The organism is Bradyrhizobium sp. SZCCHNS3002, from assembly GCF_032377435.1.
Taxonomy (GTDB): Bacteria; Pseudomonadota; Alphaproteobacteria; order Rhizobiales; family Xanthobacteraceae; genus Bradyrhizobium.
Genome location: NZ_JAUHHY010000013.1, coordinates 1 through 113,114, shown reverse-complemented (window position 1 = coordinate 113,114; position 113,114 = coordinate 1). Strand labels below are relative to the sequence as shown.

The following is a 113,114-nucleotide window of genomic DNA, read 5'->3' as shown; positions in this document are numbered from 1 at the left end:
AGAGGCGCTCGGCGTGGGATCGATGAGCTGGAGGTAGGTGGCTACGGCGGCGAACACGACGGCCGAGCCGAGGCCGAGGATCTTGATCGCCCGGCCCTTGATCACATCCAGCGCCACCACCGCAAGGCACAGCGCGGCGCCGACGGCCAGGCTGAGCGTGGCCGAGACCACCATCATCAGCGCAGCATAGACGCCGTAGGGCGCAAGGATGAGGAAGATCGTCATAAGTTCGCCCGGCCAATCTTTACACTGCCAAGATACTTAGAGTCCGTACGGCGTCGGGTCAAGCAAATCTTGACAGTGTCAAAATCTTGTGACTTCGCAATTTACCCAAGGCTTTTCAATGCCTTGGATCGTCAGCCCCGACCCAATTGCCGTGGAAGCCGTCAGGCACGCGATGGCCGAGATGCACCAGTGCCACCGGCCCATTGCCGATGTCGGTGGCGTTGAACACCGCGAGGTCGGACGTGTTGCTCTCGGCGCGCCAGACCACCGTGAGCAGCCAGCCGTCGCCTTCGGCGGCATCGCGGCTGCGCGGCACGAACACCGGCTCGGACAGGGTGTCGCCAGCGGGCAGCAGGTGCGTCGCCCGGCGCGTGCCGGCGCCGTCGACATGGGCGAGCCCGGACAGCGCGCCGAACTGTGGCCCGTCGGGATTGGCGCAGGCGTACCAGCCATGTTGGCTGGCGAGACCGGCGCGGCGGTCGTCGATGCGGGGGAATTCGCCGGTGAGGTCGTCGAGATAGCTCTGCGAGAAGCGGTCGGTGTTGCCGGCGAGGTCGAAGCTCCAGCGGCACAGCCGCGCGACCGACTTGGCCGGATCGGTCGGGCGCCCGTCGGGATGCGGAAACAGCGGCGCTTCCTCGAACTGCATCACGTCGGCGACGATGCGGTTGCCGTCCTCCCAGGCGTTCATGATGTGGAAGACGTAGCAGGCGTCACCGCGAAACCAGACGATGTCCTTGATGTCGCCGCTGCGCTTCATCACACCGACATAGGCGCCCTTGTCGGGCTCCCAGGCATAAGGCGGCCTGCCGGACATTGCGCGCTCGATGCTGCCGGTGAGCGGCAGGATTGGAAACAGCACGTGGTTGGCCGTGACGATGAAGTCGTGCACCATGCTGGCATAGGGCGCCTCGAAACGATCGAGGCGCGTCAGCCTGCCGGCCGCATCGACCGTGCCGTAGGACAGCGCCGGCGTCAGCGGTCCGGCGGCGTTGTAGCCGAAGAACAGCAATTCGCCGGTGACCGGATCGGTCTTCGGATGCGCGGTGAAGGCGCCGCGGAGGCGGCCGCCGAAATCATGATAGCCGCGGGTGGCGAGCGTGCCCGGCTCGATCTCGGTCGGCAGATGCGCCTCCTCGAGCGCGAGCAGGCGGCCGGCATGGGCGATGACGTTGGTGTTGGCGACGCCGCCATCGGTGACGTCGGCCGGCGCATCCGGCAGCCTGCGGCCGAAGCCGCCGAACAGGGCGCGGCCGGCCTTGCGCTCGGCCTCGAATTTCGGGGTGCGGATCCAGCGGTTGCGATAGGACGCGCGGCCGTTCTCCAGATGGAACGCGTGCAGCATGCCGTCGCCGACGAACCAGTGCGAGCCTGGCGAAGAGAATTGCGGGTTGGGGCCGTTGCGATAGAGCGTACCGTTCAGCTCGCGCGGCAGCTCGCCGGTGATGGCGAGGAACGGCGCGTCGGCCTCGAACGGGATCGGCGCGATGTTGTCGCGCGGAGTGCGGCGCTGCCGGGCTGTTTCGTTCGACGGTCCATTCATGGCGTGTCCTTCCCCTCGAAGCCAGCTTTATCTTTACGTTGTAAAGATAAAGCTACCGGCCGAGAAGCCCGAGGTCAAGGCTAATCTTTACGCTGTCAAAATTGCTTGTATAAGGAGAAGCATGACGAAGATCGAACAGGCAAGACTGAGCAGGCACCGGACGACGACGGCGGCGGCCCGGACGCGATCGCGGCGCGCGGTGAGCGCGGGCGAGCCGGCCGCCCCCTATCATCACGGCGCGCTGCGCGATGCGCTGCTCGAAGCGGCCGAGCGCGTGCTGGAGCGCGACGGGCTGGCCGGACTGACCTTGCGCGCGGTGGCGCGCGAGGCCGGCGTGTCGCATGCGGCGCCGACGCATCATTTCGGCGATCTCACCGGGCTGGTCAGCGAGCTCGCGGCAATCGGATTCACGCGGTTCAATGCAGCGATGAAAGCGGCCGGCGAGCAGCCGGGCACGCCGATCGAGCGGGCGATGGCGCGGGCCCGCGCCTATGTCGCCTATGCGCAGGCCAATCCCGGCATGTATGGACTGATGTTCCGGACGGAGCGTCTGGATTATTCCCGCCCCGCGCTGCACGAGGCCGCGGAAGCCTCGTTTGCCGGACTCGCGGGCTCGGTCGCCGCGCGCAGCGAAGGTCCGGTCGGCGACGAGGAATTGTCGCTCGATCAGTCGGCAGCGATCGCCCGCGCCTGGTCGCTGGTGCACGGCTACACGATGCTGCTGCTCGACGGCCGCCTTGCCGACATCCTGCGCCGCTCGCCGCCGGGCACCACGGCCGAAAAGCTGCTGGAGGCGATGCTCAGGGCCACGGTGCCGAAGCTGCCGCCGGGCGCGTAGTTCGACGCACCGGAAACCGGGTGGGGGATCATGCGTTGGCAATGCATGGCACGAACCCCACGCGCTCCCTGGAGCAAGGCCAATCCGCGCAAGCGCGCCGGCAAGGCCTCCACCCATCTCACTCCGGCCGAGAAGGCGACGGCCAAGGCCCGCGCCCGGCGCGCCGGACGGCGCTATCCCAATCTGGTCGACAACATGCGCGTCGCGGCCAAGAAGGCGGCAAAGACCAAGACGAGCGGCCGCAAGCGGGCGGCGAAATCGAAGACCGGGAAGAGCGCATCGAAGACGGCGAGCAGGCGCACATCCGCCGCGCGCAAGACCGCGAAGTGACGCTCGCTGCGGCCGCCCGGCCGACGGACGCAGCCTAGAGCATCAGCGCGGCGCCGATTCGCGCCACGTCGCGATGTCGAAGGATTTCGAGCGGCAGGGCCCCTGATGACCGGAACTCGTCCTGCGCAGGACGCTGCAAGCTGGGGACGGCGCGAAACGGCGGCGGGAAACACCTGACAGCGTCGCGAATTTATCCTAGAACGGCGGCCTCGCGAGGTCCAAGTCTTCTCATCACTCATGCCTGTCATCCCGCAATCCAAACCCTATCGCATCGGCCGCTCCAAGACGGGGCTCGGCCTGTTTGCCACACAGCCGATCAAGAAGGGCACCAAGATCATCCGCTATTTCGGACCGCTCCTGGATTCGAAGAAGGCGGAGGAGGATGCGATCGAGAACAAATATCTGTTCGAGCTCGACAAGCGCTGGACCATCGACGGCTCGATCCGCGAGAACGTCGCCCGCTACATCAATCATTCCTGCAAGCCGAACGCCGAGTCCGACGTCAAGCCGCGCAAGAAGAAGATCTTCATCCGGGCCATCAAGAACATCGAGCCCGGCGAGGAGATCAACTACGACTACGGCACGGACTACTTCAAAGCCTATCTGAAGCCGATCGGCTGCAAATGCGATGCCTGCGAGAAGAAGCGGGCGAAGAAGAAGGCCGAGGCGCGCGCCGAGCGGGCGCGGGTGAAGGCGAAGGACGAGCGCAAGGCCGAGAAGAAGGCGAACAAAAAGGCCGAGAAGCTGGTCAAGGACAAGGCCAAGCAGCGGTCCAAGGCAAAAGCCCAATCGGGCGCGGCGGCTCGCGGCAAAGCCAAGTCCCGGCGGCCGGCTGCCGGCAGTCGCGGCAAGACCAAATCCACCCCCGCAAAGACGCTGACCAACCGCGCCAAGGCGGCCTGATCTGGCGGGCCCGTTTCCGGGATCTCTCAGGACGGCTTGCCGAAGGCCAGCGTCGTCCAGGTGATTCCGGCCGCCCGGTTCTCGGCGCCGAGCGACTCGCCGAGGCGGTTGAGCCGGAGCGTCAGCCCGAGCTGGCGCGCCGGCTCGATGATCGTTTCGGCCGCGACCTCGAACATCCGCCGGCCCGGCGGCACCGGCCCATGCCGCAGCGTCATGATCAGCAGTCCGCCGGGGGCGACCCGTGCCGCGATGTTGGGCAGCGCGCGTCGCCGCTGCGCCTCGTCGAGATGCATCAGAACGGCGGTCAGCATCACCAGGTCGAACTGCTCGTCCCGAGCGGCCAGTGCGGCCAGATCGGGAAGGCTGTCGTCGATCCAGGTGATGGCGGGGGAGGGATGCAGTTGCATGGCGCCGACGCGTAGTGCCTCGGTCGGCTCGACGGCCACCACCTGATGTCCAAGGCTCGCAAACCAGGCGGCGTCGCGGCCCGTGCCCGCACCGATGTCGAGCACGCGCGCTGGCGCGGCGGGCAGCAGGTGAAGCACGGCGCCATGGACCTGTTCCGACGGAATGCTCTCGTAGCGCACCAAGAGACTGTCGGCCTCGGTGGCGTAGCCTTCCGTTCCGATCACCTGCGGCTGCATCGCTGCGATCCCCTGTCGATCTCAGATTATGCAGAAGATGCATTCGCCGCGCATGTCAATCTCGGTTCGGTCGCGAGCGCCGGGCCGCTCGATCATGAAGCCCGGCGCTCACCACCGGTCAGGCCGTGACCGCGACGGTGCTCCGGCGCAAGCCCATATACTGCAATTCGGCGAAGACGCCGGTGCCCACCGCCTGCACCGCGACGAATATCTCCCCGAGCACGTTCGGTGTGACGACGCCCGAGAACAGCAACGCGATGCTGCCGACCGTCCACGCCGCATTGCCGGCGATGACCAGAAGGATCAGCGGCCTTGGAGCCATCTGCCGCCAGCCCAGCCAGCCGACGAAGCCCGCGTAGACGATCAGGAACAGCCCGGTCTCGCGCAGCAGCGCGTCAGGCAGTTGCAGCAGCGTCGCCAGCGGCGAAGCGCCGAAGGTGAGCGCGAGTCCGGCAACGCCGCTGAAGGCGGCATCGGCGAGCAGGGCGCGGCGGAGCAGGGCGGACGAGGTGATCATGTCGGGTCTCCTTCAGTTGGGGGCGGTTCAACGGAACCAGGCCAGGAGCTGACGCCGTAGCCGCGCCGGGCGCAGCGAGCGCGCGGCTCTCGTCTCGATCGCGTACACCTGCGCGAAGACGAGGCTGCCCGTGATGTGCAGCAGCGGCTCCGGCATGTTGAGCGAGCGCGCCAGCAGCGATGTCGCGAGACCCGCCAGCCATTGGCTGGCGGCGGTGAAGGGGAAGGGAAGGGTCTCGGGATCGCGCTGCCTGCTCATCGTCATCTCCTGTGGTGAGGACGATGACCTGCGCCGGGAGGCATTTCGATTACCTGGCAGATCATGGAGGCGCTGACGTCAGCGTGATAGGTCTCGGATCATGAATGCACAGCTTGCTTCGGCGCGCGCCGACCGCGCCAGACCCGCTCATGTCGGCGAGCACTTGCGGCAATGGCGGCAGCGCCGGCATCTGTCCCAGCTCGATCTCGCACTCGATGCCGAGATCTCGGCACGACATCTGAGCTTCGTGGAAACCGGCCGCTCCGCGCCGTCGCGCGACATGGTCCTCAAACTGGCGGAGCGACTGGACGTGCCATTGCGCGAACGCAACGTTTTGCTGGTGGCGGCCGGCTACGCGCCCGCCTTCCAGCAGCGCCCGCTGGATGATCCGGCGCTCAAGCCCGCGCGCGAGGCGATGAACCTCGTGCTCAAGGCGCACGAGCCCAACCCTGCGCTGGCGATCGACCGGCACTGGAACCTGGTCGCGGCGAACCGCATGATCGCGCCGCTGCTGACAGGGGTCTCCGAGCGGCTGCTTGCGCCGCCGCTCAACGTGCTGCGGGTGGCGCTGCATCCGGAGGGGCTCGCGGCGCGGACGGTGAACCTCGCCGAATGGGCCGGCCATCTGCTGGAGCGATTGCACCGGCAATGCGAGGCCACCGCGGATGCGGATCTGCTGAAGCTCTATGAGGAGCTGAAGTCCTATCCATTCCCCGCGCGATCGGCGCCGCTCGCGGCCGACAGCGTCGCGATCCCATTGCGGCTTCGGGTCGGCGATGACGTGCTGAGCTTCTTCTCGACGACGATGGTGTTCGGCACGCCGGTCGACATCACGCTGTCGGAGCTGGCGTTGGAGACCTTCTTTCCCGCCGATGAGCTCACTGCGCTCAGGCTGAAGGAGATGGTTACCTCGCCGTGACCCCGCTTGTGTTGGCCGCGCGTGGGCTTATGTTGGGCGCAGCCATGGGAACTTGGAGGCACGCGCATGAGCACCTTGAAGCCGCTGATCATCGATGTCGTCTCCGATGTCGTCTGTCCCTGGTGCTACATCGGCAAGAAGCGCATCGAGGAGGCGCTGAAGCTCGTGCCTGACGTGCCGGTCGAGGTGAACTTCCGGCCGTTCTTCCTCAATCCCTGGGTGCCGCGCGAGGGCATCAGCCGCGAGCAGTACCTCACGACCAAGTTCGGATCGGTCGAAGCCTACAAGGGAATCGCAGGCCGCGTGGTCGCGGCCGCGGAGCAGGAGGGGCTGAGCTATCATCCCGATCGTGTCGCCCGTCAGCCCAACACGATCGATTGTCATCGCCTGATCCGCTGGGCCGGCGAGATCGGCAAGGCGCCGGAGATGAAGCAGCGGCTGATGGAGTTGTACTTCCGCGACGGCGGCGATCTGACCGACGTCGAGGTGCTGGTACAGGCCGCAGCGGATTGCGGGCTCGATGCCGAGGTGGTCCGCAAGATGCTGGCGACGGACGAGGATGTGGCGCTGGTCTCGGCCCAGGCGCAGGAGGCCGCAGAGAAGGGCATCTCCGGAGTGCCGACCTACGTCTTCGCGCAGAAATACGCCGTCTCCGGCGCGCAGGATCCGCAGATGCTGGCGCGCGCCATCCGGCAGGTGTCGGCGGAGGTCAACGCCGAGGCGGCTGAGTAGTCGGCCGGCGCTTTCGGAGGGCGCGGATCCCGTGCACCGCGCGGCGTGCGATGGTCAGGCCTTCGCGTCGCGCAGTCAACGCGCCGTGAATAAGCTCGACGACCGGATCGCGCGCATAGAGCGGGATCATCACGTCGCCGATGGCGAGGCGTTCGCGCCATATCGGGTTGATCATAGGATGGTCGGGACCGGCGGTGGAGTCGGCGGCGTTGATCTTCGGATCCGCGCAAAGGTGCCGCGTCAGGTCAAGCGTCAGCTGGACACCGGGCGAGTATTTCGCGAAGCGCTCGTCGACGCCGAGCTTGAAGAAGAAGGCGCGATCCTGATGCCGCAAGACGACGCCCGCCGCAACGGTGGTGTCGCCCGCCATGAGGCTGATGATCTCGCAGGCCTCGTGCCGCGCCAGCGCCGGTGCAGCGCGTCGGATGAACGCCGCGTCGCCGTCGTGCTGGATCAGCGCAGTGCCGCGATGTCCCTTCCAGCCGCTCGCCTCCAGCACCAGAAACGTTTCCAGCGCAGTGGAGACGTCGCCGGGAGAGCGCGCGACCTCGAAGCGGACGTCGCCATGCTCGGCCAGCCGATGACGCAGGCGGCGCAGCTCCTTCAGCTTCTTGGCGCCAAGCGCGTCATGCAGCATCTGGTCGCCGACGCCGGTCGCATCGAGAAAGGCTCTTTCATAGGATTGCAGCACACGCGGGCGCAGATCCCCGCGACGAAGCGCCGCCTCGAACGCTTGCATCACGGAGCCTGCCAGCGACATGTCGCGCAGCAGCAGGGCCCGAGCGCCCGTTCGTCGCGCAGCATCGAGCAGTTGCGCCGCAGCCCGCTCCGCGCGCCCGGCGTCGAGCAGCGGCGTGCACAGCGTGCCGTAGGGATGGCCGCTGGCGAGCGCAGGCAGGGGAAGCCTGCAGGCATGCCATAAAGAGGTCGTGGGCATCAGGCCGATGAGACGCGAGGGCTGATCGTCATCCCATGCGCACAGCGCCGATGTTCCGGTGCGGCCGCGCGCCGTGGCATTCACCGCGCGTTCCCAGCCGGGCAGGTAATAGCCGTTCGGCTCGCGCGCACGCTCCGCCAGATCCTGCCATGCCTGCGGTGAAACGGTCTCCAACGGCACCAGGTCGGCGGCGCGCTCGCGCGCGAGCGGACCGGCCTGCTGGTTCCCTGCCGTCGATGAAGCCGTTGCAATCGCGCGATCGATGATCTCGGCCACGTCCCGATAGTCCCCTCGCGGCGCGGACAACCCGCACCGCGTGGGCGACACTAGCGCAAAGCTGACAAGAGACGCTTGCCGCCGGCCAACAATTCGAATGGATGCGTTAACGGCCGGTTCAGCATGTCGCCGGATGCGGTCAGCGGATCAGCGCGACTTCGCGGAACGCGCCGATCAGCGGCTTCTCGAGCTTGCCCTCCATCCCCTGGAGGATCTCATAGGCCTTCTCGCGCGTCATCACCGGCTTGTAGCTGCGATATTCGATCAGCGCCGAGAAGATGTCGGAGATGGTGAGGATGCGCGTCAGGTCCGGGATGCTGTCGGCCATCAGCCCGTCGGGATAGCCGCTGCCGTCGAGAAATTCGTGATGGTTGCGTACCGCCTTCAGCACTTCGTCGGTGATCGCTGCGTTGTCCTTCAGGGCATCGTAACCAGCCACGGGATGGGTTTCCACCAGCGTGCGTTCCTTGACGTCGAGCCGGCCCGGCTTGTCGAGAATGGTGAGCGGGATCTTGGCCTTGCCGATGTCGTGGAACATCGCGGCCATGTAGAGACGCTCCAGATCGGAGCTGTGGACGCCGAGGCTCAAGCCGAAATCCACGGTGATGCCGGTCACCAGCAGGCAGTGCTGATAGGTGCCTTCGTGATGGCGGCGAACGGTGGCGAGCCAGTCGGACAGACCGTTTTCCGCTATACAGTCGGCGATCCGCTTGCCCGCCCGCCGGGTCTCCTCGACGTCGATCGCAGTACCGCCCAGCACGGCTGCGAACATCGAGGCGATGCAGGACGCGCCCGCAAATGCAGCCTGGCGGTCGTCGGTCGCGATGCTCTTGGCTGCAGAACCGGGGCGCGCATCGAGCAGCTTTCCGAGCAACTGATTGCGGCTCGGCGTGCTCGACAGCACGCTGGTCGCACCGAGCGCATAGGCCTGGACCGTCGACAGACGGGATTTGTTGTTGGTCAGGAAGATCCGCCGCGGAATACGCGAGAGCCGGTCGGAGATTTCCTTCAATGCGGTGATGTTGTCGACGTGGCGCAGATCGGCGGCCACGACAATCGCGTCGATGTCGCCGCCTTTGAAGTCGGCATCACCGATCAGTTCAGATGTGAGCGAGCAGCGTTCGGCCAGCATGCCGCGAAGCATAGCGAGCTTGGCCGTGTCATCGCCGACGAGGTGAACGTTCATGGAAAACCAGGTCCAGGGTCATTCCGCGTTTGTGGGCCCCGATGTTCCGCAGGAATCGTTAAATTTGAGCCATTCGTTCGCTGTGCGGTTGCGGATTTGCGTTAGCTAAGAACTAACAATCTGCGACCGGTGCGGTAGTCCGTTCCTGCACGCCCGCCGACAGGGCGAGTTCCAGTCGAGTTGGCGGATCCAGCTCGTCTTCGGAGGGAATTACTTCGTCGGCAGGACGGCTTTGTAGTCTTCAGGAACACAGTCGTCGCGGGTCGCCGCGCGCCGCCGGTCGATGATCTCGTTGTGCCTGATCGTGAGCCGATAGGTCTGGCGCCGGAGTGCGGTTCCACTGGCGGATATGATCTGAGCCCGCACGCAGGCGGTCCATGTAAGGCCGGCATCGGCATGTCGGGCGGATGTGGCTTCGACATCGCGCGGCAGCGTCGTTGCGACGAAGATCGCGTCGAGATTCTTGCGCACGAGAAGCGCGATATCCGGCGCGGCTTCGGGCTGCGGCGGCTCGGGCGCCTTGGCCCGCATGAAGGCCGGCAGGCGCGCATTGCTGTCGGCGGCGCAGCCGGTCAGAAGCAGCGCCGCGAGCAGCCCCACGTGTGACGCAATCCGCCGCATGTCGCATCGTTCCCCATCGCCGCGCGCAAGCTAGCGCGTAGCCAGTGATCACGGCTTTGCTGCGGGAATCTCGTGCAGCAACGATGTCGGGGCGCGGGCCGATGCGGCAAGAGCGGACGTCAACGGCGCCGGCGGTGCGGCATCGTCTCACCGGATTGTGCCCGTCGGGGTGAACCGGGTCACGAATCGGCCCGACCAACAGGGACGCCATGAGCAGATTGGAGATCCCATGTTTCGGTACGCTCTCAGGGCTGCATTGCTCGCCGGCGGCCTGTTCGCCGGCCTTGCTCCCGCATTGGCTGAAAGCAGCAGGCTGGCGCTGGTGATCGGGCAGTCGGCCTATCGTTCGGTGACGCCGTTGCCAAATCCCGCCAGCGATGCCAGGGCAATGGCGAAGATGCTGGGTGAAGCGGGGTTCGACGTGACGAGCGCCGCCGATCTGTCGCAGCGGGACCTCAACAGGGAGGTGGGCGACTTTGCTGCCAAGATCGCGGCCAAGGGACCCGACACGGTGGCGCTGGTGTTCTATGCCGGCCACGGACTGCAGATCGATGGCGAGAACTATCTCGTACCCGTCGACGTCGATCCGCGGCGTGAAGCCGACATTCCGCTGCAGGCCGTGCGTCTCAACGATCTCCTGAACACGCTCAATTCGGTGCCGAGCCGGATGCGCATCCTGCTGCTCGATGCCTGCCGCAACAATCCGTTTCCCGCCATCAGCCAGAACGCGGGCCGCGGCCTTGCGCTGGTCGACGCCAAGACCGGAGCGCCGGGCACCTTCCTGTCCTACTCGACCTCGCCCGGCGCGGAAGCCGAGGATGGCACCGGCGCCAACAGTCCCTACACCACGGCGCTGCTGCAGGCGGCGCGCGAGCCGGGCCTGCCGATCGAGCAGGCGTTCAAGCGCGTGCGCGTCGCGGTGAACAAGGTCACCGAGGGCCGGCAGACGCCGTGGGATTCGTCGTCCCTGACGGAGGATTTTCGCTTCGTCGGGCCGGCAGATGCGGGCGCTGCCAATGCCGGCCCGCGGCCGGTCGTCGCCAAGCGCAGCGTCGACGAATGGAAGCGCAGCCTGGAGGGCAAGCCGATCGAGGCCGCCAACGAACTTATCGTCGGCGACGGCAGCGTCGAGGCCTATGAGGCGTTCGTGGCGCTCTACACCGCGCCGCCCTATGGCCCGCAGGCGCGGGAATGGCTCGACCTCCACAACAGGATGGCCGCCTGGAACGAGGCGGTGCTGATCAATACGGTGGCGTCCTATCAGGGCTTTCTCGACCGCTATCCGAACAGCGACCTGACCCCGACCGCGCGCAAGCTGATCGAGCGCCTGCGCAACCGGCCCGTGGTGACGCCGGTGGTGGCGGCCGCCAATGCAGCGATCCCGGCCGCTTCGGCAGCCTCGCCGGTCGTGCCGGCCGTGGCTGCGGCAGGCCCGACCTGCCCATGCTCGCAGACGCCTCCGCCGGCCCGGAAGTCGGAGAAGCGGGTCGAGGAGAAGCCGGCGAGGAAGCGCGACGAAGACCCGCCCAAGCGCGCCGGCCGCACGCCCCGGCGCGACCCTGGCGACGATGTCGTCGTCTATGCGCCGCCGCCTCCGCCGCGCGTGTATTATGGACCGCCGGTGCGCGTGGCGCCGCCGGTGAGCATCGGGATCGGTGGCGGCTATGGACGGGTGCCTCAGAACTATCCGGTGCGGCGTGGTTACGGCTACTGAAGCTTGCTGACATCCGTGCATCGATGTGGCCGCCCGCAGGGGCGGCCATTGACGTTGGCGGGGGACGTTCGTTCGGGTCATCCTCGCGGTTCTGCCATTCGTCATCGCTCCCCACCACTCGTCCCGCGGATGCCGCCGTCCGTCCCATCCCGCTCGATCCGCCCGCGAAGGCTGCTTTCATCGTCCCGGCGCGCCGCTTCGGATGCAGTCTGCAGGAGGGAAGGGTCATGTCGTTGCGTCGAGCGGGTGCTTGCGCGGTCCTCGTCGGAAGCCAGTTGATGGTCGTGCCGGCCCTTGGCTGGCAGCACTGGGGCGGCGATGCCAGTGGAATGCGGTTCTCGCCGCTGGCGCAGATCACGCCTTCCAATGTCGATCGGCTGGTGCCGGCCTGGGACTATCACACCGGGGATCTGCAGAACCGGCCGCCCGCAGCGGCCCTGCGCACCAAGTTCGAGGCGACGCCGATCCTGGTCGAGGACAGCCTGGTGTTCTGCACGCCGTTCAACGAGGTGGTCGCGCTCGATCCCGGCACCGGCGTGCAGCGCTGGCGTTTCGACCCCAAGGTCGGTGACGGGCGGCGCCCGGCCAATCGCTATGCCTGCCGCGGCGTTGCCTATTGGGTGGACGAGCGGGCGCCCGCCGGCACGGCATGCCGCAGCCGGCTGTTCATGGGTACGGTCGATGCGCGCCTGATCGCCCTCGACGCGCAAACGGGACAGCCCTGCGCCGGCTTCGGAGCGGACGGCGAAGTGCGGATCGACATCGGCAAGGACCTGCTGTGGCCGGGCGAGTTCCAGATCACCTCGGCGCCAGTGGCGGGCAGGGACGTCGTCGTGGTCGGCTCATCGATCGGCGACAACGTGCGGGTCGATGCGCCCAGAGGCACGGTCCGCGGCTTCGATGCCCGCACCGGCGAGCTGCGCTGGAGCTTCGATCCGCTGATCCATGACGGCATCGCGGCGGGACATGCGAACGTCTGGGCGCCGATGTCGGTCGACGAGGCGCGCGGCCTCGTGTTCCTTCCGACCTCCTCGCCCAGTCCGGATTTCTTCGGTGGTGCGCGTCCGGGTGACAACCGGCACGCCGATTCCGTGGTCGCTTTGCGGATCGAAAGCGGCGCGCTGGCCTGGTCGTTTCAGACCACCCATCATGACGTCTGGGACTACGATCTGCCGGCGCAGCCGATGCTGGCGCGGATCGAGACCGGGCAGGGGGCGCGTGACGTCGTGATGCAGCCGACCAAGCAAGGCTTCGTGTTCGTGCTCGACCGCGACACCGGCGCGCCGGTCTGGCCGGTGGAGGAGCGCGCAGTGCCGCAAGGCGCGGTCGAGGGTGACGTTCTGTCGCCGACGCAGCCGTTCCCGACCCATGTGCCGCCGCTGCTCGATCAGCGCTTCGCGGCGGGTGATATTTTCAGGGCCGTGCCGCGCGTCCTGGATTCCTCCTGCGATGATCAGCTCGCGCCGTTGCGCAATGAGGGTCTCTACACGCCACCGACGACTCAGGGCACGCTGCTGTTTCCGATGACCGGCGGCGGCGTGAACTGGGGCGGTGCGGCGTTCGATCCCGTCCACCAGATCCTCTACGCCAATGTCAGCCGCGCCATCCACATCGTCAGGCTGATCCCGCGCGCAGAAGCCGACCGGATGAAGGCGCCGCTCGGTGTTGATTTTGGACTGCAGCGCGGAGCGCCGTTCGCCGTGACACGGGCGGTCGCGATGTCCAGGCTCGGCCTGTTGTGCAACCGGCCGCCATGGGGCGAAATGGTTGCGGTCGACCTCAAGGCCGGAAAGATCCTGTGGCGCTCGACCGTCGGCACCACCGAGGATCGCGCTCCGCTCGGGCTGGCGTTCAAGTGGGGCACGCCGCTCGTCAACGGCGTCGTGGTCACAGCCGGCGGCCTCGTCTTCACCGGCGCGATGGACGCCTATCTGCGCGCCTTCGACTCTGTCTCAGGTCAGGAGCTCTGGCAGGGCCGGTTGCCCGCGCCGGGCGTCGCCAATCCGATGACCTATCAATGGAAGGGCGAGCAATTCGTGGTGATCGCAGCGGGGGGGCATTCGGAGGCGGGAACGTCGCTCGGCGACAGCGTCGTGGCGTTTCGGCTGGCGCGGGATGGCGAAGGGCCCTCGCTATGGTCACGGACGATTGATCGCCCCGGCGGACGGTTTGCCGCCGGTGTGCTGCTCGCGGCCATTGTGCTGGTTGGTCTGTTCGTGGCGTTGTGGCGATGGCGCCTGCGGCGGGCCTAGCGGTCCGGTACCGCCATCAGTCGAATGCGACGCCGATCCGCTTGTCGTGGCTCCAGACTGCGTGGCAGCGCCGCGTGAACTTGTCGGCCGGGATCACCAGCGTGAAGGCTTCGGGCAGACCGACCGGGCTGACCACCTCGACCCTGGCGCCGGTATCGGACATGTTGCGGACCATGCAATCGACCGCGCCGCCGCCGTCGAACGCCAGCCTGCCCTGCTTCAGCACCCGATGCCTCGGTGCAATGCGCTTGTCACTCGTCTCGCTCATGGCCTGTAACCCGGTGCCGAATGGCGTCACCTTTCGCGTCAAAAGCACCTAAAATAAATCACGCTCGCGTTTCGATCAGATGAATCCGGCCCGCGAGGCCCGGGCCGTCGCCTTCACGTTTCGTTAACCCCGGCCGGGCCGCGCGGATCAGAGCATCGCGAAGGCGCTCGACACCATGGCCACCGGCTTGCCATCGCCGGCGCTGGTCAGTGTGACCCGGCCGAAGCTCATGGTGCGGCCCATCCGCACCACGCGCGCATCCGCCAGCACGTCGGCGGAAGCAATGGCGCGCATGAAATGCGTGGTCTGGTCGACAGTGGTCATCGGCCGGTAGCCGCCGCTGGCGGTGACCATCCCGATCACCATCGCGGTATCAGCAAAAGCCATCAGCGCCTGGCCGCAGACAACGCCATTGTCGCGGCAGAGCCGCGGCGAGAACGGCATGCGCAGGATGGCGCCGGCTTCGCCCAGCGGGGAGGGCGCGATGTCCTCGACGATCAGGCCAAGATCCTTGATCCAGGGAGCGAACACGTCATCGAGGATTCGCCTCGCGTCGTCGATGGTGAAGTTCGGGGTCTCATTCGGCACGCGCGGAGGTCCTCCCATGGTCTTGTCGATTTGTCTCGTCGACTTTTGTCGCCGCGATCGGCGGAGCCGCCGGAATGTTGCCGCAGAGCGGCGGCTTGAAAAGGCCGGAGTTGGAAAACTATGATGATGGCACACCGTGGAACAGACGGCAGGTGCGCGCAGACGGTGCGGCCGCGAACATCCCGGCCTGCGGTCCACCGTTTCGGCACAGTGCCGCGGGCTTGGCGCATGGCGAGGCGATGGTATAAGGCGCCTCTACCGGGGAGTAACCAATGAAGAAGCTGATCGTGACGATGGCGGTCGCCGTGCTGGCAGGCTGGGCGGTTCCCGCGATGGCGCAAATGCCCAATATCAACCTTCTCGCCGACGGTCCCTCGAAGACGCCCGAGGAAAAGGAAGCTGAAGCGGCGCGGGAACAGGCCTACAGGGACACCATGCGCAAGATTCCGGATGCCAAGACGAGCGCCGATCCCTGGGGCAACGTCCGTGCGGCGGAGCAGCCCAAGGCGGCGCCTGCCATGAAGACCACCGCGGCCAAGAAGCCGAAGGCTGTCGGCAGCACCAATTGAGATTCATCGCGTTCGGGTCGGGCGGGCTCTGACCCTCCGGGCCGATTGCGGACTCGGATTCCTCGCGGCCCCGTCTATATTGACGGTGTGGCAGCGCGTTGGAGTTCGTCGATGGGGATGCGGCCCCGGGACATTGCCAGCCGGATGGCGGCCCGGCGCCAGAAGGGCGCCGCACAGGCTCGCGACGGCTACGTTCGCGACACGTTCACGCTGCCGCGCGAGCAAGCGCGCGCCAAGGCCCGCGACTATCTGACCCGCTATCCCAAGGCCGGCTACATGAGCGCCGTCGAAAGCTGGCGCGAGCTTCCCGACGGGGCGATCGAGTTCACGATGCGGCGGCTTCCCAGCGCCGATTGAACGATTCCGGCAAGCGCCTCATTCCTTTTCGCCAAGAAGCTTGCGTGTGTCGCGATTGATGAAATGAAGCCGCGTGCAGGCCTTGCAGACCACGGTTTCATAGGAGCACGTGGGATCGCCTGGCTTCGGCTCTTCCAGCCAATGCTGCACGTTCATCCCCGTTCGCGGACATTTGAAGATCAGATTACCCATACAAATTTAAATGTCTGCCAGGATGCAGACAGGCATTTTGATCTCGATCAAGCTCGGCTGCCGAAATGACGCGCAGTCGACCTCGCCGGCCACAGGCTGAGGTTGTGGTTCTCGTCGGTGACAATCCACAAGAGGTCTGGCGAGCCGTCAGGCCTGATCCAGCGACTCGGCGACGATCCGGATGCGGAAGACCGGCTGCCGTGCCTCGTCGAGCAGCTCCATCTGCCATTCGGAGTTTTCGGCGAGCTTGCGCGAGATGCTGCTGGCCATGTCGGCGCAGACGGTGGTCATCTCTTTCCAGGCTGCGTTGCGGTCGGCGCACTCGGTCCCATACTCGGACGCGCCTGAGAAGTGGCCGTTGCGGATACGAAAGAAATAGAGCGGCATTGCCAAAACCGGTGAGCCCTGACCGCCCCAGGCCGCTGGGTTTGATGTACGCACCACAAATGGAAGCGCAAAACCCACTCGGATCAATTCCGGTAAAATACGGTCGGTCGCGCTGTTCGCTTCGGTTAGGCTGATTGCCGCTGGTGATGTGCGGCGCAACCGGGCACAGCGAAGGCCGACGAATGAGCCTCGGACCGCCGCGGTCCGAGGCTCGGCGTCAACGTCGTAGCTTCCCAGCAAAGGCAGTTCGGCAATGACACAATTAAATTAGTACGAAACCTGTCGGCGTGCCTTGCGTCAGATCAAGGTTGCAATCTCGATCAACCGCCGCGGGACGCACTTGGCTGCGGTCGAAGATCCGTTCCGGCACGACTGTCAGTCGGTAGGCAATCTGCGTCGCGCCGTCGACCATTTCCAGGAGTTCGTCGCAGGCCGGACAACGCCTCTCTCCCGCGGCGCCTTGCTGCGAGTGAAGCTCGATCCTTTGAAGGCCGGCCCTGCAGGACGGACACGTCACGTCATCTCTTGTCATCGCCGATATGAAGCGCAGCGCCCGCAATCCGTTCCCCGACATCACGACAATGACGGAGGGAGATGCATCCCGAGCGGAGCTATCAACGTCGAAAGCCCCGGACGTCGTCCGGGGCTTTCTTTCGGCGCGGATGGTTTCAGGGCCGTGCGCCTACGGGTGACGGAGCCTGCAAATGTTGGAGCTGGCAGGCTGCAAGGGATCGGTCGACGCCGCATCACTGACAATACATCACGGACAATACGGGTCAGCCATCATCGCAACGAACAAACAAATCCGGGGCTGATCAAAAATTTGCTCAGACGTACGACAACCACGATCCTATAACGCAACCCAAAGTTTATGACAATGGTTTGTGGCTTGAAGATGTCGTGAGCGCCGGCGTGCCGCGTGATGCGGATCACGCGGGTCTTGTCCGGGCCATTCCTCAGGCCGGCATCAGGAGCTGCGCGAATGGCGCGCTAGCCCATCCTCGGGCATGGTCCGACACAGGGGCGTTCGAGGTTCGTCGTTTCATCTGTCGCTCGTCATATGGCGGTCGTCGAGCTGCTCGGATGCCGCTTGGTGCGGAACTTCATGGCCGGACTCTGCTTGCAGGGCGGCTGCACATCTGCATCGAAATCGTGCGTCTGCACGCACGATGAGCCGAACAAAAGCAGAAGAGGCGAGGGAACTTCGTTCTTCTCAGGAGAACCACGGACCGTGCGATCTACGCACGCGTGTAGGAGTTTGGTAGTTTCAAGGAAAAGTCTTGACGAGCTCGATCGGCCCGACGATCGCGGCATTGAAGTCGGCGAGGTCTTCGCTGGGAATCCAGTACTCGAGATGCTCTCGGCCGCCGGCCTCATGCACTTCGTACGCGTCGATGAAGCGTCGCAGGATCGCGAAGCGCAGCACATGGCCGCAGCCGCTCGCCGGTACGTTCCAGTCCCTCGCGATCTTCACGGCATAGGCCTCGGTCAGCACCGGGTAGAAGATCGGCTGCTCCGGAAGGCGCGGCGGAAACGCCCGCATGCCCGAGGCTGCGATCAAGGCGAACTCCTTTGGGCCGACCGGGCGCCACAGCGTGAGGGTCTGTTCCTTGTTGGATCCGGTCATGCTGGTCCCGAAAATTGGAAGCGGTAGGGGGCTCACAGAGAAGGACCAGCAGGATGATAGGGCACGGTCGAGACCACAATAACAACTTATAATTGAAGTGGCGTCTGTCACTGGCGCGACAGGCGAGGTTGGAGCGCTCGGACAGGCCGGTCGTAATTCGCATGATCGCCGGTCGGCGGCTGCGCCGCTCGCGCGCATGGCCTCCGCCTTCAGCCGAGCCAGGATCCTCTCGCGGTCGCCGTCATCCAGCATCCCTTTACTTCGCTTGTGGGCCCGCTCGTCGGGCAGCGCTTCCTCAGCGGTGCTCGGTGCACTGGCGCCGGCCCTCGGCCCCTCGAGCGGCAGGCGTGTCCCCGCGGCTGTCAGGGGTTTGCGAAGAGAAGAGGCGTGATTGTCGAGAAGAACATATTGCGAACAAAGAACGGATGGAGTACATTCACCTCAAGATTGCTGGCCGACCTCGTTAACCGTTTGTCCATCTCGCGAATCCCCGCCATAAGGAGCGCCAATGTCCGCCACCGCCCTGCGTATCGTCGAAGGTTCCTCAATGGATAAGAGTAAGGCGCTCTCTGCTGCGCTGTCCCAGATCGAACGTCAGTTCGGCAAGGGCTCGGTGATGAAGCTGGGCAAGAACGACCGCTCGATGGATGTCGAGACGGTGTCGACCGGCTCGCTCGGGCTCGACATCGCGTTGGGGATCGGTGGGCTGCCGAAAGGGCGCATCGTCGAGATCTACGGTCCGGAATCCTCGGGCAAGACCACGCTGGCGCTGCACACGGTGGCGGAAGCGCAGAAGAAGGGCGGCATCTGTGCCTTCATCGATGCCGAGCATGCGCTCGATCCGGTCTATGCGCGCAAGCTGGGCGTCAACATCGATGAGCTCCTGATCTCACAGCCGGATACGGGTGAGCAGGCGCTGGAGATCTGCGACACCCTGGTGCGTTCCGGTGCGGTCGACGTGCTGGTGGTCGACTCGGTGGCGGCGCTGGTGCCGAAGGCCGAGCTCGAAGGCGAGATGGGCGAGTCGCTGCCGGGCCTGCAGGCCCGCCTGATGAGCCAGGCTCTGCGCAAGCTGACGGCCTCGATCAACAAGTCCAACACGATGGTGATCTTCATCAACCAGATTCGCATGAAGATCGGTGTGATGTACGGCTCGCCGGAGACCACCACCGGCGGCAATGCGCTGAAATTCTATGCCTCGGTCCGCCTCGACATCCGCCGCATCGGCGCGATCAAGGAGCGCGACGAGGTGATCGGCAATTCCACCCGTGTGAAGGTGGTGAAGAACAAGCTGGCGCCGCCGTTCAAGCAGGTCGAGTTCGACATCATGTATGGCGAGGGCGTCTCCAAGATGGGCGAGATCCTCGATCTCGGCGTCAAGGCCGGCATCGTCGAGAAGTCCGGCGCCTGGTTCTCTTACGATAGCCAGCGTCTCGGGCAGGGACGTGAGAATTCGAAATCGTTCCTCAAGACCAATCCGGACATGACCGCCAAGATCGAAGCCGCGATCCGCCAGAACTCCGGCCTGATCGCCGAGCAGATCCTGGCCGGCAATGCCGAGCGCGACGCCGACGGCGAGGAGCCGGCGGAGGAGTAGAGCTACGACGGCGGCGGGTGCCATGGACGTCGTGTTGCCGACGTTCCGGCGCCCGTTTGCAGATGTGTAGTGTTCTGCCGAAATCTGCGTTGCTGCATGACCAATGCAGTGAGCCCGGGTTTCTGAGCGCCGGATACGATCTTCAGCGCGAATAATCGAAAGCGTGCGAGCGGACCGGATCCGCGCGGCGGCACCGACGTTTCCGGCGCCGGTCCTGGGCGCCGGGAGCCGATTGCGAACGTGTTGATAGCGCCTTGAGCCAATCAGGTCGTGCCGGAGCCAACAGCATGACACGTTTGATTTTAGCGGCCGATGATCCCAGCGCCGGAGCGCTTCGGAGGGGCGGCTTTGCCGACCTGGTGGTGCCAATTCTCCATCGTTTCGTGTGGGGACCGCTGCCATCCGATGCCGAATTATCGGCTTATCTCGTCCAGCGCACCGTGCGACGGAAGCGGGGGCATTGGTTGGATTTCGCCTCGCGCGTCGACTTCATGGCGGTCGGCGGGCGGAGTCAGAGTTTTCTCGAACTTGTCGACCGTTGCGATAGCGTCGAACTGTGGATGGGGACCCGTCCGAACGATCAGTTGGTGCTGATCTGGCTCTTGGATTATCTGCGCGATTACGCCGAGATCGCGACGAAGATCGTGTTGCGACACCTCGATGCGCCAGTCTTCGACGCCTTGGCCAGACAACCCGCCGGCCGGACCATTGCCGGCGTGGCGCTCGCGCGTGAGCATCTCGACCTGGGCCATCTGGCATGGCAGGCGTTTCGGACGCCGACGCCGCAAGCCTGGTTCGATCTGTTGAAGCAGGATCTCAGTGCACTGCCGCAGCTTCGCCGCTGCGTGCAGGAGATGCTCGATGAGCTTCCCGGTGTTGCCACGGGCCTGGGAGCATCGGAACTGCGAATCCTCGAATTGCTGTCAGCCGGCTATCAGCACCCCTTCGACCTGTTGCCGCATCATCGGGATCGCTTTCAACGCCGCGTCTATGACTATTGGGAAGGAGGCACGTTGCTTGACGGTCTGGCACTCGCGCCGGTGCCGGCAATTTCGGGCCTCGACGAATGGCCGTTCTCGGTCGAGATGCACGACAGCCGTGAATGCCTCGAGCGCTACAAGGCCAGCAGGCTGTCGCTGACGCCGCTCGGCAAGGCGATCCTCGCCGGCGAGGAGGATTTCAGCAGCCATAATCCGATCCGGCGCTGGTGGGGCGGCACCGAATTGATCAACGCCAATCTCTGGCGTTGGCATGCGGTGCTCATCGCTCCGGATCCGGGCACGTCTGACGTCATTGTTTGCCGCGAGCCGTGGCGCCCGATCGCTCGGAACATGCGTGAGGAAGCTTACTCCGCCGCCTGGGCGTAGTCCGCCACCGGCGGGCAGGAGCACACCAGATTGCGGTCGCCGTAGACGTTGTCGACGCGGCCGACCGGGCACCAGTACTTGTCGGTGCGCGAGGTGCCCGCGGGGAAGCAGCCCTCGCTGCGCCGGTAGGCCCTGTTCCAATCGTCGTCGGCGATGTCGTGCACCGTGTGCGGCGCGTGGCGCAGCGGCGAGGCCTCGATTCCGAAGCGGCCCTGTTCGACCTCGGCGATCTCCTTGCGGATCGCGATCATGGCGTCGCAGAAGCGGTCGAGCTCAGCCTTGGACTCCGATTCCGTCGGCTCGATCATCAGGGTGCCCGCCACCGGGAAGCTCATGGTCGGCGCGTGGAAGCCGTAGTCGATCAGCCGCTTGGCGATGTCGTCGACGGTGACGCCGCTGCTCTGCTTGAGCGGCCGCGGGTCGATGATGCATTCATGCGCGACGCGGCCGCGCTCATTGCGGTAGAGCACCGGGAAATGCGCATCGAGCCGCGCCGCGACGTAGTTGGCGTTGAGGATCGCAATCTCGGTGGCGCGGGTCAGGCCGTCGCCGCCCATCAGCAGCATGTAGATGTAGGAGATGGTCAGGATCGAGGCCGAGCCGTAGGGGGCGGCCGAGACCGGCCCGATCGGATGCGCGCTCGCGCCGTCGGTCGCTGGGTGACCGGGCAGGAAGGGCGCCAGATGCGCCTTGACCCCGATCGGACCCATGCCGGGGCCGCCGCCGCCATGCGGAATGCAGAACGTCTTGTGCAGGTTGAAATGGCTGACATCGGCGCCGTAATCGCCGGGTCTGGAGAGGCCGACCTGCGCATTGAGGTTGGCGCCGTCGAGATAGACCTGTCCGCCGTGGGCATGGACGATGTCGCAGATGTCGCGGATGTGCTCCTCGAACACGCCATGCGTCGAGGGATAGGTGATCATGATGGCGGCGAGCTTGGCGCTATGCACTTCCGCCTTGGCCTTGAGATCGGCGAGATCGACATTGCCGCCTGCATCGCAGCCGACCACGACCACCTCCATGCCGGCCATATGCGCCGAGGCCGGGTTGGTGCCGTGGGCGGAGGAGGGGATGAGGCAGATGGTGCGGTGGCCCTCGCCGCGGGCGGCATGGTAGCCCCGAATGGCCAGAAGCCCGGCATATTCGCCCTGCGCGCCCGAGTTCGGCTGCAGCGACACGGCGTCATAGCCGGAGATGCGGCACAGCCAGTCGGTCAGATCGGCGAACATCGTGTGATAGCCGGCCGCCTGCGCGCGCGGCACGAACGGGTGCAGGCTGGAAAATTCCGGCCAGGTCAGCGGGATCATCTCGGTGGTCGCGTTCAGCTTCATCGTACACGAGCCAAGCGGAATCATCGCGCGATCGAGCGCGAGGTCGCGGTCCGCGAGCTTGCGCAAATAGCGCAGCATCTCGGTCTCGGAGCGATGCGCGTGGAACACCGGATGCGCGAGGTACGGCCGCTGCCGCTTGAGCTCGGCCGGCAGCGCCTCGCGGGCTTCCGCCTCGATCGTCGTGTAGGAGAGGTCGCCGCCGAATGCGCGCCAGACGGCTTCGACGACATCGGCCGTCGTGGTCTCATCGAGTGCGATCCGCAGCCTGCTGCCGTCGCGCCCGAGATTGATCCGCTCGCCTTCGGCGCGGGCGATGATCGACCCGGACTTGGCGCCGGCCTCGACGGTGATCGTGTCGAAGAAGGTCTCGCTTTCCGGCGCAAAGCCGAGCTTGCGCAGCCCCGCAGCCAGCACAGCGGTCCGCCGATGCGCGGTGCGGGCGATCGCCTTCAGCCCATCCGGGCCATGATAGACCGCATACATCGCGGCGATCACCGCCAGCAGCACTTGCGCGGTGCAGATGTTCGACGTTGCCTTCTCGCGCCTGATGTGCTGCTCGCGGGTCTGCAGCGCCAGCCGATAGGCGGGGGCACCGCGCGAATCGACGGACAGGCCGACGATGCGGCCGGGCAGCGACCGCTTCAGCGCATCGCGCACCGCCATGTAGGCCGCATGCGGTCCGCCATAGCCCATCGGCACGCCGAAGCGCTGCGCCGAGCCGATCGCGATGTCGGCGCCGAGTTCGCCCGGCGAGGCAATCACGGTCACGGCCAGCAGGTCGGCGGCCAGAATCGCCAGTGCGCCCTTGTCGTGCAGCTTGGCGATCGCGGCGCGCGGATCGCGCAGCGCGCCCGTCGTATCCGGATATTGCAGCAGGCCGCCGAACACCTCGGCGCCGTCCAGATCCTTGGCGGGATCGCCGACGATCAGCTGCCAGCCGAGCGGCTCCGCGCGGGTGCGCAGCACCGCCAGCGTCTGCGGATGCACGTTCCGATCGACGAAGAATGCCCTGGTCTTCGCCCGCGCCGACCGCTCGGCCAGCGCCATCGCTTCCGCCGCCGCCGTGGCTTCGTCCAGCAGCGAGGCGTTGGCGACGTCGAGCCCGGTGAGATCGCAGATCATGGTCTGGAAGTTGAACAGCGCTTCCAGCCGGCCCTGGCTGATCTCCGGCTGATAGGGGGTGTAGGCCGTGTACCAGGCCGGGTTCTCCAGGATGTTGCGCTGGATCACCGCCGGCATCAGCGTGCCGGAATAGCCCTGGCCGATCAGCGAGATGAAGACCTGATTCCGCGCCGCCAGTGCGCGCATGTGCGACAAGGCTTCAGTTTCGCTCAACGCCGCCTCGAGGGTGAGCGGCGCCGCCTGCCGGATCGTGCCGGGCAGCGTCTGCGCCATCAGCTCCGCGACGCTCTTGGCGCCGACGGTCTCCAGCATCGCCGCGACGTCGCGCGGCGAGGGACCGATATGGCGGCGGGCGAAGCTGGTGGCGGCATCATCGAGCGGCTTGAGCGGCGTGGTCATGAGCAAATCCTCTATGCCTCGTCATGCCCCGCGACGGCGGGGCGTCCAGTAAACAGCGACAGCGAGATCGGCAGACCGTAGCCCGGGCGAGCGCAGCGACCCGGGACCCCTGGTCCCGCATCGCTCCGCTCATGGGGGCTACGCTCCGCCCGTCTCACGCCGTGTGCGCCTTGTAGGCGGCCTCATCCATCAGGCCGCCGAGCTCGGCCCGGTCGGCGATCTTGAGCTTGAAGAACCAGGCCTTGCCGCCGGCGTCGGTGTTGACGAGCGCAGGCTCGTCGACGATCGCCTGGTTGACCTCGACCACCTCGCCGGTGATCGGCGCGTAGACGTCGGAGGCGGCCTTGACCGATTCGACCACGGCGGCGGCTTCCGACTTCTTCAGCGCGCGGCCGACCTGCGGCAGCTCCACGAACACGACGTCGCCGAGCTGGGCCTGCGCATAGTCGGTGATGCCGATGGTGGCTGTGTCGCCATCGATGCTGAGCCATTCATGGTCGGAGGTGTAGAGCGTAGTCATGGACGTCCTTCAGCGCTTGTAGGTGTTGGGAACGAAGGGCATGGCGGCGACCCGCAGCGGCAGGCGTTGGCCGCGCACATCGGCGAACAACGGGGTGTCGAGCGCAGAGAGAGTGGTCGGCACGTAACCCATCGCGACCGGCGCATTCAGCGTCGGGCCGAAGCCACCAGAGGTGACCTTGCCGACCGGCTCGCCTGAATCGGCCGAAGCGAACAGCGCTGCTCCCTCGCGCACCGGCGCGCGGCCCTCGGGCCGCAAACCGACGCGGCGGCGTGTCGCACCGCCATCGAACTGCGCGAGGATCTTGTCAGCGCCGGGGAAGCCGCCGGCGCGCGCGCCGCCGGTGCGGCGGACCTTCTGCACCGACCATTCCAGCGCAGCTTCCACGGGCGTTGTCGCCGTGTCGATGTCGTGGCCGTAGAGGCAGAGCCCGGCCTCGAGCCGCAGGCTGTCGCGGGCGCCCAGCCCGATCGGCAGCACGTCCTTGTCGGACAGCATCGCCTCGGCGAGCCGCTCGGCCTGATCGGCAGGCACCGAGATCTCGTAGCCGTCCTCGCCGGTGTAGCCCGAGCGCGAAACGTAGCAGGCGAGCCCATCGACGCTGCGCGGCCCCGCGTCCATGAACCGCATCGCCTCGGCCTCTGCACAGAATTTCGTCAGCACGGACGCCGCCTTCGGCCCCTGCAGCGCCAGCAGCGCGCGGTCGGTCAGCGGTTGGACCTCGCAGACGTCGGACACTCCGTCGCGCAGCAGCGCGATGTCCGCCTCCTTGCAGGCGGCGTTGACCACCAGCACCAGGTGCTCGCCGAAATTCGCCACCATCAGGTCGTCGAGGATGCCGCCCTCGGCGTTGGTGAACTGGGCATAGCGCTGCCGGCCGGGCGGGATGCCGATGACGTCCTGCGGCACCAGCCGCTCCAGCGCCGCCGCGGCGTCGGCGACGTTGCCGGATTTCGGCAGCAGCGCGACCTGGCCCATGTGGGAGACGTCGAACAGCCCGGCCGCGCTGCGGGTATGGAGGTGTTCCTTGAGTACGCCGGGCGCGTATTGCACCGGCATCTCATAGCCCGCAAAGGGCACCATCTTGCCGCCGAGGCTGACATGCAGCGCATGCAGCGGCGTTCGCTTCAAAGAAAGGGGGGCAGCCGGTTCAGCCATCGATCAGGGGTCCTCGCGCGGTTCCTCGGGACCAGTCCCGAAAAACGCCACCGAAGCCCCATCTGTCGCTGTGCCTGAGAGTATTATCCCGTCGGCGGACGCGTCCCGGGATCAGGCCCGGCCAGCGTCTCTTTCCAGATGCAGTTGCAGTCGCGAGGGTCCTTTTGCCTGAGAGTTTCCGGGGCGGTTGCTCCTTCGGCGCCGGCCCTTGACGTTCAACCAGAACCTCAGAAGGCCAGTCTCTCCCGACGCGACTGTCGTCTATGTCCGGGACCAAACACCAGCCCGCGCAAGCTGTCAACGCGTCACGGCGGCTTTCAACCAGCTTTAGGAGCCGTGCAGCAAGCCCATGATGTTTCTGCACAGTTTCTGGACACGCGAAGTCGCCTTGTCTAAAAGCATTGCCGCCGAATTCCCGGACTTCTTCGATTGGATTGCTATGAGCGGCGTCAACGAGATCAGGTCGACCTTCCTCAATTTCTTCGCTGCGAACGGCCACGAGATCGTGCCGTCCTCGCCGCTGGTGCCGCGCAACGACCCGACTTTGATGTTCACGAACGCCGGCATGGTGCAGTTCAAGAACGTCTTCACCGGGGTCGAGAAGCGGCCCTACAACCGCGCCACCACGTCGCAGAAATGCGTCCGCGCCGGCGGCAAGCACAACGACCTCGACAATGTCGGCTACACCGCCCGGCACCACACCTTCTTCGAGATGCTCGGCAACTTCTCCTTCGGAGATTACTTCAAGGAGAACGCCATCGAGCTTGCCTGGAAGCTGGTCACCAAGGAGTTCGGCCTCCCGAAGGACAAGCTGACCGCGACCGTCTACATCGACGACGACGAGGCGTTCGGGCTCTGGAAGAAGATCGCCGGCCTGCCGGAATCGCGCATCATCCGCATCGCCGGTTCGGACAATTTCTGGCAGATGGGCGACACCGGCCCGTGCGGCCCGTGCTCGGAGATCTTCTACGACCACGGCGACAAGATCTGGGGCGGCCCGCCGGGATCGCCGGAGGCGGACGGCGACCGCTTCATCGAGATCTGGAACCTCGTGTTCATGCAGTACGAGCAGCTCGAGGGCGGGGTCCGCAATCCCCTTCCGAAGCCGTCGATCGACACCGGCGCGGGCCTCGAGCGCGTCGCCGCGGTGCTGCAGGGCAAGCACGACAATTACGACATCGACCTGTTCGTCGCGCTGATCCGCGCCATCGCCGACCTCACCAATGCCGACCCGCAGGGGCCGCAGAAGGCGAGCCTGCGCGTCATCGCCGATCACCTGCGGGCCTCGTCGTTCCTGATCTCCGACGGCGTGCTGCCGTCGAACGAGGGGCGCGGCAACGTGCTGCGGCGGATCATGCGCCGCGCGATGCGCCACGCCCAGCTGCTCGGCGCGCGCGAGCCCTTGATGCACAAGCTGGTCGGCGCGCTGACCCGCGAGATGGGCCAGGCCTATCCGGAGCTGATCCGCGCCGAGGCGCTGATCAAGGAGACGCTGCGGCTGGAGGAGACCCGCTTCCGCAAGACGCTGGAGCGCGGCCTCGTGCTGCTCGACGAGCAGTCGGCCAATTTGAAGAAGGGCGACATGTTCGACGGCGACGTCGCCTTCACCCTGTACGACACCTATGGCTTCCCGCTCGACCTCACCCAGGACGCGCTCAAATCGCGCGGCATCAGCGTCGACCAGGCCTCTTTCAACGACGCAATGCAACGGCAGAAGGCGAAGGCGCGTGCCGCCTGGGCCGGATCCGGCGAGGCGGCCACCGAAACCGTTTGGTTTGAGCTGCGCGAGAAGCTCGGCTCGACCGAGTTCCTCGGCTACGACACCGAGTCGGCAGAGGGCGCGGTCACCGCGCTGGTCAAGGACGGCGCCGAGGTCGACAGCCTCAAGGCCGGCGAGAGCGGCGTCATCGTGCTCAACCAGACGCCGTTCTATGGCGAGTCCGGCGGCCAGGTCGGCGACACCGGCGTGATGACCGGCGACGGCGTCCGCGTCCGCATCACCGACACCCAGAAGAAGGCCGGCGACCTGTTCGCGCATATCGCCACGGTGGAGCAGGGCACGCTCAAGCTCGGCACGGCGCTGCAGCTCGACGTCGATCACGGCCGGCGCTCGGCGATCCGCGCCAATCACTCCGCCACCCACATCCTGCACGAGGCGCTGCGCCAGGTGCTCGGCGATCACATCGCCCAGCGTGGCTCGCTGGTCTCGCCCGACCGCCTGCGCTTCGATTTCGTCCATCCGAAGCCGATCTCTCCGGAGGAGCTCGCCCGCGTCGAGGACATCGCCAACGACGTCGTGCTGGAGAATGCCGAGGTCACCACCCGGCTGATGGGGCTCGACGATGCCCGCGAGGCCGGCGCCCGCGCGCTGTTCGGCGAGAAATATGGCGACGAGGTCCGCGTCGTCTCGATGGGCAATGCCGCGCGCGAGCTGGGCTCGAATGCCATGGGCTGGTCGGTCGAGCTGTGCGGCGGCACCCACGTCAGGCGCACCGGCGACATCGGCCTGATCGCGGTCACCTCGGAGAGCGCGGTGGCCTCCGGCGTCCGCCGCATCGAGGCGCTGACGGCGCGCGGCGCGCGGGCGCATGCCAACCACAACCTCTCGCTCGCCAAGGCGGCGGCAGCCGAGCTGCGCACCACGGTCGAGGATGTGCCAGCGCGCATCACCGCGCTGATGGAGGAGCGCAAGAAGCTCGAGCGCGAGCTGTCGGACGCGCGCAAGAAGCTCGCGATGGGCAGCGGCACCTCGATCGGCAACGGCTCGCCGGCAGCCGGGATTCGTGACGTCTCCGGTATCAAGCTGATGGCCCGCGCCGTCTCCGGAATCGAGATGAAGGATCTCAAGTCGCTCGCCGACGAGGCCAAGAAGCAGCTCGGCTCCGGTGTGGTCGCGCTGGTCGCGACCTCCGAGGACGGCAAGGCCGGCGTCGTGGTCGGCGTCACCGCCGATCTCACATCGCGCTTCAATGCGGTCGACCTCGTGCGCGCCGCGTCCGAGGCGCTCGGCGGCAAGGGCGGCGGCGGCCGTCCTGACATGGCCCAGGCCGGCGGCCCGGACGGCACCAAGGCGGAGGCTGCGCTGGCCGCGATCGAGAGTGCGATCGGCAAGGCAGGCTGATCGTGCCGACGCTCGGGCCGGGCGAGAGCGTTCGCGATCCCGATCTGCGCGACCGGCTGTACGAGCTGCTCGAGCACGACCATCTGCCGAGCACGCACGGCTCGCGCATCGTCCAGTTCATCGTGCTCGTCATCACGCTCGACGTGCTGGCGGTGGTGCTGGCCTCCGACCCGGACATCGCGGCTTCCATTGGCGGATTGCTGCGAGCGATCAAGGTCTGTTCGCTGATCGTGTTTGCCGCGGAGTATGTCGCTCGGCTCTGGAGCGTGGCGGGGCACATGCCGCGGCGCCAGTCGCCGCACCGGGAGCGGCTCGCCTACGCCTTGTCCGCGCTCGGCCTGATCGATCTCCTGTCCTTCGTGCCGGCGTCCATCGCGCTGGCGCTTGGCGATCGCACGCTGGAAGCCCTGTGCATCGTGCTGCCGTTCCTGAAGCTGGTGCGCTATTCGCCGGCGCTGCGCTCGCTCTTGTCGGCCGTGCAGGCCGAGCGGCGCATCCTGATCGGCTGCCTCGTCATCCTGGCCGGCGCGGTGCTGCTGTTCGCCTCGCTGCTCTACGCGGTCGAGCGCGACGTCCAGCCCGACAAGTTCGGCACCATCCCGCATGCGATGTGGTGGGCGATCGTGACGCTCGGCACCGTCGGCTACGGCGACGTCGTGCCGGTGACGCCGCTCGGCCGCATCATCACGGTGTTCGCGATCATCTGGGGCTTTGCCATGATCGCGCTGCCGGTCGCGATCATCTCCACCGCGTTCGCCGAGGAGATCAAGCGGCGCGATTTCGTCGTCACCTGGGGCATGCTGGCGCGGGTGCCGCTGTTCTCGCACCTTTCGGCGTCCGAAATCGCCGACATCATGCGGCTGCTGCGCGCACGCACGATCGAAGCCGGCGAGGTGCTGGTGCGGCGCGGCGATCCGGCGTCCTCGATGTATTTCATCACCACGGGTGAGGTCGAGATCGAGCTGCCGACGCAATGCGTCAAGCTCGCCGACGGCACGTTCTTCGGCGAGATCGCGCTGCTGCACCGGACCAAGCGTTCGGGTACCGTGACGGCGACGCGCAAGACCCGGCTGCTGGTGCTCGACGCGCAGGATTTCCATGCGCTGATCGCGCGGATGCCGGCGCTCGCCGCGCATGTCCGGACCATCGCCAAGGCGCGCATGGCCGATTCCGGCGATCTTGCCCTCGCCGAGCTGTCGCAGGCCGAACGCGACGACCAGCCGGACGCGTAGGACGATGCTCCCGGATCGCTCGCAGTCCCCCGTCCCATCTTCCAACCAGTCAAACAGCCGGGCGTGCACACACGGTCCCGCGGCGCGGTCGCGCCCAGGGGATGCGGAAAGCATTCGCCCTCGAAAGACGATGAGGGCGCAGGGAATGCCGGGTGAGGGCCTCACCCATGGCCCGCCTGCGGAAAAAATGCAGGCGGCAGGTACCACAGGCAAAGCCGGTTCATCCGGCATTCCCTGCGCGGCGGTTTTAACGCTTATACGCGATCTCCTCGGTGCACCGGGCTTGTTGGCCACCGTTCGCGACAATGCGCTTCAAGCGCATCGCGCGGGACATCAGCATCGGGATGCCAGGACCACGCGACTTCACGTCCGCGAGCGCATCATTCGTCCGCACCCGAAAGCGCGCTGATGCCCTCACGTCCACCGCATTGCCGGCCCAACGTCTCGTGACGACGCGTACGCCCCTCATCCGGACCGGAACGCCGACAGAATAGACATGATTTGCTGATTTTCGGAAGTGATTTATTTTTGCGCGAAGCTCTTGAAACGAAAGATGTGGCTGAACGGAATGGGAAAATGGAAGCATTGACGCAGGCGATTTTGACCCGTGATCAGGAACGGTCCCGTGCTTTCGTCGGCGCGATAATGCCCGCCGGGCAAATCGGCCAAGCTCGATGCCTCGTCGAAGATGGCGGCCGATCTCGCAAATTCCACCGGGAGGTGCTATCTTTATACTTCAGGCTCCGTTCTCTCGGAAATGACCAATGTCGCAAATCAAGTATCGGGTCGTCCCGTCGGCGCTGCCGCCCAGTGAAGCCGAGCTTGCGGATTGGCAGGCATTGAGTCGCGAGGAGCAGATCGCTCGCTTCAAAGAGTAGACTGCTGAGGACATCATCGCTGCTGCTCGGCAGCGTGTTGCTGCGCGCCGTGGGTAGCTATCGCCTCACCATTCGAGCACGCGATCAACTCGCTCAGATCTACGAATACACCGAACTGCAATTTGGTGCTTATCAGGCGGAAGCCTCCGCGCGTCCGGGCTGATCCGGACCTTCGAGCTGCTCTCAGATTCCCGGCCATAGGTCAATCAGCCGAGGACTTCCGGCGCGGGCTACGACGGTTTCGATTCCAGGCGCATGTCGTCTACTACACGATATCGGCTGATGTGGTCGATATCCGGGGTGTAGTGCTCCACGCGTGCCAAATCAGATCCAGTCTGTTTGATTGACGCAGTCGGCAGGCCGGGGACTCCATCCAGAACGGGAGAACTCCGTGTTTACCCAAACCATCGCGGCGGCAGGCAATACCGAAATTCCGGCATATCTGACGCTGATCAAGCTCGGATACGAAATCGATCGTCGCTATGAGAGCGACGGCGAACTCTGGAACGCAACGAAGGGGACGCTTCAACTCGTCGCCGAGAGCCCCCTGCAGTTGCTTGGACTTGCGTTGATGTACATGGAGCGCGGCGCCGACTGGCAGGCAGATGACGACGAGATCGATGCCTTCCTAAAGCGATTCTACCCGTGAGGTCGCGTTGTGATTCATGGAGGCCATTCGCCGGCCAGCATTGCAGCCTGTTCATCTTCCGTGAATTCGATCGCAATGCGTCCCAGCGCGCGTTGGCCGCGCGCGATCGCTATAACGCCGAGGAGTTGGCTGACAACGTCGGCATCCTGCGCCGTGGCGAGGTCGCGGAGTGCCATGTGGAGCAATTGGCCCCACGCCGCTTCGTAGCTCTCGCGCAGGTCAGCCGGCATCGCCGGATTGCGAGAGCCGTCTCGCGCAAGCTCGATGATCGCGATCATCGTGTAGGTCTGCCAGTCGGCAACACCGCGGCGCTCGCGAATTCGGACCAGACCGGGTACGGCGGCGAAGGATGCTTCGCCGACGTCACCTTGGTGGTGCAGCTCATTCCAGAGTTCGTCCCAGGCTGAGCTATCGCCACCTTCGAGGCGTTGCAGGGCTGGGCGCGGGTCGTAGGGAACGCGATAGCCGCCGAGGAGGCTGGCCCAGCGCGCTTCTGACAAATCGGGGTCTGACACTTTCATGCAGCAAGTCTCGTCCAGCTTGGGCGTGATCTCATGCGAGCTGAAAGGCGCAGGTCAACAGCCACGCCACGGTTCTCCAAATTGGTTGCCTTGTCGTGCGTCCGAAGCATCCCGAGAGCCGCAACGGCGCGGAACACAATATTCCGCAATGCGGCATGTGACACTCATGTCACACTTACGGTTATACCGACTCCCCAATATAATATGACTATTCAAAGGCACCTCGGCGCTTGCTAGGATCGCCTTCCAATCTCAGGTTGACGAATGCGCTCCTCGAATGGGCGGCGGCCGGGATTGAGCCGTGGGGAAGCGCGTGCCGGGACGGAGGCTCTGGGCCGGACGCGACAGAACAACAGCCAGAGCCTGGGGACGCTGCGAGGAGCAGGAAAAATGAGTGGGTTTGCGACGACCGCACGCATGTGCGGCGTAGGGGTTGCTTTGTCTTGTTTGTTGGGCGGCGGTGCGCTCGCTGCCGATTTGCCGATGAAGGCGCCGGCGGTTCCCTATGCCGGTGTCGATGATTTCTGGACGCGGCCGTATCTGTTCGGTGATCTCGGCCGGACCAGGCTGAAGGAGCAGGGCATCTCGCTCGCGCTCACGCTGGGCGACGAGGCCGTCACCAACCTGTCGGGCGGCTCGCGCAACACCTCGGCCAATGCCGGACAATTGTGGTTCGAGGCCAAGTTCGACATGGCCAAGCTCGCCGGCATCCAGGGCGGCCTGATCGGCGTCACGCTGGTCGATCGCTTCGGCAAGAACCTCAACAGCGAGGCCGGCATTCCGGCGCTGCAGCTGACCAACGAGGTGTTCGGCCGCGGCAACATCCTGCGCCTCACCGAGTTCTACTATCAGCAGAAGCTGCTCGACGACCGCCTCGTGCTCAAGGGCGGCCGGCTGCCGGTCGGCTCCGACTTCTTCTTCGGCCAGTGCGAGTTCATCAACCTGACCTTCTGCGGCGGCCAGCCGGGCAACATCCAGGGTGGCTACATCTACAACTGGCCCGTGAGCCAGTGGGCCGGCGTCGCGCACTACAACTTCACCAAGGAGTGGAAGTTGTCGGTCGGCGTCTACGACGCCAATCCGAACTACCTGACCACGTCGGATGCCGGCGTCTATCTCGCGCCGGGCATCGCGCGCTCCAATCCGGCCTCGGGCGTCCTGGTGCCGGTCGAGGTGGTGTATGAGCCGAGCGGTCCGCTCAACGGCACCTGGCGCTTCGGCGGCTGGTATGACAGCGCGTCGACCATCGACGGCGGTCTGCCCGGCATCACCGGCGTCTACGTGGGCGGTCCCGGCGTTGGCGACCAGAATCTCAGCGATTCGCGCGGCCGCTACGGCATCTACGAGTCGATCCTGCAGCGCTTGACCGTCGAGGGGCCGAAAGCGCAGGGCTGGTATACCTTCCTCAACACCAGCGTCGCGGATCACCGCACCGCCTATCAGGACTATCAGATTTCCTGGGGCATCAAGCACACCGGAACCTTTTCGTTCCGTCCCGATGACGAGGTCGGCTTCGCGGTCGGCACCACGCATGTCAACTCGGCGGCGCTGACGCCGAATGCAGGCGGCAACGAAGTGCCGATCGAAGCCTGGTATGGCTGGCAGGCGACCGGCTGGATGAACCTGAAGTTCGACGCCCAGTATGTCATCAATCCGGGCGGACGCGGCTTCAACGCCGCCGGCCTGAAGACCGGCAATGCGGTGGTGCTCGGCCTGCGGACGGTGGTGCATTTCTGAGAAGCCTGTCAGGCGAGGGGCGGATGTGCAGCATCCGTCCCTCGCTGGGCTGAGACGATGAGCCGTCCTTTGCCGGCGCCGAACCTGGTGGGCCTGCCCATCGGGGTAGGGGCGCGATGCGTTGGTATCGGTTGACTCTTTTGCGCTGCGACACGACATCTCCCTGGCATTGCCGCGCCGGCCCAGGAGACCGCCATGACCGCAACCGACGTCCGTCTCGCCGCCGGCCAGCGCCTGGGCGACGAGGTCGTGGACTGGCTCACCAGCGGCACCCGCGACGAACGCTTCATCGACAACATCTTCGCGCAGATGTGCATCCGCCTGCAGCGCGCCGGAATCCCGGTGAAGCGCGCGTCGCTGCACGTGCAGATCAACCATCCGCAATGGCTCGGCGCGCGCATCCTGTGGAGCGACGGGATGGAGAGCTCCGAGATCAATCGCGTCGACTATGACGTCGGCTCGCGTTCCGAGTTCATCGGCAGCCCGGTCAGCGAGGTCTACAACGGCGCCGACGAGATCCGCGAAAACCTGGCGCGTGATCCCGCGCTCGGCCGGCAGCATGGCATCTATGACGACATGCGCGCGCAGGGGCTGACCGACTATGTCGCCTGGCCGATCTTTCACACGCTCGGCAAGCGCCACTGCGTGACCTTCGCGACCGACCAGCGCGGTGGCTTCGATCATGCCGAGATCGGCGCCCTGAAGCGGCTGCTGCCGGTGCTGGCGCTGGTCAGCGAGATCCGCATCAAGAACCGGCTGGCGCGCACCCTGCTCGAGACCTATGTCGGGCCGCATGCCGGCGAGATGGTGCTGGCCGGCGCGACCCGACGCGGCAGCGGCGAGACCGTGAGCGCCGCGATCATGATCTGCGATCTCCGCGACTTCACCAAGATCTCCGACAATTGGCCGCGCGACGACGTGATCGATCTCCTCAACGGCTATTTCGACGCGATGGTCGAGCCGATCACAGAGCATGGAGGCGAGATCCTGAAGTTCATCGGCGACGGCCTGCTCGCCATCTTTCCGCTTAGCCAGCCCGGCGCCTGCGAGAACCTGCTGCACGCGGTCACCGGCGCCAGGCAGGCGATGGCGGCGCTCAACGCGCGGCATGCGGAAGGCGGCCGTGCGCCGCTGCGCTACGGCATCGGCATCCACGTCGGCGACGTCATGTACGGCAACATCGGCTCGCGCACGCGGCTGGATTTCACCGTGATCGGACCCGCGGTCAACATGGCTTCGCGCATGGAGGCGCTGACCAAGCAGGTCGGTCGTCCCGTGCTGATGTCGCGGGCCTTCGCCGAACTCGTCGAAGGCCCGTTCGCGCTCGAACGCGTCGGCGAATACCCGGTGCGCGGCTTCAACGACCCGATCGAGCTGTTTGCGTTCGAGGGGTAGGGCGTCGTACGAGCTGTGCCGTGCTCACGGCATGGCTCAGCGGCCGAACTCGTCCTGAAGCCGCAGGAATGTCTCGGTCGGGCGATCATAGCTGACGAGCCTGACGTCGAGTTCGAAGCTGGACGCCAGCAGCAGCGCGCGGCGCAGCGCGTCCTCGATCCAGCTCTCCTCATTGCCGAATGCGCCGCCGCCGACGCTGGTGAGCAGGACAATGTTCGAGCCGCGTGTCGCGTTGAGGACCGCCGCCCAGATCGTCGCCTCGTAGCTGGCCTCCAGGATCAGGCGGGCGAATGTCTGCCAATATCGAGGGGCAGGGGAACAGTAGGCCACGGGGAGCGCGGAGCAGAAGGCCTGCGACACTGTCGGTCGGGGCTCGCCCACGTCAGTCAGCTCGACGTCGGAATGCAGGCCGATCCGAAGGTGTCCGCGCAATGCGTCGATCTCATCGCCATCGCTTGCGTCGAGGATGGCCGTGATGGTCTCGAGTCCGGTCCGCGTGCACAGGGCGTACCCGTTCGTCATCGCCCAAAGCTCGCCGCCGCGGGATAGACGGGACTTCAGAGCCGCCCCGACATCTGCGAGCGCGTCGAGCTGACGGTCGCGGGTCTGGCCCGATTCACCGCCGACCGGGGCAAAGTAGTTGCGGTAGATCGTTGCGGCGCCGGCGGCGATCGCGCAGGCCGGCCCCTGCGTCGGATCATGCTGGTAGATCGTCACGCCGTCTTCCGGGGTCGCGTGGGGGCCGATCATCTCCAGCAGATTGAACTGCGAGGCGACCTGGAACAGCGCGCCGGCGAACTCCGGGACCAGATGAAGGGTGCGGACATCGCCGCTGACGAGACTCACGCCGAGCCGTCCGGTTCGACAGGCCGAGTCTTGGACCCTGGTCCGGAGCTCCGACAATTTCGGAAGCTCCAGCCGCCCGGTCTGGTAGCTCTTGCCATTGACCAGAGACGTCAGCCGTCCATCTTCGCAGACCAGTCTGGCGCGCGTCGAGGCATAGTCGGTCTCCTTGAAGCCGGTCAGGCGTTCGAACCAGTCCACGACATCAGCCTTTCGTTTTTGCTAGCCGACAAGATGCGGCGAAATCGCCTCGGCGTCTGACGTTCGCGCGAGACGCAGTGTAGGCCATCGCAGCTCGCCGCAGCAATGAACGACTCTGTCGCCGTGCCTAGAGGATTCGCAGCGGCCGCCACCAGACGAGGCTCGGCGCGAACAAGGCCACAGCGAGCGCAAATGCGCCCCCGGCAATACAGATCGTGACGATGGCGCGCGGCGACAGGCCGCGGGCCTGCGGCAGGAATGTGAGCGCCCGGACGATCGCTCCGGTGATGAAGCCCGCTCTAGCGATCGGCAGCATCGGGATGTCGAGCAGATCTTCGAGCGTACACGCGCGGCTGCAGCTGCCTTGCTCCAGCGTCCACCATTCTCGCAGGCCGCCGATCATTGTCGCCAGCGCGAGCAGCAGCGTTGCCGCCAGCAGCGCCCGCCACGATGGCATTAGCACCGCGATCGCATAAGAGATCAGGCAGACGGCGAGCATCTGCGTCAGGACGTCGAGCATCGTCGCGCGACTCAACTCCCGTCCAGGAACGGCGCCACCACCTCGCGCGTCTCCGCGCTGGTGACCACCGGGACGATCTCGAAGGTCATGCCGGTGTTGCGGGCGTTGGACAGGATCCATTGCTGCAGCAGGCGGGCGTCGTTGCATTCCATCAGTTGGAAGCAGCGGTCGAAATTCGGCTCGATCCAGCTGCCGAGATATTTCAGCCCGTCGGGAAAGGTGATGCCGGGGTCGCGAACGCGACGGTAGACGGGAATCGGATCGCGGTCCTTGAAACGCTCGATCACCATGAACAGCATGCGCGCCTCCGCCTGGGTCCGGCGCAGAGTGTGGACGGAATCGAGCAGGTGTTCCAGGTCTCGCGCGTGGCCTCGCGGTCCGAAAGACCGGCTGCGGCACCGGCGGTGAGGGAGCTCTACTGTCCCGACGGCGTGCGCAGGCCGTGCCAGGCGTCGCGCACCTGATGGTAGTGAACCTCGGGCAGATAGTCCGGCGTATTCAGATTGAGATTCTTGACGTCGAGCCGGCCGACCGCGCTGAGCAGCGTGTAGGAGGCGATGACGCGGTCGCGCTGCGCGCCGATCAGCCGCGCCTTGGCCTGGATCAGATCGGCCTGCGAGTTGAGCACATCGACGGTGGTGCGCTGGCCGCCCTGGGCCTCGCGCGAGACGCCCTGCAGCGCGACGGTGGCGGCCTTCACCTCGGCCTCGGAGGCGCTGACGGCGACCTTGGCGCCTTCATTGGCGACCCAGGCGCTGACCGCCGCGGTGCGGGCCTGGTTGCGGACCTGGTCGAGCACGAGGCGGCTCTGCGCCGCGAGCTCCTTGCTCTGGCGGGTCTGCGACGCGGCGGTGCCGCCGTCATAGATCGGCGCGGTGACGCTGCCGACGATCGAGGCCTGGTCGGTGCCGAAGGTGCCGAGCGTCTGATCCGAATCGCGGCTGCGGCTGACATTGCCTTGCAGGGTCACGGTCGGCAGCAGCGCGCCCTCGGCGACCTTGATCGAGGTCGAGGCCACGTCGACGTCGAAGCTCGCCGCAGCCACCGCCGGATTTTCCTTGTTGCCAAGCGCAATCGCGTCCTCGCGGCTGCGCGGCAGCAGGCGATCGATCGGGTCGGCCGCGCGCAGCTGGCCCGGCGCCATGCCGATGACCTGGGCATAGGTCGCCTGGCTGATGGCGAGGTTGACCTCGGCGGCGTTGAGGTCGGACTGGCCGCGCGCCAGCCGCGCCTCGGCCTGCGAGGCGTCGGTCGGCGTGACGTCGCCGGCATTGAGGCGGCGCTGCGTGACGGAGAGCGTCTCGCGCAGGAAGGCGACGTTGGAGCGCTGCGCCTCGACCAGCGACTGGTTGGCGAGCACGTTGGTGTAGGCGGTGACCGCGTCGAGCAGCACGCCCTGTCCGACATTGCGCAGCGCCTCGCGGCCCGACTGCACCTGCAACTCGGCCATGCGCACGCTGTTGGCGGTGCGGAAGCCGTTGAACAGGGTCTGCGTCACGGTCACGCCGATGGTCCAGGGCTTCAATGTCGCGGTCTGGATCGTGTTGCCGGGCAGCAGATTGCGCACGGCCTGCAGGCCGGCACCGAGGCTCGCGATCAGTTGCGGGCGATAGCCGGCGAGCGCCTGCGGCACGTTCTCGTCGGTGGCGCGCTGGCGCGCGCGCTCGGCGTTCAGCGCCGGGTTGGTCTGATAGGCTTTGACGAGCGCGGCCGCGAGATCCTCGGCGCGCGCGGGCGAGCAGGCGACGACAAAGCCGGCGGCCACGGTCAGGCCGAGGCCGAACCGCCGCGCATGCACCTTGCCGACGCCAAATTGTTTGGCTCGACCCACCATCCGACTCCGCCGCGTCTCACTGTCTTAACCAGTTGTTTACCTGTTTAGGGCGGATGGCGGCCACACACAAACCGCGGATATGGAATCCGGCGGGCTTTTCCATGGTTTGTTGTGGCGCTCTCGCCACAGGCCGTTTGTCAGGCGCTTGCGCGACGGTCGTGCGGTAGGCCGGTGGGTGGGCGTGCGCGGACGACAGCGCACGGGCGCGCCGCGAATCGCGTCGGTGATATGCGAGTAACTCGCGGCTCGCTCGGTCTACCTCGCGCCGCTTGCGGGGGGAGGTCGAATGGCATCGCGGATGCCATTCGGGTGAGGGGGGACAGGTCCAACGACGTACGCTTCCCGAGCGTCTGCCCTCATCCCAACGCTCCCCCATGAAGAACGGGGAGAGGGAGCGCACCGCGTCCACGGCTATCGATGAACTGACTTCGAAAAATATCAACTCAGTCGAACTGAGCGCACTGCCAATCTCACCGGTTCTTGTTCACCGGCTTGCGCTTCTCGATGAACGCGGCCATGCCCTCGGCGCGGTCTTCCAGCGCGAAGGTGGCGTGGAACAGGTTGCGCTCGACATTCATGCCTTCGGACAGCGGGGTCTCGAAGGCGCGGTTGACGGCCTCCTTGGCCATCGCCGCAGCCGGGCGCGACATCGATGCGATCTTCTCCGCCGCGGCCATCACCTCGTCCATCAATTTGTCGGCCGGCACGATGCGGCTGACGAGGCCGGAGCGTTCGGCCTCGGCCGCATCCATCATGCGGCCGGTGAGGCAGAGGTCCATCGCCTTGGCCTTGCCGATCGCGCGCGTCAGGCGCTGGGTGCCGCCAATGCCCGGGATGGTGCCGAGCGTGATCTCGGGCTGGCCGAATTTGGCGGTGTCGGCGGCGATGATGAAGTCGCACATCATCGCGAGCTCGCAGCCGCCGCCGAGCGCATAGCCCGAAACCGCAGCGATCGTCGGCTTGCGGCAGCGCGCGACGCGGTCGCCGCCGATCGCGGTGAAGTCGCTCGAGAACATGTCGATGAAGCTCTTGGGCTGCATCTCCTTGATGTCGGCGCCGGCGGCGAACGCCTTCTCGCTGCCGGTGATCACGATGCAGCCGATGGCATCGTCGGCCTCGAGATCGTCGACGGCTGCAGCGATCTCGCGGAAGACGCCGAACGACAGCGCGTTGAGCATCTTCGGCCGGTTCAGGGTGATGATTCCGACCGCGCCTTTGCCTTCGACGATGATGTGCTCGTAAACGCTCATGATCCCACCCCGCAAATCAAAACAGCGGGCAATGTGCCCGCTGGATCGTTACGCATCAAGTAGGTGGGGCGCCGCGCGGCGCCTCAGATCATGAACATCCGCGCCGCCGAGCCCAGGGTGAGCAGGGTGCCGCAGGCGATGAAGATCTTGCCGATGATCGAGGCCTTGTCCCAGCCCGAGCTGTCGTCATTGCTGACCGTGACCATGTTCACGGTGACGTCCGAGGCCGCCGGCGCATCGCTCGGCGCGGCGTCGGCCGATTCCGCGGCAGGCGCGGCCTGAGCCTGGGCCTCGGCCGGCATCGGCGCCGGGAATCCGTCCTGCTTCGCTGCCGGGGCGCTCTCGGCCCCCACCGGCAGGAACGGACTGTAGCTCTGCTGTTCGGCCGCGCGCGCCAATCCAGTGCCAACGAGGCCCAGAACGAACGCGGCGGCAATGATCAATGCTGAACGTCCACTGGCTTGGATCGTCATCGTCGGCTTCTCCCCATCCCGCCAGCCCAAGCCGGAGTGAGACCCCGACAGATGTCGAGAACGGGGCAGAAAATGGGTATCTTCCTGCCGCTCACGGCAAAAGCTGGGCGGCGCCGCACTTTGCGGCGCGGCCCATTAAACCTGATCATGCGCCGTTCGATTCGGTGCTATGGAGCGGTTCCAAGGAAACTGTTCCAAGACTTGCCCGGTGGCGTGCTCTCGGTGTGGCGTAACTCGGATGGTTCCGAGGCCAATGTCCGCATCACGAATTAGTGATCATGATGCCGCGAGAGTAACAAGCTGACGATTCGGGCGAATTGCTGGGGGTGGAGCGGAATTGCGGGAGCGTGACGACGAGTGGACGGGCTGGATGCGCCAGGCCGTCGCCGGTGACGACGAGGCCTATCATCGCCTGCTGAGGGCGGTCACGCCGGTGTTGCGCGCAGCATCACGGCGCGGGCTGGCGCGCGCCGGCCAGCCCCCCGACCAGGCCGAGGACATCGTGCAGGAAATTCTGTTGGCGGTTCATCTCAAGCGGCACACCTGGGACGTCGATGCGCCTTTCGCGCCCTGGCTGTTCGCGATCGCGCGCAACAAGCTGATCGACATGCTGCGCCGGCGCGGCCGCCGGGTGTTCGTCGACATCGACGATTTCTCGGAGACGCTGGCCGACGAGCCTCCGGCACCCACCGTCTCGGCCGGCGAGGTCGAGGCGCAGCTGAAGACGTTGCCGCAGCGCCAGCGCGACGTGCTGCAGTCGATCGCGGTCGAGGCCGCCTCGATCAAGCAGACCGCGGAAAAGTTTTCGATGAGCGAGGGCGCGGTGCGGGTGGCGCTGCACCGGGCACTCGCAAGCCTCACGGCCAAGCTACGGGATACCTGACCATGGACACCGATCAGCTCATCCGCACCCTCGCGGCCGACAATGCGCAGCGCGCGCAGCCGGTCGGCATCGTGCTGGCGCTGGCCCTGATGGCGGCAACGCCGGTCTCGACCGCGATGCTGCTCATCGGCCTCGGCGTGCGGCCGGACATCTGGCTCGCGGTGCGCAATCCGTTCTTCGACCTGAAGTTCGTCGTCACCACGGCGCTGGCGATCCCGGCGCTGATCATCAGCCTGCATCTGTCGCGCCCCGAGGCCTCGCTGCAGGGCTGGAGCTGGCTCCTGATCGCGCCGATCGTGGTCCTCGTCGGCGGCATGGCGGCGGAGATGATGCTGCCGCAGCGCACGCCGATGATGGCGCGGCTGGTCGGCCACAATTCGATGGTGTGCATGAGCGCCATCCCCGTGCTGTCGCTGCCGCTGCTGGGCGCGGCGCTGTTCGGCCTGCGCCATGGCGCGCCGTCGCGTCCGGCGATGACCGGCGCGATCGCCGGGCTGGTCTCGGCGGGCATGGCGGCGACGCTCTATGCCGCGCATTGCACCGACGATTCGCCGCTGTTCGTGGCCACCTGGTACACGGTGGCGGCGCTGATCGTGGCCGGGCTCGGCGCGCTCATCGGCGCGAGGGTGCTGCGCTATTGAGCGCGCTACGCCTGCACCGGCGTCGCGGCATCCTGCACGCGATGGAAGCGCAGCACCTGCTGCGCGGTGGACCGCCGGAGCCGTTCATAGGTGGCCTTGCAGGCGTCGAGATCGGCGGTCGCGGTGGTGGCGAGCTCATCGCGCATCAGGATGATCGACTTCACCGTCGGCCATGACAGGCCTGCGACCTTGGCGAGGATCATGACGCCCTCGGCGCGGCTTTCGATCATGATGCTCTCGGCGACCGCGACCGGCACGTTGGCCATGGCCGCAAGCGCCGCATTGGCCTCGTCGAACTTGCGCTGCTCGGTGAACTGCACGACGAGACGGTCGTCGAGCCGGCCCTCGGCATGCAGCGAGCGCACCAGCGCGTGCGCGATCTCGGTCTGGCTGGTCAGCGCCACCGCGCTCGATCGCGCCCGCCGGCCCGCCATGCGCACTGCCGAGGGGACCTCCTGCGCGAGCTTCGGATTTGCCGCCTCGAGCCGCGTGCGGACCGTGGCCGACGCCTTGGCGACCAGCTTCAGATAGAGGTGGCGCGGCAGATTGGGCCGCATGGCGAGGCAGGCGGCGAGGTTTTCGTCCAGCGCGGCGCGATCGACCAGCGTGTCGAAGCTGGCCTCCGAGACGTCGGCGCCGGGATTGCTGACGGTGCTGTGAACGACCTCGTCGTTGCCGCGCCTGAGCAGGATGTCGGTGACGGCGCGGCTGAGCACGCGCCGGAGCGAGATCGCGAGCAGATGCGCCTGGCTCTTGGTCTCGGCTGTGCGGATCAGCGCGGCCTCGTCGAGCCGGTCGGACTTCGACAGCACGGGACCTGCGACATCGATGGCGTCGTCATCGGCCAGCCGGTGCAGCGTCCGCGGCGGCGCCGACGCCAGCGGCGCCAGCCGCCGCGCGAGCAGGGCGCGGGCCGAGATCTCGATGTGCTCGACCAGGCATTCGAACACGTCGTCGAACAGCGCGACCTGATCATCGGCGAAGTCCGTCGCGCCGTCGACGAACAGGTCCGTTACCTTGCGCAGGGTCTCGACCCGCCGGGCCACGGTGCCGTGCGCGAGCGTGTCCTCGAGCTCGTCGAGCAGGCTTTCGTTCGGGGCGGGTTTCGGGGTCATGCCGGGATGGCGCAGGCGCTGGTGACGCGATTGCGGCCCTGCGCCTTCGAGTCGTAGAGCGCACGATCGGCCCGGGCGAGCAGCGAATCGGCGGTCTCGTCGCCGCGCGGGGTGGCCACGCCGGCCGAGAACGTGACCTGCAGGCCGGTCGAAAACGCGCTCCAGTCGAGGCCGGCGATGATCTGGCGCAATCGTTCGGCGAGCCGCGCCGCGGCGTCGGCCGGCGCGCCCGGCAGCACCAGCAGGAATTCCTCGCCGCCGTAGCGGCCGAAGCGGTCGCTGCCGCGAATGTTGGCGAAGATGGTGATGGCGAAGGTGCGCAGCACATCGTCGCCGGTCGGATGGCCATGCGTGTCGTTGATGCGTTTGAACCAGTCGAGATCGATCAGCACCACCGAGCAAGGCTGGCCGCCCTGCTGCGCCTGCGCCATCTCCTCGTCCAGCACATGCATGATCGAGTGCCGGTTCAGCGCGCCGGTGAGCTCGTCGAGCTCGGCCAGCTCCTCGATGCGGCGATAGGCTTCCTTGAGCTTCTGTCCGCGCTGGTACAGCGTCTCGCGCAGCGCGCTGGAGAAGATGCCGAGGAACATGCAGCAGGCGATGGTGAGCAGGAAGACCAGCAGCGTCGCGAGCCGCTCGAGGCCGCTGCCGTGCGGCATGCCGAGCGGCTTGTCGGTGAGCAGGAACAATCCGGCCAGGCCGATCGCGAGGAACGTCCAGCAGATCGCGCTCTGGCGCGGCGTCGCCCGCAGCGAAGCAAAGGCGACGACGATGTACAGCGTGCATAGGAACAGGATGCTGACTTCGGGCGCGATGTAGCAGAACGCGACCGTGAGCATCATGCTGGCGAGCGATTGCGGCACCACGAGGTAGTGGTCGCGGAAACGGTCGTTGAAACCGCTCTCCGACAGGACGGTCCACAGCGCGACGGTGAGAATGCCGATCGCTGCGTAGGCTGGCGCGATCGTGACCGGGACGGTTCCCGCCTGGGCGTAGATCAGCAGGATGACGGCATCGATCAGGTAGCATCCGGCGACCAGCGCCAGCATCTGCCGGCGCCGTCCGGCTCGACGCGCGCGCAGGTCGCTGGACGGAGACGGCTGCGCGTCCCCGGCCTCAGCGATATCAGGACTGGGAAAAGGCGGTGCCGTCGTGCCCATGTGCTCGCGATTCTTCGTCGTTGGCTTAATATCTACGTGGGAAAGCATTTAACTTTGGTATCTATGGGCATGGACGAAGAGGCCGCCGCCGTGGTGCTGCGACCGGGAATCTACGGCTTTCAGGGCGGGTAGTTGGCGGGAACGGGCGGAACATGGTAGGCGGGAACCCGCTGGTCGCGATCGACCTGGGCGCTGCAGCGAAATCTGCAAGTCTGTGCGCCAACTCACATTTCGGGACGTATCTTTCCGGTATTTTGAAGATTTTTGCGGTTGTGTTCGAACCGCGACGTCAATCCTCCAGACCAATCTTGCGAGACGGCCATTGAGCGTGACAGCAGCGGCGTCAGATGAAACCCTGATTGCCCGGATCGCTCAAGGCGACCGGCTCGCCATGCAGGTGCTGTACGGACGGCACCATGTCAGGGTGTACCGTTTCGGGCTCCGGCTCGTGCGGGACGAGCAGGTCGCGGAAGACCTCATCAGCGAGGTCTTTCTCGACGTGTGGCGTCAGGCCGGCAAGTTCGAAGGCCGTTCTGCCGTCTCCACCTGGCTCCTGGCGATCACGCGGTTCAAGGCCCTGTCGGCACTTCGGCGCCGGAAGGACGTTGAGCTGGAAGACGAGGCCGCGAACGCGATCGAGGATACGTCCGACGATCCGGAGGTCGCGGTCCAGAAGAAGAATACCGGCGAAGCCTTGCGCAAGTGCCTGACGGCGCTTTCGCCTGATCACCGGGAGATCGTCGATCTCGTCTACTACCACGAGAAGTCCGTGGAGGAGGTGGCCGAGATCGTCGGAATTCCGGAGAACACCGTCAAGACGCGCCTGTTCTATGCGCGCAAGAAATTGGCCGAACTCCTGAAAGCGGCCGGCATTGAGAGAGGCTGGCCATGATGGCTTTGAGCAAGATGCTGGAGCAAGAGCCCGGAGAGATCGAACTCCTGCTGCCGTGGTATGCCGCCGGCACGCTGAGCGCGCGCGACATGCGCAGGGTCGAGGAGGCTCTCGCCAGCGATGCCGATCTCGCCAGGCAGTATGCGGAAATCCAGAAGGAATATGCCGAGACCATCGCGCTGAACGAAAGCCTCGGCGCGCCGTCGATGCGTGCGATGCAGAAGCTGTTCGCGGCGATCGAGGCGGATCCGGTGCAGAAGCCTGCCGCGCCGCGCGGCTTCAGCGCGCGGCTGATGGATTTCTTCGACAGCCTGTCGCCGCGGACCTTGGCGTGGACCGTCAGCCTCGGCGCGCTTCTGGTGCTGGCGCAGGCCGGCGTGATCGGCGCCGTGCTGATGCGCTCGCAGAGCGCGACCTATCAGACCGCCTCGGTCCAGGACAAGACTGCCGCGCCCGAGCCCGCGAGCAAGCCGATGGCCGCGCCGCCGCCGAGCGCCGCTGCGCCGGCCCCGGCGGAGCGGGCGCCCGAGAGCATGACGCGGTCGCGGATGGCCGAAGCACCCGCGCCGCTGATCCGCGGCCTTGGACCGCAGGTCGCCGGATCGACCGCGCCCGCCTATGCGCTGGTGCGGTTCACGCCGGAGGCGCGCATGGCGGACATCTCGGCGCTGCTCGACAGCTACCAGGCCTCGATCGTCGAGGGCGCCAAGGGCGGCCTGTTCAAGCTGCAACTCGGCGACCGGCCGTTGTCGAAGGCCGAGGCCGACAGCCTGATCGGCCGTCTGGCGCGGGAGAAGATCGTCAGCCTCGCGGTGGCCGCGCAATAGGCCCGCGCCGTCCGAAATTCATTCGGAGGCTTCATGTCGTCGAGTTCGCCGCTACGCTTCGCCAGATCGGTTGCGATGCTGATCGTCGTCACAATGCCTGCTTTCGCAGGTGGCGACCTCAGTGCCCATGCCCAGGCGATGATGCGTTCGCCCACCATCAACATCCCGAGCCGGGTGCCGAGCATCAACCCGGGCACCGCGCTGCGCGCGCCGCCGCCGACCGGGATGGCGCCGCGCCCGGCCTTGCCCAATGCGCGATTTGCACCGAACCTGCAGGCGTCCTGCAACCCGGCGGATCGCAGCGTCTCGGGCGAATGTCTCGACCACCCGTCGGTGACGGGGGATGGGCAGGGTCGGCGAGCCCAGGGAAAATTGGACAAGGGCAGCTCCGCCAGGGTGACGCAGCGGCGCGAGCCGAAGGTTGCGGCCGCGGTCGATCTACGGACCATCGCCAACGAGATCGTCGCCGAAATCGATGACTCTCTCTCGACCGACCAGGCCGATGCGCTGGCGCGTCGCCATGGCCTGCAGCGCATCAGCTCGCAGCGCTTTCCGCTGATCGGCGCCACCATCGGTCTGTTCAGGATCACCGATCGCCGCTCGGTGCAGGCGGTCAGCCGTGCGCTCGCGGCAGATGCCAGGGTGCGTTCGGTGCAGCCGAACTATCGCTATACGCTGCAGCAGCAGAGCGCAGCACCCGTCGAGGGTGATCCGGCGCAATACGCGCTGGCGAAGCTGCGGCTGCCGGAAGCGCACAGGCTGGCCCAGGGCTCCAATGTCACCATCGCAGTGATCGATTCTGGGGTCGATCTCAGGCACCCGGAATTCGCCGACGCGTCGTTCGACGTGTTCGACGCGCTCGGCGGCGACGAGGGGCCGGATGTGCATGGCACCGGCATCGCCGGCGTGATCGTATCGCACAAGCGGTTGATGGGCAGCGCGCCCTATGCGCGGATCATCGCCATCCGTGCGTTCGGCGTCGGCAAGAAGGGCGGCGGGCCGGAGAGCAGCTCCTATGTAATCCTGAAGGCGCTGGACTACGCGGCCCTGCACGGCGCCCAGATCGTCAACATGAGCTTCGCCGGCCCGAAGGATGCGGTGATCGAGCGCGCGATCGCGGCCGTCGCTGCCAAGGGCGTCGTGATGGTCGCGGCCGCCGGCAATGCCGGCGCCAAGTCGCCGCCGCTCTATCCCGCGGGCAATCCAAACGTCATCGCCGTCAGCGCCACCGACGACAGGGACCAGCTGCTGCCGGCGTCGAACCGCGGCAACTACATCGCGCTGGCCGCGCCCGGCGCCGGGATATTCCTGCCGGCGCCCGACGGAAAATATCAGATCATCTCCGGCACCTCGTTTTCCGCGGCCTATGTCAGCGGGCTTGCGGCGCTGGTGCTGGAGCGCAATCCGGCGCTGAAGCCCGAGACGGTGCGGACCGTGCTGACGCGCACAGCGCGCGATCTCGGCACGCCCGGACGTGACGATCTGTTCGGAGCAGGGGAGGCGGATGCCCTCGCGGCGGTCCAGGCCGTGGTCTCGCCGCAGGATGCGCCTGCTGCTGCTGTGCCTTCCGCGGGGCTGCAAACGGAGCCCGCGGCGGCTCGCGAGCTGCGCCCGGCATCGGCCGCGGTGACAGAGGCATCTCCAGCCGGCGCCGCGCTCCGGCCCGCGCAGCAATGACGCCAACGTTTTCGTGAACGTTCCGAAATTCTCCCGCTCGCTTTGAACGTGCAGCGGGGCGGTCACGACAGAAAGCATGTGGGAGCGGTGATCCCCTCCCCAAGGCTATATACGGCGCGAGCGCCCATCCACCCCAAGCGCCCATATGGCTCGACCCGTCCGGTTGTCCCCCCGGACGGGTCTTTCATTTTGGGCGAGGTCGAAGCCCGGCAACGTCGACATCCGGCAGTGTCTCGCCCCCCGAGGGGAACATCTTTGGGTTATCTAGGGATGCCGTTGGTCGCGTTCGTGTTGCCGCGCCTGGCCAATGCCCGAAAAAACACGGACAAAATTTCCGCACGACTACGGTTTGGCCACCAAACAACATGGCATTAGCTAGACTTTGTTAACCTTTTCCACAAAATATTCACGTCACGTTGCGTTGATTCGTGCCGAGTGCGTCCGTCCCATTTTCTGCGGGCTCCCCTATGACACATCGACCGGACGTGGCTTGCAGCCGCGAACTGGCTGCGCGCTGGTGCGCGCTTGCCGAACGACGCCTCGACCATCTCACCGAGCTGTTCGATAGCGGCCGCTGGCGCCGCTACTACACCGAGCAGTCGTTTCTCGACGATCTCCGGCACGCCAAGGCTGCGGTGCAGACCTGGCAGGCCCTGTCCCGCGCCGAACCCGAGAGGGTGAGCATCGTGCCGAGTCAGAGGCCGGCCCCGGTGTTGGCCGCGCCACCGGCTCCCGTGCGCCTCGCCGAGCCGGAGCCGATCGCGCGCCACGTCCATCCGCACGAGCACCGGCCGATCGCTCTGCCGCGCTCGCTCGAAACCATCCTCGCGGCGTCCGAGATCATCGTCGAGTCCGAGGTCGAACTCGGCACAGAGGATCTGGAGCCCCATGAGGTTATCGAACCGGACCATGTCGCCGCAGACGACCTCGCCGCGGAACTGACCCTCGCGGCGCCGCGCATCGACATGTCGGCGCTAGAGCAGGCCTTGAGCATCGGCATCGAATCCGATGCGGAGTATGACGAGCCCGTTGTCGATCTCGACGCCATCGAGCGCCGCTATCCGGCGCTGGCGGTCGCGTACTAGTTTCTCATCGTGTGACGGCGTTGCCGTTGACGGTCAGCTGCGCAAAGCGCTGCGCGCCGTCCTGCGTCAGGTCCGAGGTGACCGGCTTGATGTGATCGAGCCCGATCACGGCGCCGCGCGGCGTGCCGGAGATCATGTTGTTGCTGACCATGGCCGTGCCCGCGCCTGGGACGACCGACACGCCGACGCCCGCCAGCGCATTGCGAATGACGTTGCCGGAGATCACGACGTCGCGCAGATAGCGGCCCCAGCCGGCGACGATGCCGTAGGACGGGGCGTTCTCGACCACGTTGCCGGTCACCGCGGAGTCCGCCTCGACATAGATGCCGATGCCGGCATCGTCGTCGGGTGCTGTGCCGATCGGCCGCTTCGGGATGAGGTTGCGGATGATGTTGCCCTGGACCACCGCGATGCGGCCGCCTTCGTTGAAGTTGCAGACGGAGACGCCGAAGGCGGCGCCGTCCACCGTATTGCCCGAAATCACGGCACCTTCGAACGCGAACTCGGAATAGAGCGCGACCTCGCGCACGTCGCTGACGCTGTTGCCGACGATCTGGATGTTGGAGGCCGAGTTGCCGCGCACCGCCGAGTAGTCGCAATTCCTGATGCGGTTGCCACTGATGATGACGTTGCCGGCGCGAAAGGCGTTGATGGCATTGCCGTACTGGCCCGAGCCGCCGGGGCCGGCCTTGATGTCCGCGATGAAGTTGTCGAGCACCATGGTGCCGTCGTCGCCGATCGCGGTGCGCAGGATCTCGATGCCGTTGTCGCGCGTGCCCTTGATGGTGTTGCGCGACACGATCAGGCCGAGGGCATCGAACGACACGATCGCGGTGACGGCGACGTCGGTCAGGACGTTGCCGCTGACATCGCCGGAGACCTGCTCGAGCCAGATGCCGCTGCCGCCGGAGCGCGTGACCTCGCAGTCCTGGACCCTGACATCGTTGCCGGCTGCAACGTGAAGCAGGCCGCGCCGCTGGGGCAGGGCGATGCCGCCGCCGTCGAGCGCGATGCCGCTGATACCGAGGCCATCGGCGCCTTCTGCCGAGAGCAGCGACGGGCCGCCGCCGGTGAACACGAGCTTCGTGGCGCCGCGGACGCCGACCAACTGGCTGCCTTTGGCGAGCCTGAGCATCGAGGTCCGGTAGGTGCCCGGCGGCAGCGCCAGCGGCGCCTGCGCCCGCGCCGCCTCGTCGATCGCGCGCTGCAGGGCACGGGTCTGGTCATCCGGGCTGTTGGGCTTGACGCCAAATTGGGTGGCGTCGCGGCCGAGCGTGGAGATCAGCGGGACAGCCTGCGCCGGTTCACTCGGCAGCGCCAGCACGGCGGCAGCGGCGGCCGCTGAAGTCCCGAGCAGGTTGCGGCGGTTGACGTCCATGATGTCAGGCTCGCGTTGGTCAGTTCTCGCTTGCCGAGATAACGCAAAAGCGCTCACGGCCGGCTTGGTCGGACGGTTGCAGCGGCTGTTTGTTGCGGGTAGGGTTAAATCTTTACGCTCGGCCTCGATGCCGCGCCAGCTTCACCAGCTCCATCAGCATGGCTTCGCCGGCATCGACCAGCGCGTCCAGCGTGATGCGGGGGCTGCCTTGTGGCAGTACCGTGCCGGAGCGCGGCAGCGGCGGGATGTGGATGAAGGCGGCGAGCCGCGGGCCGTCGGCGGCCCTGGTCGCCTCGATCGCGCGCCAGCTCAGATAGTTGCAAAGATAGCTGCCGGCATCGCGCGAAGCCCGCGCATCGATGCCGGTAGCGCGTGCCGCGCGCAGCAGTCGCGCCATGTGCGGGCCGAATAGCATCGGATGCGCGCCCGGGACGATCAGGCCCTTGCGCGCGACGTGGCGGTCGGCATCGGGAAAGGTGGTGGTGACCGCGTTGCGGGCACGGGTCTCGATCCGCAGATAGGATGTTCGTCCCGCGAGGCCGAACATCAACAGCGCATGCGGGCGCCGCTCGGCGATCAATGCGGGCAGCTCGCGATCGACGGTATCGTAGGTCACGTGAAAGATGTGGCTGGAGATGTCGACATCAGCCAGCGCCGGGCGCCGCAGCGCCGCGAGCCGTTTCACCAGCGGCATGGTCGGGTTGGACGGCGCGCCGGGAAACGGGCCGAATCCGGTGATCAGGAGGCGCAGCCGCTCGGTCAATTCAGCATCTCCGCAAGCTGCTCGGCGGCCAGCGCCGGCGCGACGCGGCCCTCGGCAACGTCGGTCTCCAGCTTCTTCACTTTCGTACGAATGGAGGGGTCGGTGCGCAGCCGGGCCATCAGGCGCTGCTCCAGCATGGTCCACATCCATTTCACCTGCTGGTCGCGGCGGCGCGCGGCGAACTCGCCGGACGCGACCATCGCCTTGCGATGATCGATCACCTTCTGCCACAGCTCGGCGATGCCCGTGCCTGATATCGCGGAGTAGGTGACGACCGGCGGATGCCAGTGCTCGGAGCGCGGGCTGAGCAGATGCAGCGCGCCGCGATAGTCGGCGGCGGTGATGTTGGCGCGCTTGATGTTGTCGCCATCGGCCTTGTTGATCGCGATCATGTCGGCGAGTTCGACCAGGCCTTTCTTGATGCCCTGCAGCTCGTCGCCGCCGCCGGGCAGCATCAGCGCAAGGAAAAAGTCGGTCATGTCGCAGACCGCGGTCTCGGACTGGCCGATGCCGACGGTCTCGACCAGGATCGCGTCGAAGCCCGCAGCCTCGCACAGCAGCATCGCCTCGCGCGTCTTGGCGGCGACGCCGCCGAGCGTGCCCGACGAGGGCGAGGGGCGGATGAAGGCGTGCTCGTGATGGGACAATCGCGCCATCCGCGTCTTGTCGCCGAGGATCGAACCGCCGGTGCGCGCCGAGGACGGGTCGACCGCGAGCACCGCGACCTTGTGGCCCTGTCCGATCAGGTACATGCCGAGCGCATCGATCGTGGTCGACTTGCCGACGCCGGGCGAGCCGGTGATGCCGACGCGGATCGCGTGCCCCGTCTGCGGCAGCAGCGCCTGCACCAGCTCGCGCGCGGCGGCCTGGTGGTCGGCACGGCGGCTCTCGACCAGCGTGATCGCGCGCGCCAGCGCGGCGCGGCTGCCGGCGCGGAGCGCATCGGCCAATGAGGTGGTGTCGGTGCCCCGCGAGATCATTCTACTTCAAGTCGGTGAGCTTGCCGCTGACGAACGTTTTCAAAGCCGGCAGTTCACTGGCTATGACATCCCAGACGACGGCGACGTCGGTGGTATGATAGGCATGCCGCAGCAGGTTTCCGAAGTCGATCATTTTCCGCCAGTGGATGGTCGGACTCTCGCTCTTGATGCTGTCTGGAATGCTACGGGAGGCCTCGCAAATGATCTCGAGCAGGCGCTCGGTTGCCAGGCGCAACAGGCGGTCAGAGCTGAAGGCCGCGAGATCGGCGCCGGCGACAAGCTGTTCGATTTCCGCAATGGCTTCGGCAATGTCCCGTAGCCGGTCTTCGACGGTCGGAGGCACCTCAAAACACCTCGATCAGGTCATCGGCAATTCGATCGGCGATCCGCCGCTTCAACAGCGCCCGTTGCGTGATCTGGACGCGCAGTCCGATGTCGTCCTCGATAAGGTGCTGCGCCTTGAAGTGATCGAACGCGGGAGGGAGTCCGGGGGGCGTGGTTTCCACGAGAACGTCGAGGTCGCTGTCAGGACGGGAGTCGCCGCGCGCACGCGAACCGAACAGCGACAGTCGCGTGATGCCGGCCTTTCGCAGGGCCGGCGCAAGGGCCTGCAGCCGGCCGATGATCGTCATGAGGCGAATGTCAGCGACGTCGTTCATGAGAACAGTCTAGCATATCCAGCCATCGGCTGCACGGCCGCCGGTTGGCTTCACTGGTCTTCCGCATCCCCCTTCGGCCTGGCGCCGCCGAAGATCGCCTGGCCCTCCGGTGACAGATACGGCTTCAGCGTCTCCCACGGCACGAAGGCGACGTACTGGCCTTCGGCGTAGGGGCCGACCGCGTAAGGCGGGTAGTGGAAGGTCAGGCCGGAGCTCTTCCCGGCCTCCGTGGAGGGAGCGAGCGTCACGGCGCCGATCTTGAGCAGCTTCGGCTCCAGCCCCTTGAACCATTCGGCGGTCGCGGTCTCCGTCGCGTCGCGCTTCTTTTTCTCGGCCTTCAGCGAGCTGACCACCGCATTCAGCATCGCCTTCATCGCAGGCCCATTGTCGGCGGTCTCGGTGAAGAACGGGCGGATGCTGATCGGCTTGGCCGCGGCCTTGTCCCAGAGGATGGTGTTGACGTCGCTGTTGGGATGCGCGGCGCGCGTGTCCATGTAGTCGTCTCGGAGGATGCTGACGTAGCGGTCGGCGACCACCGAGCGCACGGAATATTTGCGCTCGAACGACCACTTGCCGTCGCGGAACGTTTCCGGATCTTCCTTGCGCTCCTTGGCGGCGTCGGCGGCGTTCTTGTCGATCCATTTCTTGCCGTCGGCCAGGCAATAGGCCGCGAGCGGCGCATCAGCCTTGATCCGGGCATCGAGCGTCACGTTGGCCTCGACCGCCTTCGTGTTGATGCTGGCGTCCGGCTTGGGATCGGCGGCAAGGGCGGGTGCGAACGAAAACAGGCCAAGGATTGCAGCAACGCAAAGTGTCGAACGGGTCATGGCTATCAATATCCGATGGGTGAAGATGCGTATCGCCAGGGAATGCTGAGGTTCATCTGCAAAAACGTAGCGGCGCACGATCTGACGATCGTACGCCGGAGAGCTGCGCTCGCGGATTCGAAAAACTATTCCGCTGCCTGGCTGTGGCCGAGCCGCGCGTTGAGTTTGTGGATCAGTTCCTCGGCGGCGTCGGCGATCACGGTGCCCGGCGGGAAGATCGCTTCCGCGCCGGACTTGTACAGCGCGTCGTAATCCTGCGGCGGCACCACGCCGCCGACGATGATCATGATGTCCTCGCGGCCCTGCTTCTTGAGCGCGGCCTTGAGCTCCGGCACCGCGGTGAGATGCGCGGCGGCGAGCGACGACACGCCGAGAATGTGGACGTCGTTCTCGACGGCCTGCCGCGCCGCCTCGTCGGCGGTAGCGAACAGCGGCCCGATGTCGACGTCGAAGCCGACGTCGGCGAAAGCGGACGCGATCACCTTCTGGCCGCGGTCGTGGCCGTCCTGGCCGATCTTGGCGACGAGGATGCGCGGCCGGCGGCCTTCCGCCTCCTCGAACGCCTCGATCAGCGCCTGCAGCTTCTCGGCTTTGCCGGACATGGCGGCGATCTCCCGCTTGTAGACGCCGGTGATGGACTTGATCTCGGCGCGGTGGCGGCCGAACACCTTTTCCAGCGCGTCGGAGATCTCGCCGACGGTGGCCTTGGCGCGCGCGGCGTCGATCGCGAGCGCCAGCAGGTTGCCGTTGCCGTCGCCGGCCGAGCGCGTCAGCGCCGCCAGCGCCGCGTCGACCTCGGCCTGCTTGCGCTCGGACTTCAGCCGCGACAGCTTGTCGATCTGCAGCCGGCGCACGGTGGAATTGTCGACCTTGAGAACGTCGAGCGGCGGCTCGTCGGTCGGCTTGTACTTGTTGACGCCGATGACGGACTGGCGGCCGGTGTCGATCCGCGCCTGGGTCTTGGCCGAGGCCTCCTCGATGCGCAGCTTCGGCACGCCGGCCTCGATCGCCTTGGCCATGCCGCCGAGCTCCTCGATCTCCTGGATGTGGCCCCAGGCCTTCGCGGCGAGATCGCGGGTGAGGCGCTCGACATAGTACGAGCCGCCCCAGGGATCGATGATCCGGGTGGTGCCGCTCTCCTGCTGCAGGAACAATTGCGTGTTGCGGGCGATGCGCGCGGAGAAGTCGGTGGGCAGCGCCAGCGCCTCGTCGAGCGCGTTGGTGTGCAGCGACTGTGTGTGGCCTTGCGTGGCGGCCATCGCTTCGACCGCGGTGCGCACCACGTTGTTGTAGACGTCCTGCGCGGTCAGCGACCAGCCCGAGGTCTGGCTGTGCGTGCGCAGCGACAGCGAGCGCGTGTCCTTCGGATTGAACGGCTTCAGGAGCTTGGCCCACAGAAGCCGCGCGGCGCGGAGCTTGGCGACCTCCATGAAGAAGTTCATGCCGATCGCCCAGAAGAACGACAGCCGCGGCGCGAAGCGGTCGACGTCGAGCCCGGCCGCGATGCCGGCGCGCAGATATTCGACGCCGTCGGCGAGCGTGTAGGCGAGCTCGAGGTCCTGCGTCGCGCCGGCCTCCTGCATGTGATAGCCGGAGATCGAGATCGAGTTGAACTTCGGCATCCGCTGCGAGGTGAAGGCGAAGATATCGGAGATGATCCGCATCGAGGGCGAGGGCGGATAGATGTAGGTGTTGCGCACCATGAACTCTTTCAGAATGTCGTTCTGAATGGTGCCCGACAGCTTCTCCGGCGGCACGCCTTGTTCTTCGGCGGCGACGACGAACAGCGCGAGGATCGGCAGCACCGCGCCGTTCATGGTCATCGACACGCTCATCTGGTCGAGCGGAATGCCGGCGAACAAGGTGCGCATGTCGTAGATCGAGTCGATCGCGACGCCGGCCATGCCGACGTCGCCGCCGACGCGCGGATGATCGGAATCATAGCCGCGATGGGTGGCGAGATCGAACGCGACCGACAGGCCCTTCTGGCCGGCGGCGAGGTTGCGCCGGTAGAAGGCGTTGGAATCCTCCGCCGTGGAGAAGCCGGCATATTGCCGGACGGTCCAGGGTTGGTTGACATACATCGTGGGGTAGGGACCGCGCAGATAGGGCGCAATGCCGGGCCAGGTGTCGAGGAAGTCGATGCCGGCGAGATCGGCCTCGCCATAGGCCGGTTTCACCGGAATGCCTTCCGGCGTCAGCCACGGCTCGGCGGCCCCCGCGGGCGCGGGGGCTGCGATGGGTTCGAATGCGATGGCGCTGAAATCAGGAATGCGGCTCATGGCCTCGTGTCCTCATCGCTTAATCATGATCCGGATGCTGATGGCTGACGACACCAGCCATCTTCTCCGGTCCGTAGTTCTGCTGCGTGGTCTGGCTCGGCAGGTTGGCGATCGCGACCACCCAGCCGAGCCGCGACTCCGAGCCATATTGCCGCGTCGGCACCACCCGGTCCGGCCGGTCGAAGGTCCCGGTCATGATCTCGATGCGCGGTCCGTCGATACGGCGAAAGCTCAGGGGCGTGCCGCATTGGCTGCAGAAGTCGCGCATCGCGATCGAGGAGGAATGGAACGCGGCCGGCTGACCGCGGGTCCAGGCGAAGCTCTCATTGTTGATTTCAGCGAACGACGCGAACGGCGCGCCCGAAGCCTTCTGGCACATCCGACAATGGCAGATGCTGACCTTGCTCGGCGCCGACATCAGCGCGTAGCGGATCGCGCCGCATTGGCAGCCGCCGGTGAGGACGGGTTTGCTTTCGTCGGTCATGCTGACTCCAGATGCGCGTAGGCGTCCGCGAGCGTCTTCAATGCGTCGCCGCCGGCAAAGACGAAGCTGCCGATGCCGGCCTCGCGCAGCGCAGCTTCCTGTTCGCCGCCGCGGCCTGCCAGATAGATATGTCGCGCGCCGGCGGCCTGAAGGGCCTTGGCAGCGGGAACCGCGGCGTCGGCATAGACCTTGTCGGACGAGCAAAGGCAGGCGATCGCGGCGCCGGAGGCGCGGTAGGCATCTGCGAGCGCGGCCGGATCGGCGCCGCCCTGGCCGTCGATCGCGGCGATACCGCCGGCCTCGAAGAAGCTGCGGGCGAAGGTGGCGCGCGCGGTGAAGTCGGCGGCGGTGCCGAGATTGGCGAGGAACACCGAGGGGCGCTGTCCCTGGCGCTCCAACAGCGCGTCCGAGCGATCACGCAGCTTCTCGAAACCGTCCGCGAGACGGATCGGCGCGAGCGCGGCGAAGGTGAGCGAAGCCTTGTCGATCGGTTGCGGCGCCACCGGTGCGAGCGCTTCGACCGCGACCGCGGCCTCGTTGAGATTTGGAAACTCGCTGGCGCCGGTCAGCACGTCGCGGCGCCTCGCGATGTTGGCATCCCGCACCGCCTTGACCGCGGCGACCTTGGACTGGATCAGCCCGGTCTGCAGAGCCGCGCCCACGCCGCCGGCCTTCTCGATCTCCTGGAACAGGGCCCAGGCGGCGCTGCACAGCTCGCTGGTCAGCGCCTCGACGCCGCCGGCGCCGGCGGCCGGATCGGCGACGCGGGCGAGATTGCTTTCCTCCAGCAGCACCAGTTGCGTGTTGCGGGCGACGCGGCGCGCGAACGCGTCGGGCAGGCCGAGCGCGGTCGTATGCGGCAGCACCGTCACGGCGTTGGCGCCGCCGAGCCCGGCCGCAAACACGGCGATGGTGGCGCGCAGCATGTTCACGTAAGGATCGCGCCGGGTGAGCATGCGCCACGCCGTCTCGCCCGAGATGAAGAGCGGCTTCGGTGCCAGCCCGCACGCCTCCTCGACGCGTGCCCACAGCCGGCGCAGGCTGCGGAATTTCGCCAGCGTGAGGAACTGATCGGTGTCGGCGGCGAGCCGGCCATAGATCATGCCGCGCGCGGTCTCGAGCGCGATGCCTTCGGCTTCGAGCGCCCGCAGATAGGCGACACCAGAGGCGAGCACGAAGGCGAGCTCCTGCGCCTCCGATCCGCCGGCGACGTGCACGACGCGGCCGTCGGCGGCGAAGAACGGGCCTTTGAAGCCGGCCTCGTGCAGCTGCCTGACCAGCGCGCCCGAATTGCCGCCGAGCGTCGATGCGTCATGCGTGCTTGCGCCGCGAACAGCGGCGTCCCCGATCGGATCGAGGCCGAACCGGATGTCGCAGGCCGCGGCCGTGATGCCGCGCTGCTTGACGATATCGGCGACAAGCGAGGCGGGCGAGAGCGAGTCACCGAGCTGCAATTCGATTGCAATCGCAGCATCGAGATGCACGCCGTCGAGCGCGCGCGCCACCGCGTCGGCGTTGGCGGCGAGGCCAAAGCCATGCGCGGCATTCGAGCCGGCAAACACCAGCGACAAACCGGTCGCGCCGTTCTCGAGGTCGATCAGCGCCTGCGCATTGGCCTTGGCCGGATCGGGATGATCGATGCGCTGCATGATCTGCCATGGCGACGATGGTGCGCGGCCCGCGACCGGCGCGGCATGCTTGGCGCGCGGATAGATCGGCTGGATTTCGAGCCCGTCATAGGTCTTGCCGACCAGCTTCTCGAAGGCCGCACCCTTCAGCACGCCATCGACCAGCTTGCGCCAGTCCGCCTCGCCGGCCGGAGCGAAATCGGCAGCCAGTCGCAGATCGTCGGTCTCGGTCGTCATGTCGGTACGCGTCTCCCGGGGCGTCTGTTATCGCGATTGTTGTGGCGCAAAATGCCACGTCAGGGCGGCCAAGCCAAACGGTTGTTTGGCCGGAGATGTCAGCTATTCGGCTGACGGCAGCGGCCGGATTCCGTCGCGCGAAACGGCGAGCACGGCCTCGTCGACGCGGCGCCCGGCAATCCGTCGCGCCGGCACGATCTCGGACAACGGCACCAGCACGAAGCCGCGTTCGAACAGCCGGGGGTGCGGCAGCGTCAGATCGGGCGTGTCGACCGCGATGTCGTCATAGGCGATCAGATCCAGGTCGAGCGTCCGCGGGCCCCAACGCGTCTCTTGCGTGCGATCGCGGCCGAACATGCGTTCGACCGCGTGCAGAGCGCTGAGCAGCCGCCGTGGGGGCATCGCGGTTGCGATCTCGATGCAGGCATTGATGAAGGTCGGCTGCTGCTCCTCGCCCCAAGGCGGCGTGGTGTAGTCGGACGACCGCGCAACGAGCGCAGCCGAGGCACGCGCGCAGATCTCCGGAATGGCGCGCCGGAACGTCGCCCTGACGTCGCCGACATTGCCGCCGAGAGCGATCAGCGCGCTCGCCATCGGGGTTACGGATGCCGGGAGCGCGTCAGCACCACGCCGACATCCTCGAAGATGGCGGCGATCGGCGCATGCGGCTTGTGCACGGTCACTTTGACGGCGCGGATGCGGGCGAAGGTCGACAGGATCGCATCGGCGACCGCGCCGGCCGCGCGTTCGAGCAGGCGGTAGTTGGTGTCCTTGAACGCCGCCGTCGCCGTCTCCACCACGTCGGAATAAGACACGGTGTCGGCGAGGCGGTCGCTGCGCGAGGAGTCCGACAGATCGGTGTAGAGTTCGAGGTCGATGACGAAGCGCTGGCCGACCTCGCTCTCATGCTCCATCACGCCATGACGCGCGTGGATGAGAACGCCCTTGATGAAGATCGTATCGGTCATCGCAGTGCCTCGATTGCCGCGGCCACGCGCACGGCCTGAACCGTCTCGGCGACGTCATGCGCCCGGATGATTGCAGCACCGCGCCGAGCCGCAATCAGATGCGCCGCGATCGAGCCGCCAAGCCGCTCCTGCGGCTCCGACGCCACCACGGTGCTGATGAAACGTTTTCGCGATGCGCCGACCAGCAGCGGCAGCCCGAAGCATGCGAATGCATCGAGCCGGGCCAGCGCCGTCATGCTCTGCTGCGGCGTCTTGCCGAAGCCGATACCGGGATCGAGCACGATGTTCCCAATGGGGATGCCGGCCTTGGCCGCGATGTCCAGCGAGCGCGTGAAGAAGCCCAGCATGTCTTCGATGATGTCGATCTCCGGATCGACGGCAGCACGGTTGTGCATCACCACGACCGGCGCGCCATGCGCGGCGACGACCGTGGCCATCGCGGGATCGCGCTGCAGGCCCCACACATCATTGGCGATCGCGGCACCATGGTCCAGCGCGTAACCTGCAACTTGAGATTTCATGCTGTCGATCGACACGGGCACGCCGAGTGCGACGATCGCAGGCAGGATCGGTCGCAGGCGCGCCAGTTCCTCCTCGGCCGTGACCGGCACCGCGCCCTTGTAGGGGCGGGTCGACTCGGCGCCGATGTCGATGATGTCGGCGCCGGCCGCGATCATGCGCTCGGCCTGCGCGATCGCCCGTTCCGGCGCATCGAAACGGCCGCCGTCCGAGAACGAATCCGGTGTGACGTTGAGAATGCCCATCACCGCCGGGAATGGACGCGAAAGCCACGGCCGCAGCAGCGGGTGGCTCGACGCGAGGTCCGGGGCGGAGTGCGGCGAAATGGCGCTCATGGGCGCCGCTTTGCGCGGTTGGCACCGTCAAGTCAAGGTGTCGCACTGCACAAGCGCGGTCAATCCAGAGCCGATCAATAGCTGATCTTCGGCTCCAGCCGCCGCGCCTTTTCGATGAGCTGGCCGACCGACCTCTCCGACGGCAGGATGCGAACCAGCTTCCGCCGGGTGTTCACTTCCTTGATGTTCTGCGCCAGCCGGGCCGGATTGCGGTGCGCCAGCTCGCGCACGGTGGTCACGCCGGCTGCGCGGACGAGGCAGACCTTGGCCTTGCCCATGCCGGGAATGCGCATGTAATCGGCGGCGTTTGCCCAATCGAGCAGTTGCTGCTCGCTGATGCCGGTCTTGGCGGCCAGCGCCTTGCGCCCTTTCACGGTCCGGGCGGCTTCGAGAAATGCGTCGGTGGTCCGGATGCCCAAAGCTTTCAGCTTGGCGGCATAGAAGGTCGTCATGCCTTCGAGTTCGGTGATCGGATATGTCATGATACTCGGCGCGCGCGAAGGTGCTTCAGATGATCTGGCCCAGGCGGTCGGGCTTGGGGCAACCGGCTCAGGCCGGGTGTGCCTGTCGCGATCGTGCCAACTGATCGGCTTCGATTTGGTCGCGGCCGAACGCAAAAAGTTCACCGGCTGACGGCTGCTGCCCCTGCCGTCGCCATCCAATATCGCTGAGGAGGTCAGGCCCGATGCCGATGATTTCAGCCACGACTTTACTGATGCCGGCCGTTCTGGCCAGCGGCTCAATCAACTCGCTCATGTGAACCCCGTCTCATCCGGTCCCCCACGACCGGACGTCCTCTCGCTGAATTCATCTTGATCGGACGATCCGTGAATTACAAGCGAGGAGCCGGCTTGGTGCGCGAATCGATTCGCGATCGACGATGAACTGTTGCAGCGATGCAAGACCGGATGTTGAATCTACGTACCAAACGTGCGCATCGCGCGGCACCAATGCTAAGAAAAGTGCGTGCCGTGCGAAGAGGTGAGGCACCCTGACGCTGGTTCCAGCTCGCGAAACTCAACTATGTTATCGTACGCGATGCTCCGCACCACGTGTGATGCGAAACATTCTCTCTCGAAAGATGGATCATCATGGCACCATCCGGAAAACCCCTGGCTGATACCGACGACAAGATCTTCGTGGGTGCCGGCGAGCAGCCGGCCTGGTTGACACTTGCGCTTGCCAATCGTCATGGACTGGTCACCGGCGCGACCGGCACCGGCAAGACGGTCTCGCTGCAGGTGATGGCCGAAGGTTTTGCCCGTGCCGGTGTTCCGGTCTTCGCCTCCGATATCAAAGGTGATCTCTCGGGCATTTCGCAAACCGGCGAAGCGAAGGACTTCATCCTCAAGCGCGCCACCGAGCTCGGCCTCACCTATCAACCCGATCAGTTCTCGACGGTATTTTGGGATGTGTTCGGCGAGCAGGGGCATCCGGTGCGCGCCACCGTCACCGAGATGGGACCGCTGCTGCTGGCGCGGATGCTCGACCTGAACGACGTTCAGGAAGGTGTTCTCAACGTCGCGTTCCGCGTGGCCGACGAGAACGGCCTCGCCCTGATCGACATGAAGGATCTGCGCGCGCTGCTCGACGCCATCATTCCGGACGCCAAGAAGGGCGCGGATGCGGACGCCGACCCGCTGGCGCCGATCCGGAAGGCGGCGCAGTCGTTCGGCAATGTCACGCGCGCGACCGTCGGCACGATCCAGCGGCAGTTGCTCGTGCTCGAGAACCAGGGCGGCACGAAGTTCTTCGGCGAGCCGGCGCTGGCGCTCACCGACTTCATGAAGACCGACCGCGACGGCCGCGGCATGATCAACATCCTCGTCGCCGACAGGCTGCTGCAGAACCCGCGGCTCTACGCGACGTTCCTGCTGTGGATGCTGTCGGAGCTGTTCGAGGAGCTGCCGGAGGTCGGCGACGTCGCCAAGCCGAAGCTCGTCTTCTTCTTCGACGAGGCGCATCTGCTGTTCAACGATGCGCCCAAGGCGCTGATGGACAAGATCGAGCAGGTGGTGCGTCTGATCCGTTCCAAGGGGGTCGGCGTCTATTTCGTCACGCAGAATCCGCTCGACGTTCCCGATCGCGTGCTCGGTCAATTGGGCAACCGCGTGCAGCATGCGCTGCGCGCTTTCACGCCGCGCGATCAGAAGGCCGTCGCTGCCGCCGCCGATACGTTCCGTCCCAACCCCAAGCTCGACACCGCCAAGGTGATCACCGAGCTCGGCAAGGGCGAGGCGCTGGTGTCGTTCCTGGAGGGCAATGGCACGCCGGCGATGGTGGAGCGCGTCCTGATCCGGCCGCCGTCGGCGCGCATCGGATCGGTCACGCCGGAGGAACGCAAGGCGGTCATCGCTGCAAGCCCGGTCAAGGGCAAATACGACACCGCGATCGACGCCGAGTCCGCCTACGAGCTGCTGCAGAAGCGGATTAGCGGAACCGCCGTGACGACGGATGCCTCCTCCGGCGGCGTGCTCGGCAAGATCAGCGACATCGCCGCCACGATCTTCGGCACGAATGTCAAGCGCGGCCAGCTCTCGACCACGCAGGTGATCGCGCGCAACGTCGCGCGCTCGGTCACGGACAAGGTGGTCGGCGGCATCGCGGCCGATCTCGGCAAGCAGGTCGGCGGCTCGCTGGGCGGCTCGATCGGCCGTTCTCTCGTGCGGGGCGCGCTTGGTGGACTGCTGCGGCGTTGACAGGGCGCCTTGTTCCCGGCCGGCGTGATGGCCTTGTCATGTCCTCTGCGCCGACTGCGGCGCAGGCGGCATCTTCTGCCTTTGCATGAGGCTGGCCCGGACCGCGCAACGGAGCTACAAGCGGGCCAATAGCCGTTACATGCGAAGGATCCGGTGGCCATGGCCAATGCGCAGCTTCAATCCGTTCTCGATCACATCGATGCCGACTTCGACAACAGCCTGGAACGGCTGTTTGCGCTGATCCGCATCAAGTCGATCTCGGCCGATCCGGTCTTTGCTGACGATTGCAGGGTGGCGGCCGATCACCTCGCCAAGGATCTCGCGACGCTCGGCTTTGCGACCGAGGTGCGCCCGACCGCTGGCCATCCGGCCGTGGTCGGCAAGAGCAACGGTCATGGCGCCGCCAAGCCGCATGTCCTGTTCTATGGTCATTACGACGTGCAGCCGGTCGATCCGCTCGACCTGTGGCACCGGCCGCCGTTCGAGCCTGTGGTCGCCGATCACGCCGACGGCCGCAAGATCATCGTCGCGCGCGGCGCCGAGGACGACAAGGGCCAACTGATGACCTTCGTCGAGGCCTGTCGCGCCTGGAAGAAGGTGACGGGGGCGCTGCCGCTCGACATCACCATGCTGATCGAAGGCGAGGAGGAGGTCGGCTCCAAGAACTTCGTGCCGTTCCTCGAGGCCAACAAGGACGAGTTCAAGGCCGATTTCGCGCTGGTCTGCGACACCGGCATGTGGGACCCGAACACGCCGGCGATCACGACCTCGTTGCGCGGCCTGCTCTATGAGGAGATCAAGATCAAGGCCGCCAATCGCGACCTGCATTCCGGCGTGTTCGGCGGCGGCGCGCGCAATCCGATCCGCGTGCTGACCGAAGTGCTTGGCGGCCTGTTCGACGCCGACGGCCGCATCACCATTCCCGGCTTCTATGATGGCGTGAAGGACGTTCCGCCTGAGGTGCTGGAGCAGTGGAAGAAGCTGAACCTGACGCCCGAGAGCTTTCTCAAGCCGATCGGCCTGTCGATTCCCGCCGGCGAGAAGGATCGTCTGCTGATCGAGCAGATCTCGTCGCGACCGACCTGCGACATCAACGGCATCTGGGGCGGCTATATCGGCGAGGGCTCCAAGACCGTGATCCCGTCGCTGGCGCATGCGAAGGTCTCGTTCCGCCTCGTCGAGGGCCAGGACCCGCTGAAGATCCGCAAGGCGTTCCGCGACTACGTCTCGGCGCGCATTCCCGGCGACTGCTCGGTCGAGTTCGGCGATCATTCGGCGGGCGCCGCGATCGCGCTCGACTGGACCATGAAGCCGCTGGCGGCTGCCAAGCAGGCGCTCACCGAGGAGTGGGGCAAGGAGACCATCCTGATGGGCTCGGGCGCCTCGATCCCGATTGTCACCGATTTCAAGAAGACGCTCGGTCTCGATTCACTGCTGGTCGGCTTCGGTCTCGACGATGACAACATCCATTCACCGAATGAGAAGTACGACCTGAAGAGCTACCACAAGGGCATCCGCTCCTGGGCCCGCATCCTCGCTGCGCTCGCGGAGATGCCGCAGTAGGTAGGCGCTCATCCGGGCTGCGATGCGCTGGTCGTTTGCACCAGGCGCAACTCACGCAGCGCTGGCGACCGAGCTCGCGGTCGGGTCGCTGCCGGCGATCTTGCGCAGCGCTGCGAGATTGGCCTCGGCTGAGGCCAGCCGCCAGCATGATTTGCCGCTCGACTTCGCTTCATACAATGCGGCGTCCGCCGCGAACAGCAGGGCTTCCGGATCGGTGCCGTGCTCGGGCGCGACGGCGATGCCGATGCTGCTGCCGATCTGGACATGCGCGCCGCCCGGCAAGGCCATCGGCGCGGTCATCACCTCGATGATGCGCTCGCCGAGCGCCAGCGCGTGGTCGATCGCCGGATCACCGGCGAGCACGACGAATTCGTCGCCGCCGATCCGGGCGATGACGTCGTCGGGAGCGGCGGTCTGCCGCAGCGTCCGGCCGACGATCTTCAGCAGCTCATCGCCTGCGGCATGACCGAAGGTGTCGTTGACCGGCTTGAAGCCATCGAGGTCGAGATACAGGACGGCAAAGCTGCGATCGCCGCCGGCGTTGAGCCTGCTCTGCAGCGCATCGATCAGGCCGGCGCGATTGGACAGACCCGTGAGCGGATCGAGCCGCGCCCGCTCGTCGCTCTCGCGTTTGGCCTGCATCACCGCCACCAGCATCCTGTTGAGCCGGAACGCCGCGCCGGTCATGGCGAGGAAGTAGACCGGCATCTGCAGATACATCGCGAACAACAGCGGCTCATGCGACGTCGCGACGCCGGGGATCACGGGGCCGATGCTGAACAGGATCATCGTGCCGACGAGGCGCGGCGCGCTGAAATTGCGAAAGCAGATGCCGCCCACCATGGCGGCCGAGGAGATGCAGGTCAATGACGCGGCCACCCAGTCGCCGGACGCGAGGCTGATGCCGACGCCGAAGCCGACGCTGGCGCTCCAGGCCACCGACAGCAGGATGTGGATGTCGGTCGGCGTCGCCAGCCGCTCGCGCGCGCGGCGGTAGGCGATCATCATCACGACCAGCCGCGACAGGCAGACCGCGACCTCGAGCACGAACCAGGTGATGAACAGCGGGCTCGGCGTGCGCAGCGCAAGCGCAGCAGCAACGGCGACGGTGTTGATGGCGCCGCCGGCGAACACCGACCAGCAGCCGTAGAGCTCGCCGGTCAATGCGCCGCGGATATCTGATGACACCGGATATCCCGGGTCGGCCAGCCAGCGCGTCACGCGCCAGCGTGGCAAACTGAACGACAAACCATCACCCCGCATTTCAATACCTCCGCGGGGTTGCACTAACCGCGAGGGCACTTAACACGCGTTTATGGAGGTATCGGCGTCTCGCTGCATGCTTGATGCACGGTAAAAATTTACTCCACGTGGTATGCGCAGCTAACAGCGAACTGAAGTTGAATTCTCAGCCCGAGGTCCGCGCACGCGCGCGTTCTTCGGCGACCGGCGCGACCTCCACTGTCGCATTGCCGAGCGCGCGGTCGCGCTCGAACACGAGACGGACGCGCTGTCCGACCGGCGTGAGGCCGATTAGGTTGCGCACCTGCGTGGCGCTGCGCACCGGCATGTCGTTCGCCTTCACGATGATGTCGCCCTTGCGCAGCCCCGCGCGTTCGGCCGGGGAGCCCACGGTGACGTCGGCGACGCGCGCGCCTTGAATGCGGCCATCGGCCGGCGCGTCGAGGTCGAGCAGGGTCACGCCGATGCGGCCGCGATCGACGCGGCCGTTCGCGACGAGCTGCTCCATCACCCGTCGCGCCATGTTGATCGGCACCGCGAAGCCGATGCCGACATTGCCTCCGCCGGGCGAGATGATCGCGGTGTTGATACCGACCAGCTCGCCGCGCAGATTGATCAGCGCGCCGCCGGAATTGCCGGGATTGATCGCCGCGTCGGTCTGGATGAAATCCTCGTAGCCCTGCTTGCCCAGGCCCGTGCGTCCGAGCGCGCTGACGAGGCCGGAGGTGACCGTCTGGCCGAGGCCGAACGGGTTGCCGACCGCGATCACGAAGTCGCCGACCTCGAGCGCGTCGCTGTCGCCGAGTGCGATGGCCCTGAGCTCGATCGGGTCCCTGATCTGCAGCAGCGCGATGTCGGTGGCGGGATCGCGCCCGACCAGGCGGGCGGCGAATTGGCGGCCATCCTTGGTGCGGATCTGCGCTGTCGTGACGTGCTCGACGACGTGATTGGCGGTCATCACGTAGCCGCGCTGCGCATCGACGATAACGCCCGAGCCGGTGGCGCTGATCTGCTTCTCGACCTGCTTGGGGACGTCGAAGAACTCGCGGAACAGCGGGTCCTGGTAGAGCGGGTTGTCCTGGCGGACCTTGCCTTCGACCGAGATGTTGACGACGGCGGGCGTCACCTCCTTGACCAGCGGGGCCAATGTCGGCACCCGGCCGAGCTTGAGATCGGGAATTTGGGCCAAGGCAGGCCCGGTCATCAGGCAAAACAGAATGGCAGGCGCCAGGACGGCCCGGAGAAAAGGCGGAAGCTGCATCGTGATCCCCAACAAGTGCGATCAAGATTTTTTGGCGACGACAGAGCTGGGAAAGCGGCCGGCCCGGTTCAAGAGCCGGGCTGGCAATCGTTCCCCGAGAGTGCCAAAAAATTTGCGTGACCCTCTTGAACGAAAAGTTCGGCTTTCCTAGGTCGTTGCTCGCTCGGGGGCCTGATGGGACCCGAGGCTTGTGACATCGCTGATCTGTGAAGGAGGATGTGCATGCAATTCTGCCCATTGCACGACCGCGTGCTCGTGCGCCGTATCGATGCCGAGGAGAAGACCAAGGGCGGCATCATCATTCCCGACACCGCCAAGGAGAAGCCGCAGGAGGGCGAGATCGTCGCCGCGGGGCCAGGCGCGCGGAATGAGCAGGGGCAGCTGGTGCCGCTAAACGTCAAGGCCGGCGACCGGGTGCTGTTCGCGAAGTGGTCGGGCACCGAGGTCAACATCGACGGCAAGGATCTCCTGATCATGAAGGAGAGCGATCTGCTCGGCATCATCGAAGCTCCCGTGGCGGCGAAGAAGGCCGCCTGATCCCTCAACTGACAGTCATCGAAGGAAAGGAGACGACGAACATGGCTGCCAAGGACGTGAAGTTTTCCACCGATGCGCGCGACCGCATGCTGCGCGGCGTCGACATCCTCGCCAATGCCGTGAAGGTCACGCTCGGCCCCAAGGGCCGCAATGTCGTGATCGAGAAATCGTTCGGCGCGCCGCGCATCACCAAGGACGGCGTCACGGTCGCCAAGGAGATCGAGCTGGAGGACAAGTTCGAGAACATGGGCGCGCAGATGGTGCGCGAGGTGGCCTCGAAGACCGCCGATCTCGCCGGCGACGGCACCACGACCGCCACCGTGCTCGCCCAGGCCATCGTGAAGGAGGGCGCCAAGTCGGTGGCCGCCGGCATGAACCCGATGGATCTCAAGCGCGGCATTGATCTCGCCGTCGACGCGATCGTCGCGGACCTCAAGGCGCACGCCAGGAAGATCACCAGCAACGACGAGATCGCCCAGGTCGGCACCATCTCGGCCAATGGCGACAATGAGATCGGGCGTTTCCTCGCCGAGGCCATGCAGAAGGTCGGCAACGAGGGCGTGATCACGGTCGAGGAGGCCAAGAGCCTCGATACCGAGCTGGAAGTGGTCGAGGGCATGCAGTTCGACCGCGGCTATGTCTCGCCGTACTTCGTCACCAACTCCGAGAAGATGCGGGTCGAGCTCGAGGATCCCTACATCCTGATCCACGAGAAGAAGCTGTCGGGCTTGCAGACCATGCTGCCGCTGCTCGAGGCCGTGGTGCAGTCGGGCAAGCCGCTGCTGATCGTGGCTGAAGACGTCGAGGGTGAGGCGCTGGCGACCCTGGTCGTCAACAAGCTGCGTGGCGGCCTGAAGATCGCGGCCGTCAAGGCGCCGGGCTTCGGCGATCGCCGCAAGGCGATGCTGGAGGACATCGCGATCCTCACCGGCGGCACGACCATCTCCGAGGATCTCGGCATCAAGCTGGAGAACGTGACCCTGTCGATGCTCGGCCGCGCCAAGAAGGTCGTGATCGACAAGGAGAACACCACCATCGTCGACGGCGCCGGCAAGAAGGCCGACATCGAGGCCCGCGCGCAGCAGATCAAGCTGCAGATCGAGGAGACCACCTCCGACTACGACCGCGAGAAGCTGCAGGAGCGGCTGGCCAAGCTCGCCGGCGGCGTCGCGGTGATCCGGGTCGGCGGCGCCACCGAGGTCGAGGTCAAGGAGCGCAAGGACCGCGTCGACGATGCGCTGCACGCCACCCGCGCCGCGGTGGAGGAGGGCATCCTGCCCGGCGGCGGCGTGGCGCTGCTGCGCGCCACCAAGGTGCTCGACGGCGTCAAGACCGCCAATGCCGACCAGAAGGCCGGCGTCGACATCGTCCGCCGCGCCATCCAGGTGCCGGTGCGGCAGATCGTGCAGAACGCCGGGGAGGACGGCTCGCTGGTGGTCGGCAAGCTCCTGGAGAAGGATGCCTATGGTTGGGGCTTCAACGCCGCGACCGGCGAGTACCAGGATCTGGTGCAGGCCGGCGTGATCGACCCGGCCAAGGTGGTCCGTACCGCGTTGCAGGACGCGGCCTCGGTCGCCTCGCTGCTGATCACCACCGAGGCGCTGGTGGCGGACAAGCCGAAGAAGGCCGACGCCACCGCGGCCGCGCCGTCGATGGACTTCTGATCCGATGCAGCCGGGGGCGGCTGGCCGCAGCCACCCCCGGCTCCCCGAAAGAAATATCGACAAACAACTGATCGCTGCCCCGTGAGGTCGTGGATCGGCCACAACGCGCAGCTATCAATCAGGCCAACGACCGCAATCCGTCCACAACCGGCCACAATTGCATTCGGTGAGCCGGCTGAGAACGGACCGACGGTCGACGGGAGGTGTGGTTGAGCGCTGTCGCGCCGCCCGGTCTCATCAGCAGCGCGAGCTCGCAGGCCCGATCATGCCAGCCTGGCAATACGATCATCCGCCGCCCAACCCGACCTCCGTCATGAGCATGGGCGATCCCCGTCGCTTGACGCGGTTTCTGATCGAGAGCGAACAGCGCGTGGTGGCGCACTGCCAGGCCGTGTTGTCGCGCGGCGACATCGATCAGCGCGAGCGCGACCGACTGGTCAGCGTGCTCCGCGAGGCGACGATGCGGCTGCAGCGGCTGTCCGCCGTCGCCGCCTGACGGATGTTGCGCCGCGAAAAAGGCTGCGACAAAAAATTCGATCTTCCCCTCTTGAAATGGATATCGGTTGTTCTAATTCGTCTGCTGCCGCCTCGGCGGCGCCGGGTGCCATCAGGGCCCGGTCGAAATCTGGGCGCTGACCGGTTGTCTGGTACTCAGTAGTCTGTTGGTACCAATTCTCTTGGTACTCGGACATCTCCGGGACTTTGAAGTCCGCATCGGCTCGGCGCTCCTTCGTATCCATCTTGCTCTCAGGAGGACTTGGCTATGAGGACCTACGACTTCTCTCCGCTGTGGCGTTCGACCATCGGTTTCGACCGTCTGTTCGATCTGCTCGACGAGACCCAGCGCGCGGTCGAGGACAACTATCCCCCGTACAACATCGAGCGGCTCGGCGACGACCGCTACCAGATTTCGCTGGCGCTGGCGGGGTTCGCGCCGGACGAGCTGTCGATCACCGCCGAGCACAACGTGCTCACGGTGGAAGGACGCAAGGGCGACAAGGAGACCCGCGAATATCTCTATCAAGGCATCTCGTCGCGGCCGTTCAAGCGGCAGTTCAATCTCGCCGACTACGTGCAGGTGACCAACGCGGCGTTCGACAACGGCCTGCTGCGGATCGAGCTCGTGCGCGAGATCCCCGAGGCGATGAAGCCGCGCCGCATCGCCATCGGTACAGTGCCGGTCGAGAAGATCGCGCAGCAGAAGGCGGCCTGACGCCTTGTTCGAGTTGCGGCGCGGGCGGCGTGTCGCCCGCGCCCTTGCAGCATCTGTCTCTTGTGAAAGGAGTGGAAGAGGAGAGACGCCATGAGCGAGCACCGTTTTTCGATCACCGCGGGCAGAGCCGGATTCCATCCGGTCTCGCACTACGAGTCGCCGGCCGACCTGCTGAACGATCGCAAGCTGTCACTGGCCGAGAAGCGGCTGATCCTGTCGTCCTGGGCGTCAGACATGTATGCCGTCGAGTCGCAGCCGGGCCTGCGCAAGATTCCGGGCATCTCCAGGCCGCTGCATCTGGCCGATGTGCTCGGCGCGCTGCGTCAGCTCGACCGCGAGGATCAGCCGCCGCGCCCGCGCGGCGGGGCGGCCATGCGCATCGTTCCGCGCGTCGATGTCGAGGCCGATGGCGCTGCGATGGACAGCACCGCTAGCGGCAGGATGCGGCCCGCCGCCCGCCTGCGGTTCTCGCGCGAGGCCAATGTGCGGCGCTATCGCAAGCTGCTTGCCACCCACCTCGCCGAGCACGAGCGGCGCTTCGTCGAGCGCCGGCTGGCCGAGGAGCTGCGGCAAGTGCACGGCCCGGCCGAGCGGCATGGCTCGGCTCGGGCCGGGTGCTGCTGACGAGGGACATCGCCGGACGAATGAAAACGCCGCCCGGAATTGGGCGGCGTTTGACTCCGAAAGCGTAGAGGGTGATGAACCCAGGCTAGCCGATCATCGGCGAAAAATCAATTCCGGTAGCCCGGGTTGACGCGATCGAGCCGGCGCAGCAGCGGCGGCCACACCAACTGATTGGAGCGCAGCTCGACGCGATCCTCGTTGTCGAACAGCTTCGCGTTCTTGTCGATGACCTCGTCGCGCACCGGATAGGCCGAGGGACCGAGCGTGCGGGTGCGCACCTGGATCGAGCAGGCGCGCTCCAGATGATACATGCGCTCGAAGGCGGAGGCGACGGAGCGGCCGACCGTCAGCGTGCCGTGATTGCGCAGCAGCATGTGGTTCTTGCTGCCGAGGTCGTGCTGCAGCCGCGGCCGCTCGTCATGGTCCAGCGCCACGCCTTCATAGTCGTGATAGGCGAGGTCGTGGGTCACGTATTGCGCGATCTGGTTCAGCGGCAGCAGGCCGTCGGCGCAGCTCGACACGGCGACGCCGTCCAGCGTGTGCAGATGGATCACGCAGCCGGCATCCTCGCGGACCTCGTGGATCGCGGAATGGATGGTGAACCCGGCGGGATTGATGCTGTACTCGCTCTCGGACAACTGATTGCCGTAGAGGTCGACCTTGATCAGGCTGGAGGCGGTGATCTCCTCGAACAGCAGGCCATAGGGGTTGATCAGGAAGTGATGCTCGGGGCCGGGCACGCGGGCGGAGATGTGAGTGTCCACCAGGTCGTCCCAGCCGAACAGCGCCACCAGCCGGTAGGCGGCGGCGAGATTGACCCGCTGCGACCATTCGGCCTCGGTCATGTTCGACGGCACTTCCTTGAGGCGCGCTTCGGCTGGCGACATGGCATTCTCCGATTTCCTGGGTTGACCGGAGCCTAAGCGGCTCGCCGCCGCGCGACAAGGCGCGGGGCAGGGGGGCAGTCATGCCGTTTGGCCGAGTGCGCCGCTCAGGGCGCCGGGATCGACAGCAGGCTGGAGATGCTGCGGCCGCGGATGTCGTAGACCCGGGCAAACACGACGTCATCGCGCTTGATCTCGACCATGACCGGGGCCGTCAGTCCCTTGCAGTAGAACTCGCCGAGCGTCATGGCGAAGTCGGCCGCATGGCTGTCCCAGCCGATGGTGAAATCGGGGCCGAGCGCGACCTGGGCGGGGCGCTGCGGGCCGCAGACCGCGACCTTCCATTTGTGCCCGATCGGCGGCACCTCCTGGCGCTCGTCGAGCTGTTCCTTCAGCCCGTCGGAGGCCTGCTTCAGCGCCAGCCCCCAATAGTCGAGCATGAAGCGGGTGTCGGCCTCGCGCACGGTGCCGGCGATGAAGTTGAAGTGGGTGTACTGATAGGGATGCAGCCGGATCATCTCCGCCAGCGGCAGCAGCAGGCCGAAGCAGAACGCGGCGATCGCCACCGGCTGCCAGCTCCGGCGCTCGTCGGCGTTGAGCCACGACAGAAGCCAGGAGAAGGCGATGCCGCCGAGCAGCGCCATCGGCGGGATCACGAACACGAAATGGCGGATGCCGTTGTAGAGCGCCGGGCGTTTGACGATCGCGATCAGGATCGGCAGCGTCGCCGCCAGGGTCAGCATCAACAGGATGCTCTTCTGGCGCGCCGGCATGTCGGGCCGCGACAGCGACATGATCGAGGCGACGACGCCGGCGACGAACAGCGCGATCATCAGTTCGGGCAGTTGCAGCGCGAACAGCGTCGGCAGATACGACCAGGGCATGTCGGGCACCGAGACCAGCGCCCCGTCGAACATCTCCTTCCACGGCTTCTCGAAGAAATGCGAGAAGTAGGTCAGGGCCCGGAACGGGTTGGCCGGTTCGATGATCGACCACGGCCAAATCAACCCCATGATCAGGTAGCCCAGGATCAGGCCGGGGATCAGCACGTAGAGCACGTGGGCGAAGCGGCGGATCGCCTCGCGGGGCCCTTGCATGCGGTACTCCTCCATGAACAGCGGCATGAAGCCGACCATGGCGTAGACCACGGCCATGCCGCCGAGGATCCGCGAGCCGATCGAGAAGCCGGCGCCGAGGCCGATGATCAGGATGGTGCGTGGCGAGCGGTAGGGATACTCCTCGGCAAGGCGCACGAGGCCCATCAGCAGCACCACCATGGCGACCGCGAAGGGCGCGTCCTTCGGGTTCATGAACATGTGGCCGTAGAAGATCGGGCAGAGCGCCAGCAGCAGCAGCGCGGCGAGGCCGGCCACGGGGCCGCCGATGCGGCGCGCCAGGCGCCAGGTCACGCCGAGGCCAATCAGCCCGACGATGGCCCCGACCAGCCGGCGGGTCTCGAACAATTCCAGCGGCATGATCTTGTGCAGCAGGGCTGCAACCATGTCGAAGCCGCCACCGTACATATAGAGGTTGGCGAACGACAGCGCCGCCTGGTCCCTGAAACCGGAGCCGTACATGCGCAGCAACAGATCGGCATATTCGGCATGGGTGTAATCGTCCCAGCCGAGGCCGTAATCCCGGAACGTCAGTCCGGCCACCACCGCGACTGCGGCGAGCACGAACACGGCGAGATCGTCATACGTCCGCTCGAGGGACCGCCGCGTCGGCGTCTCGAGGACCGAAGTGGTTATCGTTGTCATGGCTGAGTGTGACCCGGCGTCCCCTGGCGACCCCGCTTCCGCGTTTCAGGCTTGTGTTCCCCGCCTGCGTATAGCGCGTCCCGTGTTCGGAGGTGTCGAAAATATGGGAGGCACGCCTTGTCGCAGCGCAGCGGGGACCCGAATTTCGGCTGCTAAGCGCCATATTGGCACAGCCAAATGAACGCCCGCTGAACCAGAAGGACCGGGAGAACCCGAGAGGAACCTCCAGGAATTCCGAGGGTTGGCTGAACCGTATTGTGGCGGGATCGTGGCGGGCGGCGCAGGTCGGATACGAACTTCGGCGGTCTTGGACGAACTTCCGCTGCAAATCGTCGCGGATTTGGACTAGAAACCGGATTCAAGGACGCGCGCAACCGCAGCTATCTAATGTGATTTCGGTCGGGACACCGCCCGGAACCGGCGCATTAGGGGATGAGTTCGATGATGAGTGCAATGTTGGCCGCCGGGGCCCTCGCCGTGTTGGCCGGGCTCGGGGCGATCGCCTGGGGAATTCCGGTCAAGGAGTTCAGCGTCGGTAATACGCTGATCCTGTCGGGGACCCTTGGCGTGTGCAGCGGGCTGATCCTGTTCGGACTGGCGGCCGTCCTCAACGAGCTGAAGGTGATTTCGAGCCGGCTGAGGTCGCGTTCGGGCGCCGAGTCCGAGGCCAGGCCCCTGCAGCTCCCACCTGCCGCCGGGACGACCGACTTCGAGACCGCCCCGGTGCCGCCGACAGAAGATGTCTGGCGCGAAGGCGGTTCGCCGCGTCCGCGTCCCCGCATGCCGGACCTGTCGGCCCCCTTGTCCTCGGGGCTGTCGTCGTCCTCACCGCTGTCCTCGTCTCCCTTGTCAAGCTCGCTGCGCGCCTCCGAGTCCTTGCGGGATCCCGCCGAGTCGCCGTCCGAACCCGCCGAGCGGCCCAAGCGCAATCTGCTGTTTGCGTCGTCGCGCCGGGAGCGGGAACGCGCGGAGAAGCGCGGCGCCGAGCCGCTGCCGACGGATTTCCGGTCACCGCCCCTCAGCGCCCCGCCGCCCGTGCCGCTGGACGAACCTGCCGCGACCGAGCCGGGCGCGTCGGACGGCTGGTCGCGACCGGAGCGGACGCCGGAGCCTCTGCGCCCGCCGTTCCCGCGGCGCCTGGCGCGGGCCGCCCCGGCCTTCGTCGATCCCGAGCCAACCCCGCCGCCGCCTGAGCCGAAGGATCTGGACGCGCCGGCCGTCAGCATCGTCAAGTCGGGCGTGGTGGATGGGATGGCCTATTCGCTCTATTCCGACGGCTCGATCGAGGCACAGATGCCCGAAGGGATGATGCGCTTTGCGTCGATCGACGAGCTGCGCGCCCATCTCGAAGGCCGGACCTGAGGCAGCGGGATCACACGGTCAGGTTGAACCCGGCTGGCATACGGTACACACTACTTGGCGGGTGACAGACTTCTCAAGAAGAAGTCCTCACTATCTTGTCATTTTGCCAGTCATTTGCCCATATTGCTTGCAGAATCGCGAGACAACGCTGCCACTCGGCGCGAGTGATACTTGCGATCGAGGGATACTTGCGATCGACGGTCACAGGGCGGAGCGGGATGAGGGGTCAATGACCGAAGCGGTCGGCAAGAGCTTTATCGATCTGACGGCCGACATCGTGTCGGCCTATCTCAGCAACAACCCGACCCCGGCGGCGGAGATTCCCTCTCTGATCAGCCAGGTGCATGCGGCGCTGACGCGGGTCGCAGCGGGACGTAGCGAGCCCGCGCCGGAGCCGGCGCGGCCCGCGGTCCCAGTGAAGAAATCGATCCATCCGGACTATCTGGTCTGCCTCGAGGACGGCAAGCGCTTCAAGTCGCTGCGGCGGCATCTGCGCACGCAGTACAACATGACGCCGGAACAATACCGCGACAAATGGAACCTGCCGCCGGACTATCCGATGGTGGCGCCGAACTACGCGGTCACCCGCTCGCAGCTTGCCAAGAAGATGGGCCTGGGCCAGCAGCGGCCCGAGCGGGAAAAGTAGCCGAGCCGATCAGGACGCCGCGGCGAGCGCCTCGCGGGCGTCGGCGCGGATGCGCTCGACCATCGAGCGCAGGCCGTTGGAGCGCTGCGGCGTCAGATGCTCGCGGAACCCGAGCTCGTCAAACACCGCGGGCGCATCGATGGTCATGATCTCCTGCGGCGTCCGCCCCGAATACAGCGTCAGCAGAATTGCGATCAGGCCGCGAACGATATGGGCGTCGCTGTCGCCGAGATAGTTCAGGACCGGCACGGCGCTGCTGTGATCGACGTGCTTGGACAGCCAGACCTGGCTGGCGCAGCCCTGCACCTTGTTCGCGGCGGAGTGCTCGTCCTCCGGCATCGGGGCCAGGGTGCGGCCGAGCTCGATCACGTAGCGGTAGCGGTCGTCCCAGTCGTCGAGCAGGGCGAAATTGTCGCGGATGTCGTCGATCGTCATGATGCTCTTCGGTCCCGATGTCGGCTTTCATATAGGCGTTCGGGACGACGAAAGCGACAGTCGGTTCCGCCGGTTCAGGGCGTCGGCGGCAGATGCCATTCGACGGCGAGATCGTCGGTCGAGAGCGTATCGGCCGGCGCGTCGCCCGGCGGAATCTCCTCGAGCACGGGGGCGTCGATCGAGCCGGTGTGATCGTTGCCGCGCTTGTCGAGACTGGCCGGCTTCACCGGGCCGATGAACTTGTCGGCGCCGGCGGGCTTCTCCGCGCCTTCGGCCTTGTCGGTGATGATCTGGTAGATCTTGCGCGCGCCTTCCTGGGCGCGGTGGCCGATCACGGTCGCGGCCTGGCCGCCGACCTCGCAGGCCTGCGGCTGGCGCTTGCAGAACTGGCTCATGTCGGAGACGGCCGCGGTCGCGGCCTGCACGGCTTCGTGCGCATTGATCTGCGGCAGCTTGTCGGCGTCCGGGCTCTTCTCGCGCGGCAGCAGCACCAGCACGAGTCCGAGCCAGAATGCCATCCGAAGCAGAAAGAACATCACGCAACCCCGACCGTGCTGCTGATCCCGCGTGCTCAAATCGCGCAACGGGATCGCAGCTGATTGTTCTATGTCGCGACTGCTTGCATTGGGCTTAATTGGTTGAGATTTCGCGAAGCCGGGCGCTGGATTTTTTTCGGAGTCAATTTTTCATTGGCGCCGGGCGCCCGCGCCGTGCAACCGGCTGTAGATCGCGCCGCTTTCGCAACCGCAGGCCCGGCCGGAAACGATGCATTCACCATCCCGGCCGAATGGCGGGCTCACCGCAGTCTGGACCTTAGCGTTCGCTTAATGCGAGTCTGACACGGTGACTTCCGACGACAGGGGGCGTCCCGGCGCGTTCTCTTTGTGAGAACCACCGATTAGGCCGAGGCGCGAGAGCCGTGAGTGTGTTGAGTATCATCCGCGATTGTCTCGATGCGTTATTGCATCCATCGGCTCGAACTGATGCGATGACGCGCGCGCGTCATCGCGCCTTCATCGCGCCGCGCCTGCTGGGCAGCCTCGCCGCCTTCGCCGTGTTTCCCGCCTATCTCGCGCTACGCGGTGCGCCGAGCGCGCTCGAGGTCGGCGCGCTGTCCTGGCTGATCGCGCCCATTCTGCTGTCCTGGTATCTGTCACGCACCGGCCGCTACGAGAGCGCCTGCGCGCTGTCGTCGATGGCGCTGTCGGCGCTGATCATGGCGGTGTCGATCGAGACCGGCGGCATCGAATCCTTTGCCGCGGTGTGGCTGATCGTCGTACCCCTGGAAGCCTCGTTCTCGGCCTCGCGCCGCGTCGTCGTGTTCTCCGCGGGGCTCGCACTGTGCTGCGCGCTGCTGCTCATCCTCATCGGTCATTTCGGGTGGCTGCCGAAGCCCGAGATCAACCCCGCCCTGCGCACCGGGCTGCTCGCGTTCGGCGTCGCCTCGGCCACGCTCTATGCGGCCGTGCTCGCCTTTGCCGCCGACACGCTCGCGCGCACCAGCGTGACGCTGCTGTCGATGGAGGAGGAGCGTTATCGCCTGCTCGCACGTAATATGAGCGACGTGATCTCCCGTCACCGTCGCAACGGCGCGGTCATGTTCATCTCGCCGGCGGCCGAGACGCTGCTCGGCGCGCCGGTCGCGCAGTTGCACGGCCACGGCCTCTTCGAACGGGTCCATGTCGCCGACCGGCCGGCCTACCTCACGGCGCTGTCGGAAGCGGCGGGCGGCAGCGAAGCCTCGAGCGTCGAGTTCCGCCTGCGCCGCGATGCGCCGGGCGAGGGCCGCGGCTTTCATCATCCGGTCGATTTCATCTGGGTCGAGATGCGGTGCCGCCCGCTCGACCGCATCGGCGTGATGCCGGGCGGGTCGGAGCAGGAGGTGGTCGCGGTCATGCGCGACGTCACCGACCGCAAGCTGCAGGAGCAGGCGCTCGAATTGGCGCGCAGCGCTGCCGAGCGCGCCGACGCCGCGAAGACGCGATTCCTCGCGACCATGAGCCACGAGCTGCGCACGCCCTTGAACGCCATCATCGGCTTCTCCGAGATGCTGATGCAGGAGCAGGTGCTGGTGCTGAACGCGGCGCGGCGCCGCGAATATGCGCAGCTCATCAACGATTCCGGCCAGCATCTGCTGTCGGTCGTGAACGGCATCCTCGACATGTCGAAGATGGAGTCCGGCAATTTCGAGCTGACGCCGGAGCCGTTTGCGCCGCGCGCTGCGCTGATCAATTGCTGCAACCTGCTGGCGCTGCGGGCGCGCGAGAACGGTGTCGATCTGTCGGCCGACGTGCCGCAGGACCTGCCGATGGTCACCGGTGATCCGCGCGCCTTCAAGCAGATCGTGCTCAACCTCGTCTCCAATGCCATCAAGTTCACCGAGCGCGGCGGCCGTGTCACGGTCTCTGCCGGCGTCGACGGTGCGCGCCTGCTGCTGCGAATCACCGACACCGGCGTCGGCATCGCCGCCGATGATCTCAAGCGCATCGGCGATCCGTTCTTCCAGGCCGGCAAGACCTACCAGCGCCGTCACGAGGGAACCGGGCTCGGGCTGTCCATCGTCAAGAGCCTCGTGAACTTGCACGGCGGCGAAATGTCGATAGAAAGCAAGATCGACGAGGGGACCACGGTCACGATCGCGCTGCCGATCAACTTCGTGGCCGAGGCGGCCGCCGGCGCCACCGTCACGCCGCTGTCACCCTCGCGCTCCGCCCAGCCAGGGCAGGTCATGCAGGTGAAGAAGAGTGCCTAGACGAGCTGCAGAGGATGATCCGGCGCCGCCGCGCCGTCGCAAGCGCGCCGCTGCGGCTGCGGCCGTCGTCGACGTGGCGGAGGAGCGCGGCTGGCTGCTGCGGGCCATGCTCTACAGCCCGAAGGATCTGTTTGCGGGCCTGCTGGCCTGTGCGGCTGGCAGCGCCATCATCATCAATGCCGTGTTCCTGCAATCGGGACCGCATCCGGCGCCGATGTTCGGATCGATCGTCACCATTCCGCCCAATCTGACGAGCTCCAATCCGCTGCCGCGGCCCCGGCCGATGGACATCTCGCCGCTCGATCCGAAGGTGATCGAGACGCGGCCCGCTGAAACCAGGGCGGCGGAGCAGAGGGCGGTCGAGCAGCGCGCGACCGAGGCGCGTCCGGATCAGAAATATGCCGATCCCCTGGCCGATCTCGTCCGCTCGGTCAGCGGCGGTCAGGGCAATGTGCCGCGTCCGCAGCCGACGCAGCAGGGCGGCAATGTCCGCCGTGTCGCGGCGGTCCAGCGTGCGCTGACCGAATATGGCTATGGCCAGTTGAAGCCCACCGGGATGGTCGGCTCCGACACCCAGGCCGCGATCCAGAAGTTCGAGCGTGAGCGCAAGCTGCCGGTGACCGGCCAGGTGTCGGACCGCCTGGTGCGCGAGCTTGCGATTGTCATCGGTCACCCGATCGAATAGAGCAGGGGCGGCTGCGACGTGCAGCGCGCTTGCTCCTGCATCGAACCATCATGCGATTGAAGACCAGCATCTGGGTGAGCGCCTATCTGCGGCGCTGCCAGTCGGCCGGCGCGTTCAGCGCGATCCGCCACCGCGGCGCCGAGGAGGCCGGCGCGGTGTTCGTCAAGGTCGCGCTGATGGACGGCACGGCGCAGCTCTATGTCCCCGCGCCGCAGACCGTCTATGACGACAGCCGGCCGATCGACCGCTTCTTCGTACCGGTATCGCCGCAGCCGATCGCGGAAGCGCAGGTCGAGGAGCGTCTCGTGAAGGAGCTGCGCTTCGATCCCGATGCCTGGATCATCGAGACCGAGGACAGGCAGGGTCGTCATTTCCTCGATCTCGTGCGCGAGCGTCCCTGATCATCCTCCGATCCGCGACGGTGATCGCGCGTCAGCGCTTGAAGCCGTCGGTGCCCGTGCGCACGATCGGTCGCGTCGCTGTGCCGGGCCGCGCTCCGCCTGCGCGGACAGACTGGCGCTCGTCGTCGTACAGCATCGTGCGATGTTTGGCCCTGATCGCCGCCATGCCCGAGCCGCGCCAGGCCGCCAGCATGATCAGCGCCGCGCGCTCGCTGAGGCGCTCGTAGAAGCGTGACAGCCGAAACACGGTCTGGACGGACTGGCCCATCTCCGGCTTGAGGAACAGCAGCACGCGCTCGAACACCGGCGCTGGCATGCCGAGCGCCTTTGCGGCACAGGCCAGCGGCTCGCCATGGGGATCGTTGACCACCTCGAGGGTCATGCGTGAGGGCAGGATCAGGCTCTCGCCGAGCTCGATCGTGAACGTCTCGACGTCGGCGTTGAAGGCGGCCATCTCCAGCGCCTCGATCGCATGCACCGCGCGGTGCAACGGCGTCGGCGCGGCGGGCCTCAGCGGCGTGGTGGCGAGGTTCTGCAGGATGGCGATGCGCTCGTGCGAGGCGGCGCGCATGAACATCTCGCTCAGCTCGGCGGCATCCTTCGGCTGCATCGACAATCCCGACGATGCGTCGTCGCGCGGCGGCATCGGAGACGACGAGCGGAGCGATGCGGGAATGGGGCCGGCGAGCGGCGGCGCCGGCTCGCTCTGCGCCGGGCGCAAGCCCAGCTTGTTCAGGATCTCGATCGGCGTCGCCGGATAGATCGCCAGCCGCGCACGCACCGCCGCACGGGTCGCATCATCGACGTCGTCGACCAGACGGGAAGCCAATTCGACGAACTGCCGCTCCTCGTCAGCGGAATGCGCGCTCGCCTGGACATAGAGGTCGGTCAGCACGCGCAGCAGAGTGGGCTTGATGTCGACGCCCTCGCGGCGCGAGAGCGTGAGCAACCCGTCGAAGCCGGGGAACAGCGATGATCTTGTCATGTCGGGGTACGCAACTTCGGCAATCGTTGCGCCGATTAGAGCGGAGTTGTTTTAATGCGGCGTTAAGGAAAACAATCGGTGAAGATGGGTCGAAATGACCCGGTGAGACAAAGGCGCAACGCCGGCTTGCCTTCTCTCCCACCGGTGCACGCGATCCGTGTCGGGCGGCCCGCGCATTAATATCCTCTTAACCACGTCCTGATCTTAATCGATCCGTTCGATGATCTCGCCTTGGCCGCGTCTCGCGCCCAGCCTGATCTTCGCCGCGCCGAATGCCAAAGTGCAGCGTCATGCGCCGGCATTCGTGATCGTCAGTTCTGCGTGCCCTCTTGCCTGCGAAGTTCGGGCGACGGGGAGTTTTCAGGGGGTAAGAACTTCGGGCACGAAAGAGAGTGGACATGGCGACCATCATTGAATTCCCGGCGGACGTTTCGCGTCGCGCGCGGCCTGCCGTGACCGGCGCGCCGCAGGAGGGCATGGGAACGATCCTGATTCTTCCCGTCGTTCGGATCGAGCGCGAGACCACGACCGACGATCGCGGGCCCCGCGAGGGCACAGCGCCAAGCCGCCGCCGCCGTCGCCGCTGACAGGTCGGGGGACATGGGAATGCCGGCCATCGTCAATCCGGTCCGGCGCGCGCTGCCGGTCCTCGCGCTCGTCCTCGTCGGCGACCTGCTCGGCGCCTGCAGCGGCGGCGATTTTGGCCGCACCCGCGCCGACATGCGCAATGACGACATGCACAAATGGATCGGCGCGGAAGCCACCGCCAGCGTCGGTGTCATGCCATCGCAGTTCCAGCTCACCGACAATGAGCGCCAGCTGCGCGATCTCGCTTATCCGCTGATCGAGCCGCCGCATTCGCGCCCCGCCTGGAAGAGCGTGTTCGGCGACTATCAGCCGTCGGCCTCGCCCTGGCGCCAGAAGGTCGTGTTCGACCGCACCGCCTATGGCCGCGCCTTGATCGACGAGCCGCACCGCTCGCACGCCTCGCGCTACACCCAACTGATCGACGACGTGCGCGACGACATCACCCGCTTCGAGCCGTTCTTCGCCTCGGCGATCCGCGTCATCGATCTCGACCGCAAGCGCGATGCCAGCATGAAATACATGACCGAGCTCTCGCCGCGCGAGAAGGCCGACGCGGTCGCGCGCATGCAGGAGAACTCGCTGATCGTACAGTGGGTGCAGATCAGCCTGGAGCAGCGCGTCTCGTCCTATCGCTGGGCGCTGGAGCGCCTGGTGCTGCAGGCGCCCGACGGCATGGCCGCCGAGGCCGATCGCCTGATCCATGAACTGGCAGCCCAGACCGCGAATCCGCCGGTCGCGGCGCGGCCCCTGATCGAACGGCCGCTGACGACGCGGGGCTAGCCCGCACGCGGTCGCACGCCGCTTCGCTCAGTCCGGCCTGAGCAGGCGGAACGCCTCCTCGAGCAGATGCGGCGTATGCTTGCCGGTCGAATCGCGGCAGGCGCGTTCGAAATAGTCCGCCAGCGCCGGCCGGAATCTCGGATGCGCCGCCTGGTCGATGATGGTGCGGGCGCGCTGTTTCGGCGACAGGCCGCGCAGGTCGGCGAGGCCGCGCTCGGTCACCAGAACCTGCACGTCGTGCTCGGTGTGGTCGACATGGGTGACCATCGGCACAATGCAGGAGATCGTGCCGTTCTTGGCGGTCGAGGGCGTCATGAAGATCGACAGATAGGCGTTGCGGGCGAAGTCGCCGGAGCCGCCGATGCCGTTCATGATGCTGCTGCCGCGCACATGGGTCGAATTGACGTTGCCGTAAATGTCCGCCTCGATCATGCCGTTCATCGCGATGACGCCGAGCCGGCGGATCACTTCGGGATGGTTGGAGATCTCCTGCGGCCGCAGCACGATGCGGTCGCGCAGGAACTCGATTTCGCGGTTGAATTCGACCGCAGCCTCCGAGCTCAGCGACAATGCCGTCGCGGAGGCGAGATCCATCCGCCCGGAGCGGATCAGGTTCAGCATGCCGTCCTGCAGCACCTCGGTATAGGCGGTCAGATGCGGGAAGGGGCCGTCATCGAGCCCGGCCATCACGGCGTTCGCGACATTGCCGACGCCGGATTGCAGCGGCAGCAGGTTGCGCGGCAGGCGGCCCTGCTTCACCTCGTGTTCGAAGAACTCCAGGATGTGGCCGGCAATCGCACCCGAGTTATCGTCGGGCGCGGCGAAGCTGGTGTTGCGGTCGGGCGCATGGGTCTCGACGACCGCGATGACCTTGTCCGGATTGCAGCGATAGGTGGTCTCGCCGATGCGGTCGCCGGGCGCCACGATCGGGATCGGCTTGCGATGCGGTGGCAGGCGGGTGCCGTAGTAGACGTCGTGCATGCCGAGCAGCGCCGGATTCATCCACGAATTGACCTCGATGATGACGCGGTCAGCCAGATCGAGCCAGGTCTTGTTGTTGCCGATCGAGGTCGAGGGGATCAGCCGCCCGTCGGGCAGGATGCCGGCGCATTCGATCACGGCGACGTCGAGATGGCCGAGAAAACCGAACCACACGAACTGTGCGACATGGCTGAGATGCAGATCGATATAGTCGATGCTGCCGGCGTTGATGCGCTGTCGTGTCGCCGGATCGGACTGATAGGGCAGGCGCAGGTCGATGCCATCAGCCCGGGCGAGCGCGCCGTCGAGCTCGGGCGCGGTGCTCGCCCCGGTCCACACGCCGACGCGGAACGGCTCGCCGCGCGCATGCGCGGCTTCGATCCGGCGCGCCAGCGCGAGCGGCACCGCTTTCGGATAGCCCGACCCGGTGAAACCGCTCATGCCGACATGGTTGCCGGGCTCGACCAGCGCGGCAGCCTCGTCGGCCGACATGATCTTGGCGCGCAGCGCCTGTGACATCACCTGCGATGAACTCATCGTGCAAACTCCATGCGCGATCGTTCAGACCGCCAAGTCCGCGCTGTTTAAGGTGTGCCCTCGACGGGTGATTTGACAGGGGTCAAGCCGCAACGGACCGTGCGTGCATCACAGCCCTGCAAGGCGCGCGCGCCGCAGTTCCCGGACTTTCGCCGCCCGCGAGCGCTCCGTCAGCATGTTGGCCTTGCTGTAGCGCGGATCGCCGGTGACCTCGTCGCCGACCCAGTCAGGAAGGGTCACGACGGTCGTTTCGGTCGGCAGCTCGATCTCGGCGATGACGACGCCTTCGAGCGCGTCGTGGTAGACGTCGACCTCCCAGACGCCGGCTTCGGCCGGCACGTAGTGACGCGTCTTTTCGAGGATGCGTCCCGCGCAATGCGCGAACAGCACCGCGGCGTGGTCCGCGGGAATATCGTACTCGAATTCATCCCGGGCCAGGCCGCGGCGGCCGCTCTTCACGCACAGCGTCGTCCGGTTGCCATAGCAGCGAACGCGGACCTTGAGGCCGTCCTGACGTGCGACAAGGCCGTCGCGAAGGCGTTCACTGTGCGTCGCCTGATCCCGCCAAGCATCGGACTTGACGAGAAACTTCCGTTCGATTTCGAGAGGCATGACCTGATGTTGAGCGAAGCGCCGCCGTCCTGATACGTCATAGCAGCGGCGCGCGACGACGACTATGCCACCAAGGATGAAGAGAGCGTTGTCGAATTCATTCCGGACGTCGTATTGACTTATCGTTTGCCGCGCGGCTTCTCGGCCTTGGCCGGTGCCTCGGTCTGTACGCCGCAGCTTGCCGCTGCAAGGGAGGCCTGCGCCTGCGGCATGAGACCCGGCTCGGCGGCCAGGGCCTTCAGCACGATCAACCCGGTCGTCGTCGGCGAGTCGATGATCAGCCGGTCGGCGGCCGTGATCTCCTCGTCCTCGGGCAGGTCTTCGTGCTGCGCCTCGGTCATCAGGTTGAGCTCGATCACGCGCTTGCCGGCGGAGCGGTCGTTGATGGCGTAGTAGGCGATCTCGTTGCGCGTGTAGAACGACACCGACGTATAGGCCTGGCTCACCGGGACCGTGAGCTTCAGCGGGCCGTCGGACAGATCGTAGCGGCAGATCGCCATCGCGAACGCCGGATCCATGAACGGCATCGGTGAATTGCCGGGATCGGCCAATGGCAATTGCGTCACGGCGTTCAGCTTGGTCATCGGCGTCAGCCGGGAGTAGGCGTCCTGGGTCGAGATCCGCGGCAGCGCCAGCACGCTGACGAGATGGACCACGCCGCCGAGCAGCACGCCGACCACGATGGTGAACAGCAGCCGGATCATGATGGGCAGCCTACTGTCGTGATCGAGGGCATCGGCGCGTCGCGCTGCGTGCGGGTCGCGACGCCGACCGGCGTGTCGTAGAGGCGCAGCATCAGCGCGTAGCGCTCGATGCCGCCGGTCGGCAGCCAGTTGCCGGAGCGCGAGCGTGCGGCGACACGGATCTCGAACGAGCCATCGGCACCTCGCACCAGCTCCTGGCTGGTGAAGCCGTAGCGCTGCAGCGTGTTGGCGACGAGGTGGCCCTTGCGGTCGTACAGCGTGAGCGTCCAGAAGCGGGCGGGTGGCGTGACGCCGCTGACCAGGATGTCGCAGCGCCCGTCGAGCGGCTTCCCCTTGTCGTCTCTTGTGGCGGTGAAGGCCACGCCGTCGCCGGTGCCGATCGGCAATTCGCCATTGCGGGTGATGGTCGCGCGCGCATAGGGGTCGACATCGGCCGTGCCGGTTTTCGGACGCGCCGTCCAGGCGCCGATCGTCAGCGTGCCGAATTCAGTGCCGCGGGTCGTCGTCATCCAGGTCGCGCCGATGCCGACGCCGGTGGCGATCAGGAGCGTGATCAAGGTGATGAAGAGCAGCCGCACGGGGGATCGCTGACGTCAGTTCTTGCGCAGGGCAGGGGTGGCGACGCCGTCGGCCGTTGCCGCGGCGTAGTTCTCGGGGAAGGCCAGCGCGCTCGATGAGACCGGCTTCGCGGGCTTGCGCGGATCCGCCGGCGCGCTCTTTTCGGCGACGCGCGCGGCATCGTCGAGCATCTTCTCGACCTGAACCAGCACCTCGGCGCCGCGGCGGGTCAGGATCGGCGGCGGACCGGGCTTGATCTCCAGGGTCTTCGGCTGGCCGGCCTGTGCCATCGCGGCGGACGCGGACTGCGGCAGCTTCTCGCCCATGCCGACGCCGGGCAGCTCCTTGACCTCGACGCCCTGATGCGCGGCGAGCATGATGTCGTGCCATGTCTGCGCCGGCAGCGAGCCGCCGGTCATGCGGTTGGTCGGCGAATAGTCGTCATTGCCGTACCAGACCGCGCAGGTGAAGTTGCCGGTGTAGCCGACGAACCAGGCGTCGCGATACGCATTGGTCGTGCCGGTCTTGCCGGCGGTCGGAATGCCGTCGAGTGCGGCGCGGCGCGCGGTGCCTTCGCTGACGACGTGGCTCATCATGCCCGCCATGTCGGCGGCAACCGAGGCCGGGATCGCCTGCTTCGGCTTCGGCCCGTCACGGTCCCAGCGCCAGACCAGGTCGCCGGCGCCGGTGCGGACCTCCAGCACCGAATGCGGCGTCACCGCCTTGCCCTTGTTCGGGAAGGTCGCATAGGCGACCGCATGCTCCAGCACCGTGACCTCGTCGGAGCCGATCGGCATCGACGGGGTGTCGGGCAGCGGCGCCTTGAGGCCGAAGCGCCGCGCGACCTCGATGATCTTGGCGCGGCCGGCCTTCGGACCTTCCTTGCCGCCGAGCGCGATCGACAGCTTGACCGGCACGACGTTGATCGAGCGGGTGATCGCCTGCGTCAGCGTCACCGAGCCCGAATAGGAATGGCCATAATTCTGCGGGCACCAGTTGCCGATGCAGACCGGGCCGTCGACCACGATCGAGGTCGGCTTGAAGCCGTTCAGCAGCGCGGTGGTGTAGACATACGGCTTGAACGAGGATCCCGGCTGCCGGTAGGCGTCGACGGCGCGGTTGAACTGACTGGCACCATAGTCGCGGCCGCCGACCATGGCGCGGATGCCGCCGTCGAGGTCGGAAACGACCGTTGCCGCCTGGGTCGCGTGATAGTCGCGGCCGAACTGGCGCAACTGGTTCTCGATCGCCTCGTCGGCCGCATGCTGCACGGTCATGTCGATCGAGGTCCGCACCACGAAGACGCGCTCGGTGTAGGACTTCGGGAACGTGTCGACCAGCTTGCGCATCTCGTCGAACGCATAGTCGAGGAAGTAGTTCGGCGAGCTCTCGTCGCGGCGGTCGACCGCGAACGCCGGGTTGCGGCGGGCACCGAACACCTGGCCCTCGGTCATGAAGCCGGCATCGACCAGGTTGTCGAGCACGACGTTGGCGCGGGCGCGCGCGGCGGGCAGGTTGATGTGGGGGGCGAACTTGGTCGGCGCCTTGAACAGGCCGGCCAGCATCGCGGCTTCGGCGAGGTTGATGTCGCGCACCGACTTGTTGAAATAGAAGTGTGCCGCGCCGTCGACGCCGAAGGTGCCGCCGCCCATATAGGCGCGGTCGAGATAGAGCTTGAGGATCTCGTTCTTGGTCAGGCGGGTTTCCAGCCAGATCGCCAGGAACGCCTCGTTGACCTTGCGCTCGATGGTGCGCTCGTTGGACAGGAACAGGTTCTTGGCGAGCTGCTGGCTGATCGAGGAGCCGCCCTGGCGGACGCCGCCAGCCTGGGCGTTGGTGACGAGGGCACGCGCCGTGCCGGCGATGTCGATGCCGAAATGGTCGTAGAAGCGGCGGTCCTCGGTAGCGAGCGTCGCCTTGATCAGATTGTCCGGGAAGTCCTCCAGCGGAATCGAATCGTTGTGCTTGATGCCGCGGCTGCCGATCGGGTTGCCGTAGCGGTCGAGGAAGGTGACGGCGAGGTCGGACTTCTTCAGCCAGTCCTCGTCGGCGGTTTCCCGGAAGGCGGGAATCGCCAGCGCCAGCATCAACACCAGACCGCCGAGGCCGATCGTGGCGGCCTCCGACAATGGCTCGACGAACACCCAGCGCTTCCAGCCGCCGACATAGAAGCGGTCCATGAACGCGGAATAGCGCTCGTAGAGTTCACGGGTGCCGCGCAGGGAGGAGAACAGCGCCGAATCGAAGCGGGCGTCGAGATCCAGGCGGAAATTGTTGATCCGCTTCTTCCAATCGTCTGGAATGATCTGCCGCACGGGAACCCTGGTCGTTTCGAAAGCGTGTCAGCTGGCTTCGAAAGCACTCAGCAAGCGGGCTGGGGGCCATCGAAGGGTCTTGCGCGATTGTTGCGGCAAACCCATGGCACTGCACAGTCAGCCGCCCGAACCCGAGCACCTGACCCCAAGCCGCGTGCCGGCGCCGCCGCCGGAGTGACTCAATCATCTATCTAGCCGAGCGGGGGTCACAAACCAATGGTTCCGCTCACAATTTGATGCACAAAGCTAACGTGCCGCTGTGGCCGGCAAAGCCCTTGCGCGGCTCGGGGCCGGGCACCTAGATGGCGGCCAAGTCCCACGCCCTCTTTGAGAATCGCCCGATGACCGCACCGCTCAAACGTCCCTCGGGCCAGGAGGGAATGTTCTGGAAAACCAAGATCTTGGAAGAGATGTCCGAGGCGGAATGGGAGAGCCTCTGCGATGGCTGCGGGCGCTGCTGCCTGGAGAAGCTGGAAGACGAAGATACCGGCGACATCTACTTCACCCACATTTCCTGCAAACTCTTGGATGCCGGGCTATGTGCTTGCAAGGACTACCCGAATCGTTCCGAACAGGTGTCGGATTGCGTTCGACTGACACCTGAGAACGTCCGCACCCTGACGTGGCTGCCGCCGAGCTGCGGCTACCGCCTCGTGGCGGAGGGGCGCGATCTCTACTGGTGGCATCCTCTGATCTCGGGCGATCCTCAGACGGTACATGAAGCCGGCGTCTCGGTGCGCGGCCGGGTCGAGGGCACCGAGGAGGACGTTCCGGACGACCAGCTCGAGGACCACATCGTGCAGTGGCCGGTGCTGCTGCCGAAGCGGGCCAAGCTGAAGCGTCGGCCGAAATAGCGCGATCACCTCGCGCCCGCAGCAAGTCACGATGATGCGACCGTTCCCGTGCTGTCGGAATGCACCCATGCACCCGACCCGCTGCCGCACGGGAAAATTATGCCTTAAGTAGTTCGCCAGTCGGCGAATCCGCGCGGCGATGTCGCGCCCGGGCACAGCATTCATCCCATGAACAAGTTTGATCGGCAGACGCATTACCCTGCCGCGTCCCAGTCCTTGCCTGAAGAGATTGCCGCCGAGCTGCCGGCCATTCCGCCGCAGGTGCAGGCGATCGAGGATGCGCCGTCGCTTGCGCCGCCGGTGCCGCTGACCCAGGCCGAGGTGCGCACCATCCTGATGAGCCTGCTGCTGACGATGTTCCTGGCCGCGCTCGACCAGACCATCGTGGCGACGGCGCTGCCGACCATCGGCCGCGAGTTCCAGGACGTGACCAACCTGTCCTGGGTGATCACGGCCTACCTGCTGGCGTCGACCGCGGTGGCGCCGGTGTTCGGCACGCTGTGCGATATCTATGGCCGCCGCTCCATGATCATCACCGCGCTCAGCCTGTTCGTGGTCGGCTCGGTGGTCTGCGCGCTGGCACCGAACATGCCGGTGCTGATCCTTGCCCGCGGCCTGCAGGGGCTCGGCGGCGGCGGCATTATGCCGGTGGTCCAGACCGTGATCTCCGACGTCGTCAGCCCGCGCGAGCGCGGCCAGTATCAGGCCTATTTCAGCGGCGTCTGGCTGCTGGCCGGCCTGCTCGGGCCGGTGATCGGCGGCTTCTTCGCCGACCATCTGCACTGGTCGATGATCTTCTGGATCAACGTGCCGCTGGCGGTCGCGGCCTTGGCGCTGCTGCTGCCCAAGATGGGCCGGCTGCCGGTCTATCACCGCTTGCGCAAGGTCGACTGGGCCGGCGGCCTGCTGCTGATGGCCTCGGCCGTCGTGTTCATGCTGGTGCTGACCTGGGGCGGGCACAAGCTGGCTTGGCTGTCGCCCACGCTGCTCGCGATGATCGGCAGCGCGGTGGCGCTGGGCTTAGCCTTCGTCTGGCACGCCAAGCGGGCCGATGAGCCATTCCTGCCGCTGTCGCTGATGGGCGGCACGGTCGTGCCCTACGGCATGCTGGCCAGCGGCTGCGCCCTCGGCGCGCTGATCGGGCTCACGGTCCATCTGCCGCTGTACTACGAGCTGGTCTATCATTTGACCCCGAGCCAGGCCGGCCTCGGCCTGATTCCGATCGCGGCGATCTCGACCTTCGGTGCCGCGATTGCCGGTCGTACCATGGCCCGGGTCAAGCACTACAAGCGCGTCGCCATCGTGGGCACGATCATCGGCACCATCGCCGCCGCGGTCATGACGGTGACGACGCCGTCGCTATGGGTGCTGATGGTGCTGCTGTCGATCTACGGCATCGGGCTTGGCACTGCGTTCCCGATTTCGGTGGTGTCGCTGCAGAACGCGGTGGACCGCTCCCAGATCGGCACCATCACCGGCGCGATGAACTTCTTCCGCTCGATGATGTCCTCGTTCACGGTCGCGGCCTTCAGCGCCATCCTGCTGATGGCGCTGGGCGCCGACATTTCGCTGGCAGAGGGCGCTCATGGCGCCGTCAGCGGCATTGCGGAAGCCGACATGATCCATGCCTTCCGCTTCGTCTATGCCGCGGCCACCGCGATGCTCGCCTGCGCCTCCGTCTGCATGATGCTGATGGAGGAGCGGCCGCTGGCCGGCCCGTCGCGGAATGAGGCCGTGGAGCTGGCGGAATAGGGCCGTAGGGTGGGCAAAGGCGCCCGGCAGGACAGCCCTGCGAAGCACGCTGTCGCGCGCCGTGCCCACCATCGTCCAGCACGGCCGCGGCGAGACGGTGAGCACGGCGCCACCACGAGCGCGCGTGAGGCGAGGGCGCGACAGCGCCTTTGCCTACCCTACGGTTCGCCCGTCGGCGCAGCTACTCGCGCGGCTGAACGATTTCGATGTTGTCCTGCCCGCGCGAGCCATCGTCGAGCGATGACTTCACCAGACCGGCCTCGACGCGTTTCGCGAATTCCGTCGTGCCGCCGCTCGCCAGCTCCCTGGCCTGGCTGATCCATTGCTCGCGCTCGATCCGTCCTGCGAACGCCAGATATGAGCCGACCCATTTGGCGTGCTCGGCGGTCCAGGCCGCGATCTGCGCGAAATGCCAGATGCCGAGGCCGTGCAGCCGCGCCTCGTTCTGCTTGCCGATGCCCTTGATCAGCTTGAGATCGTCGGCCTGGCCGCCGCGCGGCGCGACGAGCCCGAGCGGGCGGGCGCCGCCATGGGCGTCTTCGTTCTCGACGGGCGGCATCAGCGCCGGCAGGTGGGCCAGGAGGTAGCTCGCCTCGTCCTCGCTCAGCGGCGCGTCGGCGTGTTCGTCGATGGTAATCGCGCCGGACTTCACCGCGCTGGAATGCGCGGTGTCGAGGCCGGCCGCGAGCAGCTTGGCCTGCGCGATCCAATGCTCGCGCTCGATGCGGCCGGGGAAGGCCATATGGTGGCCGACCCAGTCGGCATGCGCTGGCGACCACGCCGCGATCTGGCTGAAATGATGCACGCCGATGTCGTTCAGGATGCGCTCGTTCTTGGGTCCGATGCCCTTGATGAGCTTGAGATCGTCGGCGGCGCCCTCGGGCGCGGGCAGGGCCGGCGGTCTGTCGTCGGCCGCGGCCGGGCTGTCCGGGGCCGCTGATGCGGCAACCTCGGCTGCGAGCCGTTCCGCCTCGGCGTCGGCGGCGAGGCGATCGGCTTCCGCCCGTGCGGCCGCTTCGGCGGCCAGGCGATCGGCCTCGGCCTTGGCGGTCGCTTCGGCCGCGAGACGCTGGGCTTCCGCCGCGGCCTTCGCAACGGCCTCCGCCGCAAGACGGTCCGCTTCGGCGGCCAAGCGTTCAGCTTCGGCCTTTGCAGCCGCTTCTGCCGCAACACGATCGGCCTCTGCTTTCGCGGCGGCTTCCGCAGCGAGGCGGTCGGATTCGGCTTTCGCGGCGGCCTCCGCAGCAAGGCGATCGGACTCGGCCTTCGCCACCGCCTCGGCAGCGAGACGTTCGGCTTCGGCCTTCGCTGCGGCTTCAGCCGCCAGACGATCAGCCTCGGCCCTTGCCGCGGCTTCCGCGGCGAGCCGCTCAGCCTCGGCCTTTGCGGCCGTTTCGGCGGCCAGCCGCTCGGCCTCCGCCCTTGCAGCGGCTTCGGCCGCAACACGTTCGGCTTCAGCCTTTGCGGCAGCTTCAGTGGCGAGGCGGTCGGCCTCGACGCTGGCTGCAGCTTGCGAAGCCGGGGAAGGGCTGTCCGCCCAAGGACGAGCCGCCGCGGTTGCGCCGGCGAACGCGACGCTGTTTCCAGGACCGCCCGGCGACATCGCACTGGTGTCACCCAGCCCGACATATTCCTTGAGCTGTCCGCCGATCAGGCAGCCGAGCACATAGGCGCCGACCATCAGCAGGCCGACCTCGAGCCACAGGCCGGCACGTCCGGGCAGCACGCCCAGCAGCGCCATCAGGATCCCGATGACAAGGGCGAGCGTCGCCGGCAGCAGCCAGCTTCTCAGCCAGTCCGGCCGCGGCTCGTCCGACCAGGTGCGCCAGCCGACGAAGCCGCCGATGCCGGCGGCGAGGATGATCCAGAACGGAAATGTCGCAAGGTCGTACATCATGATGTCAGCGCCTCACTTGACGACGAATTCGATGCGGCGGTTCTGCGCGCGGCCTTCGGCCGTGTCGTTGGAGGCGACCGGCTTGTTCTGGCCGTAGCCCTCCGAGGTCATGCGCGAGGTGTCGATGCCGGCGTCGCCGATATAGCCGACCACCGCCGCCGCCCGGCGCTTGGAGAGGTCCATGTTGTCAGCTTCGTCCCCGACATTGTCGGTGTGGCCCTCGATCGCGATCTCGGCGTCCTTGCAGCGCTGCGCAACCTCGATCAGGTGGTCGAGCAGCGCCAGCGAGGCGCGGCTCAGCTCGGCGCTGCCGGTGCTGAAGCGGATGCGGCCCTTGGCGAGCAGCCCGTTGAACGCCGGCTGGCACTCAGCGACCGCCAATGGTGGGCCTTCCGGCTTGAGGCCGATCTTGACGTCGTCGAGCTTGAAGCCGCTGCCGACCGCGTCGGCGAGCTCCTTGCGGACCTGCTCGGCCGACTTGTCGTAGATGGCGAGCCCGTCGACCGTGATCGCGGCGTCCTTCGCCGTCAGCGCGCCGGACCACAGCCGCGCCAGCGCCGGGAACGTCGCCTTCAGCGACTGCACGTAATCCTTTGGCGCACCGTCGCCGATCTTCAGGCCGTCCTCGACCGTCTCGGTGATGAAGGTCGTCGTGGCGGCGTCGACGAGATCGCGGCGGGCGGCGTCATCAGGCACATAGCCGCTCAGTAGGACACGGCCGTCCTGCTTCTGCAGTCCGAACGCGTAGGGCGAGACCGGGCCGTCGCGGACGTCGATGGATGCGAGCGCGAACGGCGCGGGCAGGGCGCCGGCCAGTTGCTCGCGCACGGTCGCGCCGGTGACATTGGCGAGTCCCACGCCCCTGAGCGAGACCTGAGTGTCGTTGATCTCGGCGCGCCCCTGCGCAAGCCTGGCGAGCTGCTGCAGCAGGCTCGCGCTCGCTTTGGCAACGTCGCCATCGGGGGCGCCGCGGGCGATGCCGATCTGGCTCTTGATCGGCTTGCCGTCGAACTGTCCGCTGGCAGAGGCCAGCATCGCCTCGCGGGCGGTCGCGCTCGGCGCGAGACCTGTGAGGCTCAGGCCGGTGCCGTCGAACTCCGCCGACCAGCGATAGGGCTTGATCTCCGGCGGCAGAATGTCGGCCTTCGCCAAGGTCAGCCCGGCCGGCAGCTTGCCGACGCCGGCCATCGTTTCGTCGTAGGCGGCGGTCGAGGGTGCTTCGCCCGAGATCGCGTAGGTGGCGTCGGAGATGACGACCCGGCCCGTGCTCAGCCTGGCGAGCTCCGCCAGCGCATAGGAGGCGTAGGCACCGAAATCGCCGTCAGGCGCGCCGCGCGCGATCTGCATCTGATGCATCACCGACGTGCCGGGCCAGGCCTTGGTCGCGGCGGCCTCGAGCGCGCGCCTGATGTCGTCGTTCGGGACGACGCCGGACATCACCAGCGTGTTGCCCTCGCGGACCGCGCTCCAGATGAAGGGCTTTGCCTCCGGCGGCAGGATCGCCATTTTGTCGAGCACGGCGCCGCCGGGCAGCTGCCGCGTCGCGGCGACGGCGGCCTCGTAGACGTCCGATGAGGCGGCGGCGCCTGCGATCGAATAGGCCTTGTCCGCGAGCGCGAACGTGCCGCCATTGAGCTTGGCGGCCTGGACCGCTCCGTGGCTTGCGATGGCCGCGAAGTCGGCCGGAGCTCCCAGTGCATAGGAGAGGCGATCGACCACCTCACCGCCGGACGAACGGACGGCATTGAGCACGGCATTGCGAACGGCGGGCGTCGGCACCGCGCCTTCGAGCACGAGCTGGCCGCCGTTTCGCGTGGCGCGGAAAGCATAGGGCTTCGGTGTCGGCAGCTTGTCGTAGGTGCCGTCGACGAGCCGGACGCCATTGACCGTGGCGGCGTCTGCCAGTTTCGTCGACTGGTCGGGACTGAACTCCGGCCCTGCGATGCGAACGTCGCGGCCCGCGACCGAGACCTTGAGCGCCGCGGCCGTATCGGGGGCGGCGGCGGCAATGGCGGCGCGGGCCCGCGGCGCAATGTCGTCCTCGACATCAGCCGTCTTGAAGCTCATGGCGGCGAGCCACAGCACGGCAACAGCAATCAGTCCCGCCCACCATTTCGATGGTTGATGCATGTGAGAGCCCCTCGTTTCCCCACCTGCGCCCGGTTCACCCGGATCGTTCCGTTGTTATGAACCACGTGCCGAGCCTATCAGAACAGCTCCCGGAGACCAGCCGTCGGCACGTTGTGTGTTTCAATATGCACAAGCTGCAGGAGCGTCGCCGTCTGCGAGCTTCGCACCGCACCTGATCGTCCTCAGGGTGCGATCAAAGTGTGACCGTTCGACGACGAACATCGCAGGCGCGCAGCCTTCGCGGCGGCGCCGCTCGCATCACTCTTCCAGCGCCCGGCGCAGGCGGCGGATGATGACGCCGCGGGCGCGGTCGTCAGCGGCCTGCTCGATCCGCTCGTGGATGTCGAGCAGCAGGCCCGACATGTCGTTGTGCCAGTCCAGCCGGGTGACCGCCTCCGGCGCCAGCCGTCGCCGGCGTGCGACGTCGAGCGGCGTCGGCACCGCGGTCGTCAGCTCGTAGACGTCGTCGAGCAGGGGGGAGAACACTTTCGCGGTCGGCACGATGCGCTCGGCGACGCGTGCTGCCAGCGCCGTGATCGCGGCCTCCTCGCCATGGGACAGGAACAGGCCGCGCGCGATCGGACGGCGGGCCGCGATCCAGCGGGCGATCTCGGTGCCGTCGGCGTGGCCGGAATAGTCGTCCATCATGCGGATGCGCGCCGCGACCTTGATCTCCTCGCCCTGGATGCGCACCGCCTTGACGCCGTCCTGCAGGAAGCGCCCCAGCGTGCCGTTGGCCTGGTAGCCGACCAGCAGCACGGTGGCGCGGTTGTTCCACAGCCAGCGCTTGAGATGGTGGCGAATGCGACCGGCATCGCACATGCCGCTGGCGGCGATGATGATGTGGAAGCCGGTCAGCTTGGCGATCGCCTTGCTTTCATCGACGGTCTCGGTGAAGCGCAGATGCGACGACGACAGCAGACGGCCGACATCGCTGCCGCCGTCGAGGCTCTCGGTATGCGCGCGGAACACCTCGGTGGCGTGGATCGCAAGCGGCGAATCCAGGAACACCGGTGCGGCCGGAATCTCGCCGCGCTCCATCAGGCCGACCAGATCGACGATCAGCTCCTGCGTCCGTTCGACCGCGAAGGCCGGGATCAATAGCGCGCCCTTGGCTGCTGCCGCGTCGCGCACCTCGCCGGCCAGACGGCCGCGGCGCAGCTCCGGCGTGGTCGGCTCGCGAATGCGGTCGCCATAGGTGGCCTCCGAGATCACGTAGTCGAAACCTTCGGGCGCTTTCGGGTCCGGCTGCAGCAGCTTGGCGTCGGGCCCGACGTCGCCGGAGGCGAGCAGCCGCAGCGGCCCGCCGTCGGCGCCTTGTCCTGCGAATTCGATCTCGATCGAGGCCGAGCCCAGCAGATGCCCGGCATTCCAGTAGCGGGCGCGAACGCCCGGCACGATGTCGGTCCAGGTCTCATAGGCGACCGGCTGAAAGTATTGCATCGCCGCGATGGCGTCGGCCTGGGTATAGATCGGGCTGACCTCGCCGCGGCCGCGCGCGATGTTGCGGCGGTTCAGCGCCAGCACCTCCTGCTCCTGGATGTTGCCGGCATCGGGCAGCATCCATGAGCATAGATCGATGGTGCCGCGGGTGGCGAAGATCTTGCCGTCGAAGCCCAGGCGCACGAGCTTCGGCAGCAGGCCGCTATGGTCGATATGCGCATGCGTCAGCAGCACGGCGTCGATGTCGGACGGACGGAACGGGAAGTCGCCGTAGTTGAGCTCCTTCAGCGTCTTCTGGCCCTGGAACAGGCCGCAATCGATCAGGAACTGGCTTTTGCCGCTCCGCACCAGACAGCAGGACCCGGTCACGGTATGCGCGGCCCCGCAGAAGCGAACGGTCACACTCATGCGGCGGTCTCCCGAGAACTCTGGATCGACGATTGCTGACAGTTCATTGCGAACGACCATTCGCGCCGTCGGCGAAGCCATAGCCGTGGTTGACGGTGGCTGCGGCTGCGGCCAGATCATGCTCCGACGGATCGCAGGTGAACACGCGATAAAGTGGCTCACCCTGGTCGACGCGATCGCCGATCTTCTTGAACAGCATGATCCCGGAGCCCTTGTTCACCGGCGCGCCGGCGGTACGCGCCAGGCGATTGAGCCGCAGGCAGTCGATCGCGGAGACGATGCCGTCGTGCTCGGCCTTGACGTCGAAGGCGAGATCGCCGAGCTCGCTGCGGCATTCCGGTGGCCCCTGGGCATCGATGATCTTCAGCATCTGCCTGAGCGCCGCGCCGCTGTCGAGCAGCTCGCGCGCCCTGTTGTAGCCGGCGCCGCCGCGCAGCTTCGGATCATATTCGAGCAGATGCGCGGCGAGCCGCAGCGACTTCTCGCGCAGGTCCGCAGGCGCCGACGGCTCGTTGCCCAGCACCGCCATCACGTCACGCGCCTCCAGCACGGGGCCGATGCCGTTGCCGATCGGCTGGCGGCCGTCGGTCGTGATCACCTCGACCCTGAGGCCGAAACGGTCGCCGACGAATTCGAACAGCTTGCGCAGCCGCATCGCCTCAGCGCCGCTGGTGAGCTTGGCGGTCGGCCCGACCGGCAGGTCGAGCAGCAGATGCGTCGAGCCGGCGGCCAGCTTCTTCGACAGGATCGAGGCGACCATCTGCTCACGGGTGTCGAGGCTGAGCGGGCGCTCCACCGAGATCAGGACGTCGTCGGCCGGCGACAGATTGACGTGGCCGCCCCAGATCATGCAGCCATTGCAGGCCGCAACGATCGACTTCATCTCGTCGGCGCCCACATTCACCCGCGCCAGCACCTCCATCGTATCGGCGGTGCCGGCCGGCGAGGTGATCGCGCGCGACGAGGTTTTTGGAATGGTCAGGCCGTGGGCGGCGACGATCGGCACCACCACCATCGAGGTGCGGTTGCCGGGGATGCCGCCGATGCAGTGCTTGTCGACCACGACCGGCTCGGGCCATTTCAACTGCGTGCCGGCATTGGCCATCGCGCGGGTCAGCGCCAGCAGCTCGCCGGAGCTCATGAAGCTGGCTGAGCCGATCAGGAAGGCGGCGATCTCCATGTCCGAGTAGCGGTAGTGGGCGAGGTCGTCGATCACGGCCGCGATCGCCTGGTCGCTCAGGGTCTCGCCGCGGATCTTGGCACGCACCGCTTCCAGGCTCTCGGGCGGGGTCGCCGGCGACACCGTCGCCAGCGTGCCGGCGGCTTCCGCGAAGCGCCGCATCGCCGGCTCCGACAGGCCGATCTCGTCGGGGCCGACCAGCGCATCGTCGTCGGTGATCAGGAGGGTCGCCAGCAGCGTCCGCGAGTTGCAGCGCAGCTCGACGCGGCTGAAGCCGCGGAAGACCTCGGGCCGCAACGCCTTCGAGCGTCGGGAGATCACGACCACGTTCTCGCGGCCGGTGTCGAGCGCGACGCTGCGGATCTTGAGCTGGGGACGGGCGGAATCTGTTGTGCTCATGGCGGCCAGGATACCCCTTAAGCCCGTCCGCGCCATGGCCGTTGACGCAGATCATGCGGCCGGCGTCTCCCCGGGCCGACCGAATTTTTTCTCAATATGTCCGGGCAAGGGCCGAGCTCGGCGATGGCCGGGCCGGCCTGCCGAAGGCGTGGCAAGCAGAAAATAAAGCTCAATCAATCCAGATGTTTGCGGATCAGTCGGCGGCGCGGCTGCGTGCCGGATCAGAGAGCAAGGGCGGGGCCGGGGGCCGGCGCGGCGGGCCCGCCAGGTACCTGATCGGGTTAACTGATTGTTCAAGCGGATGACCGAGGGTTTTCGCTGGGGCGTCCGTCCCGGCCTGCGCGCGCCGTTCCGGCGCGATCCCATGATCGAGCCCGACCGGAGAGGTAGATGCGGCAGTTGATTGCGAGCTTCCTGAAGAATCAGGCTGGCGCGACCTCGATCGAATACGCCATCATTGCCGGTGGATTGAGCATCGTGATCCTGGCGGCCGTGAATGGCCTGGGCTCGGGGCTGAGCAGCAAGTTCACCGCGATCAACACCTCGATCAAGTAGCCGGCCGGTCACGCCGCCGGCGCGATCAGGTCAGCGCGCACCGTCCGACAAATCACAGGCGTCGTGACCCGCACGACGCCTGCCGCATTTCGCCCCATCCCTCGCGACGCGCCGCTCGTCTCCACGAACGAAGCTTCCGGCGGGGGCATCGCCGGAAGCTCGTCGAGCGGTCAGAGGTTCAACGGCCCAGCTTCAAAAGTTGCGCTGGGCGCGCAGCAGCATGCTCACCGTGTCCTGGTCCTTGAGCTGGTAGGTCGCGGCCGGCTTGGCCGTGCTCGTGACGGCCGGAGCAATGGCCGTGCCCGAGAATTTCTGGTCGAGGTGGCTGTAGGTCACGTCGGCCGAGAAGGTCAGGCCCTTGACCGGCGTCCATCGGGTGATGAGGCCGATCTGACCGAGATTGAAGTCGGGATTGCAGGTCGAGCCCGCCGTGAGCATGCCAGTGGCGGCAATGCCGGCGCAGACGAGGGCCGAGCCCGTCTGACCATACTTCACCTGGGCATAGGCGCCATACAGCGCCGTATTCCAGCGCGGATCCCAATTGTGGGTGAAGGCGCCGCGCATGCCCCAGGTCTGCACGGTCGACAGGCCCGTGCCGGTGCCGAACACCGCGTCGCCGACGCCGGCGAAGCCGATGCTCTGATAGGCGCCGGCCACGCCCGTGCTGCCGTACATCGAATAGGTCGTGTTGGCGAGGCTCTGGAAGTTGTAGCGGCTCGCGCCGTCGGTGTAGACCGCCTGCAGGTTGACGACGTCGCCCGGACCGGTGGGGATGTTCTTGATGGACAGCGCCAGTTGCGCGGCCCAGCCCCATTTGTCGGAGGGGTGACCCGAGGTCTCGGCCGCACCGTAATAGGCGGCATGATTGTCATGCGCGGCGAACGATGCCTGGAAGAGGCCCCAGGCCTGGTCGACGCGAACCATGCCGATGATGTCGGGCGCGACAGTGCCGCCGAAGGCGCTCGAGCCGTAATTGCCACCGAGCACGCCAGCCGCGGTGATGCCGGAGGTGTTCCAGATGTTGGTGGTGAAGAACTGCGTCTGGTCTTCCAGCGAGATCGCGGCGGTGATGCCCTGGCCGAAATCGGCGGTGTAGGTGAACTGGTTGACGCCGTTGTTGGAGCCGCTGCCGCCGACCAGGCCGTCGAAATTGTTGCCGGGATAATTGGTCCAGGGCGCGTCGAAGGTCGACACCGCCTTGCCCATCGTGAAGCCGGCGAACTGGATGAAGGCGTAGTAGACGCCGACGATGCCGCCCGAGATGGCGTCGCCGGTGTAGGACGTCGCGCCGGCGCCGGTGCCGCCGTAGGAGCCCGAGGTCCAGTTCAGCACGGTTTCGAAGTAGGTGCGCACCACGCCATATTCGGTCGCGGTGCGTGTATCGATGTTCAGATCCTGGCGCGAACGGGTCTGATAGCGGTTGCTCAGGCGGTTGTCGGCGCCGGCCTGCCCCGAATAGGCGCCACCATAGTTGCTGTTGGTCCACAGCGCGGTCTCGGCACGCAGATAGCCGCCGAGCTTGATGCAGGTGTCGGTGCCGGGAATGTAGTAGAAGCCCGTGCCGTAGAGCGAGCACACCTTCACATATTCGACGGCCTTGGCCTTCAGCGGAAGATCCGCGGCCTGAGCCGCAGCGGCGGACAGTATCACTGCTCCCGTTCCGAGAAGCAGGCCCCTCAACGTCTTCATTTCCGTTTCTCCGGTTGACGGCGATGCACACGGCCCCCCGCGTGTCGCCTCTGGCTTCGCCAGATTGCCGCTCTCACACCTCTGATTCCGACGACGGCTCGATCGGCGCGACCGGCGGAATGGTTGAATGAAGTGTGCATGAGCCAATTTCGATTTGATGAATGTGCTCTGCCTTGTTCGAAGCCCACTCGATCGTCGTTAACACGCTGCTCGCACGCACCAGCATCGACGCAGTGACGCCGCGGTTTTGGCCTCGCGGTGTCGATTTGTTAATGGTGATAATCGTGAATAGGCTAGATGGGAATCCCGAACAATCCCGGGCGCTCAGCGCAAACTGCGCACGTCATTGTGCTTCCGCGGCGCCGTCGGTGACGCGCGAAGATTCTCAGGCCACACGTGAGATATCAACGGCGGTTCGGCTCGACGTGCATCGACGCTCGGTGTGACGTCGCTGCTACCAACCCGCGTGCATCGTAATCCGCCGCGCGCGACATTGCGTCCAGCGTGACGCCGCTGCGCCAGCGCTTGACGAAGTCGAGAAAGACCTGCAGCGGCATCGGCGGTTGCCGGCGGCTCGGATGGTACAGGAACAGTCCGGGCGTCGCGTAGCGCCAGCCGGGCAGCAGCCGCATCAGCCGTCCTTCGGCCAGATGCGACTCGATCATCGGCTCGACCAGATAAGCAACGCCGATGCCGTCGAGCGCGGCATTCAGCGCGAGATCGAAGTCGTTGACGATAAGAGAGCCGTCCACGGCAATCTCGGTGCGCTCGCCGCCCTTTTCGAAGATCCAGGGCTGCAGCGTATCGTCGGCAGGGACCCGATGCCGGATGCAGTTATGGGCCTGGAGATCCTCGGGAACGGCCGGCGCGGGATGCGCCGCGAGATAGCCGGGGGCGGCAACCGCAACGAAGCTGCACTCGTCGAACACGCGGATGACCTTCATGTCGCGCTCCACCCGGTGTCCGGATCTGATGCCGGCATCAAAGCGATTGCGCACGATGTCACTGTTGGTGTCGTCGACAGCCAGTTCGATATGGATGTCCGGGTATTCGGCCAGGAACGACCTGATCAGGGGCCCGAGCCCTCTCACGGCGAACACACGCGATACGGTCAGGCGCAGGGTGCCCATCGGCTTGTCGCGGAACGCGTTGATGCTCTCGATGGCCTGGTCGACCCGTTCGAGAATCGGCTGGATCTCCGCCAGCAGGCGCTCGCCGGCCTCGGTGAGGGCCACGCTGCGCGTCGTCCGGTTGAACAGCCTGACGTCCAGCCGCTCCTCGAGGCTCTTGATGGTCTGGCTGATGGTCGGCAAGGAGCAGCCGAGATGAGCGGCCGCCTTGGTGAAGCTCAACGAATCCGCGACGGCTGCGAAAGCGGAGAGCTCGGACAGCTGAACCCGTGCCATCGCTAGGCGTACTGCGCCCGGCGTTGGTCCGCATCGTGCTGAAACATCCACATCCCCTTGATACGCCGCGTCGTGCGGCTGGGACGACTTCGCCAGCGTCGTCCCGACCGATCAGGCACATCGATCTTCCGTCAGGAAGCTGACGCCCGGATCACCATCCCGCGGGGCAGAGCTAGGCGCGACGTGATCATTCCGCAAGCATCCAAGTGATGTCGAAACGATCACGAATCCGCGCCTGATCGCCGGATCGCCATCGTCGGATCGACTTACCTGACCAACGCAGATATTTCCTGCGCCAATCGGAATGCGGTGGCGCCACACGCGGTGGCGAACCCGCGGCAACACTCGGAACTCGCTGCCGAGCGATCGTGATGCACAGGATCGGTACGCCGTGCGAAGGTTCGGAGGTCGCTCTCAACTGGCCTTGCGCGAGCGTGCGGTGGTCCGCGCGGTCTTGTCCGACTTCTTCGGCTCCTCGGCTTTCTTCGGCTCGTCCTTGGCCTTCTTGCCGCTGATCGGCAGCAGCATCTCGCGCTGGCCTTCGACGCGCTTCTTCGGCTTCTTGGCCTTGGCCTTCGGCGCGGGGGCGGCCGCGGCGGGCGCCTTGTCACCCTCGCCGGCAAGGCTGCGCTTCAGGGCGTCCATCAGGTTGATGACGTTGCCGCTCGACTTCGGCGCGGTCTTGGCGGCGATCGTCACGCCGCTGCGCTTCTTGTTGATGAGCTCGATCAGCGCGGCCTCGTAGTGATCCTCGAAGGTCTCCGGCTGGAAGTCGGCCGATTTCTTCTCGACGATGTGCTTGGCGAGATCCAGCATGTCGCCGGTGATCTTCACATCCTGGATGTCGTCGAAATACTCGTCCTCGCTGCGCACCTCGTAGGGGTAGCGCAGCAGCGTTCCCATCAGGCCCTTGCCGAGCGGCTCCAGCGCGATGATGTGCTCGCGGTTGGTCAGCACGACGCGGCCGATCGCGACCTTGTCCATGCTGCGGATGGTCTCGCGAATGACCGCGAAGGCATCATGGCCGACCTTGCCGTCGGGCACGAGGTAATAGGGGCGGATCAGATAGCGGCTGTCGATGTCGGTGCGCGGCACGAACTCGTCGATCTCGATCGTGTGCGTCGATTCCAGCGCGATGTCGTCGAGCTCGTCCTTGGTGACCTCGATGTAGGTGTCGGTGTCGACCTTGTAGCCCTTGACGATGTCGTCGCTGGCGACCTCCTCGCCGGTCTCGGCATCGACCCTGCTGTATTTGATGCGGTGGCCGGTCTTGCGGTTGATCTGGTTGAAGGAGACCTTCTCGGACTCGGACGTCGCCGGATAGAGCGCGACCGGACAGGTCACGAGCGACAGGCGCAGAAAACCCTTCCAATTGGCGCGCGGGGCCATTCCTCAACTCCACTCAACTGCAAACTGACGGGCGTGCTCCCCCGGGACCGGGCTGCTGCGGACATAGTTGTCGGTAGCTGCCTCGAGGATAACACCGCAGGCCCCGGATTCAACAAGCGTAGCTGCAGATTCTGAGAGCGGCGTTAACTGGTCGCAGCCGTGTCCGTCCCGGAACATCATCTGGCGGTCGACGTTGCCAACGGGAGCAAGTGAGGGAGCGCGATACCGCGCTCGATATCGAACAGCAGCGAGCTGAGGGCGCCATGGCAACAAGACGAGGGTCGCAGATCGTCGAAACTCCAACCGAAGCGCGGCAGGGCGAGCCCGGCCCGTCGGTCCTCGCGATGTTGGCCATCTCCACGGGGCTGGCACTGCTGGTCCTGGGCCTCGTGTGGTTCGTGTTCTTCCACACCTGAGAGGCACATCGCGAGGTCGGCCGGCTGCGTGACGCCGCGGCCGACGCCCTTCGCCTGGTCACGAAATCCAGCCCGGCCATTCCCATGGCCGGGCTTTTCATCGTGGTGTCCCGGAGCTTATATCCGCCCCAATTCTGTCGGCCCCTGCCGGCGGTCCCGATCGAGATGACCAAAAAGTAACCTGGTCGCTCGGGTTCCGTTCATGCACGGTTCACGGCCTTCCGGTTCATCTTGAGGGCGGAAATCGTGCAGTTCAGCTTTGGAGGCAAGCGTGCGTCTGCTCGTTGTCGAGGACGATCCGGATCTCAACCGTCAGCTCACCACGGCCCTGAGCGACGCCGGCTACGTCGTGGACCGTGCGTTCGATGGGGAGGAAGGGCACTATCTGGGCGACAGCGAGCCCTATGACGCTGTCGTGCTGGATATCGGCCTGCCCAAGATGGACGGCATCTCGGTGCTGGAGGCGTGGCGGCGCAATGGCCGGGCGATGCCGGTCCTGATTCTCACCGCGCGCGACCGCTGGAGCGACAAGGTCCAGGGCTTCGACGCCGGCGCCGACGACTACGTTGCCAAGCCCTTCCACCTCGAAGAGGTGCTGGCGCGCATCCGCGCGTTGCTGCGCCGCTCGGCCGGCCACGCCCAGAGCGAGCTGACCTGCGGGCCGGTCACCCTGGACACCCGCACCGGCAAGGTCAGCGTGTCGGGCAACCCTGTCAAGATGACCTCACACGAATACCGCCTGCTGTCCTATCTGATGCATCATTCCGGCCGCGTCGTCTCGCGCAGCGAGCTGGTCGAGCATCTCTACGACCAGGACTTCGACCGCGACTCGAACACCATCGAGGTGTTCGTCGGCCGCATCAGGAAGAAGCTCGACTGCGACGTCATCCAGACCGTGCGCGGCCTCGGCTATCTGCTGACCCCGCCGCCGGCCGCAGGCGCCTGATCCGTTTCCGGAGCCAGCCATTCGCGGTGGCCGGGCGCCGGCCGTTTCGCTAGTTTGCGGTCATGCGCCAGAGCTCACTTGCCACCCGGTTGTTCCTGTCCGCGACCGCGTGGCTCGTGGTCATTCTCGCCATCACCGGCATCGTGCTGTCCTCGGTGTATCGCAACGCGACCGAGCGCGCCTTCGATCGCCGGCTCAATCTCTATCTGCGCACCCTGATCGCCGAGGTCGCCACCCCCGACGATCCGCCGGACCGCCAATTCCAGTCATTGGGCGAGCCGTTGTTCGAGCTGCCGCTGTCCGGCTGGTACTGGCAGATCACCCGTACCGACGCCGAGAAGCCGGAGGTACGGGCGTCGCGCTCGCTGTGGGACAAGAAGCTGCCCAAGCTGGAGGAGCAGGGGATCGAGCTGACGGCGGCCGGGATCCGGATCGGCTATGTCGAGGGGCCGGAGAACCAGGACCTGCGCATGGTCGAGCGCCCGGTGGATCTCGGCTCCGACGGCAAGTTCCTGGTCAGCGTCGCAGGCGATGCCTCGGAGATCTTCGACGAGACCCGCAGCTTCGACTACTACCTCGGCGGCACCTTCACCGCGCTCGGGATCGTGCTGCTGCTCACGACCATCTTCCAGGTCCGCTATGGCCTCGCGCCGCTGAAACGCATCTCCGAATCGATCGCCGACATCCGGTCCGGGCGCGCCGAGCGGCTGGAAGGGGAGTTCCCGGTGGAGATCGCGCCGCTGGCCCGCGAGACCAATGCCCTGATCGATGCCAATCGCGAGATCGTCGAGCGGGCGCGCACGCATGTCGGCAATCTCGCCCATGCCATCAAGACGCCGCTCTCGGTCATCGTGAATGAAGCGGCGACCCATGCGGCGGACCCGTTCGCCGCCAAGGTGATGGAGCAGGCGGACGTCATGCGCGACCAGGTCGCCCACCACCTCGAGCGGGCGCGGATCGCTGCGCGCGTCACCATCGTGTCCACCGTGACGGAGGTGGCGCCGGCCATCGAGGCGCTGCGCCGCACCATGGAAAAGATCTACCGCGACCGCGGCATCGTGGTCGAGGCGACCGCCGATCCCGCCGCGAGGTTTCGCGGCGAGCGCCAGGATCTGGAGGAGATGGTCGGCAATCTGGTCGACAATGCCTGCAAATGGGCGACGTCGCGGGTCTCGGTCGAGCTCACCGTGGAGCGGCCGGCCCAGTCCGGGGCCTCGCCGATGCTGCGGATCGTGGTCGATGACGATGGCCGTGGCCTCTCGGCCGCCGAGCGTGCCCAGGTGCTGCGGCGCGGCCAGCGGCTGGACGAATCCAAGCCGGGGTCGGGGCTCGGGCTGTCGATCGTCACCGATCTGGCCGCGCTCTATGGCGGCCGATTGACCCTGGGCGATGCCCCGACCGGGGGCCTGCGGGCGGAGCTGAGATTGCCCGGCGTTTGACGGGGCGGCGAATTTCGCCATCCTAAAGGTGTTCTTAATACCGCGGACCGTATGGTCCGGGCAGGGGTGCGCGATGTGCGCTCTCGCCGTGGAAATTTGCACGCCGGCGCATGGGTCAGACAGCTCACGAGCGGTTAAGGGAATATCTCGGGCAGCTGCCGCCGAACGCGCAGTCGCTCCTGATGCGCGAATTCGAGCGCGCCATCGAGCGTGGCCAGGACGTCGCCGTGGCGACCCTGGTGCTCGAGCAGTTGCGCAAGGTGGTGCGGCCCGTCGCGCCGCCGGCTCCCGCTCCAACATTGGATCCCGTGCGTCCCCAACCCGCCATCGAGGTCGCTCGTCCGCCGGCCCGCGAGGAGCGCCGCCAGAGTGGCGATGGCCCGCGTCGGCTGTTCCGGCCGCTCGACCCGTTCCTCACCGATTCCACCGGTCCTCTCCGTCCCGGCCAGATCCGCCGTGCCTCGCTGTTGCCGGTCTGGCAGTGGCTCGGCCGCGAAGGCGCGCCGGAGCGCTACGCCGAATTCGAGGCCGCGATGTCGGTCGCCGGCGACAGTTCGCGCGAGGTCGAGATGGCCGCACGCAAGCTGCAGCGCGCCGCCGCCGAGGCGCTGATGAACCTCGTCGGCCCCAACGCGACCGGCGACCGCCAGCGCGCGCTCGCCCGCATCGGCGCACCCAGCGTGATCGAGGATCTGCTGCCGATCGGGCTGGTGCTGCAGAATCGCGAGGCGCTCGACGGCCTCAACGGCCGGCTGCCCGGCATCATCCGCGTGCTCGGCGATTCGCAGATTGCCTCCGTCACCGAAGCCATCAACGTGCCGTCACTGCAGACGCCCTCGATGCTGCCGTTCGCACTGTCGCTGGTGATGCAGCGGCTCGCCGCGCCCTGGCAGATCATCCGGCTCGCCACCAAGATCGCGGCATCGGACGATGAGATCCGCGTGGCGGCGACCCCGTTCGGCGTCGCCGTCACCATCGCGCTCAACGATCTCGCCGGCCTCGCCTCGGTGCTGCGCGCCGACATCCGGCGCGGTCATTTCTCCAATCTCGGCGATACGCTGAAGACGCTGCATGACGGCGTTCGCGGCCTGCGCACCGAGCTCGACCTGCGCTCGGAATCGAACTGGGGCAAGCAGCTCACGGCGATCCGCGCCGACATCTCCAATGCCCTGCAATCGGAGATCGACAGCGTGCCGGGCCGCGTCCGCCGCATCCTGCGCCAGCGCGCCGACAAGGACATTCCGGCCGGCGCCGGCGTCGACGGCGGCGAGGTCGAGGAGGTGGCGGCGCTGATCGAGTTCGTCGCGGTCTGCCGCAACTATGCCAGCGAGCTCGCGATCAACGAGGTGACGCTGCGGACCTATTCCGATCTGCAGCAATATGTCGAGAAGGCCACCGAAGCGCTGGTGCAGTCGCTGCGCTCGGGCGACGCGCGGGCGCGCGCCTATCGGCAGTCGCAGGTGTCGGCGGCGATCCGCTTCTGTCACGTCCTGTTCGGCAACGACTACGCCCAATTGATGAGCAGGGCGGCCGAGAACGCGATGAACGGCGAGCGAAAATCCTCGCGCGCCGGTTGAGATTTTCTGCTAGTCTGTCCACGTTTTGATTTTTGCAATTTCAGGTTGACCCCGCCCCGGGGCCACGCATAGGTTCCCGCCAGGTTCCATCCGTTTTCATCAAGACCATGATTTCCGTCATCAACTTCGTCGAGGTCGAGAACCGCGTCGTGCGCGCGACCTATCGCAACCTCATGATCAAGGCCAAGGTCGTGCTCGTCGACAAGACGAGCGGGGCGCCACTCCCCGATCCCGTCACCACCATCGCCTCTCCGGTCCCGGTCGGGTCGCTGCGGATCAGGCTCACCGACCATGTCCGGCCGGGGACCTATTTCCTGGTGGCCCTGAACGGGCACGGCAGCTATCTCGCCAAGAGCGCCGAGTTCGAGGTCCCCTAATTACGTAATTGTCCTGAGTTTTTCGGCTCGGACGGCTGGGCTACCACGGCGGCAAATGTGAATTGCCGCCGGGAACGGTGCTGGTTAAAAGCGGCGCGAGGCGCGCCTGCCGGTAGGCGCTGACTGGAACCCTGTCCGATGACTCTCTGGTTCGTGTTCGCCGTGATGACGGCCGCGGCGATCTTCGCCGTCCTGCTGCCGCTCGGGCTGGGCGCGCGGGCCGCGTCGGACGGGCGCGAGGTCGCCGTCTACAAGGACCAGCTGGCGGAGATCGAGCGCGACGTCGAAACCGGGCTGATCGGCAAGGTCGAGGCGGAAGCCGCGCGGGTCGAGATCAGCCGCCGCCTTCTGGCCGCGGCCGACCAGGAGGATGAGGCTGCGGTGAAGCCGAGCCTCGGTCTGCGCCGCGCGTCGGCGGTGCTGGCGCTGATCGGCGTGCCGATCGTGGCGCTCGCGGTCTACCTCCCGCTCGGCTCGCCGCAACTGCCGGATTTCCCGCTCACCGCCCGCGCGGCGCCCAACGGGACGCAGCCGCTGGAAACGCTGGTGGCGCAGGTCGAGCAGCACCTGCAGAAGAACCCGACCGACGGCCGCGGCTGGACCGTGCTCGCCCCGGTGCTGGCGCGGCTCGGCCGCACCGATGACGCGATTCGGGCCTATCGCAACATGATCACCTATGCCGGCGACGGTGCGGCCAAGCGCGCCGATCTCGGCGAGATGATCACCGCGGCCGCCGGCGGCGTCGTCACCGCCGAGGCCAAGGCGGAGTTCGAGCGCGCCCATGCGCTCGAGGCCGACGAGCCGAAGTCGAACTACTATCTCGGCCTCTCTGCCGAGCAGGACGGCCGCAAGGACGAGGCGAGCGCGATCTGGCGGGCGATGCTGGGCAAGGCGCCCGCGGATGCGCCATGGCGGCCGCTGGTGACGGCGGCGCTGGCCCGCGTCGGCGGCGGCGAGGTGCCGGCGCTGCCGAGCGAGACGATCGCCGCGGCCAAGGACATGAGCGCAGGCGATCGCGAGACGATGATCCGCGGCATGGTCGACCGGCTGGCGGCGCGGCTGAAGCAGAATGGCGACGACGTCGAGGGCTGGCTGCGCCTGGTGCGCGCCTATGTCGTGATGGGCGATCTCGACAAGGCCAAGGGGGCGCTGTCGGAGGCGCGGCAGGCGGTGTCCGGCGATGCCGAGCGGTTGCGGCAGCTCAACGAGGGTGTGAAGACTTTCGGCTTGGATGGATGAGCGGCGCTTCCGCCGCCAACGGGATCAAGGGATGACACGCAAGCAGAGGCGTTTGACGATCATCGGCGGGGCGCTGTTCGTGCTCGCGGTCGCGGCCGGGCTGGTGCTGAATGCGCTGCGCGACTCCATCGTGTTCTTCTCGACACCGACCATGGTGGCGGAAAAGCATATCGGCCCGGGCAAGCGCTTCCGGCTCGGCGGCCTGGTGCAGCCGGGCTCGCTGAAGCGCGGCGACGATCTCGCCGTCAGCTTCGAGGTCGCCGACGGCGGCGCCAAGCTGCCGGTCGCCTACAAGGGCATTCTGCCGGATCTGTTCCGCGAAGGGCAGGGCGTCGTCGCCGAGGGCGCGCTCGATGCCGCCGGCGTGTTCAAGGCCGACACCGTGCTCGCCAAGCATGACGAGACCTACATGCCGAAGGAAGTCGCCGATGCCCTGAAGAAGCAGGGCCATTGGAAGGACGATTACGGCAAGCCCGGCGCGGCGGCCAAGCCAGCCGGCGCAGCCACGCCAGCCGGCGTAGCCACGCCAAGCCCGGTGTCGATGCGCGAAGGCGCCGAGAAGACGGCGGCAGGAGCGACGCAGTGATTGCAGAGAGCGGACATTACGCCCTGGTGCTTGCGCTCGCGCTGGCGCTGATCCAGTCCACCGTGCCGATGCTCGGCGCGCATCAACGTGACATCGCCCTGATGAATGTCGGCCGCTCGGCCGCGCTGGCGCAATTGCTGTTCGCCGGTCTCTCCTTCATCGCGCTGGTCACCCTGCACGTGACCTCGGATTTCTCCGTCGCCAACGTGTTCGAGAACTCGCACTCGATGAAGCCGCTGCTCTACAAGATCACCGGCGTCTGGGGCAACCACGAAGGCTCGATGCTCTTGTGGGTGTCGATCCTGGCCCTGTTCGGCGCCATGGTCGCGATGTTCGGCAACAACCTGCCGCTGTCCTTGCGCGCCCGCGTGCTCGCGGTGCAGGCCTGGGTGGCGACCGCGTTCTATCTGTTCATCCTGACCACATCGAATCCGTTCGCCCGCCTCGCCAACCCGCCGATCGAGGGCCGCGACCTCAATCCCGTCTTGCAGGACATCGGCCTCGCGGTGCACCCGCCGATGCTCTATCTCGGCTATGTCGGCTTCTCGATCTCGTTCTCGTTCGCGATCGCGGCCCTGCTCGAAGGCCGCATCGATGCCGCCTGGGCGCGCTGGGTGCGGCCGTGGACCCTGATGGCCTGGATCTTCCTGACGCTCGGCATCGCCATGGGCTCGTACTGGGCCTATTACGAGCTCGGCTGGGGCGGCTGGTGGTTCTGGGACCCGGTCGAGAACGCCTCGCTGATGCCCTGGCTCGCCGGCACCGCGCTGCTGCACTCCGCCGTCGTCATGGAGAAGCGCAACGCGCTCAAGGTCTGGACCATCCTGCTGTCGATCCTGACCTTCTCGCTGTCGCTGCTCGGCACCTTCCTGGTGCGCTCCGGCGTCATCACCTCGGTCCATGCCTTCGCCAGCGATCCGACCCGCGGCGTGTTCATCCTCGGCATCCTCGTGCTGTTCATCGGCGGCAGCCTCACGCTGTTCGCCGGCCGCGCCACCGCGCTGAAGCAGGGCGGGCTGTTCGCGCCGATCTCGCGCGAGGGCGCGCTGGTCTTGAACAATCTGCTGCTCACCGTGTCCTGCGCCACCGTGCTGTTCGGCACGCTGTACCCGGTGATCATGGAGGCGCTCGACTTCAAGCTCTCGGTCGGTGCGCCGTTCTACAACATCACCTTCGGCCCCTTGTTCGCGCTGCTGCTGCTGATGGTGCCGTTCGGCCCGATGCTGGCGTGGAAGCGCGGCGACCTCGTCGCGGCGACGCAGCGGCTGCTCGCGGCCGGCGTCACGGCGCTGGTGGCGATCGCGATCGTCTGGGCCTGGGCGCGCGGGGGCAGCGCGCTGGCGCCTGTTGGCATCGGCCTCGGCGTGTTCGTCATCACCGGCTCGGTCGTCGATCTGGTCGAGCGCACCGGCGTGGCCCGCGTGCCGTTCAAGACCGCGCTGCACCGGACCCGCGGCCTGCCGCGCTCGGTGTGGGGCACCGCGTTCGCGCATGCCGGCCTCGGCGTGGCGCTGCTCGGCATCGTCTGCGAGACCACCTGGAACAGCGAGCTGATCTCGACCTTGCGTCCCGGCGACGTCCGCAATCTCGCCGGCTACCAGATCAAGTTCGACGGCATGAGCCAGCGCCAGGGCCCGAATTTCAGCGAGGTCGTCAGCACCTTCGTCATCAGCCAGGACGGCCGGCAGCTCAGCGTCCTGACGCCGAGCAAGCGCAGCTTCGCCACGCGCGGCATGTCGACGACCGAAGCCGCGCTGATGACCCGTGGCGTCAGCCAGCTCTACGTCTCGCTCGGCGATGCCACCGCCGACGGCGGGCTGGCCGTGCGCATCTATCACAAGCCGCTGGTGCTCTTGATCTGGTTCGGTCCGGTGCTGATGGCGTTCGGCGGCCTGCTGTCGCTGTCCGACCGGCGCCTGCGCGTCGGCGCGCCGCGGCCGGCGCGTGCGGCGCGCGCGCTGCAGCCGGCGGAGTAGGGCGGATGCGACGCAGTCTCAGCCTCCTCGCGCTCGCGCTGCTGCTGTTGAGCTCGCCGGTGGCGCATGCGGTGCAGCCCGACGAGGTCATGGCCGACACCGCCAAGGAGCAGCGCGCCCGCGCGCTGTCGCGCGAGCTGCGCTGCATGGTCTGCCAGAACCAGTCGATCGACGATTCCGACGCGCCGCTGGCGCGCGACCTGCGCCTCTTGGTGCGCGAGCGGCTCGCCGCCGGTGACAGTGACAATCAGGTGTTGGATTTCCTGGTCGCGCGCTACGGCCAGTTCGTGCTGCTGAAGCCGCGCTTCGAGCGCCAGACCCTGCTGCTGTGGCTGCTGCCGCCGGTGCTGCTGCTTGGCGGCGGCCTGGCGCTGTGGTGGCAGGTGCGCCGTCGCGGGCAGCGCGGCCCGGAGGCCACGCCGAAGCTGACCGCGGAGGAGGAGGCGCGCCTCGCCGCGCTGATGGCCGCCGAGCAGCCGCCGCCGGCGACATGATGATCCGCTAACGCCACGATCCCCTGCCAGTTAGTTACCCCGTCATGGCCGGGCTTGACCCGGGGCCGGGTCAAGCCCGGCCATGACGACGGAGAGAGGCGGGCTGAAAGCGCGTGGTGCGAAGGCCGGCTGTCGCGAGTAAGAAGCGAGCGCAGAAAATGGGAACGCGCCGTGGATCCGCAAAACCCCGTGCTTTCCCGTGCTCCGCGCCTACCCGCGCTTTCATCTTATTTTACCTTTGTCTGGAAGTGTGCGTTGACATTCCATGTGACGCGTCCGGGCAAGGCCAATGTTCTCCAGCAGCAATCTGACGATCCGCTTCCTCGTGGGAGGCGTCGTCGCCTCTCTCCTCATGCTCCTGGCGATCGGCGGCGGCACCGGCTTCATCGCGGTGCTCTATCTCAACAACCAGATCACCAGCCTGTCGTCGGACTTCGCCAATCTCAGCGGCCCCGCCCGTGATCATGCGATGCTGACCTATCAGCAGGCGCAGTCGGCGTTCTCCTATTTCCTGATGGCCTGCGTCGCGATCGCCGTGTTCGCCAGCGCCGTCTGCCTGATGACCTATGCCGCCGTGCAGAACGGCATCCTGCGGCCGCTCGCCGCGATGGTCTCGGCCATGCGCGACGTCGCCGGCCAGAAATACGACACGCCCATTCCCGGCCTCGGCCTCGGCAACGAGATCGGCCAGCTCGCCGGCGCGCTCGAGGTGTTCAAGACCAACGGCATCGAGCGCCAGCGCCTCACCGCGCGCGAGCTGCAGGAGGCGCAGCGCCAGGGCGAGCGCTCGCGCTTTCTCGACGGCCGCATCCATTCCTTCAACGACCTCGTCGCATCCGTCGTCGGCAGCGTGGCATCGTCGGCCATCCGGCTGAAGAGCAATGCCGAGACCCTGTCGCGCGCCGCCAACGACACCTCGGCCAAGGCCAATGCGGTCGAGGCCGCCGCCAACCACGCCAATCGCAGCGTCCAGACCGTGGCCGGCTCGACCGAGGAGATGACGAGCTCGATCGGCACCATCAGCCGCCGCGTCTCCGACGCCACCCAGCGCGCCGAGGGCGCGGCCTCGCAGGCCGAGAAGAGCAAGAACACCATCCATTCGCTGTCGGACGCCGCCGAGAAGATCGGCGCCGTGGTGCAGCTCGTGCAGGCGATCGCCTCGCAGACCAACCTGCTGGCGCTCAACGCCACCATCGAGGCCGCCCGCGCCGGCGAGGCCGGCCGGGGCTTCTCGGTCGTGGCGTCGGAGGTGAAGAACCTCGCCAACCAGACCAGCAAGGCGACCGACGAGATCTCCGCCCACGTCGCCAGCATCCAGGGCATCACCGCCGAGACCCGCGGCGCCATCGACGGCATCTCGACCACGCTGTCGGAGATCAGCGCCATCATGTCCGGCATCGAGGTCGACACCTCGCAGCAGCGCACCGCCACCCAGGACATCTCCAGGAGCGTCCAGGAAGCCGCCCGCGGCACCCTCGACGTCTCCAACCACATCGCCCAGATCAGTTCGACCTCGGCCGAAACCGGCCGCCTCGCCTCGGAGGCCCGCGACGCCGCCGGCGACCTCTCGCAGCAGGCCGAGACGCTGAAGCGCGAGGTCGATGCGTTCATCATCAGCGTGAAGGCGAGCTGAGGGCAGGCGCACCGCCGGGGGCGCCAGTTGTATTTCTCCGCTGTCATGGCGTGCGTTGTGAGCCCACCTCTCTCCTGTCATGGCCGGGCTTGACCCACGGCTGTCCGGTTCAGACAGACTGGACATGGTGCATGGCGTGGATTCTTCTGCGGTCTTGAGCATCGCCAAAT

107 protein-coding genes and 1 riboswitch (1 of these 108 running past the window's edge) are annotated in these 113,114 nt (G+C 66.6%); of the genes, 49 read left to right on the top strand and 58 right to left on the bottom strand.

Features of this window, described 5'->3' with window-relative positions:
• Together QW845_RS25500 and QW845_RS25495 are read right to left on the bottom strand one after the other, a co-directional pair.
• Window positions 1-225, bottom strand: the beginning of a protein-coding gene (locus tag QW845_RS25500; protein WP_315804276.1) for a hypothetical protein. It extends 360 nt beyond the left edge of the window; only the first 225 of its 585 coding nucleotides appear in the window; the start codon lies at window positions 223-225; the stop codon falls past the left edge of the window.
• A 115-nt stretch (window positions 226-340) separates the two neighbouring features.
• A complete protein-coding gene (locus tag QW845_RS25495; RefSeq protein WP_315804275.1) occupies window positions 341-1,768 on the bottom strand; it encodes a carotenoid oxygenase family protein in 1,428 nt (475 codons plus the stop codon).
• A 121-nt stretch (window positions 1,769-1,889) separates the two neighbouring features.
• Between QW845_RS25495 and QW845_RS25490 the strand changes: the two genes are divergently transcribed.
• The 3 genes from QW845_RS25490 (at window position 1,890) to QW845_RS25480 (ending at window position 3,839) form a co-directional block, all read left to right on the top strand.
• Window positions 1,890-2,606 carry a TetR/AcrR family transcriptional regulator gene (locus QW845_RS25490; protein WP_315804274.1) on the top strand — a complete coding sequence of 239 codons (717 nt, stop codon included), beginning with the start codon at window positions 1,890-1,892 and terminating at the stop codon, window positions 2,604-2,606.
• Window positions 2,607-2,651: 45 nt separating this feature from the next.
• Window positions 2,652-2,936, top strand: a complete 285-nt coding sequence (locus QW845_RS25485; RefSeq protein ID WP_315804273.1) for a hypothetical protein — start codon at window positions 2,652-2,654, stop codon at window positions 2,934-2,936.
• Between the two features lie 237 nt (window positions 2,937-3,173).
• Window positions 3,174-3,839: an SET domain-containing protein gene (locus tag QW845_RS25480; protein WP_315804272.1), complete on the top strand. Its 666-nt coding sequence runs from the start codon at window positions 3,174-3,176 to the stop codon at window positions 3,837-3,839.
• A 26-nt stretch (window positions 3,840-3,865) separates the two neighbouring features.
• Here the strand turns inward: QW845_RS25480 and QW845_RS25475 are convergent, their stop codons facing one another.
• The 3 genes from QW845_RS25475 to QW845_RS25465 form a co-directional block, all read right to left on the bottom strand.
• Entirely contained in the window at window positions 3,866-4,483 is a 618-nt protein-coding gene (locus QW845_RS25475; protein ID WP_315804271.1) for a class I SAM-dependent methyltransferase, read from the bottom strand.
• Window positions 4,484-4,601: 118 nt separating this feature from the next.
• On the bottom strand, window positions 4,602-5,000 hold the full coding sequence (locus QW845_RS25470; protein ID WP_315804270.1) for a hypothetical protein: 399 nt from the start codon (window positions 4,998-5,000) through the stop codon (window positions 4,602-4,604).
• A 27-nt stretch (window positions 5,001-5,027) separates the two neighbouring features.
• A complete protein-coding gene (locus QW845_RS25465; protein ID WP_315804269.1) occupies window positions 5,028-5,258 on the bottom strand; it encodes a hypothetical protein in 231 nt (76 codons plus the stop codon).
• Between the two features lie 100 nt (window positions 5,259-5,358).
• On the opposite strand from QW845_RS25465, the gene QW845_RS25460 reads away from it, so the two are divergent.
• Window positions 5,359-6,177, top strand: a complete 819-nt coding sequence (locus QW845_RS25460) for a helix-turn-helix transcriptional regulator (RefSeq protein WP_315804268.1) — start codon at window positions 5,359-5,361, stop codon at window positions 6,175-6,177.
• Window positions 6,178-6,243: 66 nt separating this feature from the next.
• Complete coding sequence (locus QW845_RS25455; RefSeq protein WP_315804267.1) at window positions 6,244-6,909, top strand: DsbA family oxidoreductase; 666 nt, start codon at window positions 6,244-6,246, stop codon at window positions 6,907-6,909.
• On the opposite strand, the gene QW845_RS25450 is transcribed toward QW845_RS25455, so the two are convergent.
• The 3 genes from QW845_RS25450 to QW845_RS25440 form a co-directional block, all read right to left on the bottom strand.
• On the bottom strand, window positions 6,887-8,122 hold the full coding sequence (locus QW845_RS25450) for a GNAT family N-acetyltransferase (RefSeq protein ID WP_409997965.1): 1,236 nt from the start codon (window positions 8,120-8,122) through the stop codon (window positions 6,887-6,889). The genes QW845_RS25455 and QW845_RS25450 overlap by 23 nt on opposite strands.
• A gap of 139 nt (window positions 8,123-8,261) precedes the next feature.
• The gene (locus QW845_RS25445) at window positions 8,262-9,308 is read right to left on the bottom strand and encodes an HD-GYP domain-containing protein (protein ID WP_315804266.1); all 1,047 of its coding nucleotides are present in this window, start codon (window positions 9,306-9,308) and stop codon (window positions 8,262-8,264) included.
• Between the two features lie 210 nt (window positions 9,309-9,518).
• Window positions 9,519-9,908 carry a hypothetical protein gene (locus QW845_RS25440; RefSeq protein ID WP_315804265.1) on the bottom strand — a complete coding sequence of 130 codons (390 nt, stop codon included), beginning with the start codon at window positions 9,906-9,908 and terminating at the stop codon, window positions 9,519-9,521.
• A gap of 250 nt (window positions 9,909-10,158) precedes the next feature.
• Here QW845_RS25440 and QW845_RS25435 point away from each other — a divergent pair, with 250 nt between their 5' ends.
• Window positions 10,159-11,643: a caspase family protein gene (locus QW845_RS25435; protein WP_315804264.1), complete on the top strand. Its 1,485-nt coding sequence runs from the start codon at window positions 10,159-10,161 to the stop codon at window positions 11,641-11,643.
• A gap of 278 nt (window positions 11,644-11,921) precedes the next feature.
• Entirely contained in the window at window positions 11,922-13,895 is a 1,974-nt protein-coding gene (locus tag QW845_RS25430) for a pyrroloquinoline quinone-dependent dehydrogenase (protein ID WP_315804263.1), read from the top strand.
• A gap of 16 nt (window positions 13,896-13,911) precedes the next feature.
• Here the strand turns inward: QW845_RS25430 and QW845_RS25425 are convergent, their stop codons facing one another.
• Together QW845_RS25425 and QW845_RS25420 are read right to left on the bottom strand one after the other, a co-directional pair.
• The gene (locus QW845_RS25425) at window positions 13,912-14,163 is read right to left on the bottom strand and encodes a PilZ domain-containing protein (RefSeq protein WP_315716061.1); all 252 of its coding nucleotides are present in this window, start codon (window positions 14,161-14,163) and stop codon (window positions 13,912-13,914) included.
• Between the two features lie 147 nt (window positions 14,164-14,310).
• The gene (locus tag QW845_RS25420) at window positions 14,311-14,769 is read right to left on the bottom strand and encodes a PaaI family thioesterase (RefSeq protein ID WP_409997964.1); all 459 of its coding nucleotides are present in this window, start codon (window positions 14,767-14,769) and stop codon (window positions 14,311-14,313) included.
• A 254-nt stretch (window positions 14,770-15,023) separates the two neighbouring features.
• On the opposite strand from QW845_RS25420, the gene QW845_RS25415 reads away from it, so the two are divergent.
• Both QW845_RS25415 and QW845_RS25410 read left to right on the top strand, forming a co-directional pair.
• On the top strand, window positions 15,024-15,320 hold the full coding sequence (locus QW845_RS25415; protein WP_315804261.1) for a hypothetical protein: 297 nt from the start codon (window positions 15,024-15,026) through the stop codon (window positions 15,318-15,320).
• A 111-nt stretch (window positions 15,321-15,431) separates the two neighbouring features.
• The gene (locus QW845_RS25410) at window positions 15,432-15,677 is read left to right on the top strand and encodes a hypothetical protein (RefSeq protein WP_315804260.1); all 246 of its coding nucleotides are present in this window, start codon (window positions 15,432-15,434) and stop codon (window positions 15,675-15,677) included.
• Between the two features lie 339 nt (window positions 15,678-16,016).
• Here QW845_RS25410 and QW845_RS25405 read toward each other — a convergent pair whose 3' ends face one another.
• Both QW845_RS25405 and QW845_RS25400 read right to left on the bottom strand, forming a co-directional pair.
• Window positions 16,017-16,256 carry a DUF6894 family protein gene (locus QW845_RS25405; protein WP_012045383.1) on the bottom strand — a complete coding sequence of 80 codons (240 nt, stop codon included), beginning with the start codon at window positions 16,254-16,256 and terminating at the stop codon, window positions 16,017-16,019.
• A gap of 1,267 nt (window positions 16,257-17,523) precedes the next feature.
• Window positions 17,524-17,817, bottom strand: a complete 294-nt coding sequence (locus QW845_RS25400) for a hypothetical protein (RefSeq protein WP_315804347.1) — start codon at window positions 17,815-17,817, stop codon at window positions 17,524-17,526.
• A 574-nt stretch (window positions 17,818-18,391) separates the two neighbouring features.
• Here QW845_RS25400 and recA point away from each other — a divergent pair.
• Together recA and QW845_RS25390 are read left to right on the top strand one after the other, a co-directional pair.
• Entirely contained in the window at window positions 18,392-19,480 is a 1,089-nt protein-coding gene (recA, locus tag QW845_RS25395) for a recombinase RecA (RefSeq protein ID WP_315804259.1), read from the top strand.
• A gap of 287 nt (window positions 19,481-19,767) precedes the next feature.
• A complete protein-coding gene (locus tag QW845_RS25390; protein WP_315804258.1) occupies window positions 19,768-20,847 on the top strand; it encodes a DUF1835 domain-containing protein in 1,080 nt (359 codons plus the stop codon).
• Here QW845_RS25390 and gcvP read toward each other — a convergent pair.
• The 3 genes from gcvP to gcvT form a co-directional block, all read right to left on the bottom strand.
• On the bottom strand, window positions 20,826-23,699 hold the full coding sequence (gcvP, locus tag QW845_RS25385) for an aminomethyl-transferring glycine dehydrogenase (RefSeq protein ID WP_315804257.1): 2,874 nt from the start codon (window positions 23,697-23,699) through the stop codon (window positions 20,826-20,828). The two genes, QW845_RS25390 and gcvP, sit on opposite strands and share 22 nt — an antisense overlap.
• Before the next feature lie 154 nt (window positions 23,700-23,853).
• Window positions 23,854-24,219 carry a glycine cleavage system protein GcvH gene (gcvH, locus tag QW845_RS25380; RefSeq protein WP_315804256.1) on the bottom strand — a complete coding sequence of 122 codons (366 nt, stop codon included), beginning with the start codon at window positions 24,217-24,219 and terminating at the stop codon, window positions 23,854-23,856.
• Window positions 24,220-24,228: 9 nt separating this feature from the next.
• Window positions 24,229-25,377 carry a glycine cleavage system aminomethyltransferase GcvT gene (gene gcvT, locus QW845_RS25375; RefSeq protein ID WP_315804255.1) on the bottom strand — a complete coding sequence of 383 codons (1,149 nt, stop codon included), beginning with the start codon at window positions 25,375-25,377 and terminating at the stop codon, window positions 24,229-24,231.
• A 146-nt stretch (window positions 25,378-25,523) separates the two neighbouring features.
• Window positions 25,524-25,635: riboswitch (glycine riboswitch) on the bottom strand.
• A gap of 181 nt (window positions 25,636-25,816) precedes the next feature.
• Between gcvT and alaS the strand changes: the two genes are divergently transcribed.
• Window positions 25,817-28,498: an alanine--tRNA ligase gene (gene alaS / locus QW845_RS25370; RefSeq protein ID WP_315804346.1), complete on the top strand. Its 2,682-nt coding sequence runs from the start codon at window positions 25,817-25,819 to the stop codon at window positions 28,496-28,498.
• Window positions 28,499-28,500: 2 nt separating this feature from the next.
• A complete protein-coding gene (locus QW845_RS25365) occupies window positions 28,501-29,730 on the top strand; it encodes a cyclic nucleotide-gated ion channel (protein ID WP_315804254.1) in 1,230 nt (409 codons plus the stop codon).
• A 522-nt stretch (window positions 29,731-30,252) separates the two neighbouring features.
• Here the strand turns inward: QW845_RS25365 and QW845_RS25360 are convergent.
• On the bottom strand, window positions 30,253-30,399 hold the full coding sequence (locus tag QW845_RS25360) for a hypothetical protein (protein WP_315804253.1): 147 nt from the start codon (window positions 30,397-30,399) through the stop codon (window positions 30,253-30,255).
• Window positions 30,400-30,999: 600 nt separating this feature from the next.
• Between QW845_RS25360 and QW845_RS25355 the strand changes: the two genes are divergently transcribed.
• A complete protein-coding gene (locus QW845_RS25355; protein WP_315804252.1) occupies window positions 31,000-31,257 on the top strand; it encodes a hypothetical protein in 258 nt (85 codons plus the stop codon).
• Window positions 31,258-31,271: 14 nt separating this feature from the next.
• Here QW845_RS25355 and QW845_RS25350 read toward each other — a convergent pair whose 3' ends face one another.
• Window positions 31,272-31,778, bottom strand: a complete 507-nt coding sequence (locus QW845_RS25350; RefSeq protein ID WP_315804251.1) for a hypothetical protein — start codon at window positions 31,776-31,778, stop codon at window positions 31,272-31,274.
• Window positions 31,779-32,168: 390 nt separating this feature from the next.
• Between QW845_RS25350 and QW845_RS25345 the strand changes: the two genes are divergently transcribed.
• Both QW845_RS25345 and QW845_RS25340 read left to right on the top strand, forming a co-directional pair.
• Window positions 32,169-33,515 carry a carbohydrate porin gene (locus QW845_RS25345; protein ID WP_315804250.1) on the top strand — a complete coding sequence of 449 codons (1,347 nt, stop codon included), beginning with the start codon at window positions 32,169-32,171 and terminating at the stop codon, window positions 33,513-33,515.
• A 195-nt stretch (window positions 33,516-33,710) separates the two neighbouring features.
• Entirely contained in the window at window positions 33,711-34,910 is a 1,200-nt protein-coding gene (locus QW845_RS25340; protein ID WP_315804249.1) for an adenylate/guanylate cyclase domain-containing protein, read from the top strand.
• 36 nt (window positions 34,911-34,946) lie between these two features.
• Here the strand turns inward: QW845_RS25340 and QW845_RS25335 are convergent, their stop codons facing one another.
• From QW845_RS25335 to QW845_RS25310, 6 genes are all read right to left on the bottom strand, one after another.
• Window positions 34,947-35,954, bottom strand: coding sequence for a hypothetical protein (locus QW845_RS25335; protein ID WP_315804248.1), 1,008 nt, complete (start codon window positions 35,952-35,954; stop codon window positions 34,947-34,949).
• A 127-nt stretch (window positions 35,955-36,081) separates the two neighbouring features.
• Window positions 36,082-36,489, bottom strand: a complete 408-nt coding sequence (locus QW845_RS25330) for a hypothetical protein (protein ID WP_315804247.1) — start codon at window positions 36,487-36,489, stop codon at window positions 36,082-36,084.
• Window positions 36,486-36,773, bottom strand: coding sequence for a DUF3303 domain-containing protein (locus QW845_RS25325; protein ID WP_315804246.1), 288 nt, complete (start codon window positions 36,771-36,773; stop codon window positions 36,486-36,488). The genes QW845_RS25330 and QW845_RS25325 overlap by 4 nt, the downstream gene beginning before the upstream one ends.
• Before the next feature lie 116 nt (window positions 36,774-36,889).
• Window positions 36,890-38,308: a TolC family outer membrane protein gene (locus QW845_RS25320; protein ID WP_315804245.1), complete on the bottom strand. Its 1,419-nt coding sequence runs from the start codon at window positions 38,306-38,308 to the stop codon at window positions 36,890-36,892.
• A gap of 470 nt (window positions 38,309-38,778) precedes the next feature.
• On the bottom strand, window positions 38,779-39,558 hold the full coding sequence (locus QW845_RS25315) for an enoyl-CoA hydratase (RefSeq protein WP_315804244.1): 780 nt from the start codon (window positions 39,556-39,558) through the stop codon (window positions 38,779-38,781).
• An 83-nt stretch (window positions 39,559-39,641) separates the two neighbouring features.
• On the bottom strand, window positions 39,642-40,031 hold the full coding sequence (locus QW845_RS25310) for a hypothetical protein (RefSeq protein ID WP_315804243.1): 390 nt from the start codon (window positions 40,029-40,031) through the stop codon (window positions 39,642-39,644).
• A gap of 337 nt (window positions 40,032-40,368) precedes the next feature.
• Between QW845_RS25310 and QW845_RS25305 the strand changes: the two genes are divergently transcribed.
• Together QW845_RS25305 and QW845_RS25300 are read left to right on the top strand one after the other, a co-directional pair.
• Window positions 40,369-40,914 carry a sigma-70 family RNA polymerase sigma factor gene (locus tag QW845_RS25305; RefSeq protein ID WP_315804242.1) on the top strand — a complete coding sequence of 182 codons (546 nt, stop codon included), beginning with the start codon at window positions 40,369-40,371 and terminating at the stop codon, window positions 40,912-40,914.
• Window positions 40,915-40,916: 2 nt separating this feature from the next.
• A complete protein-coding gene (locus QW845_RS25300) occupies window positions 40,917-41,555 on the top strand; it encodes a DUF1109 domain-containing protein (RefSeq protein WP_315804241.1) in 639 nt (212 codons plus the stop codon).
• Window positions 41,556-41,560: 5 nt separating this feature from the next.
• Here the strand turns inward: QW845_RS25300 and QW845_RS25295 are convergent, their stop codons facing one another.
• Together QW845_RS25295 and QW845_RS25290 are read right to left on the bottom strand one after the other, a co-directional pair.
• A complete protein-coding gene (locus QW845_RS25295; RefSeq protein WP_315804240.1) occupies window positions 41,561-42,670 on the bottom strand; it encodes a DUF2336 domain-containing protein in 1,110 nt (369 codons plus the stop codon).
• Complete coding sequence (locus QW845_RS25290) at window positions 42,667-43,830, bottom strand: GGDEF domain-containing protein (protein ID WP_315804239.1); 1,164 nt, start codon at window positions 43,828-43,830, stop codon at window positions 42,667-42,669. The genes QW845_RS25295 and QW845_RS25290 overlap by 4 nt, the downstream gene beginning before the upstream one ends.
• Before the next feature lie 322 nt (window positions 43,831-44,152).
• On the opposite strand from QW845_RS25290, the gene QW845_RS25285 reads away from it, so the two are divergent.
• From QW845_RS25285 to QW845_RS25270, 4 genes are all read left to right on the top strand, one after another.
• Window positions 44,153-44,722 (top strand): sigma-70 family RNA polymerase sigma factor, encoded by a 570-nt coding sequence (locus tag QW845_RS25285; RefSeq protein WP_008961196.1) that lies wholly within the window; start codon window positions 44,153-44,155, stop codon window positions 44,720-44,722.
• On the top strand, window positions 44,719-45,549 hold the full coding sequence (locus QW845_RS25280) for a hypothetical protein (protein WP_315804238.1): 831 nt from the start codon (window positions 44,719-44,721) through the stop codon (window positions 45,547-45,549). Before QW845_RS25285 ends, QW845_RS25280 begins: the two co-directional genes overlap by 4 nt.
• Before the next feature lie 33 nt (window positions 45,550-45,582).
• Complete coding sequence (locus QW845_RS25275; RefSeq protein WP_315804237.1) at window positions 45,583-47,226, top strand: S8 family serine peptidase; 1,644 nt, start codon at window positions 45,583-45,585, stop codon at window positions 47,224-47,226.
• Window positions 47,227-47,693: 467 nt separating this feature from the next.
• A complete protein-coding gene (locus QW845_RS25270; RefSeq protein ID WP_315804236.1) occupies window positions 47,694-48,311 on the top strand; it encodes a TIGR03809 family protein in 618 nt (205 codons plus the stop codon).
• 4 nt (window positions 48,312-48,315) lie between these two features.
• On the opposite strand, the gene QW845_RS25265 is transcribed toward QW845_RS25270, so the two are convergent.
• The 14 genes from QW845_RS25265 to QW845_RS25200 form a co-directional block, all read right to left on the bottom strand.
• On the bottom strand, window positions 48,316-49,689 hold the full coding sequence (locus QW845_RS25265; RefSeq protein ID WP_315804345.1) for a TIGR03808 family TAT-translocated repetitive protein: 1,374 nt from the start codon (window positions 49,687-49,689) through the stop codon (window positions 48,316-48,318).
• Between the two features lie 112 nt (window positions 49,690-49,801).
• Entirely contained in the window at window positions 49,802-50,452 is a 651-nt protein-coding gene (locus QW845_RS25260; RefSeq protein ID WP_315804235.1) for a pyroglutamyl-peptidase I, read from the bottom strand.
• Window positions 50,449-51,432: a methylmalonyl Co-A mutase-associated GTPase MeaB gene (gene meaB / locus QW845_RS25255; RefSeq protein ID WP_315804234.1), complete on the bottom strand. Its 984-nt coding sequence runs from the start codon at window positions 51,430-51,432 to the stop codon at window positions 50,449-50,451. The genes QW845_RS25260 and meaB overlap by 4 nt, the downstream gene beginning before the upstream one ends.
• A gap of 1 nt (window position 51,433) precedes the next feature.
• The gene (locus QW845_RS25250) at window positions 51,434-51,775 is read right to left on the bottom strand and encodes a DUF86 domain-containing protein (RefSeq protein WP_315804233.1); all 342 of its coding nucleotides are present in this window, start codon (window positions 51,773-51,775) and stop codon (window positions 51,434-51,436) included.
• Between the two features lies 1 nt (window position 51,776).
• Complete coding sequence (locus QW845_RS25245) at window positions 51,777-52,091, bottom strand: nucleotidyltransferase family protein (protein WP_315804232.1); 315 nt, start codon at window positions 52,089-52,091, stop codon at window positions 51,777-51,779.
• A gap of 50 nt (window positions 52,092-52,141) precedes the next feature.
• Window positions 52,142-52,918, bottom strand: a complete 777-nt coding sequence (locus tag QW845_RS25240) for a DUF3298 and DUF4163 domain-containing protein (protein WP_315804231.1) — start codon at window positions 52,916-52,918, stop codon at window positions 52,142-52,144.
• Window positions 52,919-53,043: 125 nt separating this feature from the next.
• Window positions 53,044-55,200, bottom strand: a complete 2,157-nt coding sequence (gene scpA, locus QW845_RS25235) for a methylmalonyl-CoA mutase (protein ID WP_315804230.1) — start codon at window positions 55,198-55,200, stop codon at window positions 53,044-53,046.
• Window positions 55,201-55,219: 19 nt separating this feature from the next.
• Window positions 55,220-55,684: a GFA family protein gene (locus QW845_RS25230; protein WP_315804229.1), complete on the bottom strand. Its 465-nt coding sequence runs from the start codon at window positions 55,682-55,684 to the stop codon at window positions 55,220-55,222.
• Window positions 55,681-57,549, bottom strand: a complete 1,869-nt coding sequence (locus QW845_RS25225) for a methylmalonyl-CoA mutase subunit beta (RefSeq protein WP_315804228.1) — start codon at window positions 57,547-57,549, stop codon at window positions 55,681-55,683. The genes QW845_RS25230 and QW845_RS25225 overlap by 4 nt, the downstream gene beginning before the upstream one ends.
• A 102-nt stretch (window positions 57,550-57,651) precedes the next feature.
• Window positions 57,652-58,143 carry a 2-amino-4-hydroxy-6-hydroxymethyldihydropteridine diphosphokinase gene (gene folK, locus QW845_RS25220; protein WP_315804227.1) on the bottom strand — a complete coding sequence of 164 codons (492 nt, stop codon included), beginning with the start codon at window positions 58,141-58,143 and terminating at the stop codon, window positions 57,652-57,654.
• A 5-nt stretch (window positions 58,144-58,148) separates the two neighbouring features.
• Window positions 58,149-58,517: a dihydroneopterin aldolase gene (folB, locus tag QW845_RS25215; RefSeq protein WP_315804226.1), complete on the bottom strand. Its 369-nt coding sequence runs from the start codon at window positions 58,515-58,517 to the stop codon at window positions 58,149-58,151.
• Window positions 58,514-59,371: a dihydropteroate synthase gene (folP, locus tag QW845_RS25210; RefSeq protein WP_315804225.1), complete on the bottom strand. Its 858-nt coding sequence runs from the start codon at window positions 59,369-59,371 to the stop codon at window positions 58,514-58,516. The genes folB and folP overlap by 4 nt, the downstream gene beginning before the upstream one ends.
• A 74-nt stretch (window positions 59,372-59,445) precedes the next feature.
• The gene (locus QW845_RS25205; protein ID WP_315804224.1) at window positions 59,446-59,853 is read right to left on the bottom strand and encodes a DUF4332 domain-containing protein; all 408 of its coding nucleotides are present in this window, start codon (window positions 59,851-59,853) and stop codon (window positions 59,446-59,448) included.
• A gap of 67 nt (window positions 59,854-59,920) precedes the next feature.
• Entirely contained in the window at window positions 59,921-60,127 is a 207-nt protein-coding gene (locus QW845_RS25200) for a hypothetical protein (RefSeq protein WP_315804223.1), read from the bottom strand.
• 335 nt (window positions 60,128-60,462) lie between these two features.
• On the opposite strand from QW845_RS25200, the gene QW845_RS25195 reads away from it, so the two are divergent.
• Both QW845_RS25195 and QW845_RS25190 read left to right on the top strand, forming a co-directional pair.
• Entirely contained in the window at window positions 60,463-62,070 is a 1,608-nt protein-coding gene (locus tag QW845_RS25195; RefSeq protein ID WP_315804222.1) for a helicase HerA-like domain-containing protein, read from the top strand.
• 159 nt (window positions 62,071-62,229) lie between these two features.
• Window positions 62,230-63,633, top strand: coding sequence for a M20/M25/M40 family metallo-hydrolase (locus QW845_RS25190; RefSeq protein WP_315804221.1), 1,404 nt, complete (start codon window positions 62,230-62,232; stop codon window positions 63,631-63,633).
• Between the two features lie 51 nt (window positions 63,634-63,684).
• On the opposite strand, the gene QW845_RS25185 is transcribed toward QW845_RS25190, so the two are convergent.
• Window positions 63,685-64,896 carry a GGDEF domain-containing protein gene (locus tag QW845_RS25185; RefSeq protein ID WP_315804220.1) on the bottom strand — a complete coding sequence of 404 codons (1,212 nt, stop codon included), beginning with the start codon at window positions 64,894-64,896 and terminating at the stop codon, window positions 63,685-63,687.
• A 145-nt stretch (window positions 64,897-65,041) separates the two neighbouring features.
• Window positions 65,042-66,136, bottom strand: a complete 1,095-nt coding sequence (locus tag QW845_RS25180) for a trypsin-like peptidase domain-containing protein (RefSeq protein ID WP_315804219.1) — start codon at window positions 66,134-66,136, stop codon at window positions 65,042-65,044.
• A gap of 222 nt (window positions 66,137-66,358) precedes the next feature.
• Between QW845_RS25180 and groES the strand changes: the two genes are divergently transcribed.
• The 5 genes from groES (at window position 66,359) to QW845_RS25155 (ending at window position 70,174) form a co-directional block, all read left to right on the top strand.
• Window positions 66,359-66,673, top strand: coding sequence for a co-chaperone GroES (groES, locus tag QW845_RS25175; RefSeq protein ID WP_315804218.1), 315 nt, complete (start codon window positions 66,359-66,361; stop codon window positions 66,671-66,673).
• A 41-nt stretch (window positions 66,674-66,714) separates the two neighbouring features.
• Window positions 66,715-68,337, top strand: coding sequence for a chaperonin GroEL (groL, locus tag QW845_RS25170; protein WP_315804217.1), 1,623 nt, complete (start codon window positions 66,715-66,717; stop codon window positions 68,335-68,337).
• A 265-nt stretch (window positions 68,338-68,602) separates the two neighbouring features.
• Window positions 68,603-68,833 carry a hypothetical protein gene (locus QW845_RS25165; RefSeq protein ID WP_315716108.1) on the top strand — a complete coding sequence of 77 codons (231 nt, stop codon included), beginning with the start codon at window positions 68,603-68,605 and terminating at the stop codon, window positions 68,831-68,833.
• Window positions 68,834-69,100: 267 nt separating this feature from the next.
• Entirely contained in the window at window positions 69,101-69,550 is a 450-nt protein-coding gene (locus QW845_RS25160) for an Hsp20 family protein (protein ID WP_315804216.1), read from the top strand.
• Window positions 69,551-69,640: 90 nt separating this feature from the next.
• Entirely contained in the window at window positions 69,641-70,174 is a 534-nt protein-coding gene (locus QW845_RS25155; RefSeq protein WP_315804215.1) for a hypothetical protein, read from the top strand.
• A 107-nt stretch (window positions 70,175-70,281) separates the two neighbouring features.
• Here QW845_RS25155 and QW845_RS25150 read toward each other — a convergent pair whose 3' ends face one another.
• Together QW845_RS25150 and QW845_RS25145 are read right to left on the bottom strand one after the other, a co-directional pair.
• Window positions 70,282-71,061, bottom strand: a complete 780-nt coding sequence (locus QW845_RS25150; RefSeq protein WP_315804214.1) for a class II aldolase/adducin family protein — start codon at window positions 71,059-71,061, stop codon at window positions 70,282-70,284.
• A 104-nt stretch (window positions 71,062-71,165) separates the two neighbouring features.
• Window positions 71,166-72,818 (bottom strand): glycosyltransferase family 39 protein, encoded by a 1,653-nt coding sequence (locus QW845_RS25145; protein ID WP_315804213.1) that lies wholly within the window; start codon window positions 72,816-72,818, stop codon window positions 71,166-71,168.
• Window positions 72,819-73,259: 441 nt separating this feature from the next.
• Here QW845_RS25145 and QW845_RS25140 point away from each other — a divergent pair, with 441 nt between their 5' ends.
• Window positions 73,260-74,180, top strand: coding sequence for a hypothetical protein (locus QW845_RS25140; RefSeq protein ID WP_315804344.1), 921 nt, complete (start codon window positions 73,260-73,262; stop codon window positions 74,178-74,180).
• A 229-nt stretch (window positions 74,181-74,409) separates the two neighbouring features.
• Entirely contained in the window at window positions 74,410-74,826 is a 417-nt protein-coding gene (locus tag QW845_RS25135) for a MucR family transcriptional regulator (protein WP_315716114.1), read from the top strand.
• A gap of 9 nt (window positions 74,827-74,835) precedes the next feature.
• Here QW845_RS25135 and QW845_RS25130 read toward each other — a convergent pair whose 3' ends face one another.
• Both QW845_RS25130 and QW845_RS25125 read right to left on the bottom strand, forming a co-directional pair.
• Window positions 74,836-75,261, bottom strand: coding sequence for a SufE family protein (locus tag QW845_RS25130; protein ID WP_315804212.1), 426 nt, complete (start codon window positions 75,259-75,261; stop codon window positions 74,836-74,838).
• A 74-nt stretch (window positions 75,262-75,335) separates the two neighbouring features.
• Window positions 75,336-75,797: a DUF5330 domain-containing protein gene (locus tag QW845_RS25125; RefSeq protein ID WP_315804211.1), complete on the bottom strand. Its 462-nt coding sequence runs from the start codon at window positions 75,795-75,797 to the stop codon at window positions 75,336-75,338.
• Window positions 75,798-76,249: 452 nt separating this feature from the next.
• Between QW845_RS25125 and QW845_RS25120 the strand changes: the two genes are divergently transcribed.
• From QW845_RS25120 to QW845_RS25110, 3 genes are read left to right on the top strand one after another with little or no spacing between them, the layout of a single operon-like run.
• Complete coding sequence (locus QW845_RS25120) at window positions 76,250-78,013, top strand: PAS domain-containing sensor histidine kinase (protein ID WP_315804210.1); 1,764 nt, start codon at window positions 76,250-76,252, stop codon at window positions 78,011-78,013.
• Window positions 78,006-78,698, top strand: coding sequence for a peptidoglycan-binding domain-containing protein (locus QW845_RS25115; protein WP_315804209.1), 693 nt, complete (start codon window positions 78,006-78,008; stop codon window positions 78,696-78,698). The genes QW845_RS25120 and QW845_RS25115 overlap by 8 nt, the downstream gene beginning before the upstream one ends.
• A gap of 50 nt (window positions 78,699-78,748) precedes the next feature.
• Window positions 78,749-79,099 carry a DUF1491 family protein gene (locus QW845_RS25110; RefSeq protein ID WP_315804208.1) on the top strand — a complete coding sequence of 117 codons (351 nt, stop codon included), beginning with the start codon at window positions 78,749-78,751 and terminating at the stop codon, window positions 79,097-79,099.
• A gap of 31 nt (window positions 79,100-79,130) precedes the next feature.
• Here the strand turns inward: QW845_RS25110 and QW845_RS25105 are convergent, their stop codons facing one another.
• Window positions 79,131-80,084 carry a DUF2336 domain-containing protein gene (locus QW845_RS25105; protein ID WP_315804207.1) on the bottom strand — a complete coding sequence of 318 codons (954 nt, stop codon included), beginning with the start codon at window positions 80,082-80,084 and terminating at the stop codon, window positions 79,131-79,133.
• Between the two features lie 398 nt (window positions 80,085-80,482).
• Between QW845_RS25105 and QW845_RS25100 the strand changes: the two genes are divergently transcribed.
• Together QW845_RS25100 and QW845_RS25095 are read left to right on the top strand one after the other, a co-directional pair.
• Complete coding sequence (locus tag QW845_RS25100) at window positions 80,483-80,671, top strand: hypothetical protein (protein ID WP_315804206.1); 189 nt, start codon at window positions 80,483-80,485, stop codon at window positions 80,669-80,671.
• Window positions 80,672-80,690: 19 nt separating this feature from the next.
• Window positions 80,691-81,452 carry a hypothetical protein gene (locus tag QW845_RS25095; protein ID WP_315804205.1) on the top strand — a complete coding sequence of 254 codons (762 nt, stop codon included), beginning with the start codon at window positions 80,691-80,693 and terminating at the stop codon, window positions 81,450-81,452.
• A gap of 27 nt (window positions 81,453-81,479) precedes the next feature.
• Here QW845_RS25095 and QW845_RS25090 read toward each other — a convergent pair whose 3' ends face one another.
• From QW845_RS25090 to QW845_RS25070, 5 genes are all read right to left on the bottom strand, one after another.
• Window positions 81,480-82,970, bottom strand: a complete 1,491-nt coding sequence (locus tag QW845_RS25090) for an acetyl-CoA hydrolase/transferase family protein (RefSeq protein WP_315804204.1) — start codon at window positions 82,968-82,970, stop codon at window positions 81,480-81,482.
• 108 nt (window positions 82,971-83,078) lie between these two features.
• Window positions 83,079-83,582, bottom strand: a complete 504-nt coding sequence (locus QW845_RS25085) for a CYTH domain-containing protein (RefSeq protein ID WP_315804203.1) — start codon at window positions 83,580-83,582, stop codon at window positions 83,079-83,081.
• Between the two features lie 119 nt (window positions 83,583-83,701).
• Entirely contained in the window at window positions 83,702-84,286 is a 585-nt protein-coding gene (locus QW845_RS25080) for a DUF1254 domain-containing protein (RefSeq protein ID WP_315804202.1), read from the bottom strand.
• On the bottom strand, window positions 84,283-84,864 hold the full coding sequence (locus tag QW845_RS25075) for a DUF1214 domain-containing protein (protein ID WP_315804201.1): 582 nt from the start codon (window positions 84,862-84,864) through the stop codon (window positions 84,283-84,285). Before QW845_RS25075 ends, QW845_RS25080 begins: the two co-directional genes overlap by 4 nt.
• Window positions 84,865-84,879: 15 nt before the next feature.
• Window positions 84,880-87,159, bottom strand: coding sequence for a PBP1A family penicillin-binding protein (locus QW845_RS25070; RefSeq protein WP_315804200.1), 2,280 nt, complete (start codon window positions 87,157-87,159; stop codon window positions 84,880-84,882).
• A 341-nt stretch (window positions 87,160-87,500) separates the two neighbouring features.
• Between QW845_RS25070 and QW845_RS25065 the strand changes: the two genes are divergently transcribed.
• Both QW845_RS25065 and QW845_RS25060 read left to right on the top strand, forming a co-directional pair.
• Window positions 87,501-88,013: a YcgN family cysteine cluster protein gene (locus tag QW845_RS25065; protein ID WP_315804199.1), complete on the top strand. Its 513-nt coding sequence runs from the start codon at window positions 87,501-87,503 to the stop codon at window positions 88,011-88,013.
• 168 nt (window positions 88,014-88,181) lie between these two features.
• On the top strand, window positions 88,182-89,765 hold the full coding sequence (locus QW845_RS25060) for an MDR family MFS transporter (protein WP_315804198.1): 1,584 nt from the start codon (window positions 88,182-88,184) through the stop codon (window positions 89,763-89,765).
• 181 nt (window positions 89,766-89,946) lie between these two features.
• On the opposite strand, the gene QW845_RS25055 is transcribed toward QW845_RS25060, so the two are convergent.
• From QW845_RS25055 to QW845_RS25040, 4 genes are all read right to left on the bottom strand, one after another.
• Complete coding sequence (locus QW845_RS25055; RefSeq protein ID WP_315804197.1) at window positions 89,947-91,662, bottom strand: cell envelope biogenesis protein TolA; 1,716 nt, start codon at window positions 91,660-91,662, stop codon at window positions 89,947-89,949.
• A gap of 12 nt (window positions 91,663-91,674) precedes the next feature.
• Window positions 91,675-93,792 (bottom strand): OmpA family protein, encoded by a 2,118-nt coding sequence (locus QW845_RS25050; protein WP_315804196.1) that lies wholly within the window; start codon window positions 93,790-93,792, stop codon window positions 91,675-91,677.
• A gap of 258 nt (window positions 93,793-94,050) precedes the next feature.
• On the bottom strand, window positions 94,051-95,643 hold the full coding sequence (locus QW845_RS25045; protein WP_315804195.1) for an MBL fold metallo-hydrolase: 1,593 nt from the start codon (window positions 95,641-95,643) through the stop codon (window positions 94,051-94,053).
• Between the two features lie 43 nt (window positions 95,644-95,686).
• Window positions 95,687-97,222 (bottom strand): thymidine phosphorylase family protein, encoded by a 1,536-nt coding sequence (locus QW845_RS25040; RefSeq protein WP_315804194.1) that lies wholly within the window; start codon window positions 97,220-97,222, stop codon window positions 95,687-95,689.
• A gap of 390 nt (window positions 97,223-97,612) precedes the next feature.
• On the opposite strand from QW845_RS25040, the gene QW845_RS25035 reads away from it, so the two are divergent.
• Window positions 97,613-97,777: a Flp family type IVb pilin gene (locus tag QW845_RS25035; RefSeq protein WP_315716136.1), complete on the top strand. Its 165-nt coding sequence runs from the start codon at window positions 97,613-97,615 to the stop codon at window positions 97,775-97,777.
• Window positions 97,778-97,969: 192 nt separating this feature from the next.
• Here QW845_RS25035 and QW845_RS25030 read toward each other — a convergent pair whose 3' ends face one another.
• The 3 genes from QW845_RS25030 to QW845_RS25020 form a co-directional block, all read right to left on the bottom strand.
• Window positions 97,970-99,466: a porin gene (locus QW845_RS25030; protein WP_315804193.1), complete on the bottom strand. Its 1,497-nt coding sequence runs from the start codon at window positions 99,464-99,466 to the stop codon at window positions 97,970-97,972.
• Between the two features lie 404 nt (window positions 99,467-99,870).
• Window positions 99,871-100,872 carry a LysR family transcriptional regulator gene (locus QW845_RS25025; protein ID WP_315804192.1) on the bottom strand — a complete coding sequence of 334 codons (1,002 nt, stop codon included), beginning with the start codon at window positions 100,870-100,872 and terminating at the stop codon, window positions 99,871-99,873.
• Window positions 100,873-101,286: 414 nt separating this feature from the next.
• Entirely contained in the window at window positions 101,287-102,261 is a 975-nt protein-coding gene (locus QW845_RS25020; protein WP_315804191.1) for a Ku protein, read from the bottom strand.
• 209 nt (window positions 102,262-102,470) lie between these two features.
• On the opposite strand from QW845_RS25020, the gene QW845_RS25015 reads away from it, so the two are divergent.
• From QW845_RS25015 to QW845_RS24970, 10 genes are all read left to right on the top strand, one after another.
• Window positions 102,471-102,677: a hypothetical protein gene (locus QW845_RS25015; protein WP_315804355.1), complete on the top strand. Its 207-nt coding sequence runs from the start codon at window positions 102,471-102,473 to the stop codon at window positions 102,675-102,677.
• Window positions 102,678-102,948: 271 nt separating this feature from the next.
• A complete protein-coding gene (locus tag QW845_RS25010) occupies window positions 102,949-103,623 on the top strand; it encodes a response regulator transcription factor (protein ID WP_006614547.1) in 675 nt (224 codons plus the stop codon).
• 62 nt (window positions 103,624-103,685) lie between these two features.
• Window positions 103,686-105,062, top strand: a complete 1,377-nt coding sequence (locus QW845_RS25005) for a sensor histidine kinase (RefSeq protein WP_315804190.1) — start codon at window positions 103,686-103,688, stop codon at window positions 105,060-105,062.
• Window positions 105,063-105,172: 110 nt separating this feature from the next.
• Window positions 105,173-106,639 (top strand): hypothetical protein, encoded by a 1,467-nt coding sequence (locus QW845_RS25000; RefSeq protein ID WP_315804189.1) that lies wholly within the window; start codon window positions 105,173-105,175, stop codon window positions 106,637-106,639.
• Between the two features lie 107 nt (window positions 106,640-106,746).
• Entirely contained in the window at window positions 106,747-107,016 is a 270-nt protein-coding gene (locus QW845_RS24995) for a hypothetical protein (protein ID WP_315804188.1), read from the top strand.
• A gap of 138 nt (window positions 107,017-107,154) precedes the next feature.
• Window positions 107,155-108,255 carry a c-type cytochrome biogenesis protein CcmI gene (gene ccmI, locus QW845_RS24990; RefSeq protein WP_315804187.1) on the top strand — a complete coding sequence of 367 codons (1,101 nt, stop codon included), beginning with the start codon at window positions 107,155-107,157 and terminating at the stop codon, window positions 108,253-108,255.
• Window positions 108,256-108,286: 31 nt separating this feature from the next.
• Window positions 108,287-108,841: a cytochrome c maturation protein CcmE gene (gene ccmE, locus QW845_RS24985; RefSeq protein WP_315804186.1), complete on the top strand. Its 555-nt coding sequence runs from the start codon at window positions 108,287-108,289 to the stop codon at window positions 108,839-108,841.
• Window positions 108,838-110,817 carry a heme lyase CcmF/NrfE family subunit gene (locus QW845_RS24980; protein WP_315804185.1) on the top strand — a complete coding sequence of 660 codons (1,980 nt, stop codon included), beginning with the start codon at window positions 108,838-108,840 and terminating at the stop codon, window positions 110,815-110,817. Before ccmE ends, QW845_RS24980 begins: the two co-directional genes overlap by 4 nt.
• A 5-nt stretch (window positions 110,818-110,822) precedes the next feature.
• Window positions 110,823-111,311 carry a cytochrome c-type biogenesis protein gene (locus tag QW845_RS24975; RefSeq protein WP_315804184.1) on the top strand — a complete coding sequence of 163 codons (489 nt, stop codon included), beginning with the start codon at window positions 110,823-110,825 and terminating at the stop codon, window positions 111,309-111,311.
• A 289-nt stretch (window positions 111,312-111,600) separates the two neighbouring features.
• Window positions 111,601-112,944 (top strand): HAMP domain-containing methyl-accepting chemotaxis protein, encoded by a 1,344-nt coding sequence (locus tag QW845_RS24970; RefSeq protein WP_315804183.1) that lies wholly within the window; start codon window positions 111,601-111,603, stop codon window positions 112,942-112,944.
• Window positions 112,945-113,114 lie beyond the last annotated feature (170 nt).

Coding starts and splice junctions, on each gene's coding strand:
- QW845_RS25495 (WP_315804275.1), bottom strand. CDS start 1,768: ATGAATGGACCGTCGAACGAAACAGCCCGGCAGCGCCGCACTCCGCGC.
- QW845_RS25490 (WP_315804274.1), top strand. CDS start 1,890: ATGACGAAGATCGAACAGGCAAGACTGAGCAGGCACCGGACGACGACG.
- QW845_RS25485 (WP_315804273.1), top strand. CDS start 2,652: ATGGCACGAACCCCACGCGCTCCCTGGAGCAAGGCCAATCCGCGCAAG.
- QW845_RS25480 (WP_315804272.1), top strand. CDS start 3,174: ATGCCTGTCATCCCGCAATCCAAACCCTATCGCATCGGCCGCTCCAAG.
- QW845_RS25475 (WP_315804271.1), bottom strand. CDS start 4,483: ATGCAGCCGCAGGTGATCGGAACGGAAGGCTACGCCACCGAGGCCGAC.
- QW845_RS25470 (WP_315804270.1), bottom strand. CDS start 5,000: ATGATCACCTCGTCCGCCCTGCTCCGCCGCGCCCTGCTCGCCGATGCC.
- QW845_RS25465 (WP_315804269.1), bottom strand. CDS start 5,258: ATGAGCAGGCAGCGCGATCCCGAGACCCTTCCCTTCCCCTTCACCGCC.
- QW845_RS25460 (WP_315804268.1), top strand. CDS start 5,359: ATGAATGCACAGCTTGCTTCGGCGCGCGCCGACCGCGCCAGACCCGCT.
- QW845_RS25455 (WP_315804267.1), top strand. CDS start 6,244: ATGAGCACCTTGAAGCCGCTGATCATCGATGTCGTCTCCGATGTCGTC.
- QW845_RS25445 (WP_315804266.1), bottom strand. CDS start 9,308: ATGAACGTTCACCTCGTCGGCGATGACACGGCCAAGCTCGCTATGCTT.
- QW845_RS25435 (WP_315804264.1), top strand. CDS start 10,159: ATGTTTCGGTACGCTCTCAGGGCTGCATTGCTCGCCGGCGGCCTGTTC.
- QW845_RS25430 (WP_315804263.1), top strand. CDS start 11,922: ATGGTCGTGCCGGCCCTTGGCTGGCAGCACTGGGGCGGCGATGCCAGT.
- QW845_RS25425 (WP_315716061.1), bottom strand. CDS start 14,163: ATGAGCGAGACGAGTGACAAGCGCATTGCACCGAGGCATCGGGTGCTG.
- QW845_RS25420 (WP_409997964.1), bottom strand. CDS start 14,769: ATGGGAGGACCTCCGCGCGTGCCGAATGAGACCCCGAACTTCACCATC.
- QW845_RS25415 (WP_315804261.1), top strand. CDS start 15,024: ATGAAGAAGCTGATCGTGACGATGGCGGTCGCCGTGCTGGCAGGCTGG.
- QW845_RS25410 (WP_315804260.1), top strand. CDS start 15,432: ATGGGGATGCGGCCCCGGGACATTGCCAGCCGGATGGCGGCCCGGCGC.
- QW845_RS25405 (WP_012045383.1), bottom strand. CDS start 16,256: ATGCCGCTCTATTTCTTTCGTATCCGCAACGGCCACTTCTCAGGCGCG.
- recA (WP_315804259.1), top strand. CDS start 18,392: ATGTCCGCCACCGCCCTGCGTATCGTCGAAGGTTCCTCAATGGATAAG.
- QW845_RS25390 (WP_315804258.1), top strand. CDS start 19,768: ATGACACGTTTGATTTTAGCGGCCGATGATCCCAGCGCCGGAGCGCTT.
- gcvP (WP_315804257.1), bottom strand. CDS start 23,699: ATGACCACGCCGCTCAAGCCGCTCGATGATGCCGCCACCAGCTTCGCC.
- gcvH (WP_315804256.1), bottom strand. CDS start 24,219: ATGACTACGCTCTACACCTCCGACCATGAATGGCTCAGCATCGATGGC.
- gcvT (WP_315804255.1), bottom strand. CDS start 25,377: ATGGCTGAACCGGCTGCCCCCCTTTCTTTGAAGCGAACGCCGCTGCAT.
- alaS (WP_315804346.1), top strand. CDS start 25,817: ATGAGCGGCGTCAACGAGATCAGGTCGACCTTCCTCAATTTCTTCGCT.
- QW845_RS25350 (WP_315804251.1), bottom strand. CDS start 31,778: ATGAAAGTGTCAGACCCCGATTTGTCAGAAGCGCGCTGGGCCAGCCTC.
- QW845_RS25345 (WP_315804250.1), top strand. CDS start 32,169: ATGAGTGGGTTTGCGACGACCGCACGCATGTGCGGCGTAGGGGTTGCT.
- QW845_RS25340 (WP_315804249.1), top strand. CDS start 33,711: ATGACCGCAACCGACGTCCGTCTCGCCGCCGGCCAGCGCCTGGGCGAC.
- QW845_RS25325 (WP_315804246.1), bottom strand. CDS start 36,773: ATGCTGTTCATGGTGATCGAGCGTTTCAAGGACCGCGATCCGATTCCC.
- QW845_RS25320 (WP_315804245.1), bottom strand. CDS start 38,308: ATGGTGGGTCGAGCCAAACAATTTGGCGTCGGCAAGGTGCATGCGCGG.
- QW845_RS25315 (WP_315804244.1), bottom strand. CDS start 39,558: ATGAGCGTTTACGAGCACATCATCGTCGAAGGCAAAGGCGCGGTCGGA.
- QW845_RS25310 (WP_315804243.1), bottom strand. CDS start 40,031: ATGACGATCCAAGCCAGTGGACGTTCAGCATTGATCATTGCCGCCGCG.
- QW845_RS25300 (WP_315804241.1), top strand. CDS start 40,917: ATGGACACCGATCAGCTCATCCGCACCCTCGCGGCCGACAATGCGCAG.
- QW845_RS25295 (WP_315804240.1), bottom strand. CDS start 42,670: ATGACCCCGAAACCCGCCCCGAACGAAAGCCTGCTCGACGAGCTCGAG.
- QW845_RS25290 (WP_315804239.1), bottom strand. CDS start 43,830: ATGGGCACGACGGCACCGCCTTTTCCCAGTCCTGATATCGCTGAGGCC.
- QW845_RS25280 (WP_315804238.1), top strand. CDS start 44,719: ATGATGGCTTTGAGCAAGATGCTGGAGCAAGAGCCCGGAGAGATCGAA.
- QW845_RS25275 (WP_315804237.1), top strand. CDS start 45,583: ATGTCGTCGAGTTCGCCGCTACGCTTCGCCAGATCGGTTGCGATGCTG.
- QW845_RS25270 (WP_315804236.1), top strand. CDS start 47,694: ATGACACATCGACCGGACGTGGCTTGCAGCCGCGAACTGGCTGCGCGC.
- QW845_RS25265 (WP_315804345.1), bottom strand. CDS start 49,689: ATGGACGTCAACCGCCGCAACCTGCTCGGGACTTCAGCGGCCGCCGCT.
- meaB (WP_315804234.1), bottom strand. CDS start 51,432: ATGATCTCGCGGGGCACCGACACCACCTCATTGGCCGATGCGCTCCGC.
- QW845_RS25245 (WP_315804232.1), bottom strand. CDS start 52,091: ATGAACGACGTCGCTGACATTCGCCTCATGACGATCATCGGCCGGCTG.
- QW845_RS25240 (WP_315804231.1), bottom strand. CDS start 52,918: ATGACCCGTTCGACACTTTGCGTTGCTGCAATCCTTGGCCTGTTTTCG.
- scpA (WP_315804230.1), bottom strand. CDS start 55,200: ATGAGCCGCATTCCTGATTTCAGCGCCATCGCATTCGAACCCATCGCA.
- QW845_RS25230 (WP_315804229.1), bottom strand. CDS start 55,684: ATGACCGACGAAAGCAAACCCGTCCTCACCGGCGGCTGCCAATGCGGC.
- QW845_RS25225 (WP_315804228.1), bottom strand. CDS start 57,549: ATGACGACCGAGACCGACGATCTGCGACTGGCTGCCGATTTCGCTCCG.
- folK (WP_315804227.1), bottom strand. CDS start 58,143: ATGGCGAGCGCGCTGATCGCTCTCGGCGGCAATGTCGGCGACGTCAGG.
- folB (WP_315804226.1), bottom strand. CDS start 58,517: ATGACCGATACGATCTTCATCAAGGGCGTTCTCATCCACGCGCGTCAT.
- folP (WP_315804225.1), bottom strand. CDS start 59,371: ATGAGCGCCATTTCGCCGCACTCCGCCCCGGACCTCGCGTCGAGCCAC.
- QW845_RS25205 (WP_315804224.1), bottom strand. CDS start 59,853: ATGACATATCCGATCACCGAACTCGAAGGCATGACGACCTTCTATGCC.
- QW845_RS25200 (WP_315804223.1), bottom strand. CDS start 60,127: ATGAGCGAGTTGATTGAGCCGCTGGCCAGAACGGCCGGCATCAGTAAA.
- QW845_RS25195 (WP_315804222.1), top strand. CDS start 60,463: ATGGCACCATCCGGAAAACCCCTGGCTGATACCGACGACAAGATCTTC.
- QW845_RS25190 (WP_315804221.1), top strand. CDS start 62,230: ATGGCCAATGCGCAGCTTCAATCCGTTCTCGATCACATCGATGCCGAC.
- QW845_RS25185 (WP_315804220.1), bottom strand. CDS start 64,896: ATGCGGGGTGATGGTTTGTCGTTCAGTTTGCCACGCTGGCGCGTGACG.
- QW845_RS25180 (WP_315804219.1), bottom strand. CDS start 66,136: ATGCAGCTTCCGCCTTTTCTCCGGGCCGTCCTGGCGCCTGCCATTCTG.
- groES (WP_315804218.1), top strand. CDS start 66,359: ATGCAATTCTGCCCATTGCACGACCGCGTGCTCGTGCGCCGTATCGAT.
- groL (WP_315804217.1), top strand. CDS start 66,715: ATGGCTGCCAAGGACGTGAAGTTTTCCACCGATGCGCGCGACCGCATG.
- QW845_RS25165 (WP_315716108.1), top strand. CDS start 68,603: ATGCCAGCCTGGCAATACGATCATCCGCCGCCCAACCCGACCTCCGTC.
- QW845_RS25160 (WP_315804216.1), top strand. CDS start 69,101: ATGAGGACCTACGACTTCTCTCCGCTGTGGCGTTCGACCATCGGTTTC.
- QW845_RS25155 (WP_315804215.1), top strand. CDS start 69,641: ATGAGCGAGCACCGTTTTTCGATCACCGCGGGCAGAGCCGGATTCCAT.
- QW845_RS25150 (WP_315804214.1), bottom strand. CDS start 71,061: ATGTCGCCAGCCGAAGCGCGCCTCAAGGAAGTGCCGTCGAACATGACC.
- QW845_RS25145 (WP_315804213.1), bottom strand. CDS start 72,818: ATGACAACGATAACCACTTCGGTCCTCGAGACGCCGACGCGGCGGTCC.
- QW845_RS25140 (WP_315804344.1), top strand. CDS start 73,260: ATGATGAGTGCAATGTTGGCCGCCGGGGCCCTCGCCGTGTTGGCCGGG.
- QW845_RS25135 (WP_315716114.1), top strand. CDS start 74,410: ATGACCGAAGCGGTCGGCAAGAGCTTTATCGATCTGACGGCCGACATC.
- QW845_RS25130 (WP_315804212.1), bottom strand. CDS start 75,261: ATGACGATCGACGACATCCGCGACAATTTCGCCCTGCTCGACGACTGG.
- QW845_RS25125 (WP_315804211.1), bottom strand. CDS start 75,797: ATGTTCTTTCTGCTTCGGATGGCATTCTGGCTCGGACTCGTGCTGGTG.
- QW845_RS25120 (WP_315804210.1), top strand. CDS start 76,250: ATGACGCGCGCGCGTCATCGCGCCTTCATCGCGCCGCGCCTGCTGGGC.
- QW845_RS25110 (WP_315804208.1), top strand. CDS start 78,749: ATGCGATTGAAGACCAGCATCTGGGTGAGCGCCTATCTGCGGCGCTGC.
- QW845_RS25105 (WP_315804207.1), bottom strand. CDS start 80,084: ATGACAAGATCATCGCTGTTCCCCGGCTTCGACGGGTTGCTCACGCTC.
- QW845_RS25100 (WP_315804206.1), top strand. CDS start 80,483: ATGGCGACCATCATTGAATTCCCGGCGGACGTTTCGCGTCGCGCGCGG.
- QW845_RS25095 (WP_315804205.1), top strand. CDS start 80,691: ATGCCGGCCATCGTCAATCCGGTCCGGCGCGCGCTGCCGGTCCTCGCG.
- QW845_RS25090 (WP_315804204.1), bottom strand. CDS start 82,970: ATGAGTTCATCGCAGGTGATGTCACAGGCGCTGCGCGCCAAGATCATG.
- QW845_RS25085 (WP_315804203.1), bottom strand. CDS start 83,582: ATGCCTCTCGAAATCGAACGGAAGTTTCTCGTCAAGTCCGATGCTTGG.
- QW845_RS25080 (WP_315804202.1), bottom strand. CDS start 84,286: ATGATCCGGCTGCTGTTCACCATCGTGGTCGGCGTGCTGCTCGGCGGC.
- QW845_RS25065 (WP_315804199.1), top strand. CDS start 87,501: ATGACCGCACCGCTCAAACGTCCCTCGGGCCAGGAGGGAATGTTCTGG.
- QW845_RS25060 (WP_315804198.1), top strand. CDS start 88,182: ATGAACAAGTTTGATCGGCAGACGCATTACCCTGCCGCGTCCCAGTCC.
- QW845_RS25055 (WP_315804197.1), bottom strand. CDS start 91,662: ATGATGTACGACCTTGCGACATTTCCGTTCTGGATCATCCTCGCCGCC.
- QW845_RS25050 (WP_315804196.1), bottom strand. CDS start 93,792: ATGCATCAACCATCGAAATGGTGGGCGGGACTGATTGCTGTTGCCGTG.
- QW845_RS25045 (WP_315804195.1), bottom strand. CDS start 95,643: ATGAGTGTGACCGTTCGCTTCTGCGGGGCCGCGCATACCGTGACCGGG.
- QW845_RS25040 (WP_315804194.1), bottom strand. CDS start 97,222: ATGAGCACAACAGATTCCGCCCGTCCCCAGCTCAAGATCCGCAGCGTC.
- QW845_RS25035 (WP_315716136.1), top strand. CDS start 97,613: ATGCGGCAGTTGATTGCGAGCTTCCTGAAGAATCAGGCTGGCGCGACC.
- QW845_RS25030 (WP_315804193.1), bottom strand. CDS start 99,466: ATGAAGACGTTGAGGGGCCTGCTTCTCGGAACGGGAGCAGTGATACTG.
- QW845_RS25025 (WP_315804192.1), bottom strand. CDS start 100,872: ATGGCACGGGTTCAGCTGTCCGAGCTCTCCGCTTTCGCAGCCGTCGCG.
- QW845_RS25020 (WP_315804191.1), bottom strand. CDS start 102,261: ATGGCCCCGCGCGCCAATTGGAAGGGTTTTCTGCGCCTGTCGCTCGTG.
- QW845_RS25005 (WP_315804190.1), top strand. CDS start 103,686: ATGCGCCAGAGCTCACTTGCCACCCGGTTGTTCCTGTCCGCGACCGCG.
- QW845_RS25000 (WP_315804189.1), top strand. CDS start 105,173: ATGGGTCAGACAGCTCACGAGCGGTTAAGGGAATATCTCGGGCAGCTG.
- QW845_RS24995 (WP_315804188.1), top strand. CDS start 106,747: ATGATTTCCGTCATCAACTTCGTCGAGGTCGAGAACCGCGTCGTGCGC.
- ccmI (WP_315804187.1), top strand. CDS start 107,155: ATGACTCTCTGGTTCGTGTTCGCCGTGATGACGGCCGCGGCGATCTTC.
- ccmE (WP_315804186.1), top strand. CDS start 108,287: ATGACACGCAAGCAGAGGCGTTTGACGATCATCGGCGGGGCGCTGTTC.
- QW845_RS24975 (WP_315804184.1), top strand. CDS start 110,823: ATGCGACGCAGTCTCAGCCTCCTCGCGCTCGCGCTGCTGCTGTTGAGC.
- QW845_RS24970 (WP_315804183.1), top strand. CDS start 111,601: ATGTTCTCCAGCAGCAATCTGACGATCCGCTTCCTCGTGGGAGGCGTC.